96 protein-coding genes and 1 tRNA gene are annotated in these 115,343 nt (G+C 62.4%); 38 read left to right on the top strand and 59 right to left on the bottom strand.

What is annotated here, in order from left to right:
• Positions 1 to 14: 14 nt before the first annotated feature.
• Positions 15 to 305: a DUF1127 domain-containing protein gene (locus AB4Y97_RS11320; protein ID WP_441999149.1), complete on the bottom strand. Its 291-nt coding sequence runs from the start codon at positions 303 to 305 to the stop codon at positions 15 to 17.
• A 245-nt stretch (positions 306 to 550) separates the two neighbouring features.
• Here AB4Y97_RS11320 and AB4Y97_RS11315 point away from each other — a divergent pair, with 245 nt between their 5' ends.
• On the top strand, positions 551 to 1,423 hold the full coding sequence (locus AB4Y97_RS11315; RefSeq protein WP_441999148.1) for a LysR substrate-binding domain-containing protein: 873 nt from the start codon (positions 551 to 553) through the stop codon (positions 1,421 to 1,423).
• Here AB4Y97_RS11315 and AB4Y97_RS11310 read toward each other — a convergent pair.
• Positions 1,420 to 1,797 carry a YraN family protein gene (locus AB4Y97_RS11310; RefSeq protein ID WP_441999147.1) on the bottom strand — a complete coding sequence of 126 codons (378 nt, stop codon included), beginning with the start codon at positions 1,795 to 1,797 and terminating at the stop codon, positions 1,420 to 1,422. The genes AB4Y97_RS11315 and AB4Y97_RS11310 overlap by 4 nt on opposite strands.
• The gene (gene rsmI, locus AB4Y97_RS11305) at positions 1,794 to 2,732 is read right to left on the bottom strand and encodes a 16S rRNA (cytidine(1402)-2'-O)-methyltransferase (RefSeq protein ID WP_441999146.1); all 939 of its coding nucleotides are present in this window, start codon (positions 2,730 to 2,732) and stop codon (positions 1,794 to 1,796) included. The genes AB4Y97_RS11310 and rsmI overlap by 4 nt, the downstream gene beginning before the upstream one ends.
• A gap of 335 nt (positions 2,733 to 3,067) precedes the next feature.
• Here rsmI and AB4Y97_RS11300 point away from each other — a divergent pair, with 335 nt between their 5' ends.
• Entirely contained in the window at positions 3,068 to 4,273 is a 1,206-nt protein-coding gene (locus AB4Y97_RS11300; RefSeq protein WP_441999145.1) for a penicillin-binding protein activator, read from the top strand.
• Positions 4,274 to 4,286: 13 nt separating this feature from the next.
• Here the strand turns inward: AB4Y97_RS11300 and AB4Y97_RS11295 are convergent, their stop codons facing one another.
• From AB4Y97_RS11295 to AB4Y97_RS11280, 4 genes are read right to left on the bottom strand one after another with little or no spacing between them, the layout of a single operon-like run.
• A complete protein-coding gene (locus AB4Y97_RS11295; RefSeq protein ID WP_441999144.1) occupies positions 4,287 to 4,796 on the bottom strand; it encodes an OsmC family protein in 510 nt (169 codons plus the stop codon).
• Between the two features lie 16 nt (positions 4,797 to 4,812).
• Positions 4,813 to 5,601 (bottom strand): ABC transporter ATP-binding protein, encoded by a 789-nt coding sequence (locus tag AB4Y97_RS11290; RefSeq protein ID WP_441999143.1) that lies wholly within the window; start codon positions 5,599 to 5,601, stop codon positions 4,813 to 4,815.
• A complete protein-coding gene (locus tag AB4Y97_RS11285; RefSeq protein WP_441999142.1) occupies positions 5,601 to 6,479 on the bottom strand; it encodes an ABC transporter permease in 879 nt (292 codons plus the stop codon). The genes AB4Y97_RS11290 and AB4Y97_RS11285 overlap by 1 nt, the downstream gene beginning before the upstream one ends.
• Positions 6,480 to 7,439 (bottom strand): aliphatic sulfonate ABC transporter substrate-binding protein, encoded by a 960-nt coding sequence (locus AB4Y97_RS11280; protein WP_441999141.1) that lies wholly within the window; start codon positions 7,437 to 7,439, stop codon positions 6,480 to 6,482.
• Positions 7,440 to 7,725: 286 nt separating this feature from the next.
• Here AB4Y97_RS11280 and AB4Y97_RS11275 point away from each other — a divergent pair, with 286 nt between their 5' ends.
• The 3 genes from AB4Y97_RS11275 to AB4Y97_RS11265 all read left to right on the top strand — a co-directional run bounded on the left by AB4Y97_RS11275 (position 7,726) and on the right by AB4Y97_RS11265 (position 11,804).
• The gene (locus AB4Y97_RS11275; protein WP_441999140.1) at positions 7,726 to 10,476 is read left to right on the top strand and encodes a [protein-PII] uridylyltransferase; all 2,751 of its coding nucleotides are present in this window, start codon (positions 7,726 to 7,728) and stop codon (positions 10,474 to 10,476) included.
• A gap of 61 nt (positions 10,477 to 10,537) precedes the next feature.
• Entirely contained in the window at positions 10,538 to 11,167 is a 630-nt protein-coding gene (grpE, locus tag AB4Y97_RS11270; protein WP_441999139.1) for a nucleotide exchange factor GrpE, read from the top strand.
• A gap of 1 nt (position 11,168) precedes the next feature.
• A complete protein-coding gene (locus AB4Y97_RS11265) occupies positions 11,169 to 11,804 on the top strand; it encodes a trimeric intracellular cation channel family protein (protein ID WP_441999138.1) in 636 nt (211 codons plus the stop codon).
• 62 nt (positions 11,805 to 11,866) lie between these two features.
• On the opposite strand, the gene AB4Y97_RS11260 is transcribed toward AB4Y97_RS11265, so the two are convergent.
• The 15 genes from AB4Y97_RS11260 to AB4Y97_RS11190 form a co-directional block, all read right to left on the bottom strand.
• A complete protein-coding gene (locus AB4Y97_RS11260; RefSeq protein WP_441999137.1) occupies positions 11,867 to 12,805 on the bottom strand; it encodes a hypothetical protein in 939 nt (312 codons plus the stop codon).
• Positions 12,806 to 13,024: 219 nt separating this feature from the next.
• The gene (locus AB4Y97_RS11255) at positions 13,025 to 13,645 is read right to left on the bottom strand and encodes an alpha-ketoglutarate-dependent dioxygenase AlkB family protein (RefSeq protein ID WP_441999136.1); all 621 of its coding nucleotides are present in this window, start codon (positions 13,643 to 13,645) and stop codon (positions 13,025 to 13,027) included.
• Between the two features lie 124 nt (positions 13,646 to 13,769).
• The gene (locus tag AB4Y97_RS11250) at positions 13,770 to 14,297 is read right to left on the bottom strand and encodes a GNAT family N-acetyltransferase (protein WP_441999135.1); all 528 of its coding nucleotides are present in this window, start codon (positions 14,295 to 14,297) and stop codon (positions 13,770 to 13,772) included.
• Positions 14,294 to 14,914, bottom strand: coding sequence for a 2,3-bisphosphoglycerate-dependent phosphoglycerate mutase (locus AB4Y97_RS11245; protein ID WP_441999134.1), 621 nt, complete (start codon positions 14,912 to 14,914; stop codon positions 14,294 to 14,296). Before AB4Y97_RS11245 ends, AB4Y97_RS11250 begins: the two co-directional genes overlap by 4 nt.
• Positions 14,915 to 14,950: 36 nt before the next feature.
• Positions 14,951 to 15,751, bottom strand: coding sequence for a 4-hydroxy-tetrahydrodipicolinate reductase (gene dapB, locus AB4Y97_RS11240; RefSeq protein WP_441999203.1), 801 nt, complete (start codon positions 15,749 to 15,751; stop codon positions 14,951 to 14,953).
• 85 nt (positions 15,752 to 15,836) lie between these two features.
• Positions 15,837 to 16,025, bottom strand: coding sequence for a hypothetical protein (locus tag AB4Y97_RS11235; RefSeq protein WP_441999133.1), 189 nt, complete (start codon positions 16,023 to 16,025; stop codon positions 15,837 to 15,839).
• 52 nt (positions 16,026 to 16,077) lie between these two features.
• Positions 16,078 to 16,299, bottom strand: coding sequence for a hypothetical protein (locus AB4Y97_RS11230; protein ID WP_441999132.1), 222 nt, complete (start codon positions 16,297 to 16,299; stop codon positions 16,078 to 16,080).
• Between the two features lie 31 nt (positions 16,300 to 16,330).
• Entirely contained in the window at positions 16,331 to 16,636 is a 306-nt protein-coding gene (locus AB4Y97_RS11225) for a DUF1330 domain-containing protein (protein WP_441999202.1), read from the bottom strand.
• Positions 16,636 to 16,926, bottom strand: a complete 291-nt coding sequence (locus AB4Y97_RS11220) for a DUF1330 domain-containing protein (RefSeq protein WP_441999131.1) — start codon at positions 16,924 to 16,926, stop codon at positions 16,636 to 16,638. Before AB4Y97_RS11220 ends, AB4Y97_RS11225 begins: the two co-directional genes overlap by 1 nt.
• Before the next feature lie 53 nt (positions 16,927 to 16,979).
• Positions 16,980 to 17,687 carry an orotidine-5'-phosphate decarboxylase gene (pyrF, locus tag AB4Y97_RS11215; RefSeq protein ID WP_441999201.1) on the bottom strand — a complete coding sequence of 236 codons (708 nt, stop codon included), beginning with the start codon at positions 17,685 to 17,687 and terminating at the stop codon, positions 16,980 to 16,982.
• Between the two features lie 35 nt (positions 17,688 to 17,722).
• Positions 17,723 to 18,346 (bottom strand): class I SAM-dependent methyltransferase, encoded by a 624-nt coding sequence (locus tag AB4Y97_RS11210; RefSeq protein ID WP_441999130.1) that lies wholly within the window; start codon positions 18,344 to 18,346, stop codon positions 17,723 to 17,725.
• Positions 18,347 to 18,411: 65 nt separating this feature from the next.
• The gene (gene dnaJ / locus AB4Y97_RS11205) at positions 18,412 to 19,548 is read right to left on the bottom strand and encodes a molecular chaperone DnaJ (protein ID WP_441999129.1); all 1,137 of its coding nucleotides are present in this window, start codon (positions 19,546 to 19,548) and stop codon (positions 18,412 to 18,414) included.
• A 134-nt stretch (positions 19,549 to 19,682) separates the two neighbouring features.
• Entirely contained in the window at positions 19,683 to 21,596 is a 1,914-nt protein-coding gene (gene dnaK / locus AB4Y97_RS11200; RefSeq protein ID WP_441999128.1) for a molecular chaperone DnaK, read from the bottom strand.
• A 325-nt stretch (positions 21,597 to 21,921) separates the two neighbouring features.
• On the bottom strand, positions 21,922 to 22,818 hold the full coding sequence (locus AB4Y97_RS11195) for a methylated-DNA--[protein]-cysteine S-methyltransferase (RefSeq protein WP_441999127.1): 897 nt from the start codon (positions 22,816 to 22,818) through the stop codon (positions 21,922 to 21,924).
• Positions 22,819 to 23,670: 852 nt separating this feature from the next.
• Positions 23,671 to 24,180, bottom strand: a complete 510-nt coding sequence (locus AB4Y97_RS11190; protein WP_441999126.1) for a DUF2244 domain-containing protein — start codon at positions 24,178 to 24,180, stop codon at positions 23,671 to 23,673.
• A gap of 20 nt (positions 24,181 to 24,200) precedes the next feature.
• On the opposite strand from AB4Y97_RS11190, the gene nth reads away from it, so the two are divergent.
• Entirely contained in the window at positions 24,201 to 24,920 is a 720-nt protein-coding gene (gene nth / locus AB4Y97_RS11185) for an endonuclease III (RefSeq protein ID WP_441999125.1), read from the top strand.
• Positions 24,921 to 24,944: 24 nt separating this feature from the next.
• Here the strand turns inward: nth and AB4Y97_RS11180 are convergent, their stop codons facing one another.
• Positions 24,945 to 25,742 (bottom strand): undecaprenyl-diphosphate phosphatase, encoded by a 798-nt coding sequence (locus AB4Y97_RS11180; RefSeq protein ID WP_441999124.1) that lies wholly within the window; start codon positions 25,740 to 25,742, stop codon positions 24,945 to 24,947.
• A 176-nt stretch (positions 25,743 to 25,918) separates the two neighbouring features.
• On the opposite strand from AB4Y97_RS11180, the gene AB4Y97_RS11175 reads away from it, so the two are divergent.
• The 3 genes from AB4Y97_RS11175 to AB4Y97_RS11165 are packed head-to-tail and all read left to right on the top strand — an operon-like array spanning position 25,919 to position 28,622.
• Entirely contained in the window at positions 25,919 to 26,611 is a 693-nt protein-coding gene (locus AB4Y97_RS11175) for a glutathione S-transferase family protein (RefSeq protein ID WP_441999123.1), read from the top strand.
• Complete coding sequence (gene queG, locus AB4Y97_RS11170; RefSeq protein ID WP_441999200.1) at positions 26,509 to 27,750, top strand: tRNA epoxyqueuosine(34) reductase QueG; 1,242 nt, start codon at positions 26,509 to 26,511, stop codon at positions 27,748 to 27,750. The genes AB4Y97_RS11175 and queG overlap by 103 nt, the downstream gene beginning before the upstream one ends.
• A complete protein-coding gene (locus AB4Y97_RS11165; protein WP_441999122.1) occupies positions 27,747 to 28,622 on the top strand; it encodes an SDR family oxidoreductase in 876 nt (291 codons plus the stop codon). Before queG ends, AB4Y97_RS11165 begins: the two co-directional genes overlap by 4 nt.
• Here AB4Y97_RS11165 and AB4Y97_RS11160 read toward each other — a convergent pair.
• Positions 28,610 to 29,566 carry a GNAT family N-acetyltransferase gene (locus AB4Y97_RS11160; protein WP_441999121.1) on the bottom strand — a complete coding sequence of 319 codons (957 nt, stop codon included), beginning with the start codon at positions 29,564 to 29,566 and terminating at the stop codon, positions 28,610 to 28,612. The two genes, AB4Y97_RS11165 and AB4Y97_RS11160, sit on opposite strands and share 13 nt — an antisense overlap.
• 182 nt (positions 29,567 to 29,748) lie before the next feature.
• Positions 29,749 to 31,293, bottom strand: a complete 1,545-nt coding sequence (locus AB4Y97_RS11155; protein WP_441999120.1) for a YifB family Mg chelatase-like AAA ATPase — start codon at positions 31,291 to 31,293, stop codon at positions 29,749 to 29,751.
• 293 nt (positions 31,294 to 31,586) lie between these two features.
• Here AB4Y97_RS11155 and AB4Y97_RS11150 point away from each other — a divergent pair, with 293 nt between their 5' ends.
• Positions 31,587 to 32,699, top strand: coding sequence for a PAS domain S-box protein (locus tag AB4Y97_RS11150; RefSeq protein ID WP_441999119.1), 1,113 nt, complete (start codon positions 31,587 to 31,589; stop codon positions 32,697 to 32,699).
• A complete protein-coding gene (locus AB4Y97_RS11145) occupies positions 32,696 to 33,148 on the top strand; it encodes a response regulator (protein WP_441999118.1) in 453 nt (150 codons plus the stop codon). Before AB4Y97_RS11150 ends, AB4Y97_RS11145 begins: the two co-directional genes overlap by 4 nt.
• Before the next feature lie 19 nt (positions 33,149 to 33,167).
• On the opposite strand, the gene mutS is transcribed toward AB4Y97_RS11145, so the two are convergent.
• The gene (mutS, locus tag AB4Y97_RS11140) at positions 33,168 to 35,894 is read right to left on the bottom strand and encodes a DNA mismatch repair protein MutS (RefSeq protein WP_441999117.1); all 2,727 of its coding nucleotides are present in this window, start codon (positions 35,892 to 35,894) and stop codon (positions 33,168 to 33,170) included.
• Between the two features lie 152 nt (positions 35,895 to 36,046).
• On the opposite strand from mutS, the gene AB4Y97_RS11135 reads away from it, so the two are divergent.
• A complete protein-coding gene (locus tag AB4Y97_RS11135; protein WP_441999116.1) occupies positions 36,047 to 38,335 on the top strand; it encodes an NADP-dependent malic enzyme in 2,289 nt (762 codons plus the stop codon).
• An 89-nt stretch (positions 38,336 to 38,424) separates the two neighbouring features.
• Here the strand turns inward: AB4Y97_RS11135 and AB4Y97_RS11130 are convergent, their stop codons facing one another.
• Complete coding sequence (locus AB4Y97_RS11130; RefSeq protein ID WP_441999115.1) at positions 38,425 to 39,165, bottom strand: TSUP family transporter; 741 nt, start codon at positions 39,163 to 39,165, stop codon at positions 38,425 to 38,427.
• Positions 39,166 to 39,255: 90 nt separating this feature from the next.
• Here AB4Y97_RS11130 and AB4Y97_RS11125 point away from each other — a divergent pair, with 90 nt between their 5' ends.
• Together AB4Y97_RS11125 and hrpB are read left to right on the top strand one after the other, a co-directional pair.
• On the top strand, positions 39,256 to 39,873 hold the full coding sequence (locus tag AB4Y97_RS11125) for an HAD family hydrolase (RefSeq protein WP_441999114.1): 618 nt from the start codon (positions 39,256 to 39,258) through the stop codon (positions 39,871 to 39,873).
• A gap of 134 nt (positions 39,874 to 40,007) precedes the next feature.
• Positions 40,008 to 42,476: an ATP-dependent helicase HrpB gene (gene hrpB / locus AB4Y97_RS11120; protein ID WP_441999113.1), complete on the top strand. Its 2,469-nt coding sequence runs from the start codon at positions 40,008 to 40,010 to the stop codon at positions 42,474 to 42,476.
• On the opposite strand, the gene AB4Y97_RS11115 is transcribed toward hrpB, so the two are convergent.
• From AB4Y97_RS11115 to aroA, 4 genes are all read right to left on the bottom strand, one after another.
• Positions 42,473 to 42,850, bottom strand: coding sequence for a methylglyoxal synthase (locus AB4Y97_RS11115; RefSeq protein WP_441999112.1), 378 nt, complete (start codon positions 42,848 to 42,850; stop codon positions 42,473 to 42,475). The genes hrpB and AB4Y97_RS11115 overlap by 4 nt on opposite strands.
• Positions 42,851 to 42,862: 12 nt before the next feature.
• On the bottom strand, positions 42,863 to 43,666 hold the full coding sequence (locus AB4Y97_RS11110) for a DUF1194 domain-containing protein (protein WP_441999111.1): 804 nt from the start codon (positions 43,664 to 43,666) through the stop codon (positions 42,863 to 42,865).
• Between the two features lie 66 nt (positions 43,667 to 43,732).
• Positions 43,733 to 44,362 carry a (d)CMP kinase gene (gene cmk, locus AB4Y97_RS11105; RefSeq protein WP_441999110.1) on the bottom strand — a complete coding sequence of 210 codons (630 nt, stop codon included), beginning with the start codon at positions 44,360 to 44,362 and terminating at the stop codon, positions 43,733 to 43,735.
• Between the two features lie 8 nt (positions 44,363 to 44,370).
• Complete coding sequence (gene aroA, locus AB4Y97_RS11100; protein WP_441999109.1) at positions 44,371 to 45,720, bottom strand: 3-phosphoshikimate 1-carboxyvinyltransferase; 1,350 nt, start codon at positions 45,718 to 45,720, stop codon at positions 44,371 to 44,373.
• A 166-nt stretch (positions 45,721 to 45,886) separates the two neighbouring features.
• Here aroA and AB4Y97_RS11095 point away from each other — a divergent pair, with 166 nt between their 5' ends.
• The 3 genes from AB4Y97_RS11095 (at position 45,887) to AB4Y97_RS11085 (ending at position 48,628) form a co-directional block, all read left to right on the top strand.
• Positions 45,887 to 46,267, top strand: coding sequence for a TIGR02300 family protein (locus AB4Y97_RS11095; RefSeq protein WP_441999108.1), 381 nt, complete (start codon positions 45,887 to 45,889; stop codon positions 46,265 to 46,267).
• Positions 46,268 to 46,350: 83 nt separating this feature from the next.
• Positions 46,351 to 46,426 (top strand) — tRNA-Ala (locus tag AB4Y97_RS11090).
• A gap of 573 nt (positions 46,427 to 46,999) precedes the next feature.
• Positions 47,000 to 48,628: an NADP-dependent glyceraldehyde-3-phosphate dehydrogenase gene (locus AB4Y97_RS11085; protein WP_441999107.1), complete on the top strand. Its 1,629-nt coding sequence runs from the start codon at positions 47,000 to 47,002 to the stop codon at positions 48,626 to 48,628.
• An 84-nt stretch (positions 48,629 to 48,712) separates the two neighbouring features.
• On the opposite strand, the gene AB4Y97_RS11080 is transcribed toward AB4Y97_RS11085, so the two are convergent.
• From AB4Y97_RS11080 to hutI, 5 genes are read right to left on the bottom strand one after another with little or no spacing between them, the layout of a single operon-like run.
• Positions 48,713 to 49,297 (bottom strand): HutD/Ves family protein, encoded by a 585-nt coding sequence (locus AB4Y97_RS11080; RefSeq protein WP_441999106.1) that lies wholly within the window; start codon positions 49,295 to 49,297, stop codon positions 48,713 to 48,715.
• 10 nt (positions 49,298 to 49,307) lie between these two features.
• Entirely contained in the window at positions 49,308 to 50,972 is a 1,665-nt protein-coding gene (gene hutU, locus AB4Y97_RS11075; protein WP_441999105.1) for a urocanate hydratase, read from the bottom strand.
• On the bottom strand, positions 50,969 to 51,823 hold the full coding sequence (hutG, locus tag AB4Y97_RS11070) for an N-formylglutamate deformylase (RefSeq protein WP_441999104.1): 855 nt from the start codon (positions 51,821 to 51,823) through the stop codon (positions 50,969 to 50,971). Before hutG ends, hutU begins: the two co-directional genes overlap by 4 nt.
• A gap of 15 nt (positions 51,824 to 51,838) precedes the next feature.
• The gene (gene hutH, locus AB4Y97_RS11065) at positions 51,839 to 53,389 is read right to left on the bottom strand and encodes a histidine ammonia-lyase (RefSeq protein WP_441999103.1); all 1,551 of its coding nucleotides are present in this window, start codon (positions 53,387 to 53,389) and stop codon (positions 51,839 to 51,841) included.
• Complete coding sequence (gene hutI / locus AB4Y97_RS11060; RefSeq protein WP_441999102.1) at positions 53,386 to 54,594, bottom strand: imidazolonepropionase; 1,209 nt, start codon at positions 54,592 to 54,594, stop codon at positions 53,386 to 53,388. The genes hutH and hutI overlap by 4 nt, the downstream gene beginning before the upstream one ends.
• A 176-nt stretch (positions 54,595 to 54,770) precedes the next feature.
• Between hutI and AB4Y97_RS11055 the strand changes: the two genes are divergently transcribed.
• The 6 genes from AB4Y97_RS11055 to lpdA all read left to right on the top strand — a co-directional run bounded on the left by AB4Y97_RS11055 (position 54,771) and on the right by lpdA (position 61,979).
• Positions 54,771 to 56,129 (top strand): formimidoylglutamate deiminase, encoded by a 1,359-nt coding sequence (locus AB4Y97_RS11055; protein WP_441999101.1) that lies wholly within the window; start codon positions 54,771 to 54,773, stop codon positions 56,127 to 56,129.
• Positions 56,130 to 56,163: 34 nt separating this feature from the next.
• Positions 56,164 to 56,898, top strand: a complete 735-nt coding sequence (hutC, locus tag AB4Y97_RS11050) for a histidine utilization repressor (protein ID WP_441999100.1) — start codon at positions 56,164 to 56,166, stop codon at positions 56,896 to 56,898.
• A gap of 102 nt (positions 56,899 to 57,000) precedes the next feature.
• Positions 57,001 to 58,233: a 3-methyl-2-oxobutanoate dehydrogenase (2-methylpropanoyl-transferring) subunit alpha gene (locus AB4Y97_RS11045; RefSeq protein WP_441999099.1), complete on the top strand. Its 1,233-nt coding sequence runs from the start codon at positions 57,001 to 57,003 to the stop codon at positions 58,231 to 58,233.
• A gap of 2 nt (positions 58,234 to 58,235) precedes the next feature.
• Positions 58,236 to 59,249, top strand: a complete 1,014-nt coding sequence (locus AB4Y97_RS11040; RefSeq protein WP_441999098.1) for an alpha-ketoacid dehydrogenase subunit beta — start codon at positions 58,236 to 58,238, stop codon at positions 59,247 to 59,249.
• Positions 59,250 to 59,251: 2 nt separating this feature from the next.
• On the top strand, positions 59,252 to 60,577 hold the full coding sequence (locus tag AB4Y97_RS11035) for a dihydrolipoamide acetyltransferase family protein (RefSeq protein ID WP_441999097.1): 1,326 nt from the start codon (positions 59,252 to 59,254) through the stop codon (positions 60,575 to 60,577).
• Positions 60,578 to 60,581: 4 nt separating this feature from the next.
• Complete coding sequence (lpdA, locus tag AB4Y97_RS11030) at positions 60,582 to 61,979, top strand: dihydrolipoyl dehydrogenase (protein ID WP_441999096.1); 1,398 nt, start codon at positions 60,582 to 60,584, stop codon at positions 61,977 to 61,979.
• A 111-nt stretch (positions 61,980 to 62,090) separates the two neighbouring features.
• On the opposite strand, the gene AB4Y97_RS11025 is transcribed toward lpdA, so the two are convergent.
• From AB4Y97_RS11025 to trhO, 4 genes are all read right to left on the bottom strand, one after another.
• Positions 62,091 to 62,888, bottom strand: a complete 798-nt coding sequence (locus AB4Y97_RS11025; protein ID WP_441999199.1) for an SDR family NAD(P)-dependent oxidoreductase — start codon at positions 62,886 to 62,888, stop codon at positions 62,091 to 62,093.
• A 95-nt stretch (positions 62,889 to 62,983) separates the two neighbouring features.
• Positions 62,984 to 63,433: a DMT family transporter gene (locus tag AB4Y97_RS11020; RefSeq protein ID WP_441999095.1), complete on the bottom strand. Its 450-nt coding sequence runs from the start codon at positions 63,431 to 63,433 to the stop codon at positions 62,984 to 62,986.
• A gap of 108 nt (positions 63,434 to 63,541) precedes the next feature.
• On the bottom strand, positions 63,542 to 63,763 hold the full coding sequence (locus tag AB4Y97_RS11015) for a SlyX family protein (RefSeq protein WP_441999094.1): 222 nt from the start codon (positions 63,761 to 63,763) through the stop codon (positions 63,542 to 63,544).
• The gene (trhO, locus tag AB4Y97_RS11010; protein ID WP_441999093.1) at positions 63,696 to 64,517 is read right to left on the bottom strand and encodes an oxygen-dependent tRNA uridine(34) hydroxylase TrhO; all 822 of its coding nucleotides are present in this window, start codon (positions 64,515 to 64,517) and stop codon (positions 63,696 to 63,698) included. The genes AB4Y97_RS11015 and trhO overlap by 68 nt, the downstream gene beginning before the upstream one ends.
• 1,163 nt (positions 64,518 to 65,680) lie before the next feature.
• On the opposite strand from trhO, the gene AB4Y97_RS11005 reads away from it, so the two are divergent.
• Positions 65,681 to 66,469 carry a 4'-phosphopantetheinyl transferase family protein gene (locus AB4Y97_RS11005; RefSeq protein ID WP_441999092.1) on the top strand — a complete coding sequence of 263 codons (789 nt, stop codon included), beginning with the start codon at positions 65,681 to 65,683 and terminating at the stop codon, positions 66,467 to 66,469.
• The gene (locus AB4Y97_RS11000) at positions 66,463 to 70,473 is read left to right on the top strand and encodes a Pls/PosA family non-ribosomal peptide synthetase (protein ID WP_441999091.1); all 4,011 of its coding nucleotides are present in this window, start codon (positions 66,463 to 66,465) and stop codon (positions 70,471 to 70,473) included. The genes AB4Y97_RS11005 and AB4Y97_RS11000 overlap by 7 nt, the downstream gene beginning before the upstream one ends.
• A 43-nt stretch (positions 70,474 to 70,516) precedes the next feature.
• Here AB4Y97_RS11000 and AB4Y97_RS10995 read toward each other — a convergent pair whose 3' ends face one another.
• On the bottom strand, positions 70,517 to 72,436 hold the full coding sequence (locus AB4Y97_RS10995) for a potassium transporter Kup (protein WP_441999090.1): 1,920 nt from the start codon (positions 72,434 to 72,436) through the stop codon (positions 70,517 to 70,519).
• A 280-nt stretch (positions 72,437 to 72,716) separates the two neighbouring features.
• On the opposite strand from AB4Y97_RS10995, the gene AB4Y97_RS10990 reads away from it, so the two are divergent.
• Positions 72,717 to 74,021, top strand: a complete 1,305-nt coding sequence (locus tag AB4Y97_RS10990; RefSeq protein ID WP_441999089.1) for an NRAMP family divalent metal transporter — start codon at positions 72,717 to 72,719, stop codon at positions 74,019 to 74,021.
• A 247-nt stretch (positions 74,022 to 74,268) separates the two neighbouring features.
• A complete protein-coding gene (locus AB4Y97_RS10985; RefSeq protein WP_441999088.1) occupies positions 74,269 to 74,844 on the top strand; it encodes a DUF1003 domain-containing protein in 576 nt (191 codons plus the stop codon).
• 77 nt (positions 74,845 to 74,921) lie between these two features.
• On the opposite strand, the gene AB4Y97_RS10980 is transcribed toward AB4Y97_RS10985, so the two are convergent.
• The 9 genes from AB4Y97_RS10980 to AB4Y97_RS10940 all read right to left on the bottom strand — a co-directional run bounded on the left by AB4Y97_RS10980 (position 74,922) and on the right by AB4Y97_RS10940 (position 89,050).
• Complete coding sequence (locus tag AB4Y97_RS10980; protein WP_441999087.1) at positions 74,922 to 75,293, bottom strand: ComEA family DNA-binding protein; 372 nt, start codon at positions 75,291 to 75,293, stop codon at positions 74,922 to 74,924.
• A 199-nt stretch (positions 75,294 to 75,492) separates the two neighbouring features.
• Positions 75,493 to 76,383 carry a LysR family transcriptional regulator gene (locus tag AB4Y97_RS10975; protein WP_441999086.1) on the bottom strand — a complete coding sequence of 297 codons (891 nt, stop codon included), beginning with the start codon at positions 76,381 to 76,383 and terminating at the stop codon, positions 75,493 to 75,495.
• 179 nt (positions 76,384 to 76,562) lie between these two features.
• Positions 76,563 to 80,846, bottom strand: coding sequence for a translocation/assembly module TamB domain-containing protein (locus tag AB4Y97_RS10970; RefSeq protein WP_441999085.1), 4,284 nt, complete (start codon positions 80,844 to 80,846; stop codon positions 76,563 to 76,565).
• Positions 80,847 to 80,851: 5 nt separating this feature from the next.
• Positions 80,852 to 82,837: an autotransporter assembly complex protein TamA gene (locus AB4Y97_RS10965; RefSeq protein WP_441999084.1), complete on the bottom strand. Its 1,986-nt coding sequence runs from the start codon at positions 82,835 to 82,837 to the stop codon at positions 80,852 to 80,854.
• Positions 82,838 to 83,093: 256 nt separating this feature from the next.
• Entirely contained in the window at positions 83,094 to 84,776 is a 1,683-nt protein-coding gene (locus AB4Y97_RS10960) for a flotillin family protein (protein WP_441999083.1), read from the bottom strand.
• Between the two features lie 23 nt (positions 84,777 to 84,799).
• Complete coding sequence (locus AB4Y97_RS10955) at positions 84,800 to 85,456, bottom strand: OB-fold-containig protein (protein WP_441999082.1); 657 nt, start codon at positions 85,454 to 85,456, stop codon at positions 84,800 to 84,802.
• 12 nt (positions 85,457 to 85,468) lie between these two features.
• A complete protein-coding gene (locus AB4Y97_RS10950; protein ID WP_441999081.1) occupies positions 85,469 to 86,518 on the bottom strand; it encodes a PspA/IM30 family protein in 1,050 nt (349 codons plus the stop codon).
• Between the two features lie 218 nt (positions 86,519 to 86,736).
• Positions 86,737 to 88,269 (bottom strand): UxaA family hydrolase, encoded by a 1,533-nt coding sequence (locus tag AB4Y97_RS10945; RefSeq protein ID WP_441999080.1) that lies wholly within the window; start codon positions 88,267 to 88,269, stop codon positions 86,737 to 86,739.
• Between the two features lie 55 nt (positions 88,270 to 88,324).
• Positions 88,325 to 89,050 carry a GntR family transcriptional regulator gene (locus AB4Y97_RS10940; protein WP_441999079.1) on the bottom strand — a complete coding sequence of 242 codons (726 nt, stop codon included), beginning with the start codon at positions 89,048 to 89,050 and terminating at the stop codon, positions 88,325 to 88,327.
• A 121-nt stretch (positions 89,051 to 89,171) separates the two neighbouring features.
• On the opposite strand from AB4Y97_RS10940, the gene uxaC reads away from it, so the two are divergent.
• From uxaC to AB4Y97_RS10900, 8 genes are all read left to right on the top strand, one after another.
• Positions 89,172 to 90,575 (top strand): glucuronate isomerase, encoded by a 1,404-nt coding sequence (gene uxaC / locus AB4Y97_RS10935; protein WP_441999078.1) that lies wholly within the window; start codon positions 89,172 to 89,174, stop codon positions 90,573 to 90,575.
• 50 nt (positions 90,576 to 90,625) lie between these two features.
• A complete protein-coding gene (locus tag AB4Y97_RS10930; RefSeq protein ID WP_441999077.1) occupies positions 90,626 to 91,813 on the top strand; it encodes an ABC transporter substrate-binding protein in 1,188 nt (395 codons plus the stop codon).
• Between the two features lie 14 nt (positions 91,814 to 91,827).
• Positions 91,828 to 92,901, top strand: a complete 1,074-nt coding sequence (locus AB4Y97_RS10925; RefSeq protein WP_441999076.1) for an ABC transporter ATP-binding protein — start codon at positions 91,828 to 91,830, stop codon at positions 92,899 to 92,901.
• A gap of 10 nt (positions 92,902 to 92,911) precedes the next feature.
• A complete protein-coding gene (locus tag AB4Y97_RS10920; protein ID WP_441999075.1) occupies positions 92,912 to 93,814 on the top strand; it encodes an ABC transporter permease in 903 nt (300 codons plus the stop codon).
• Positions 93,815 to 93,818: 4 nt separating this feature from the next.
• On the top strand, positions 93,819 to 94,661 hold the full coding sequence (locus AB4Y97_RS10915; protein WP_441999074.1) for an ABC transporter permease: 843 nt from the start codon (positions 93,819 to 93,821) through the stop codon (positions 94,659 to 94,661).
• 7 nt (positions 94,662 to 94,668) lie between these two features.
• Positions 94,669 to 96,153 (top strand): mannitol dehydrogenase family protein, encoded by a 1,485-nt coding sequence (locus AB4Y97_RS10910; protein ID WP_441999073.1) that lies wholly within the window; start codon positions 94,669 to 94,671, stop codon positions 96,151 to 96,153.
• Between the two features lie 240 nt (positions 96,154 to 96,393).
• A complete protein-coding gene (locus AB4Y97_RS10905; protein WP_441999072.1) occupies positions 96,394 to 97,899 on the top strand; it encodes a diguanylate cyclase domain-containing protein in 1,506 nt (501 codons plus the stop codon).
• A 521-nt stretch (positions 97,900 to 98,420) separates the two neighbouring features.
• Positions 98,421 to 99,632 carry a CapA family protein gene (locus AB4Y97_RS10900; protein WP_441999071.1) on the top strand — a complete coding sequence of 404 codons (1,212 nt, stop codon included), beginning with the start codon at positions 98,421 to 98,423 and terminating at the stop codon, positions 99,630 to 99,632.
• Here AB4Y97_RS10900 and AB4Y97_RS10895 read toward each other — a convergent pair.
• Genes AB4Y97_RS10895 through AB4Y97_RS10870 form a run of 6 tightly spaced genes read right to left on the bottom strand, consistent with a single transcriptional unit; the run spans position 99,629 to position 107,049 of the window.
• Complete coding sequence (locus AB4Y97_RS10895) at positions 99,629 to 101,566, bottom strand: CocE/NonD family hydrolase (protein ID WP_441999070.1); 1,938 nt, start codon at positions 101,564 to 101,566, stop codon at positions 99,629 to 99,631. The genes AB4Y97_RS10900 and AB4Y97_RS10895 overlap by 4 nt on opposite strands.
• On the bottom strand, positions 101,563 to 103,149 hold the full coding sequence (locus tag AB4Y97_RS10890) for an ABC transporter substrate-binding protein (RefSeq protein ID WP_441999069.1): 1,587 nt from the start codon (positions 103,147 to 103,149) through the stop codon (positions 101,563 to 101,565). Before AB4Y97_RS10890 ends, AB4Y97_RS10895 begins: the two co-directional genes overlap by 4 nt.
• Positions 103,150 to 103,166: 17 nt before the next feature.
• Entirely contained in the window at positions 103,167 to 104,195 is a 1,029-nt protein-coding gene (locus AB4Y97_RS10885; protein WP_441999068.1) for an ABC transporter ATP-binding protein, read from the bottom strand.
• The gene (locus AB4Y97_RS10880; protein ID WP_441999067.1) at positions 104,192 to 105,166 is read right to left on the bottom strand and encodes an ABC transporter ATP-binding protein; all 975 of its coding nucleotides are present in this window, start codon (positions 105,164 to 105,166) and stop codon (positions 104,192 to 104,194) included. The genes AB4Y97_RS10885 and AB4Y97_RS10880 overlap by 4 nt, the downstream gene beginning before the upstream one ends.
• A gap of 9 nt (positions 105,167 to 105,175) precedes the next feature.
• Complete coding sequence (locus tag AB4Y97_RS10875; protein WP_441999066.1) at positions 105,176 to 106,078, bottom strand: ABC transporter permease; 903 nt, start codon at positions 106,076 to 106,078, stop codon at positions 105,176 to 105,178.
• Positions 106,075 to 107,049, bottom strand: a complete 975-nt coding sequence (locus AB4Y97_RS10870) for an ABC transporter permease (protein WP_441999065.1) — start codon at positions 107,047 to 107,049, stop codon at positions 106,075 to 106,077. The genes AB4Y97_RS10875 and AB4Y97_RS10870 overlap by 4 nt, the downstream gene beginning before the upstream one ends.
• A 224-nt stretch (positions 107,050 to 107,273) precedes the next feature.
• Here AB4Y97_RS10870 and AB4Y97_RS10865 point away from each other — a divergent pair, with 224 nt between their 5' ends.
• Complete coding sequence (locus AB4Y97_RS10865; RefSeq protein WP_441999064.1) at positions 107,274 to 108,203, top strand: LysR family transcriptional regulator; 930 nt, start codon at positions 107,274 to 107,276, stop codon at positions 108,201 to 108,203.
• A gap of 187 nt (positions 108,204 to 108,390) precedes the next feature.
• Positions 108,391 to 110,592 carry a malate synthase G gene (locus AB4Y97_RS10860; protein ID WP_441999063.1) on the top strand — a complete coding sequence of 734 codons (2,202 nt, stop codon included), beginning with the start codon at positions 108,391 to 108,393 and terminating at the stop codon, positions 110,590 to 110,592.
• Positions 110,593 to 110,645: 53 nt separating this feature from the next.
• On the opposite strand, the gene AB4Y97_RS10855 is transcribed toward AB4Y97_RS10860, so the two are convergent.
• Genes AB4Y97_RS10855 through AB4Y97_RS10845 form a run of 3 tightly spaced genes read right to left on the bottom strand, consistent with a single transcriptional unit; the run spans position 110,646 to position 114,318 of the window.
• Entirely contained in the window at positions 110,646 to 112,310 is a 1,665-nt protein-coding gene (locus AB4Y97_RS10855; protein WP_441999062.1) for an ABC transporter permease subunit, read from the bottom strand.
• Positions 112,307 to 113,308, bottom strand: coding sequence for an ABC transporter ATP-binding protein (locus AB4Y97_RS10850; RefSeq protein ID WP_441999061.1), 1,002 nt, complete (start codon positions 113,306 to 113,308; stop codon positions 112,307 to 112,309). Before AB4Y97_RS10850 ends, AB4Y97_RS10855 begins: the two co-directional genes overlap by 4 nt.
• Before the next feature lie 14 nt (positions 113,309 to 113,322).
• Entirely contained in the window at positions 113,323 to 114,318 is a 996-nt protein-coding gene (locus AB4Y97_RS10845) for an ABC transporter substrate-binding protein (RefSeq protein WP_441999060.1), read from the bottom strand.
• 94 nt (positions 114,319 to 114,412) lie between these two features.
• Between AB4Y97_RS10845 and hisN the strand changes: the two genes are divergently transcribed.
• Entirely contained in the window at positions 114,413 to 115,198 is a 786-nt protein-coding gene (hisN, locus tag AB4Y97_RS10840) for a histidinol-phosphatase (RefSeq protein WP_441999059.1), read from the top strand.
• Positions 115,199 to 115,343: the final 145 nt, after the last annotated feature.

Below are 115,343 nucleotides of genomic sequence, written 5' to 3'. Positions count from 1 at the left end.
CGGCCCATGCATTTTCAGCGCCATTCCGTGTACGAGGCTGGGAGGGACGCCATCTCAGGTACGCCAACGTTCAGGCTGCGCACGCCCGGGCGGCCATAGCGGACCGCGTCTTCGACACCTCCGCGCACCAGGCCGATATCGTGAAGCGCGGCCTCATCGAACCCGGAGAGCAGGCGCATGTCGCGGCGGACACGGATCTCCCGAGCCAGAGCAGCGAAGAAGCGCGCCAGAAGGGAGGGGCGGCGGGTGCGGGAAGCGCCGGTGATCCCGGTTGCGGCGGCTTCGTGGGTGAGGGTCAACGACATGGTTCGCTCCTGTAGCTCTCGGCCGGGATCGGCAAGGCATTCGGACAAGCATCGTCCTTCGCCGGATATTCGTCCGGCGCGGTGACGCGGGTGAAAGCCTGCAGATCGGCGGTCTTCGACGGGGCCGCTGCCTTGACCCTGGACGGTCATTTCAGCGGCGATGGGACAACCTTACGCCTCGCCCTTGCATAAATGAAACGAATGTTCATTATATCAAAGATAACGATCCGTTATTGAGGTGAGCCATGCCCCGCAATCTCGATGTGAGCCTCCTGAGAGCCTTCGTCGCCGTCGTGGATGCAGGCGGCATGACGGCGGCCACCGGAACCCTCAACCTGACCCAGGCGGCGGTCAGCCAGCAGATCAAGCGGCTTGAGGAGATGATCGGGGAAGAGCTCATCACCCGCGACAGGCGCGGGATGAGGCTGACGAATGCAGGCGAGCGTTTGTTCGGACGCGCGAAACGTCTCCTCGCCCTGAACGACGAAATCTGGACCGAGATGACGACGCCGGAATATGAAGGCGAGGTTCGCCTCGGCATTCCGAGCGACATCATCAATACCTATCTGCCGACCTTCCTGAAGGATTTCGCGCGCAGCTACCCGCGCGTGCAGATCTCCTTGCAAAGCGGATCGAGCGCCAAACTTCGTTCGGCACTCTACGGGGGCAAGGTCGACGTGGTGCTCGCGACGGAGATGCAATGCGACCCGGACGGCGAGAACCTCATCATGGATCGGCTCGTCTGGGTCGGCGCCCGCGGCAGCGAGGCGGCGCGGCAGCGCCCGCTTCCCGTCTCGATCGGATGCTCGGATTGCGCATTCCGCGCGCCCATTCGCGATGCGCTGCAGAAGGCTGGGATCGCATGGCGATCCGCTTCCGAAGTCACGAACACGTCGGCGCAGGTCGCCACGGTCGCTGCCGATATCGCCGTGATGGCGTGGATGGCGTCCACCGTTCCCGACGACCTGGAAGTTCTCGGCCGCGAGTCCGGCCTGCCGCCGCTTCCGCCCTTCACGATCAACCTTTACCTGCCGAAGGATGGCGGCGACCATATCGTCCAGGAAATGGCCCGCACCATCCGCGAGGCTGTCACGGATCGCCGCCGGCTCGTGGCTTAAGACATCTCCAGCTCGAACGCCGCTTCCACATGCTGCGGCCAGCGACGCGGCGCCACGAATACTGCATCGGCACGCCATGTCTTGTCCGCCGCCCAGGGATGGCGCGAGAGCCAGGCCCGCGCCGCGCGGGAGAAGCGGCGGCGCTTCGTGGCGGTGATGGAGGAGAGCGCGTCTTCCATGAGGCCACGCGCCTTCACCTCGATGAAGGCGATGGTGCTCCCGCGCATGACGATGAGGTCGATCTCGCCGCCCGCGGCGGCATAGCGGCGGGCAAGCGGGCGATAGCCCTTGAGCAGCAGGAACAGGAGCGCGATCCGCTCGGCCCGGTGGCCGCGCAGAAAGGTTGTGCGCCGACGCTCGGTCGCGTCCGTCATGTGTCCTTTTTCGCGAGAGCGAGCGCGCGGGCGTAGACTTCGCGCTTGGGGATGTCGAGTTCCGCCGCGACGAGGGCGGCCGCATCCTTGATCGAGTTGTTCTTCAGCGCGGCTTCGAGCTTGTCGTCGAGCACGGCATCGACTTCCGCCGCCTGCATCGCCTTCGTCGCCTCGCCGATGAGAACCACGATCTCGCCCTTCGGCGGCCCTTCTCGGGCGAAAGTCTCCGCCAGTTCAGGCAGGGTGCCGCGCCGGATGGTCTCGAACATCTTCGTCAATTCGCGCGCCACCACTGCCTGCCGCTCGCCGAGCACGGCGGCGGCGTCCGCCAGCATTTCCGGCAGACGGTGCGGACCTTCGAACAGCATCAGCGTGCCGGGAATCGATCCGATCTCGGCAAGCCGCGCCCGGCGCGCGGCGCTCTTCGGCGGCAGGAAGCCTTCGAAGAAGAAGCGGTCAGTCGGAAGCCCCGAGACGACGAGAGCGGTAAGCACGGCAGAGGGACCGGGAATGGGCGTGACCGGCAGGCCTTCCTCGATGGCGGCCTGCACGAGCTTGTAGCCGGGATCGGACACCAGCGGCGTGCCGGCATCAGACACCAGCGCCAGCGCCTGTCCCTCCCTGATGCGGTGGATCATGCGCTCGCGCACCGCATCGTTGGAATGCTCGTGATAAGCTACGAGCGGGGCCGTGATGCCGTAATGGGCGAGCAGGGTCTTCGTGACCCGCGTATCCTCGGCCAGGATCGCGTCCGCCGCGGCCAGCACGCTCAAGCCCCGGAAGGACACGTCGCGCAGGTTGCCGATGGGTGTCGCGACCACGTAGAGGCCGGGCGAAAGCGGTTCGGCCTCGGCGGCAAGGCCGAAGGCGGTGAAGGTGCCGGCCCGCGCCGAGGGTCCAAGCCGTTTGATCCGGTTGTCGATTCTCTGTGTCATCGTTCGAGCACTGTCGCATGAAGGCCGCTTCCGGCGAAAGCGGCATCATGAATTTGGGAGAGCCGGGCCTTGGAAACAATGTTTACCATTTCGCGCCATGATCCGCCCGATCCTGTCGATAGCTGCTTCCGGGGGAGATGGGGATGGCGCGGTTTCCTTTCGCATCGGCCAAAGGCTCGAGAGCGTCGGACCCAAAAGTGGATTCCACTTTTGGGATAAATCCGATGCTCTCTCATTGGATGAGCGCATCGTTGGGCGCGGAAAACCGGGTCCACTTTTCCGCACGATGCGCTAGAAGCCTGAAGAACCTCGCCGTTTCGGCCGGGTTTCTGGCCATGACCCTTCTGCTCGCCGGATGCGTCGGGTCGGGCAGCATGACGCCTCCACGCAGGAGCGCGAAACCACCCATCGCCTCGGCCGAGCCGGTCTATGAGGCCGATATGCCCGCCGCTGAAGCGCCGGCCGCTTACGCGCCGGCGGCGAGCGGCGCCACCATCGGCAACGGCCCGGTGAGGGTGGCGCTGATCCTGCCACTCACCGGCCAGGGGCAGAGCGCGGTCGCGGCGCAGAGCCTGCGCAACGCGGCCGATCTGGCCCTAAGCGAGCTCCAGGGGCCCGAACTCACGATTCTGGTGAAGGATGACCGCGGCACGCCGGAAGGCGCGCGCGAGGCTGCGAGCCAGGCGCTTGCGGAGGGTGCCGAGCTCATCATGGGCCCGCTCTTCGCCGGCTCCGTCCAGGCGGCGGGGCAGGTGGCACGCCAGGCGGGCCGCCCGGTCATCGGGTTCTCGACCGATACAAGCGTCGCCGCGCGCGGCGTCTATCTCCTGAGCTTCCTCGTCCAGGCGGAGGTGGACCGCATCGTCTCCCATGCGGCCTTGCAGGGGCGCCGCTCCGTCGCGGCGCTCATTCCGCAATCGACCTATGGCAGCGTGGCCGAGGTGCAGTTCCGGGAGACCGCGGCGCGGCAGGGCCTGCGCGTCGTGGCGATCGAGCGTTATCCCGTCGGTCAGGCGCAGACGGCGGTGCAGCGCATGAGCCAACTCATCGGCGGCCCTGCGCCTCAGGCCGATGCGCTCTTCATTCCCGACAACGGCGATGGCCTGCCCGCCATTGCCCAGGCGCTCCAGACGATCGGCTTCAACCCGCAGCGGGTGAAGCCCCTCGGCACCGGCCTGTGGAACGAGCCGCGCGTCTTCGCCTTGCCGACGCTTCAGGGCGGCTGGTTCTCGGCTCCCGACAATCGCGGCTTCGAGGCCTTCGCCGGGCGCTATCGCGCGCGCTTCAACACGGATCCGATCCGACTCGCCACCCTGTCCTACGATGCGGTGACCTTGGCGGCGACGCTCACCCGCGTGCAGGGCTCGCAGCGATTCGCGGAAGGGGTGCTGACCAATCCCGCCGGCTTCGCCGGCGCCGATGGCGTGTTCCGCTTCAAGCCCGACGGCACCAACGACCGCGCGCTCGCGGTGCAGGAAATCCGCAACGGCGCGGCCGTCATGGTCAGCAGCGCGCCGCGAACGCTCGTCGCGGACAACTGAGCTTTGCAAGAAACTATTGCTTGCTGAGCGTCGCGCTCAATTCAGGCTTGTTGTTGAGCGTCTGGAACACCACGCAATAGCGCTCGGTCAGCTTGAGAAGCTGGTCGATCTTGTCCTGCGGCGCGTCGGTGTCGATCTCGAATTCCAGGCGGATCGCCTTGAAACCGACGGGTGCCGTCTTGTCGACGCCGAGCGTGCCGCGAAAATCGAGATCGCCCTCGGCCTTCACCGCGCCGTGACGCAGCTCGATCTCGAGCGCGGTCGCCACTGCCTTCAGGGTCACACCCGCGCAGGCGACAAGCGCCTCGAGCAGCATGTCGCCAGAGCACAGTTCCGCGCCCGATCCGCCGGTGGCAGGATGCAGGCCCGCCACCGCCAGGGCGCGGCCCGTCTCGACCTTGCAGGCGATATGCTGATCGTCGAGGGTGCCTTTCGCCCGCAAGGTGATCACGGCCGAATCCGGCGACGAGCGATATTGATCCTTCAGCGGCGTCTGCAGCGCGCGCAATTGCGTCGAATCCATGATGTGTTCCTTGATGTCACCACCACAGCGCGGCCGCTTCCCGGTCGCGCTCGCGTTGCGGCGATGTTTGCACGGTGTTGAGGGAATGGTCCAGAGCCGTCAGCACGCGCCGCACGGCGCCCTCGAAGGGCAAGGCTGCCTTGTCGCGCGGACGGGCGAGGGCAAGGGTCAATTCGTCGAAGATGCGCCCGGGCTTCGGCTGCATGACGACGGCGCGATCGGCGAGCGTCACCGCCTCCTGCACATCGTGCGTGACGAGCACGACGGTAGGCCGCGTCTCTTCCCACAGCCCCAGCAGATGCTCGTGCAGGCTGGCGCGGGTAAACGCGTCGAGGGCCGAGAACGGCTCGTCGAGAAGCAGCACTTTCGGGTTGGTGACGAAGGCGCGGGCAATCGCCACCCGCTGCTGCTGGCCGCCGGAAAGATCGCGGGGCCAGCGTCCGGCATGCTCCGTCAAACCGATCTTCTCGAGCGCATGCGCGACGCGCGCCTTGCGTTCCGCCGCGCTCACATGTTCGAGGCCGAAGGCGATATTGTCAGCGACGTTGAGCCACGGCAGCAGGCGCGGCTCCTGAAACACGATGCCGATGGCCGGATGCGGCTCGACGATGGTCTCATGGTCGAGGCGGATCGCTCCGGCGCTTGCGCGGTCGAGGCCTGCGATGAGGCGCAGCAACGTGGTCTTGCCGCAACCCGAACCGCCGATCAGCGCGACGATCTCGCCCTCGCGCACGGAGAGATTGATGTCCGCGAGCGCGCGGGTGCCATCGGCATAGGTCTTGGAGAGGTGTTCGAGTTCGAGCATCACAAGCGCTCCCGCACGATGTCCTGCCAGCGCACCAGCGGCTTCGTGCCGAGGACGAGCAGGCTGTCGGCGATCTTGCCGAGGAGCGCGAAGGCAATGATGGCGGCGAGGATCTGGTCGGGCTTGCCCATCTGCTGCCCGTCGACGAGCAGATAGCCGAGGCCCTCAGACGCGCCCATGAATTCGGCCGCCACCACGAACATGAAGCCGAGGCCGAGGCCGGAGCGAAGGGCAATCACGGCTTCCGGCAGCACGGCGGGAAGCAAAATGCGTTGGGCGAGCTTGATGCGGGAGAGGCGGAAGACGCGGCCGACTTCGACGAGCTTGCGGTCGACCGACAGGATCGCGCCCGCGATGCCGAGATAGACTGGAAAGAACACGCCGACCGCAATCAGCGCCACCTTCGAGGCCTCGAAAATGCCGAGCCACAGGATGAAGAGCGGCACCCAGGCGATGGACGGGATGGCGCGCAGGGCCTGAAGGGTCGGGTCGAGCAGGCGACGCAAGGTTTCGCTCGATCCGGAAAGCGCGCCGAATACGATGCCGGTGGCTGCGCCGAGGACGAACCCGACGAGAATGCGCCAGAGCGTCACCCAAATATGGGTCCACAACTCGCCGGTTTTCGCCAGCGCCCAAAGGGTCGCCAGGATGCGGCTCGGCGGCGGAACGAGGCGGCCCTGCGCGAAGCCGAAATGCACGGCCGCTTCCCAGAGAAGCGCCACGAAGACGGGCAAGAAAAAGCCGAGAAGCACGCGCCCGTCGAAGGCGCGACGCTTCCCGGCAAGGGGGGGAGCCGCGAGAGCGGCAGCTCCTTCAAGGGAGGACCAGGCTCGGCTTGCAGCTTGGCCTGTCACGGCGCTCTCCCGTGATGAAGACATTTAGCGGGACGCGGTGGCGAAGCGGCGGTCGACGAGGTTGTCGACGGCGGCGCGAACATCCGTGTCGGCGGGAATGACACCCGCCTGCTGAAGGGCAAGGCCTGCGGCGAGGATCGTGTCGATCTGCGGCTGGCCGATGGCGGAATGGGTCAGCTCCGTGCGCGTGAGCTGACGCTCGATCACCGGCTCGGGCAGCTTGGTATAGGCGACGAGGGCCTTCTTCAGCTCCGCCGGGTTGGCGAGCGCATAGGCGCGGGCCTCCTCGTAGGCCTTGAGTACGCGGGTGACGAGGGCTGGGTTTTCCTTGGCGAAAGCCTCGCTCACATTGAGGACGCCCCAGGTATTCGCGGCCGCGTTGCGGTAGAAGAGCTTTGCGCCGCTCTCGATTTCGGCCGCCGCCATCAGCGGATCGAGACCCGCCCAGGCATCCACGTCGCCGCGCTCGAGAGCCGTGCGCCCATCTGGATGCTGCAGCAGCACCAGCTTCACGTCCTTCTCGTTAAGCTTGGCTTCCTGCAGGGCGCGCACCAGGAAGATGTGCGGATCGGTGCCACGGGTGACGGCGACGCGCTTGCCCTTCAGATCCTCGACCTTGGCGATGGTGCTGTCCTTGCCCGTGACCAGGGCCGTCCATTCCGGGCGGGAATAGACATAGATCGACTTGATGGGATTGCCGTTGATCTTGCCGATGAGGGCGGCTGCGCCTGCGGTCGAGCCGAAATCGATGGAGCTGGCATTGAGGAATTCGAGTGCCTTGTTGGACCCCAGGGTCTGGACCCAGCGCACGGTGATGCCGTCCTTCGCCAGCTCCTTCTCCAGGAAACCCTTGTCCTTCAGGACGAGGCTTACCGGGTTGTAGGTGGCGTAATCGATGCGGATTTCCTTCGGCTGGGCTGAGGCGGCGCCGGCAAGGCCCGTGGCAAGGGCGGCGGCGAGGAAGAGGCGGCGGGAGAGGCTCATGGTCGGGCTCCTGGGTCCGCGCAGGAGCTCAAGACGTTACGTCCGAGGCGCCCGGCGCTTTAGCTGCACTTGTTTCGCGCCCGCAAGCTGCATGCTCAAATCGGCGCGTGTCCTTTTTGTAGGATCAAATCGTTTCTTTTGTCAAACACCGTATTTTATAAAGAACAAATTTTCGGCTGCGTCGAAGGGACTGATGCGGGATAATGGGCGAAGATCGGCCGAAGTGGTAAGCGAAAGTATCTTCGAAACAAGGTTCACCCCAAGGCTCACAAACCAAGGCTTACCTATGGCGAATCCCGGTCTTGAGACCGTTCTGCAGGAACTCGGCGACAAGCCGGTCCGCGATGCGACGACGCTGCGGGCCAAGCTGGTGCCTGGACTCAAGCTCTATATGGACGAAAGCCGGGCCGCAGCGGAAGCGCGGCTTCTCGACAAGCAGAACGGCCTCGCCTGCGCGCGTTTCCTCTCCGAGAGGATGGACGATCTGGTGCGCGCCGTGCACGATGCGGTGATCCGGCATCTCTACCCGGTCGACAACCCGTCCATGGCCGAGCGCCTCGCCGTCGTTGCGACGGGCGGTTACGGGCGCGGCACGCTTGCGCCGGGCTCCGATGTCGATCTCCTGTTTCTTCTGCCCTACAAGCAGACCGCCTGGAGCGAGAGCGTCGTCGAGGCGATGCTCTACGTGCTGTGGGATCTGAAGCTGAAGGTCGGTCACGCCACCCGCTCGGTGGAGGAATGCATCCGCGAGGGGGCTGCGGACATGACGATCCGCACATCGCTTCTCGAAGCCCGTTTCCTCTTCGGCGACAAGGCGCTCTACGACGATCTCATCGACCGGATCGATCGCGAGATCATCGCAGTCTCCTCGGCCGATTTCGTCGATGCGAAGCTGAAGGAGCGCGATGCCCGCGTCGCCAAGGCGGGCGCCTCGCGCTATCTCGTCGAACCGAACGTGAAGGACGGCAAGGGCGGATTGCGTGATCTCAACACCCTCTTCTGGATCGCGAAATACGTCTATCGCGTGCGCGAGCCGGAAGAGCTGGTGAAAGCCGGGCTCTTCACGCCGGAGGAGTTCAAGCTTTTCGCGCGCTGCGAGGAGTTCTTATGGCGCGTGCGCTGCCACCTGCATTTCGTGACGGGCAGGGCGGAAGAGCGCCTGACCTTCGACCTGCAACGCATCATCGCGGAACGCATCGGCTTTACCGGTCGCGGCGGATTGTCAGCGGTCGAACGCTTCATGAAGGCCTATTTCCGCATCGCGAAGGATGTGGGCGATCTCACCGCTATCGTCTGCGCGGAACTCGAAGCGCGTCAGGCGAAGCGCCGTCCGGTTCTCGACAGGATGTTCGGCCGCTTCCGCCGCCGGCGCGGCGGCGCGCTGGAGAACGATGCTTTCATCATCGACAACAACCGCATCAATCTGCGCATCGAGGATGCGTTCGAACGCGATCCGGTCAACCTCATCCGCCTGTTCTGGCTCGCCGACCGGCACAACCTGCCCATTCATCCCGACGCGACGCGCCTTGCGACCCGCTCGCTGTCGTTGATTGGGCCGACCCTGCGCAACGACCGCGAAGCGAACCGGATGTTCCTCGACATCCTGACCTCGCGCAATGCGCCGGAAGTGGTGCTGCGGCTGATGAACGAGGCGGGCGTGCTCGGGCGTTTCGTTCCGGATTTCGGGCGCATCGTCGCGATGATGCAGTTCAACATGTATCATCACTATACGGTGGACGAGCATCTGATCCGCTCCATCGGCGTGCTGACCGAAATCGAAAGCGGGAAGAACACCGGCGATCATCCGCTCGCCAACCAGATCGCCGGCACCATCGGCAACCGGCGTGCGCTTTACGTGGCCGTGTTTCTCCACGACATCGCGAAGGGGCGGCCGGAAGATCATTCGGTGGCGGGCGCCGCGATCGCCCGCAAGCTCGGGCCGCGCTTCGGCCTCACCGACGCGGAAACGGATACGGTGGCATGGCTCGTCGAGCACCATCTCCTCGCATCCAACACCGCGCAGAGCCGCGATCTGTCGGACCCCGCCACGATCAAGAGCTTCGCCGAAACCGTGCAGACCATGGAGCGCCTGAAGCTGCTTCACATTCTCACCATCGCCGACATCAAGGCTGTGGGGCCTGGCGTCTGGAACGGCTGGAAAGGGCAGCTCCTGCGCAATCTCTATCACGAAACCGAGGTGTTGCTCGGCGGTGGTGCTGCCGATATCGCACGCTCCGACCGGATTCGTCTCGCGCAGGACGAATTGCGCGCAGCTCTCCCCGATTGGCCGCAGGAGAAGTTCGATGCCTATGCGGCCCGTCACGCTCCGGCCTATTGGTTGAAGACGGACGAGGCGCGGCGCGTGAAGCAGGCGCATTTCGTCAGAAAATCCGACGAGGCCGGGCGCACCGTCACGACGGCCTACGAGACCGACCGGTTCCGCGGCATGACGGAACTCACCATTCTCTCGCCCGACCATCCGCGCCTGCTTGCCATCATTACCGGCGCCTGCGCGGCTGCGGGCGGCAATATCGTCGATGCGCAGATCTTCACCACCACCGACGGCATGGCGCTCGACACTATCGTCCTGTCCCGGGCCTTCGATCGGGACGAAGACGAGTTGCGCCGGGCCGAGCGGGTCGCCACCGCCATCGAGCGGGCGCTGAAGGGGGAGGTGAAGATCGCGGATCTGGTGGACGGGAAGCGTCCGGCCAAGGAGCGCTCCAAGACCTTCCAACGGGCGCCGGAGGTGTCCATCGACAACTCCCTGTCGAGTCGCCAGACGGTTATCGAGGTCTCCGGCCTCGACCGGCCGGGACTGCTCTACGATCTCACCACGGCGCTCGGAAAGCTCAACCTCAACATTGCCTCCGCCCATATCGTCACGTTCGGCGAAAAGGCCGTGGATGTGTTCTATGTGACGGACCTGACCGGCACCAAGGTGACCCATGCGGGCCGCCAGGCTTCCATCCGCCGGGCGTTGCTGGAAGCCTTCAAGGCAGAGGAAACGGAACCGGTTCAGCGCCGCAGCGCTTGATTTAAGAGGCCGGGGACCTGATATGTGGCCGGACCCTTTTTCCCATCTCAGTAGATCGAAGATGAAGCCGAAAGACACGGAACACCAAAACACGACGCCGCAGGCCGAGCCTGTCGCCGAGACTGCCAACGACGCCGCTTCCCAGGCCGCGCCCGATCCGATCGCCGTTCTCGAGGCCGAGAAGGCAGATCTGAAGGACAAGATGCTGCGTCTCATGGCGGATATGGAAAACCTGCGCCGCCGCACAGAGCGCGAGGTCGCGGATGCCCGCGCCTATGCGGTCACGAACTTCGCCCGCGACATGCTGAACGTGGCCGACAATGTGCGCCGGGCCATCGAGAGCGTGCCGGAAGACGCCCGCCAGACCGCCGAAGGGGCCTTCAAGGGCCTGATCGAGGGAATCGATCTCACCGAGCGAGACCTGCTCAACACCCTCGAGCGCCACGGGGTGAAGAAGCTTGACCCGCAGGGCCAGAAATTCGATCCGAACGTGCACCAGGCCATGTTCGAAGTGCCCAATCCCGACGTGCCGAGCGGCACCGTCGTGCAGGTGGTCCAGTCGGGCTATGTCATCGGCGACCGGGTGCTACGTCCGGCTCTCGTCGGCGTCGCCAAGGGCGGGCCGAAGGCCGCCAATAACGGCAATGGCGCGGGTCCGCAGGAAGCGGATAATTCATCCACCGCGTCATAAATTGAGCCTGACCGCCAGTATTCCCTTCGAGACCATCGGCGTCGCCGTCTTCGCGCTTACCGGCGCGCTGATGGCGGCCCGAAAGGGCATGGACCCGTTCGGCTTCGCGCTTCTCGCCACGGTCACGGGCGTCGGCGGCGGAACATTGCGGGATCTGCTCATCGGCATCCGGCCCGTCTTCTGGGTCGGCGATCCGAGCGATGTGCTCGTCTGCCTGCTCGTCGCCGGAATCGTCTTCGCCCTGGGGCCGAAGCGGGTGGCGGCTCTCGACGGAGGGCGACGCGGGCGCGCGCTTCTCTGGGCCGATGCCCTGGGTCTCGCCCTGTTCGCCGTCGGCGGAACCGGCAAGGCCCTGGCCGCCGGCGTGCCGGCCCTGTCGGCGGTGGCGCTCGGCACCGTCACGGCGACCTTCGGCGGCATCATCCGGGATATTCTGGCTGCCACCACGCCTCTCGTGCTGCGGCACGAAATCTACGTCACGGCGGCCGCTCTGGGCGCCGCCGTCATGGTCGGATTGCAGTGGCTAGGCCTCGATGCCTTCACGAGCGCCGCTGCGGGCTTTACGGCCGCCTTCGGCCTCAGGGCGCTCGCCATCCTGCGCGGCTGGTCCCTCCCGGCCTTCCCGCAGCGGGACTGATATCTTTTATAGTTGGAGCGTGATCCGACGCAAAACCGGCGTCCACTTTTGCTGATCACGCTCTAGAAACTCATCTGGACACTATCGATCACGCTTCGGAAACGCGGCAGGTAGGTCTGCCGCTCCGCGACCCGGGCGAGGCCGACCATGCGCACATAGCGGTCGTTGTCGAAGCGGATGGTTTGCATCACCACCACGGGCTGGCCGGACACCGCATCCGTCGCCCTTGCAACGATCTCATGCCATTCCTGCCCCTGCAGCCGGAACGATTCTGAGCGCTCGACGGCGATTTCCTTCAGGATCTGGTTGGAATTCAGCGCGGCCTGGGCGAACTGTTCACGCCTTTCCGCCGATTGTGGCGGGGGTGCCAGCGACACGGCCAGAATCAGGATCGGTTGCTCAACGCCCTTGATCGTATCCTTCTCGCCATCGGTGAGAAGGACCGAACTTCCTGAGAGAACCCGGATGGGACGGAAGCCCGCTTTGTCGCGAATCCGGAACGGCAGGGCCGAAACCTGCTCATCGAGGGAGACGGGACCGCGCAGGGCCACGCTCTTCAGCGCTGCCCGCATTTGCGCCTCGCTGTACCCGTCCTCGCCGCCCTGAACCTGCGCGATGAGAAGCGCGGTCATGTCCGCGCCCTTGAGCGCGAGCACCCATTTGCGGCCCTTGACCGGCCCGGTCATGGCGCCGCCGATGAGGAGGCCCGTTCTGCCGTCGATCTTCAGCTTTTCGCGGGACGTCACGTCCATGCCCTGCTGCTTCAAGGCACCCTTGGTCATCCCGGCCACGAGTTGCTCATAGGCCTGGGCCGGCATCTCGGTGATGGTAATCGCGGCGGCTTTCTGGGGGTTCTCGAACCCGGTGAAGCGCTTCGCTGGCACCATGTCCTCCAGCGGCACGATGCCGACGCGGGAGGCCGGCGGAAAGACAGCCTCGGCTGCCATGGCGGCATGAAGGGACAGGGCGAAGCCAAACGCGGCGACTGCGAAACCTCTCATCGAAGCTCTCCGGGCATTCCTTGATGCAAGGCTTAGAGCATGATCCGGAAAAGGTCATGCAAAATCAGGAATTTAGAGTCTGATTACGTCTCATTGGGACAAGGGCGGCCTCTAGAGCATCGGACCCAAAAGTGGAATCCACTTTTGGGATCAATCTGATGCTCATTCCTTAGGCGGCGCATCGTGCGGAAAAGTGGACCCGGTTTTTCGCACGATGTGCTAAAGCGCCTCCTCGACCTTGCGCAAGGTGAGATTGAGACGCCCACCTTGGGGCAGCAGGTCGGAGCTTCCCGCGATCAGCCGGTCGATGCCGTGATGGATCAGCCGCGACGGCCCGCCGAACACGATGGCATCGCCCGAGCGCAGCCTGACCGAGCGGGTAGAATCCTTGCGGTCGACGCCGCCATAGCGGAACAGGGCGGTGTCGCCGAGCGAGAGCGAGACTACGGGCGCGGCAAGCTCGGCCTCGTCCTTGTCCTGGTGCATGCCCATCCGGGCCGTGGGCTCGTAGAAATTGACCAGGCAGGCATCGGGCGGAAGGGGATAGCCGCTCATCTCCTCCCAGGCTCGCAGGACCATCTCCGGCATGGCGGGCCAGGGCTTGCCGGTTTCGGGATGGGTCGGCTGGTAGCGATAGCCTTGCTCGTCGGAGACCCAGCCGAGCCGCCCGCAATTGGTCATCCGCACGGAGAACGGCTTGCCCGTGCGCGGCATTCGCGGCGTGAAAAGAGGCGCGGCGCGGGTCACGTCCCGGACGGCCTGGAGCAGCGCTTCCTGGGCCGGACGGTCGAGATAGTCCGGGTAGTAGATGAGGCCGGGGGCGAGAGTGATGGAGGCCATGAGGTCAGGTCTGTCAGAAAACCGGAATGTGGTGCGCGCTCTGGAAAAAGGCCACGCCTTTCTCCCTGTCATTCCGGGCTCCGCTGCGCTCGCCCCGAAATGACAGGGAGGGCAAGTATCAAACCTAAGCAGCGTTACCCAACGCCTTCCAGAAAATGGTCGTGTCGCACAAGCCGCCATCGGGCCACAGGGCGTAATTGGGGATGATCCCCGACTTGGTCCAGCCGCGCTTCGCATAGAGCCGCTCGGCATTGGAGCCGGTGACCGTATCCAGGGTGAGGAGGGTCAGGCCGCGCCTTTGCGCTTCGTTCTCCAGGGCCGTCATCAGGCCGTTCGCGAGGCCGCGGTTCCGCGCCCGGCGGTGGACGAGAAGCTTCTTCACGTCGCCCCGGTGAGGCTGGTTAGGGGGGACGTCGAGCCCGATCTGTACGGTGCCCGAAAGCACGCCGTCGGCATAGCCGCCGAAGAGGATCGTCTTGTCTGCCCCGACGCTGTCGATCACGCCGCCCCACCAGTCATGGGCATCCTCGACGGAGAAGGGCGACATGAAGCTCACCGACGCGCCGCCCGCCACGCAATCGGCGAGCGTTTCGGCCAGCCGGATGCGCTCGCGCCGGGCGCCCTCCGCGTCGAGAATGCGAATGTCGATCATGCGTCCAATACCTTCTTGCTGGCGACCGTAGAGTCTGCCTTCAACTCATAGAGGATCGGCACGCCTGTCGCGAGTTCCATGGAGGGAATCGTCTCGGCATTCAGCCGGTCTAGCACCATGACGAGGGCGCGCAGCGAATTGCCGTGGGCCGCCACCAGCACGTGCTCGCCGCGCATCACGTGAGGCAGGATCTCGGTCACGTAATAGGGCAGCGTGCGGGCCACTGTATCCTTCAGGCTCTCGCCGCCGGGAGGCTGCACGTCATAGGAGCGGCGCCACAGATGCACCTGCTCCTCGCCCCATCTGGCGCGGGCGTCGTCCTTGTTGAGGCCGGACAGGTCGCCGTAATCGCGCTCGTTCAGGGCCTGGTCCTTGATGGTCTTGAGGTCCGGCTGGCCGATCTCTTCCAGGATCAGCTCGCAGGTATGCTGGGCCCGCGACAGGTCGGAGGTGAAGGCGATGTCGAACTGAATGCCGAGCGCCTTCAATCGCCGGCCCGCTTCGCGCGCTTCCTCGATGCCGAGTTCCGTGAGGCCCGGATCCTTCCAGCCGGTGAACAGGTTCTTGAGGTTCCAGTCGCTCTGACCATGGCGGGCAAGGACGAGAAGGCGGCTCATGTCTCAACCTCCATAATCCCCCTTGCGGGGAGGAACTCAGCCCAATCCCAGCACGTCGGCCATGGTATAATAACCGGGTTTCTTGTCGAAGCCCCAGAGCGCCGCCTTCACCGCGCCGCGGGCGAAGATGCCCCGGTCCTCGGCCCGGTGCGCCAGTTCCAGGCGCTCGCCCGGACCTGCGAAGATCACGTTATGCTCGCCGACGACGGTGCCGCCGCGCAGCGCCGCGAAACCGATATCGCCCGCTTTCCGCGCGCCGGTATGCCCGTCGCGGCTGCGGACCGAATGGTCCTTCAGGGAGATCCGACGGCCCTGTGCCGCCGCCTCGCCGAGAAGAAGCGCCGTGCCGGAGGGAGCATCCACCTTCATGCGGTGATGCATCTCCATGATCTCGATGTCGAAATCCTCGCCCAATGCCGCCGCCGCCTTGCGTACGAGGCCGGCGAGCAGGTTCACGCCGAGCGACATGTTGCCGGACTGGATGATGCGCGCATGCCGTGCCGCCGCCTCCAGCTTCGTGAAATCGGGCTCCTGCAATCCGGTCGTGCCGATCACGTGGACGATGCGGGCCTGGGCCGCGAGCGCCGCGAAGCCCACGGTCGCGGCAGGCGTGGTGAAATCGAGCACGCCGTCGGCCTGCGCGAAGACGGGGAGGGGATCGTCCGTTACGTCGACTTCGAGCAGGCCCGTCCCGGCGATGAGACCAGCATCGTGCCCGATCGCCTCGGAACCCGGCTTGGCGATGGCGCCGACAAGGCGGCAGCCTTCCGCTTCCGCGACGGCTTTGATCAGCATGCGCCCCATGCGTCCGGCCGCACCCACCACGACGAGTCGCATCTCGCTCATGCCCGCTCTCCTGCTTTCCGGGTCAGCGTATAATGGCTTCCGCCATCGCTGAGAAGCTTGACCGGCGAAGCGAGCCTCAAGGGAGACCCAAGGCCTGTCTCCTTGAGGTCAAAAATTCGTTTATGGGCTTGTCGCAGCGGACCATACGGTCGCTCAAGTCGAATACTTCGCGCAGCCAAGGATGTTTCAAGGCTTCCTCCCAGGAGAGGATTTTCCCTAGATAATCTGTTTCCCAACGTGTGTCTTCTGGATCGACGATGCGCACATTGTGACCCTCCTCGTTGACCCAGAGGCAAAAGGCAAACGCTGTCCGTTGCTCAGGGGTAGCATTCTCGTCCCCAACGCCCCAGGCCAACAAGGACGCTGACATAGTCGGGAACTGTCTTCGAAGGATCATGCCCGGTTCCAGAAGTGAAGGCGGCAAGATACACCGCAAAAGCATCACCATCACGAGTGACGTATCGGACAAGCCGCGTCGTCGTCGTGCCGCAGCATGGACAAGTCTCGACCTGAGGCTCCTCGAATTCGATCTCGTCCATGCTTTTCCTCACTGATACCGGTACTGGCGCACTACCCCGGCTGCGGCCCGTCATAGCCCTCGATGACGAGGATATCCGCCACCGCATGTCCGTCCCGCTCGGCCTTGGCCGCCTTGTATTCGGGCGAATCCCAGCAGGCCAAAGCCGCCTCGTAGGAGGGGAATTCGATCACCACGTTGCGGGCGCGCGCCTCGCCCTCGACGGCCTTGAACGCGCCGCCGCGCACCAGGAAGCGCGCGCCGAACTTCGCGAAGGCGGGGCCGTTGGCCCTGACGTAGTTCTGATAAGCGTCGGGGTTCGTCACGTCGACGCGCCCGATCCAGTAACCCTTGGCCATCATTCGGCTCCTTCGACGAGGACGAATTCGGCGATGCAGGCGCCATCGCGCTTGGCCTTGGCGGCCTGGTATTCGGGCGAGTTGTAGTAGCGCCGGGCCTGATCCATCGACTCGAACTCGATCACCACGTTACGCGGGCGCGCATCGCCTTCGAGAGCCTCGTAGGCACCGCCGCGCACGAGGGGCCGGCCATTGTATTGGCGGATCGCCTCCGTCGCGCCCTTTGCGTACTCAGCATAGGCCTCGGGGTTCGTGACGGTGACGCGGGCAATGACATAGGCCTTGGGCATGGAGCGCTCCTTCAATGACGATGCGGCACGAAAACGCCAGTGCGGCCGCGCCGTCAAGCTTGGAGAGCGGCGGCCATCTCACTGATGATCGCTTGCGCTGCCGCGCGGGGATCGGTGGCTTTCACGATCGGGCGGGCGACGACGAGATGGGTGGCGCCGGATCGAATGGCATCCCCCGGAGTGACGACGCGCTTCTGGTCCCCTGCTTCGGAGCCCGCTGGGCGGATGCCGGGGGTGACGATGAGCCGGTCGGGGCCGATGATGGCGCGCACGCGCGCCGCTTCGGGGGCCGCGCAGACGATGCCGTCGATGCCGATGTCGCGGGCCTGGGCGGCGCGCTTCGCGACGAGATCCGCCGCCGGAACGGGCGCATAGCCGGCCTCGACGAGATCCTGGTCGTCGTAGGAGGTCAGAACGGTCACGGCGAGGATCTTCAGGTCCGACCCGGCCTTTCCGGCCACGGCCGCGCGCATGGTCTGGGGATAGGCGTGAACCGTGAGAAGCGTCACCCCGAGGCGGGCCACCGAATGCACGCCCTCTTCCACCGTGTTGCCGATATCGTGAAGCTTGAGGTCGAGGAAAACCTTCTTGCCTTCCGAGATCAACTCTCTGGCGAAGGTGAAGCCGCCCGCATAGGCGAGCTGATAGCCGACCTTGTAGAAGGTCCCCGCATCCCCGATGCGGTCGACGAGCGCGCGCGCCTCGTCGATGGAGGGAACATCGAGGCCGATGATGAGTCTGTCGCGAATGTCCCCCGCCATCGTGGAATCCGTGGGAAGGGACATGGCGGCGCTCATCATGGATTCGTGACCTTATTGTAGACCCAGACGCGGGCCGGGGGGAGATTGCGCCAGATCCGGTTGGAGGCGCGGGTTCTGTAGGCCTGCGAGCGCGCCGGGATCGGCGGCACGACGGCATAGGTGAACTGGATGAAGGGCGCTTCCGCGTGCATCACCCCCTGCGCGGTCTCCAAAAGATCCAGGCGCTGGTCCATCGGCTTCGTGAACAGGGGCAGGCTCGACACGGTCGCGGCCGCCGGCTCCTGCAGGATGCCGGACAGGGTTTCCTGAAGGTCGTAGGCATCGCCCTGGATGATCGTCGCCTTTGGGAAGCGGCGCTTCAGGAGCTGGCAGAAATCGGGGCTGTATTCGATCAGGACCAGCCGGTCCTGAGCCACGCCGCGCCGGATGAGGGCGTCCGTCACCGGGCCGGTGCCGGGGCCGAGTTCGATCACCGGGCCGGGAATGCGCGGGTCAACATAGGACGCCATGGTCCGCGCCAGCGCCTTGCCGGACGGCGTGACCGCGCCGATGACGAGCGGGCGTTCGAGCCAGGATCGCAGAAACCGGGCTTCATCCTCAAAGCGGTCCTTGCCGAGGGGCAGTTTGCGAGGCGTAGGCCGTTGGGACGACTGGAGCACTGGGTAGACCCTTTGAACCGCGGATCAGTCTGGTTCTTTAGAACTCAAGGAAAACGACCGTCAAGTTAAGTGGATCCACTCAATCCGTCGAAGAACTCGCGCACGCGGGAGAAAAAGCCAGAACTCTCCGGGTGATTTTCCTTGGAGCACTCCTGATCGAACTCCGTCAGAAGCTCGCGCTGGCGCTTGGTGAGTTTCTGCGGAGTTTCCACAACTACTTGGATGTAAAGGTCGCCCAGGTCCCGCGAGCGCAGCACCGGCATGCCCTTGCCCTTCAGGCGGAACTGCTTTCCGGACTGAGTGCCCTCCGGGACCTTCACCTGGGCGTCGATGCCGCTCAAGGTCGGCACGCTGAACTCGCCGCCGAGGGCCGCCGCCACCATGGAAATCGGGACGCGGCAGAACAGGTCCGCCCCGTCGCGCTGGTAGAATGGGTGCGCCTTGAGCGACAGGAAGATGTAGAGATCGCCCGCCGGTCCGCCGCGCAGGCCGGCCTCGCCTTCGCCCGCAAGGCGGATGCGGGTGCCGTCCTCGACGCCGGCCGGGATGTTGACCGAGAGCGTGCGCTCGCGGGTGACGCGGCCCGCGCCGCCGCAATGGGTGCACGGATCGTCGATGACCTCGCCGCGCCCGTGGCAATTGGGGCAGGTGCGCTCGATGGAGAAAAAGCCCTGCGTGGCGCGCACGCGGCCCGCGCCGCCGCAGGTGGGGCAGGGCTTAGGCTTCGAGCCTGCCTTCGCGCCGCTGCCGGAGCAGACCTCGCAGGTGATGGAGGTCGGAATCTTGATCTCGGCGGTCTTGCCGTGGAACGCCTCGTCGAGGGAGATTTCCAGGTTGTAGCGCATGTCGGCGCCGCGCTCGCGCCCGCCGGTTCCTCGGCCCCCACGGCCGCGCGTGTCGCCGAAGAAATTCTCGAAAATATCCGACATGAAGTCGGAGAAATCGTTGCCGAAACCGGGCCCGCCCGCGCCGCCATTGGCGAAGGCCGCATGGCCGTAACGGTCATAGGCCGCACGCTTCTGCCCATCGGAGAGGGTCTGGTAGGCCTCGTTGATTTCCTTGAACTTGACCTCGGCCTCGTGGTCCCCCGGGTTGCGGTCCGGGTGATATTTCATCGCCAGTTTCCGGAAGGCGGATTTCAACTCCACCTCGGTCACGGTCTGTGAGACGCCGAGTACTTCGTAATAATCGCGCTTGGACATTCTGCCTTCGCCCCTGTGCCTCCGACATTGTCATGGCCGGGTTTTTGAGGGCCCGGCCATCGCGATCAGAAAACGGAGCCCTTTATTTCATACGACATCCCCGGGACAAGCCCGGGGATGTCGCTGGTTTCGGATTAAGCCCGTTTCTTTTTGTCGTCTTCGTCGACTTCCTGGAAGTCCGCGTCGATGACATCGTCCTTCTTCTTCTCTTCGCCGGCGTGCTCGCCGCCTTCAGCAGCTCCTTGAGAGGCCTGATACATGGCCTCTCCGAGCTTCATCGAGGCCTGCATCAAGTCCGTGGTGCGGGCCTTGATGGTCTCGGCATCCTCGCCGTTGAGCGCCTGCTTCAAGGCGTCGATAGCGGTCTCGATGCCCTGCTTGTCGGACTCGGAGACCTTGTCGCCGTATTCCTTCAGCGACTTCTCGGTCGTGTGGACCAGGCTCTCGCCCTGGTTCTTGGCTTCGACCAGCTCGCGGCGCTTCTTGTCCTCGGCGGCGTGCGCCTCGGCGTCCTTCACCATCTTGTCGATGTCGGCTTCCGACAGACCGCCCGAGGCCTGGATGCGGATCTGCTGCTCCTTGCTCGTCGCCTTGTCCTTCGCAGTGACGTTGACGATGCCGTTGGCGTCGATGTCGAAGGTCACCTCGATCTGCGGCATGCCGCGGGGCGCGGGCGGAATGCCCATCAGGTCGAACTGGCCGAGCAGCTTGTTGTCCGCCGCCATTTCGCGTTCGCCCTGGAAGACGCGGATCGTCACCGCGTTCTGGTTGTCTTCCGCGGTCGAGAACACCTGGCTCTTCTTGGTCGGGATCGTCGTGTTGCGATCGATCAGACGGGTGAAGACGCCGCCCAGCGTCTCGATGCCGAGCGAGAGCGGGGTCACGTCGAGCAGCAGCACGTCCTTGACATCGCCCTGGAGAACGCCCGCCTGGACCGCGGCGCCGATGGCAACCACTTCGTCCGGGTTCACGCCCTTATGGGGCTCCTTGCCGAAGAACGACTTCACGACTTCCTGGATCTTGGGCATGCGGGTCATGCCGCCGACCAGAACCACCTCGTCGATCTCGCCGGCGGAGAGGCCGGCATCTTTGAGCGCCTTGCGGCAGGGCTCGACGGTCTTCTGCACCAGGTCGTCGACGAGCGACTCGAACTTGGCGCGCGAGAGCTTCAGCGCGAGGTGCTTGGGACCGGAGGCATCCGCCGTGATGTAGGGCAGGTTGATTTCGGTCTGCTGCGCGGAGGAGAGCTCGATCTTGGCCTTCTCGGCGGCTTCCTTGAGACGCTGAAGGGCGAGCTTGTCCTTCGTCAGGTCGATGCCCTGCTCCTTCTTGAATTCGGCAGCGAGGTATTCGACGAGACGCATGTCGAAGTCTTCACCGCCCAGGAAGGTATCGCCGTTGGTGGACTTCACCTCGAACACGCCGTCGCCGATCTCGAGAATCGACACGTCGAAGGTGCCGCCGCCGAGGTCGTAGACCGCGATGGTGCCGTGCTGCTTCTTGTCGAGGCCGTAGGCGAGGGCGGCCGCCGTCGGCTCGTTGATGATGCGCAGCACGTCGAGGCCGGCGATCTTGCCGGCGTCCTTGGTGGCCTGGCGCTGGGCGTCGTTGAAATAGGCCGGAACCGTGATGACGGCCTGCGTCACCGGCTGGCCGAGATGCGCCTCCGCCGTCTCCTTCATCTTCTGCAGCGTGAAGGCGGAGATCTGGGAGGGCGAATATTGCTTGCCGTCGGCTTCGACCCATGCGTCGCCGTTCGGGCCCTTGATGATGTGGTAGGGGACGAGGCCCATGTCCTTCTTGGTCATGGGGTCGTCGAAGGTGCGCCCGATCAGGCGCTTGATAGCGAAGAAGGTGCGCTCCGGGTTCGTGACCGCCTGGCGCTTGGCCGGCTGGCCGACGAGGCGCTCGCCTTCGTCCGTGAAGGCCACGATGGACGGGGTCGTCCGCGCGCCTTCCGCGTTTTCGATGACTTTGGGCGTCGTGCCTTCCATAACGGCGACGCAGGAATTGGTGGTGCCGAGGTCGATACCGATGACCTTACCCATGGCGGGATCCCTCACTTTCAAGCAGACCGCCGAGCCCCGAAGCGGCCCGGCCCATGGCTGTGTTGTTGACGATACGGCGGGGCCCGCCTCCGAGAAAGCGTTCCCTGCTCTGGCGCTGATATAAGAAGGGGTACGAAACGCCGCAAGTCGATGATGAGACCTTGTTCGTCTCAAATCTCGCGGCGGCAGCCCCTGCTTTTTCCTGCCATGAGCGGAAACGGCTGAAAAGGGGCTATTTTGCCAATGCGCATTTTCCGGCGAGGCCTGCGCCTCGCCGGAAAGAAAATAAGGCTGCCGGGGTGGCCTGGATGGGGATGATCGCCTGTCAGTGCGCCAGGGCGCCCGCCTCCCAGCCGAGGATCGCCTGCTTGCGGGTCAGGCCCCAATGATAGCCCGTCAGCGCCCCGGAGCGGCCCAGCACCCGGTGGCAGGGCACGACGAAGGAAACCGGATTTCTCCCCACCGCCGCGCCGACCGCCCGGCAGGCCTTGGGATTGCCGATATGGCGGGCGATGTCGGAATAGGTGGTGGCCCGGTCGCGCGGAATGCGCAGTAGGGTCTGCCAGACCCGGACCTCGAAATCGGTGCCGATCAGCACCACCCTCAAAGGCTGCTCCGCCTGCCACTGGCTCGGGTTGAAGATCCGGCGGGCGAGGGGCGCGGTGGCAGCCTGATCCTCGATATACTCCGCCTTGGGCCAGCGCCGTTTCAGGTCGGCGAGCGCCGCCTGACGGTCGCTGTCGTCCACGAATCCGAGGCCGGCGAGCCCCCGCTCCGTCGCGATCAGAACCGCCTCGCCGAACGGGGAGGGGTGAAAGCCGAAGCGCATGGTGAGCCCGGCGGCGCCGGATTTGTAGTCTCCCGGCGTCATGGCCTCGTGGGTCACGAACAAGTCATGCAGGCGGGCGGGGCCGGAGAGGCCGAGCTCATAGGTCGTGTCGAGGACGCTGGCCGAGGAGGACAGCAGCGCCTTGGCGTTGTCCAGGGTGATCGCCTGGAGAAAGGCCTTCGGCGACAGCCCGGCCCAGCGGCGGAAGAGATGGTGCACATGGGTGGTCGAAAGGCCCACATGCTCCGCGATCGCCTCGAGCGATGGCTGTTCGCGCCAGCGCTCGGAGATGAAGGCGATGATGCGGCGCACGCGCTCGTAATCCGAATGGGGCTCATCCGGGATCGCGAGGGCCGCCGGCTCGATGGTGATATCGCGCAATGTATCCAGCATGGGCGTGATCCTTGTTGCCCCTGATCTTAGTCGCCTTGGAGAGTGGAAACACCCGTTTCCTGTGGCGGCGCGGAGAGGGGCGATCTTTTTCTGGGGGCGGGCTCGCCCTGTCATTCCGGGACGGCCCATCGGGCCGGGCCCGGAACCCATAGCCACCGAGGCTTCAGGAAAAGGCGCAATGATAGCCGTCGCTTCTTATCCGGGTATGTCAGCGGGTATGGGTTCCGGGCGCGCGCTCCGCGCGTCCCGGAATGACGGCAATGGAGGGGGATGGACATCGACAAGAATGTTCTCATTTTGTTCTTGACAGTCGTCCTGAGCCTGGCTATCTCTCCTGTCGTCCCGACCCACCGAGGGGCGCGCTCGCGAGGCGTCGTGACTGTGGGGTCGGGCACGGTCCCGCGGCTGGGGGAAACGCAATCCCAGCCGGCGGGAGGCCCAGGCTGTGCCCGGGCTTCCGGTTGGTTTCAGGCCGCCCGCTACAAGATGCGGTGCCCGCCTGGGGCAGCCTGGAGGAGTTCGCGCCGCCTGTCCGCCTAAAGAAACCGTGCGCGGGATGCCGTTCCGGCTCTTGCTTTCATCACCAATCATCGAGCCGGACCGCACACCGCGCCACCCTCGACCACCTCCGGCCTGGGGCTTTTTCAGCCCCGGGCCCGCTTCCCCATGCCTTTTGCGAAACTCTTTCATTCCCAAAAATTCATTGTCGTGAGGTCGTTCGATGAACCGAGCCCAGCATTTCCCTGTCGAGCCCCAACTGTTGAGGCCGCGATATCATCCCTTGCTTGCCTTACCGTCCGCGGGCCGACACATCATCGTGCTCCGTGATGCCTGAAGAACGCCATGCCCGGGTCAATAACCCCGCTTCACCTCGGACAAGGCCCGGCCGAAGGCGTCGGCCAGGCTTTCCCGTTCAGGCGGGGAGAGGTCGCGGGCGACGATCACGTGCTGGCCCCGGGACGTGAGGGTCAGTTCCTGCAGGCCGAATTCGTCGTCGACCTCGCGGTCGAGGCGGGTCCAGAGGGGGTTGAACCGCCACTCCTGTACCTCGCCGCGATGGCTGACCTTCTGCAGCAGCAATCGGATTGGCGTCAGTTCCAGAATCTCGAAAGACTGGCCCTGCCGGTAATTGATGCGGAAGGCGAGATAGAGGCCGAGGAAGTCGAGGCCGAAGAAGCCGGCGATGGGCCAGAAACCCATCACGACGAAAGGCAGGCTTGCGATGATCGAAGTGACGCATAGGAGGATCATGACGATCCTGAAACCCTGCGGGCCGAGCGATCGGTGCGGCCGGATCACGGCCGAAAAGACCGGCCGGTCGTACCGCTCGCCATGCTCGAATGTCGCTTTCCCGCTGACCATCCCGGAATTATAACGCAACCATGTCCGATCTGAAGCCGTCATCCCGCCGCAAGGCGACGAAAGCAGCCGCGCCATCCGCGAAGCCGGTCCGCCAGCCGAAGCCCGTCGACAAGGCGACGGTGGCCGAGATCTTCCGCCGGTTCGAGGCCGCCAATCCGCATCCGGAAGGCGAGCTCGAATACGTCAATCCTTATACGCTGCTCGTCGCGGTGCTGCTCTCCGCGCAATCCACCGATGTGGGGGTGAACAAGGCGACGCGGCAGCTCTTTGCCGTCGCCGACTCACCCCGGAAGATGCTCGCGCTCGGCGAGGAGGGCGTGCGCGAGCGCATCAAGACGCTGAACTATTTCAATACCAAGGCGAAGAACGTCATCGCCATGTCGAAGCGCCTCGTGGAGGATTTCGGCGGCGCGGTGCCGCGCACGATGGAAGACCTCGTGAGCTTGCCCGGCGTCGGGCAGAAGACCGCGAGCGTCGTCATGAACATCGCGTTCCGCATTCCGCATATCGCCGTCGATACGCATATCTTCCGCGTTTCCAACCGCATCCCGCTCGTCAACACGAAGACGCCGCTGGAGACGCAGGCTCCCCTGGAAAAGCTGGTGCCGGACGAGTTCAAGCTCCACGCCCATCACTGGCTGATCCTGCACGGGCGCTATGTCTGCAAGGCGCGCGTGCCGGAATGCCCGCGCTGCCTCATCAACGATCTCTGCCGCTACCCGGCCAAGACCACCGGGTAGGGGCTGCCGACAGGGCCTTTCGCCTCAACCGAAGACGATCAGCCCGGCAAGTCCGGCCGCGCCGACCACGATCCGCCACCAGGCGAAGGGGGCGAAGCCGTGGCGCGAGATGTAGTCGAGGAAAGTCTTCACCACGAGGAGCGCCGACACGAAGGCCGCGATGAAGCCGACCACGATGAGCGAGGCGTCGTTCGCGGAAAGAATCTTGTAGTTCTTGAGGAGATCGTAGGCGAAGGCGCCCGCCATGGTCGGCATGGCGAGGTAGAAGGAGAACTCCGCCGCCGCGCGCTTGTCCGCGCCGAGCACCATGGCGCCGACGATGGTCGCCCCCGAGCGCGACACGCCCGGCACCATGGCGAGGCACTGCAGGAAGCCGATCTTGAGATACATCGGCAGGGGAAATTTGGTGGCGTCCTTGTAGGTCGGCCTGAGCGGCATGGCATCTATCATGAGAAGCACGAAGCCGCCCGCGATCAGCGTCATGCAGACGATCCAGGGATTGAAGAGGACATCCTTGATGAAGCCGTGCAAAGCGGCGCCGATGACAGCCGCGGGCAGGAAGGCGAGGAGGATTCCGATGACGAAGCGGCGCGCATCCGGGTCGTAGGGCAAGGCCTTCGCGATGCCCAGGAGGCGGCTGAAATAGACCGAGAGGATCGCGAGGATCGCGCCGAGCTGGATCAGGACCTCAAAGGTCTTGCCCGTCGATTCGAAGCCGAGAAAATGGCCGACCAGTAGAAGATGGCCCGTGGAGGAGACCGGCAGGAATTCGGTCAAGCCTTCGATGAGGCCCAAGAAAAGCGCCTCGATGATTTGCGACATCGTTGAAAATCCTAAAATCGGCGCCAGATGGAGGAGCGCCTCCGGGCCTGTCAAGGAAGGCTTGCGCCTCGGGCAATTCTTTCCTGCGTCGGAGACATGGATTCACCAAAATTCCTTACCGAGCCTTAACGAAGCCCGGCCTTATTCTCGCCGCCTGTTTCGCATCAGACACTTTCATGGCCATCCTCCATTACCATCCTTTTTGCCCGCACTCGCGGTTCGTACGCCTGATCCTGGCCGAATTGGGCCTCGAACCGGACATGGTCGAGGAAAAACCGTGGGAGCGGCGCGTCCCGCTCCTGGAAATCAACCCGGCGGGCAACCTGCCGCTCCTCGTCGATGATGACGGGCTTGCGGTGCCGGGGGGAGGAGTCATTGCGGAGTATCTCGACGATACTCGGGGGGAGGGCTTGAGAGACCGCAGGTTCCTGCCCCAGGGAGCCGTGCAGAAGGTCGAGGTCCGCCGTCTTCTCGACTGGTTCCTGGTTAAATTTCACGCCGAGGTCTCTGACTATCTCGCCACGGAAAAGATCTATAAGCGCTTCATGCCGCAGGAATTGGGCGGCGGCTCGCCGGATATGGGCGCGATTCGCGCGGCGCGGACCAATGTGCGATACCATCTGAAATATATCGGCTATCTGATTGCGACACGGAATTGGCTCGCGGGCGACCAGTTGACCTATGCGGATCTGGCGGCGGCGGCCCATCTCTCGATTGTGGATTATCTCGGCGACGTGCCATGGGACGAGGACGAAACAGCGAAGCATTGGTACGCCAGGATCAAGTCCCGGCCGTCCTTTCGCGCGCTCCTGGCGGACCGGGTGCCGGGCATGCCCCCGTCCGAGCATTACGACAACCTCGATTTCTAGAAGGCGAGGCGCTCAAGCGCGCCTTCGTCACTCGGGCGAAGGCGCTCGGCTTCGAGACTGTGCGGATTGCCGGTCCCGATGTGATCCCGCTCGCGCCCGAGCGCCTCAAGGCCTGGCTGGCCGCAGGCCATCACGGCTCGATGGAGTGGATGGCCGAGACGGCGGAACGCCGCTCTGATCCTCAGGCTCTCTGGCCGGAGGTGCGCAGCGTCGTCCTGCTCGGCCTCAATTACGGGCCTGCCGGCGATCCTCTGGCCGCTCTCGCCCACAAGGATTGCGGATCGATCTCGGTCTATGCCCGCAACCGCGATTACCACGACGTTATCAAGGGCAAGCTGAAGGAAGCCGCGGGCGTGCTGGCCGCCAGGGGCGGATCGGACGTGAAGGTCTTCGTCGATACGGCGCCGGTGATGGAGAAACCCCTGGCCGAGGCCGCCGGGCTCGGCTGGCAGGGCAAGCACACCGTTATCGTCTCACGTGAGTTCGGCAGCTGGCTCTTTCTCGGCGCGATCTTCACCACGGCGGAACTGCCCGCCGACGCGCCGGAGCACGACCATTGCGGCTCCTGCCGCCGCTGCCTCGACATCTGCCCGACCAACGCCTTTCCGGCGCCCTATCAGCTCGATGCCCGCCGCTGCATTTCCTATCTCACCATCGAGCACAAGGGCCATATCCCCGAGGACCTGCGCCCCGGCATCGGCAACCGGATCTTCGGCTGCGACGATTGCCTTGCGGTCTGCCCCTGGAACAAGTTCGCGCAGCAAGCGAAGGAAGCGCGGTTGGTCCAGCGGGACGATCTCGCGGCGCTGCCCCTGGCGGAGCTCGCCCGGCTCGACGATCCCGCCTTCCGCACGCGGTTCGCTGGCACGCCGATCAAACGCACCGGCCGCGACCGCTTCATCCGCAACGTCCTGATCGCCATCGGTAATTCCGGGGAGGCGAGGTTGGCAGAGGAAGCCGTGCGCCTGCTCGACGATGCCTCGTCCCTCGTCCGCGCCATGGCGGTGTGGGCCGTGTCGCGTTTGCTCCCTGCCGATGAGGTTCGCCGTCATGCTGCCGGGCGGCGGGAGAGAGAACAGGATGAAAATGTGCGTGCGGAATGGGGTCGGGCATTATCGTCCCCCGAGATTGCGGCATGAGGCTCTTCGTCTTCGGGCTCGGCTATACGGCGCAGGCCTTCATCCGGGGCGGGATCGCATGGTCAAGGGTTGCGGGAACGGTCCGCCACCCGGACAAGGCCGAGCGCCTCGCCGATGAAGGGATCGCGGCCCACTCCCTCGACGGGTCGGAGATGCCGGTCCTGGCCGAGGAGATCCACCGGGCGGATGCTGTGCTGGTCTCCGCACCGCCGTCCGAGGAGGGGGATCCGTCTCTCGCGCGTTTCGGCAGCCTCGTCGCATCGGCCCCGAACCTCGCCTGGATCGGCTATCTGTCGACGACGGGAATCTATGGCGATCGCGGCGGGGCCTGGATCGACGAGACGACGCCGCCAGCCCCGCAAAGCCGTCACTCGGAGCTGCGCCTCGCTGCCGAGCGGGCGTGGCTGGAACTGGGCCGGACGACCGGCAAAGCCGTCCAGGTCTTCCGCCTCACCGGCATCTATGGCCCGAGACGGAATGCGCTGGTGAGCCTCGCCCGCTGCACGGCCCAGCGCATCGTCAAGCCGGGTCAGGTGTTCAACCGGATCCATGTGGAGGATATTGCCGCCGTGCTGGCCGCTTCCCTGCAACGTCCCCGGCCCGGCGGGATCTACAACGTGGCCGACGACGAGCCGGCTGCGCCCCAGGACGTGACCACTTATGCGGCAGCCCTCGCCGGCATCGCGCCCCCTCCGGAAATCGCTTTCGAAGCGGCGGATCTGAGCCCCATGGGCCGCAGCTTTTATTCCGAAAACAAGCGGGTCGCGAATCGCCTTATCAAGCAGGAACTGGGTGTCCGCCTGCTTTATCCGACCTATCGGGAGGGCTTGAAAGCCCTCCACGCCGCCGGGGAATACGATCAGGCGGAGTGACGGTTCGCAGATTGGCCGAAATGGTCGATATAGCGCGGGCTGATGGCCGAAACCGGCAGGACGACGAGGACGTCCGTCGTGCCGAATTGATGGTCGATCACCGCGCCTTGGCCGAAGCTGGCGCCCAGGCGCAGATACCCCTTGATCATCGGCGGCAGGGCATGGAGCGCCGCTTTGGGGTCCACCGCCTCCTTGGGCAGGATATCCATGGCGGTGAAGCGCCCGGGCAGGGCGCTGGCCTGCCATTCGGGCGGTGCTGCCGCGTAATGGTGCAGGAAGCTCAAGGGCAGGGCGAGCGCATGGGGATCGGTGCCCTCAAGGCTGGCGCAGCCGATCATGACGTCGATGCGGTGATGGAGCACATAGGTCCAGATTCCGTGCCACAACAACTCGACGGTGCGCTTGTTGCGAAAGGGCTTGAGCACGCAGGAGCGGCCAAGCTCAAGGAAGCGCAGGCCCGGATGGGCCTTGATCAAGGGAGCGATGTCGTATTCGCTGGCGGTATAGAAGCCGGAATGACGATCCGCCACCTCCTGGCGCAGCAAGCGATAGGTGCCGACCACTTTTGGCTTTGCCACCCGAAAGGGCTTGGCCTTCACGTTATGGTCGAGAACGAGGAGGTGGTCGCAGAGGGCGTCGTAATCGTCTACGTCCCGGCGCGAAAGCAGGGAGACGCCATCCGGGGCCGCCGACATCTCCTCGTAGAAGACCTTGAAGCGCAGCTTCTGCGCCTGGCGGATTTCCTTGGTGGTCGTGGCGAGGCGCACCTCGAGCGAACCGATGCGGCCCAGGACCGGATCGAGGCTGCCGTGATCGCGCACGATCCTCGTCAGGTTGGGAAGGAATTTCGTCACACCTTTCGAAAGAAGACCTGGCGGAGGAGTGACAGGCACCGGAGGAGCGAAACGGGACGAAGCCGTTTCGTTCACGGATGAAGGCATCATCGAAACCTCGTTCGGTCGCATTCCACGTATTGGGCCGGAAGCGGGGCCGGCCGACTTGCGTTGTGACATAAAGCTCATTTCGAACGGTTTTGTGACAAGGAAGATCACGGGAGAAGAGAGACTTATCAAGTCTTCAGAAATAATTCTGTCATATTTCCCCAAGCCTCAATTCCCAACATTCATCAGGCCAATGCCGCCGTCGGGCGCCTGTCCGCATAGGCTCTGTAGGAGAGCGCCTCGGCTAAATGAATGCGGCGGACGCGCTCCTCTCCGTCCAGATCGGCGAGAGTGCGGGCCACCTTCAGGACCCGATGGAAGCCACGCGCCGAGAGACGCATGGTGTTTGCCGCATCGCGAATCAGCGCGGCCCCGTCCGAATCCGGCTGCGCGATGTCGTCGAGAACGGAAGGCGGGCAGGCGGCATTGGTGGTGATGCCGTCAAGCTTGAGGGCGGCATAGCGTCTGGTTTGCCTGTCCCGCGCTTGGGTAACCCGGGCTGCGGCCTCCGCCGATCCCTCCGCGGGAGGAGGCAGGATCAGGTCGGTTGCGGTCACCGCGGGCACATCGATGACGAGATCGATGCGGTCGAGGAGCGGGCCCGACAATCTCGCCTGATACTGGGCGATGCAGCGCTCGTTGGGCTGACGCCGGCAGACATAGCCGGGCTCCGTCGCCTGTCCGCACCGACAGGGATTCATCGCGGCGACGAGCTGGAACCGGGCCGGATAGGTGACGCGATGGTTGGCCCGGGCGATCAGGATCTCCCCGGCTTCCAGGGGCTGCCTCAGGGAGTCGAGCACCTGGGGCTGGAATTCCGGCAATTCGTCGAGAAAAAGAACGCCGTGATGCGCCAGCGAAGCCTCGCCGGGCCGGGCGTTCAAACCTCCGCCCACGAGGGCCGCCATGGAGGCCGAATGGTGAGGCGCCCTGAAAGGGCGGCGGTTCGACAGGGCTCCATCAGCCAGAAGCCCGGCCACTGACTGGATCATCGAGAGTTCCAGCAATTCACGCGGCGCGAGCGGCGGCAGAATCGAGGGCAGGCGCTGGGCCAGCATGGATTTTCCGGCCCCGGGCGGGCCGCACATCAAGAGATTGTGGGCCCCGGCTGCGGCAATCTCGAGAGTGCGCTTGGCGCTTTCCTGTCCCTTGATGTCCTTGAGGTCCGGCAAAGGGCCGGAGGCGGGCATGATGGCGGGTTCCGGCCGCGTCATGACCTGGCTGCCCTTGAAATGATTGGCGAGCTGGATCAGCGAGCCCGGCGCCAGAATGTCGATGTCGCTGCTTGCCCAGGCAGCTTCCGACCCGCAGGAAGCGGGGCAGATCAGGCCGTGCCGGCGTTCATAGGCTGCGATGGCGGCGGGCAGAACGCCGGCGACCGATGTGATCGAGCCATCCAGCGCCAGCTCTCCGAGGACGGTGAAACCGTTGAGGGCATCGGGCGGGATGGCTCCTATCGCCGCCATGACGCCGAGCGCGATGGGGAGGTCATAGTGGCTACCCTCTTTGGGAAGATCGGCCGGAGCGAGATTGACCGTGATGCGCTTGGCAGGCAGCGCGAGGCCCGAGGCGATCAGGGCCGAGCGAACCCGCTCGCGGGATTCGGCCACCGCCTTGTCCGGAAGGCCGACGACCATGAATGCAACGTTTCCGGGCGTGATCTGGACCTGCACATCGACCGTACGCGCTTCGATTCCTTCGAAGGCGACAGTGGAAACGCGCATAACCATAAGACTCGATCTCCGGCAAAGCCCAAGCTTAGCTTAGGGTGCGATAATGCGATAGAGTTACATATCCGGATGAGAGCGCTTTGTCACAGCGACGATAGCGTTCAGGAACCCTGATCCCCTTCGGGCGTTGGGTCGGATCGTATCAAGGGCTCGGGGCCGCCTTAGGGCCCATCCGAACAAGAACCATCGGGCTGGAGGACATCACGTCATGGAGGGGGGCTGTTCCATCTCGCCACGGCGAGGAGTCATGAGAGTCTCTCGAGGCTTCAAGTTGCGTTTTTTCAGAGACGACCATGCCGGCGATGCCCCATGCACTTGAAAGCAAGCCTAAAAGTGGGGTCGAACTCGACATTCCGTTCCGGGCAGCCTTTCAGTCGAGCCGGACGGCGATGCTGATGATCGATCCTCATCGGCAGGGAAATCCTATCGTCTTCGTCAACGACGCCTTCAGCCGCCTGACGGGTTATTCCCGGGAGGAAACGCTGGGTCGCAATTGCCGCTTTCTCCACGGCGCCGATACCGATCAAGCGACCGCCGGTGCGATCGATGCCGCCCTCCAAGTCGGGAACGGCATCGAGACGGAAATCCTCAACTACAGGAAGGATGGTTCTTCGTTCTGGAATTCTCTCGTCATCAGCCCTGTCGAGGACGACGATGGTGGTCTTCGTTACTTCCTCGCATCGCAACAGGATGTCAGTGCGAAGAAGCAGGCCGAGGCCGAGCTGAACAGGACGAAGCATAACCTGGAGGAGGAGGTCGAGCGTCGGACGAAGGATCTTCAATCCGCTCTCGATCAGAAGACGTCACTGCTTCATGAGGTCGATCACCGGGTCAAGAACAGCCTCCAGGTGATCTCGTCCATCGTTCTTTTGAAGGCGCGGCGCATCCAGAACCAGGAAGCACGACGCGTGCTCGGCGAGTTGTCGGAGCGTATCAGCGCCCTTTCGACCGTTCATCGGTTGCTCTATTCGGCAGGGGATGTCAGCCGCTTCGATCTGAGCGATTTCACCATCGAGCTGGTGTCGGAACTGGTCGCGTCTCTGCCGCCGGGCCAGGTCGAGCTCGACCTCAAGATCGCGCCCGTCGGCGTGCCGGCGGCGAGGGCCGCGTCGCTTGCGCTGCTCTTGAACGAGCTGATCGGCAATGCGGTCAAGCACGCGTTTCCCGATGGGCGGAAAGGAATATTGACGATCCAGATCGGGAAGATCGAGAACGGATTGCAGATTACCGTCGAGGACGATGGCGTCGGCCTCCACCATTCTCCCGCTCCCGAGGGAAGCTTCGGAAAGACCTTGATCGATATACTTGTCAGACAGTCGAGAGGTCAGTTGGTTTGGATCGATAAGGAGCCGGGCACGCGTGCTGTCATCGTCATGCCCATGGACGCAGAGGAGACGCAATTTTGAGCGTCGATAAGTCATTGCGCATCCTCATTGTCGAAGATGAAATTTTGATCGCGTTGGAATTGGAAAGCCTGTTGCAGGATATGGGGCATGACGTGGTCGGTGTTGCCGCCTCATCAGGGGAGGCGCTCGATCTGGGCCAGGATCTCAAGCCCGACCTTGCTTTCGTCGACATCCATCTCGCCGACGGGCCGACGGGTGTCGATGTGGCACGCCACCTTGCCTCCCAGCTCGACGTGACCGTGCTGTTCATGACCGCGAATGCCAAGCGTATTCCGGAGGATTTCGCGGGCGCCCGCGGCGTCATCTCGAAGCCCTATACCGAACGGGGCGTCAGGGAAGCCCTGGCGTATGTTCTGGCGGAACAGGGCTGCGATTCCGAGCGGTCCCGGACAATGACGTTCGTCCCTTTCGGAAGGGCGAGCCGTGAGGACAGTTCGTCGGCATCCTGACTTGGCCCGGCGGCGTCGCCTAAAGATGCGTCTTCAGGCGATAGAGCGCATCCAAAGCCTCACGGGGCGTCATCTGGTCGGGATCGATGGCTTCGAGGGCCGCCCGCAAGAGATCGGGCATAGCCTTCGCGACGGGTTCGGCGCGGACCGGAACGGCAAAGAGCGGAAGATCATCCACCAGCGCGCGCTTCGGGCTTTCCCTGTCGGAGCGTTCGAGCTCGCTCAGGATCGTTTTCGCCCGGTCGACCACGGCAAGAGGCAGACCTGCAAGACGCGCCACCTGCAACCCGTAGGACCTGTCTGCCGCACCGGGCACGACCTCGTGCAGGAACACGACCTCGCCATGCCATTCCGTCACTTTCAGAGTCGCATTGGCGATGCGCGGCAGTCTTTCGGCGAGGGCCGTCAGCTCATGGAAATGTGTGGCGAAAAGTGCGCGGCAGCGGTTGGCCTCATGCAAATGCTCGATGGCGGCCCAGGCGATGGACAAGCCATCGAAGGTGGCGGTGCCACGCCCGATCTCGTCGAGGATGACGAGGGAGCGCGCGGTGGCCTGATTGAGAATCGCGGCCGTCTCGACCATCTCGACCATGAAGGTCGAGCGTCCCCGCGCCAGATCGTCGGCAGCGCCGACCCTGGAGAAGAGGCGATCGACAATGCCGATATGAGCCTCCTTCGCGGGCACGAAAGAGCCCATTTGCGCCAATACGACGATGAGGGCGTTCTGGCGCAGATAGGTGGATTTACCACCCATGTTCGGGCCGGTGATCAGGAGGATGTGGCCGGCATCCTTGCCCGACAGGTCGGAATTGTTGGCGATGAAGGCTTCGCCCTCGCGCTTGAGGGCAGCCTCGACGACCGGATGGCGCCCGCCCTTGATGCGGAAGGCGAGGCTCGTATCGATCAGGGGCCTTGTCCAATCGAGCCGCACCGCAAGTTCTGCGAGTGCCGCCGTCACGTCCACCACCGCGATAGCCTCTGCCGCGGAGGCGATTTCCGCCGACAGATCGACCAGTTCCTGCGCCATCGCCTCGAAGAGCCCAAGTTCGATCCGCAGCGCGCGGTCGGAGGCGGAGGCGATCTTGGATTCCAGTTCGCCGAGTTCGACCGTGGAAAAACGCATGGCGCCCGCCATGGTCTGGCGGTGGACGAAGGTCTCCTTCCAAGGCTCTTTCAGCAGGTCCTCGCCCACATTCTGCGGCACTTCCACGAAGTAGCCGATCATGTGGTTATGCTTCACGCGCAGGGTCCGGCAGCCGGTCTCGGTCGCATAGCGCGCCTGTAGCGCCGCGATGAAGCGGCGGGAATCCTGTTGCAGTTCCCGAAGCTCGTCGAGATTCTGGTCATAGCTTGCCCGGACGAACCCGCCGTCGCGCTTGAGCAGGGGCAATTCGTCGGCCAGAGCCGCCGCGAGCTTGTCGGCAATCTCCGTGCGCAGGGATTGAAGCCTGTGCGCTGCGTCGGACAATTCTCTCGGCAAATTGGGCGCGATGGCGAGCTCGAGGCCGAGGTCCCGCGCGGCAAAGAGGCCGTCTCGGACGCAGGCCAGATCCCGCGGTCCGCCGCGCCCGAGGCCCAGCCGGGACAAGGCCCGGGCGAGATCCGGAGAGCGCTTGAGGATGCGCCGGAGGCGCTCGCGCAGGTCTGCGTTCTCGACCAGAGCAGCCACCGCATCCTGCCGGTCGCGGATCATGTCCGGATGGGTGAGGGGGCCGGCAAGCCGTTCCCCTAAAAGTCGCGCACCGCCGGGCGTCACCGTGCAGTCGATGGTCGCGAGCAGACTTCCCGCGCGCTCGCCTGAGAGCGTCCGTGTGAGCTCGAGATTGGCCCGGGTCGCCGCATCGATCGCGAGCGCGGCCCCCACATTCTCGCGGGAGGGCGGGTTGAGGACCGGGCGGCTGCCGATCTGCGTCTTCTCGATATAGAACAGGGCACTGCCCGCCGCGGTGATCTCGGCACGGCTGAAGGAGCCGAAGGCATCGAGCGTGGCGACGCCGAAATAATCTTTCAGCCGCCGCTCCGCAGAGGCCGGGTCGAGCCCTTCGCGCGACAGCGGCGTGATGGCGGCCTTCGTCTCTCGCCAGAAGGCCGACAGCTCCGAATCGTCATGGATGACGTCCGGCACCAGGATCTCGCGCGGCTCGAAACGGGCGATCTCGGCGGCGAGACCGGAGCCGTCCGTCTCGCTCAAGACGAAATGTCCTGTGGAAATGTCCACCGCGGCGAGGCCGTAGCACCATTCCGTATCCGAGACCCGGCGCCTTGCGATGGCGAGGAAGAAGTTGGCGCGGCCCGGATCGAGAAGGCGGTCCTCCGTGATCGTGCCGGGCGTGACGAGCCGCACCACATCGCGGCGCACGACCGATTTGGCACCCCTTTTCTTCGCCTCCGCCGGATCCTCGGTCTGTTCGCAGACGGCCACCCGGTGGCCCAGGCCGATCAGGCGCTGCAGGTAGTCGTCGGCCCGGTCCACGGGCACGCCGCACATAGGGATATCCTGCCCCTGGTGCTTGCCACGCTTTGTCAAAACGATGCCGAGGGACCGGCTCGCGATCTCAGCATCCTCGAAGAAAAGCTCGTAGAAATCCCCCATCCGGTAGAACAGAAGGCTGTCCGGATTGGCCGCCTTGATCTCGATATACTGCGCCATCATGGGCGTGACGCGGCTGTCCTGCGCGGATTTCGATGCGGCAGGCATGTCCGGCTCGGCGCTCTCGGGGGATTGGTACTGGGCTTGGGATGACATCAGGCCCTTACTAGCAAAACCCGCTTCACCTTTCACCCGTGTCATAGGGTCCGGCGAGAGGATGTGGACAAGTCTTGAGGGAGGAGGTGTCCATGCCTTAAGGTCTTAGGCTTCTTCGGAAACGTCCCATCATAAAGACATATGACAACACAATGACCGATCAGCCCTCAACGCGCCGCAGCCGCCCGACCTTCACGGACCAGGAGGCGCTTCAGTTTCACGCTCAGGGGCGGCCGGGCAAGCTGGAGATCGTCCCCACCAAGCCCATGGCGACCCAGCGGGATCTGTCGTTGGCCTATTCGCCGGGCGTCGCCGTGCCGGTGAAGGCCATTGCGGAGAACCCGTCGCTGGCCTTCGACTATACCACCCGCGCGAATATGGTGGCGGTGATCTCGAACGGCACCGCCATTCTCGGCCTCGGCAATCTTGGCGCTCTGGCCTCGAAGCCGGTGATGGAGGGCAAGTCGGTCCTCTTCAAGCGCTTCGCGGACGTGGATTCCATCGATCTCGAGGTCGACACGGAAGATCCGGACAATTTCATCAATTGCGTGCGTTATCTCGGGCCCTCCTTCGGCGGCATCAATCTCGAGGACATCAAGGCCCCGGAATGCTTCATCATCGAGGAGCGGCTGCGGGAACTCATGGACATTCCCGTCTTCCATGACGACCAGCACGGCACCGCCATCATCGCGGCGGCAGGCCTTATCAACGCCCTGCATCTGACTGGCCGTGACATGGCCAAGACGAAGCTCGTGGTGAACGGGGCGGGCGCCGCAGGCATCGCCTGCACGGAATTGCTCAAGGCCATGGGCTTTGCGCCCAACAACGTCGTTCTGTGCGATACGAAGGGCGTGGTCTATCGCGGGCGCACCGAGGGCATGAACCAGTGGAAATCGGCCCACGCGGCCGAAACCAAGGCTCGGACCCTGGCGGAGGCGTTCGACGGGGCCGATGCGGTGTTCGGCCTCTCGGCCAAAGGCGCTTTCACGGATGACATGATCCGTTCCATGGCGCCCAATCCGATCATCTTCGCCATGGCCAATCCCGATCCGGAGATCACGCCGGAGGAGGTCGCCCGCATCCGCGACGATGTCATCATCGCCACGGGCCGTTCCGACTATCCGAACCAGGTCAACAACGTCCTGGGTTTCCCTTACATCTTCCGCGGCGCGCTCGACGTTCAGGCGACCACGATCAACATGGAGATGAAGATCGCGGCGGCCCAGGCGCTGGCGGATCTTGCTCGGGAGGACGTACCGGACGAGGTGGCCGCCGCCTATCAGGGCGCGCGCCCGCGCTTCGGGCGTGAATACATCATTCCCGTGCCATTCGATCCGCGTCTGATCCACACGATCCCGCAGGCTGTGGCGCAGGCCGCGATGGATACCGGCGTCGCCCGTCGCCCCATCGTCGACATGCGCGCCTACAAGGCGCAGCTTTCCGCCCGGCGCGATCCTGTGGCGGGAACGCTGAACCGCATCTTCGAGCGCGTGCGCCGGTTCCCGAAGCGGGTCGTCTTCGCGGAAGGCGAGGAGGAGCAGGTGATCCGCGCCGCGCTCTCCTTCGTCAATCAGGGCCTTGGCAAGGCGATTCTCGTCGGACGCGAGGACCGCGTCCACGAGACGGCGAATTTGGCCGGTATCGATCTCGAAGGCCGTGAGGGCATCGAGATCCACAATGCACGGCTGTCGCACCGCAACAGCACCTATGCGCAATTCCTGTATGAGCGCCTGCAACGCAAGGGTTTCCTGTTCCGCGATTGCCAGCGCCTGATCAATCAGGACCGCAACCACTTCGCCGCGTCCATGGTGGCGCTCGGCGACGCGGATGCCATGGTGACCGGCGCGACGCGCAACTACTCGACTGCGCTCGCCGATGTGCGCCGCGTCATCGACGCCAAGCCCGGCCACCGCGTCATCGGCACTTCGCTCTGCCTGGCACGTGGCCACACGGTCCTTGTGGCGGATACTGCCATTCATGAAATGCCCACCGCACAGGAACTGGCGGAGATCGCGATCGAGTCCGCGGGCGTTGCGCGACGTCTCGGCTATGAGCCTCGCGTTGCGCTTCTGTCCTTCTCGACCTTCGGCCATCCGCGGGCCGAACGGGCCGAGAAGATCCAGGAGGCTGTGCGCATTCTCGACGGGATGCGCCTCGATTTCGAATATGACGGCGAGATGTCGGCCGATGTGGCCCTCAACCGCGAGGTGATGGTGCAATATCCGTTCTGCCGCCTGACGGGACCTGCCAACGTGCTGGTCATGCCCGCGTTCCACTCCGCCTCGATCTCGACCAAGATGCTGCAGGAACTCGGCGGCGCGATGGTGCTCGGCCCCATGGTCGTCGGCCTCGACCGGCCGGTCCAGATCGTGTCGCTGGGCGCGACGGATGCGGATATCGTCAATATGGCGGCCCTCGCCGCCTACAACATCGGTGGGTAGAGCATTTTCCGCAAAAATGGATGCCGGTTTTGCGGCAGAAAATGCGCCTTCCCGGAAAGATAGAGTCTGTTCGCGAAACAGGCTCTCGATCAGCGCAGGGCCTGCGCAATGAGGATGACGCTGCCGCAGACGATGGCAGCGTCGAGAATGGCGTTATGGATATGGATCGGCAGCGTTTCCGTCAGGCGCTTGGCGATGAAGGCCCCTGGCGTGGCGGAAAGGCCGACCAGTATCGCCATGACCCATGAAGAGAGGGGCAGGGCGCCGAAAACCTGGAAGGCCCCCGTCTTCACGACCCCAAGCACCATGGAGATGATGGCGTCCGTTGCGACCACGGCCCGTCCATTCAGGCCGGAGGCCATCAGGATCGAGAGAAGTACGACGCCCGATCCGGCCGTCCCGCCGACCAGAAGGCCATATCCGGCTCCCGCCGCCGCCAGGCCGCCCCCGGACAACCGGGTGTGCAGGCGCTTCAATGTCATTCGAACGGGAACCATCACGATGAGGAAGGTCCCGATCAGGATGGCGGCTTCGGAGCCGGAGAGAAACGTGTACCCATAGGCTCCGAGAAGGCAGGTCGGTAGCGCCATGCAGCCGATCACCAGGGCGCGGCGGTAGTCGATCTCATCCCGAAACGCGACGACGCGGCTGCCATTGGTCAGCAAAGCCGAAACGCCGATAATGGGAACGACGGCATCCGCGCCGACGATGGGAGCAAGGACGAGGGGCATCAACAGCCCGGTTCCATAGCCGGTAATCCCGCCGAGTGTCCCCGCCAGCAAGGCGCATACGGCGACAAGGACATATTGCAAGGCCGTCACCTGTTCCATCGCCGTCCTCTCTTTGAGTTCGCGTTCGGCAATAGCTTAGCCGTCTCAAAAATGTAATAAGGCCCGCTGTTCAAAATCGAAGGGAAAACCATGTCTGCTCAAAAGCCCGCCACCGTCGTTTTCGATATCGGCAACGTCCTTTTGCGCTGGGACCCGCGCAACCTGTATCGCAAGGTCTTTTCCGACGAGGCGGAGATGGAGTGGTTCCTTTCCACGATCTGCACCAACCAGTGGAACCTCGAGCAGGACCGGGGCCGCGATTGGGAAGAGGCGGTGGCCCTTCTCGTGAAGGACTTCCCCGGGCACGAAACCGCCATCCGCGCCTATCACGACCGCTGGGAAGAGACAGTCTCGGGCGTGATCGAGGCGAATGTCGCAGTCCTGGGCCGCCTGCGCGAAGCCGGGGTGCCGAACTACTGCATCACGAATTTTTCCTCGCCCAAGCTCGACCTGTCGAAGAAGCTCTATCCATTCCTGGCGGGTTTCGATGGCATCATCGTCTCAGGCGACGAACGCCTGCTGAAGCCCGAACCGGCGATCTATCATCTGCTGCTTAGCCGATATGGCCTGGAAGCCGGGAATTGCATCTTCATCGACGATTCGAAGGCCAATGTGGAAGGCGCGAAGGCGGTCGGCATGCACGCGATCCATTTCGTGGAGAGCGTAGATCTGGCGGCCGAGCTGCGTCAGCATGGGTTTCCTGTCTAACGACTGCCGCCTCCTGTCATTCCGGAGGCGAACGAGAATGCGCGTGTCATCCCGCTTTGGATTCGCCTGCAGGGCAGGGTGGTGCAGCCGCAGACCCGCTTGCCCTCGGGCCGCGCATGGGCCATCAGGCGGTCATGCGCGCCTTTGACACCTCGTTGCCGATCGATATCGTCCTCGCCGATCTGACGGCGAGCCTTCGGGCGCACCCGAATGCGGTGCTCGTCGCGCCGCCCGGCGCGGGCAAGACCACGCGGGTGCCGCTTGCCCTGCTCGACGAGCCTTGGGTCGAGGGCAGGAAACTCATTATCCTCGAACCGCGCCGGCTTGCCGCCCGCGCGGCGGCGGACCGCATGGCGCAGACCCTGGGCGAGGCGGTCGGGGAAACGATTGGCCTTCGCGTGCGTCTCGGTTCCAAGATCAGCCGCAGGACGCGGATCGAGGTGGTGACCGAGGGCGTCTTCGCCCGCATGATCCTCGACGATCCCTCGCTCGAAGGCATCGCCGCCGTTCTCTTCGACGAGTTTCACGAGCGCTCTCTCGATGCCGATTTCGGTCTTGCGCTGGCGCTCGATGCGCAGGGCGGCCTGAGGGAGGATCTTCGCCTTCTCGTCATGTCCGCGACCATCGATGGCGCGCGGGTCGCCAGGCTTCTCGCCGATGCGCCCGTCATCGAATCCGAGGGGCGGGCTTTCCCGGTTGAAACCCGCTATCTCGGACGCGATCCGAACCGGCGCATCGAGGACCAGGTCGCGGAGGCCGTCACGCGGGCTTTGAGAGCCGAGCCCGGCTCGATCCTGGTCTTTCTGCCTGGGCAGGGCGAAATCCGCCGGGTGGAGGCGCTTCTGCGCGAGCGCATCACCGATTCGATGATCGATGTCGCTCCGCTTTATGGCGCCATGGACCGGGCCGAGCAGGATCTCGCGGTAAGCCCGGCGAGATCCGGCCGCCGCAAGGTGGTGCTCGCCACCTCCATCGCCGAAACTTCGCTCACCATTGAGGGCGTGCGGGTCGTCGTCGATTCAGGGCTCGCCCGCGTGCCGGTTTATGAGCCGGATATCGGCCTGACGCGGCTCGAGACCGTACGGGTGTCCCGCGCCGCCGCCGACCAGCGGCGGGGCCGTGCAGGGCGAACCGAGCCTGGAATCTGCTATCGTCTGTGGGAGGAGGCCGCGACCGGGGCATTGGAGGCCTTTGCCCGTCCGGAAATCCTGTCCGCTGATCTCGCGCCGCTTCTTCTCGATTGCGCCGCCTGGGGTGTCGCCGATCCGACGACGCTGTCCTTCCTCGACCCGCCTCCAGCTCCGGCCCTGAAGGAGGCGAGAGCGCTCTTGCAGCAATTGCTCGCCCTCGATGACGAGGGATGGATCACGGAAACCGGCCGGCATTTGCGCGACCTGCCCTTGCCGCCGCGCTTGGCGCGAATGGTGCTGACCGCGGGCGAGACAGGACAGGCCCGTGATGCGGCCGACCTCGCTGCCGTTCTCGTCGAACGGGGCCTTGGTGGGGATGCGGTGGATCTGTCCGAGCGTGTCGAACGCTTCCGCCGCGACCGCTCCCGGCGCGCGGAAGACATGCGGCGCATGGCCGAGGGTTGGGCGCGGGGCGTCCCCAAAGCTTCTTCCCCGAAGAGCGAGCTTTCTCCCGGAGCCCTTCTGACGCTCGCTTACCCGGATCGCCTCGCCAAGGCGCGGGGAAAGCAAGGAGAGTACCTCATGGCCAACGGGCGAGGCGCCGTGCTCGAGCCTCATGAGCGCCTGGCCAAGGAGCCCTATCTCGCCATCGCGGAGATTGCGGGCGGGGCCGCTTCGGCACGAATTCTGGCCGCCGCGCCCATCGCGCCCGATGAAATCGAAACCCTCCTCGGAGAGGGGATCGAGCGCCGCGACGAGATCGCTTTCGACCGGCAGGCCAAAGCCCTGCGCGCCCGCGCCGTGCGGCGCTACGGGGCTCTGACCATGAACGAGCGCCCCCTGCCTGTTCCCGCGACAGAGGAGGCGGCGCGAGCCCTTGCCGCCGGTCTCGTTTCCTTGGGCGTCGATGCTCTGCCCTGGTCGAAGGCGCTGGCGCAGTGGCGCGAGCGGGTGCTGTTCCTTCGCCATGCGGAGGGAGATGAATGGCCGGATCTGTCCGATGAGGCACTGGCTGCGACGGCGGAGGAATGGCTTGCGCCCCACCTCGTCGGCAAAAGCGGTTTAGGCGAAATCGGTCCCGACCTCCTGAGCGAGGCTGTAAGGGGACTGCTGCCATGGAGCCTCCAGCGGCGGCTCGACGCGGAGGCGCCAACCCATGTGGGGGTGCCGACCGGCTCGCAGGTCCCGGTCGATTACGGAGCGGAGGAAGGGCCAGTTCTGGCCGTGCGGGTGCAGGAGCTGTTCGGCCTCGACAAGCATCCGACCATTGCCGGAGGGCGCGTCCCTCTGATCCTGCATCTTCTTTCGCCCGCCCATCGCCCGATCCAGATCACCCGCGATCTGCCCGGCTTCTGGCGTGGCTCCTGGGCGGCGGTACGTGCCGATATGCGCGGGCAATATCCCAAGCATCCTTGGCCCGAGGATCCGCTCACCGCTCCGCCGACCCGGCGGGCCAAGCCGCGTGGGACTTAAGGATCGAAGGTGGCGATCAGCCGTTCCGCCGTGGCGCGGTTGAGCGCCATCGGGATATTGTAGACGAGGGCGAGGCGCATCAGCGCCTTCACGTCCACATCATGCGGGTGGGGCGACAGAGGGTCGACGAAGAAGAACAGGGCGTCGATCCTGCCCTCCGCGATCATCGCGCCGATCTGCTGATCGCCGCCGAGCGGCCCGCTCTTCAGGCGCGTAACCGAGAGGGATGGGCAACGCTCCATGACGCGTCCGCCGGTCGTTCCGGTGGCAAACAGCGTGAAGGGGCGAATGGCATCTTCGTACATGTCGACGAAATCGGCCATGTCGTCCTTTTTGGCGTCGTGTGCCACGAGCGCCAAGGTCAATTTTTGCATGATCGGTCTATGTCAGTTGTTCCAGCGATCGCGCCATTGCATCTCGCCGGTCAGGCAATTGGCGCGTAGAGGATTCTGGACGCGCTCGATCAAGGCTTTCGGGGGCGTGAGGTTGGCAACCTCGAGGAGGATCTTGGTCTTGATAGCGTTGACGAACTGGTCGCGCTCGCGAACCGGAACCATGAATGCCCCCTGACCTCCAATGACGCAATCCTTGTAATAGGCATCGAGATCGGGGATGTCGAGATAGCCGGGCTTGCGCAGCATGATCGGCAGTCCGTTGATGGTGATGCGCTTGGCGAGCGCATCGTTACGGGCCTGTTCCACACCACGGCCCTGGTTGTTGGGCCCATCCCCGGATACGTCGATCACCTGCCGGGTCGCAGCTGCACCAAGCTCATCGAAAAGCTTCACGCTGAAATCGATGGCGCTGGAGATCGAGGTCCGTTGTGCGCGGCTCAAAGGCGTTGAGGCGATCCTGTCCGCGAAGGCCATCAGGCTTTCGGAATTGTCGAGGATGGTCCAGGGAATGATCACCTTCTGATCGGATGTCCCGGCCCATTCCACATACGTGACGGCGATCTTGCCCAGCATGCCGCCCCGAATCGCCTCATGAACGGGGAGAGAGCGGAAGGCCTGGGCGAACCCTTCCCGCTGCAGAGCCTGCTCTTCGGTATCCATGGAAAAGGAAATGTCCACCGCCACGACAAGGGCGAGGTCCACTTCCGCCTGGGCCCGGGCCTCAGGCATCGCAATCAGCGACGCCAAGACCAAACCAAATCCTGCGGCAAGACGTGTGAAGCCGGAGCGAACCATCGGTGATCTCCTCTTGGGAGCCGGACTGGTTCTGGAAGTGTGCCAGCTTCTTGTCCTAAGGCAAGGTCAAGTTTTGGGGGCGCTTTTCTCCACAATAGCCAAGGCAGCCCAGAAGGCGGCATCGGCATCGAGATGGGTCGTGTCGAGGGTGATCGCGTCGGCCGCGGCCTTGAGCGGCGCGGTGGCTCGGTTCATGTCGCGCTCGTCCCGGCGGCGAATATCCGAAAGAATCGGTTCGTATTCCACGTTCTCGCCCCGACGCAGGAGTTCCACGTGCCGGCGGCGCGCCCGTTCCTCCGGGGTCGCGGTGATGAAGAGCTTCACATCCGCATCGGGGCAGACGATGGTCCCGATATCCCGCCCATCGAGGACCGCTCCCGGTTCCTGGCTGCCGAACTGACGTTGGAAGGCAAGAAGAGCGTCACGGACGGGCTGATAGGCGGAGATCACCGAGGCGGCTTCACCCATCTCGGCTCCCCGGAGATTGGGCGCGTCGAGATGGCTGACATCGAGATTTTCAGCCGCTTCGGCCGCCGCATCCCTGTCGGTCAGGGGCGTGCCCCGGTCGAGGAGGACACCGGCGACCGCGCGATAAAGCAGGCCCGTATCGAGATGCGCGAAACCGAAATGGTCCGCGAGGCGCTTGCCGAGCGTTCCTTTGCCTGAGGCGGCGGGGCCGTCGATGGCGATGATCATGGGGCGATTCAGTCGTTGATCGTGGCGCCGAGTTCCCGCATCAGCGGGATGAAGGAGGGGAAGCTCGTGGCGATCATGGCCCCGTCGTCCACCGTCATCGGCTCCTGCGTCGCCAGCCCCATGACGAGGAACGACATGGCGATGCGGTGATCGAGATGGGTGGCAACCGGCTTGCCGCCGCCGCGCACCTTCCCGCCCGAGCCGTGAACGATGAGGTCATCCCCCTCGATATCGTATCGGACGCCCGCCTCGGAGAGGCCTGCCGCGACGGCAGCCAGGCGGTCAGATTCCTTGACGCGCAGTTCGTGAAGCCCCTGCATCCGAGTCGTTCCTTCGGCGAAGGAGGCGGCCACGGCCAGGACCGGATATTCGTCGATCATGGCGGGAGCCCGGGCCGCCGGAACCGTCACGCCGGTCAGGCGGCTTGCCTGAACCCGCAGGTCCGCTACGGTCTCGCCGCCTTCGTTGCGTTCGTTCAGGCGTTCGATGGAAGCGCCCATCTCCAGGAGCGTCGTGATAAGACCCGTGCGGAGCGGATTCATCATCACGCCCTCGATCACCACGTCGGAGCCTGGCGTGATCAGGGCCGCGACGATGGGGAAGGCCGCAGAGGAGGGGTCGGTCGGGACCACGATGGTCGAACCGCGAAGCTCGGGCTGGCCCTGGAGCGTGATGGCGCGGCCATCCTCCCCGTGAGGCTTCACCTCCACGTTCGCGCCAAAATGGCGCAGCATCCGCTCTGTGTGGTCGCGGGTGGCCTCGCGTTCGATCACGGTCGTGCGGCCCGGGGAGTTGAGGCCGGCGAGCAGAATGGCGGATTTGATCTGGGCCGAGGCGGCCGGGGTTTCATAAGTGATCGGAATCGTCTCGCGCGGCCCGCGCAGGGTCAGCGGCACGCGCCCGCCCTCGGTCTCGCTGACCACCGTGACGCCCATCTTGACCAGAGGATCGAGGATGCGGCGCATGGGGCGCTTGCGCAGGGAAGCGTCCCCGTCGAAAGTCGTAGTGATGGGATGGCTGCCGGCTACGCCCATCATGAGACGGGAGCCGGTGCCGGCATTGCCGAAATCGAGAACGCCCGAAGGCTCGCTCAGGCCGCCGATGCCGACGCCCCGGATGCGCCAGCGTCCTGGGGCCTCCCGGGTGATCGTGGCACCCAGGGCCCTGCAGGCCTCGGCGGTTCGCAGCACGTCGTCGCCTTCGAGAAGGCCCTCGACCCGGGTTTCTCCGATGGCGAGAAGGCCGAAAATCATGGACCGGTGCGAGATCGACTTATCGCCCGGAACGCGGATGCGGCCCTTCAGAGCCATTCCGGCCTTGCTTGCGACCGGTGATGCCTTGCCATGCGCGTGCGACATGCTCGCCCCTTTCGTCCCTATTCTGGGGCGGCTCCTAACACGGGCTTTCGGTGCCGTCATCCCGCAGCGTGACAGGGGCGGGGCTTCTCCTGCAATTTCTTATTTGACAAGGGATGTTCCCGCGACTAACGGAGCCTTCCCAACTATCCACTTTGAGGCATAACCCGTGGCCAAACCGGAACTCGGCTTGAAGCGCCAGTGCATGAGCTGCGGCGCGAAATTCTACGATCTCAACAAGGATCCTGCGGTCTGCCCGAAATGCGGCACCGTCTTCCAGGCTACCGCCCTGAGCCGCGTCGCCGCGCCTGTGGTCGCGCGTGCGGCCAGTGACGAAGATGAGACGGAGCTCGAATCGGTGGGACCGGAAATGGTCTCCCTCGACGAGGTCGAGGCGAGCGAAGCCGATAAGGATCTCCCCTCCGACGACGATATCGACGTGGGTGACGACGTTGCCGACGACGACACTTTCCTTGAAGATGAAGAGGAAGGTGACGATGACGTGTCGGATTTGATCGATAGCGACATCGAAGACGACGAAGAGGCTTGAACCTCACGTCGGACCCGACTATAGAAACGCCGCTGCCTCGGCAGCGACCCTTTCCGCGGTGCCCCAAACACCGCGGCCAGCGTGGGGCCATAGCTCAGTTGGGAGAGCGCTTGAATGGCATTCAAGAGGTCGGCGGTTCGATTCCGCCTGGCTCCACCAAATATCCTCCGAAAAGTCCAGGTTCTTTCGATCTTGCCTGAAAGCTCGTGTTTTTCAGGCATTTAGCCTTTTAAAAGGCACCTTCCGCTGCCTCAGGCGGCCGAGAATCTGAAGAACGGCTTGGCTTGCTCAGCCGATTTCTCCTTGCCGGTTTAGTGTTTTCCTTGGACCCGCCTGCCACGCTCTGGGCCTCGATACCGATTGGGCTGTCAGGGCAGATCCAGCGGCAAGGGTCGGGACATGATGGCCGCGGGTGACTGCCTGGCTGGGCTTATCTTGCACGCCTCGCTGGTGCCGACCCGGAAATTCCTGCCTCTGAAGGCTATCGGCAGGCATCGCGGTCGGGTCTTCCGGTGCTATCATTCCGGCCCGTAATCATCCGCTCGCAAACCCTTCCTTTTGGGGGAGAATGCAGCATGTCCTCATGTGCCTTCGGAAGAGTCTCGTCGGGACCGCCCGGCTGCACCTCCTCCCGAGCCTCCCGATCATCCCTGATTTTCGTGCCGAACAGAGGTCTTGGCGAGATGGCTCACTGATACATCCTATGATCAGAATGAGGTGGAGGTTCCTGCTATGATCGATTCCGAAACCCTAAGGTTGCTCTTTCCGTCCGAGGGCGAAATATCCTCCGAGCATCGCCCGCCTGCCCCGATTCACCAGCGTCATTACCTCCTCAATGGTGAGCTGAAGCCATGGCACGGCCCCGTCGAAACTGTTCGATCACCGGTATGCGTGCGTGGCCTGGATGGTCAACTGGAGCAAGTCGAGCTCGGCAGCTATCCCATCGGCGGAGAGGAGGAGGCTGAGGAAGCATTGGCAGCGGCTGTCGCGGCCTACGACGAGGGGCGTGGCGTTTGGCCGACGATGACGGTCGCAGAACGCATTGCCTGCATGCAGGACTTCACGACTCAGATGGTTGCCCGCCGAAGCGAAGTCGTCAACCTGATCATGTGGGAGATCGGCAAGACCCTGGCCGACTCCGAAAAAGAGTTCGACCGAACGGTCGACTACATCCGAGCGACCATCGATGCGCTGAAAGAACTCGACAACAGCAACTCCCGCTTCATCGTCGTCGAGGGGACGATCGGGCAGATACGACGGACGCCGCTTGGAGTCGTGCTGTGCATGGGCCCCTATAACTACCCCCTGAACGAGACCTTCGCGACATTGATCCCTGCGCTCATCATGGGCAACACCATGGTGTTCAAGCCGCCGAAATTCGGCGTGCTTCTCTTCCAGCCGCTCTTGGAAGCGTTTCGCAGCGCTTTCCCCAAGGGGGTGATCAATACCGTGTATGGTCGTGGTTCCGTCATCGTGCCGCGCCTGCTGGATTCAGGCAAAGTCAATGTCCTGACCTTGATCGGCTCGAGCAAGGTTGCTGATCATCTCAAGAAGCTGCATCCAAAGGCCCATCGCCTGCGTGCCATTCTCGGACTCGATGCCAAGAATGCCGCGATCATCCTGCCCGATGCCGACATCGAGCTCGCCGTCAGGGAGTGCCTTCTCGGCACGCTTTCGTTCAACGGGCAGCGCTGCACGGCCCTCAAGATGCTGATCGTCCATCAATCGATTGCCGAGCGTTTCCTGGAACGCTTCAGTGAGGAGCTCGGCAAGCTGAAGGTCGGCATGCCATGGGAAAAGGGGGTGAGCATCACACCGCTGCCCGAACCCGGCAAGGTGGCTCACATGACCGAGCTTCTCGAAGACGCAAAAGCCTCGGGAGCGCGCGTCGTCAATAAGGGAGGTGGCACCGCGTGCAAGACCCTGTTCTATCCTGCGGTCGTCTATCCGGTGAAGGAAGGCATGAAGCTCTACCGGGAGGAGCAGTTCGGGCCGATCGTGCCTGTGATGCCGTTCGAGGATCTCGAAACCGCCCTCGAATATGTCATCACCTCCGAGCACGGCCAGCAGGTTAGCATCTTCAGCTCGAGCCCGGACCTGATCGGCCGGCTCGTCGATCCTCTCGTCAACCAGGTTTGCCGCGTGAACATCAATTGTCAGTGCCAGCGCGGGCCGGATGTCTTCCCGTTCACCGGACGAAAGGACTCTGCGGAGGGGACGCTGTCGGTTACCGACGCACTGCGCTCGTTCTCCATCCGCTCCATGATCGCAACCAAGCAGACCGAACCCAACAAGCGATTGCTCGATACCATCGTGACGGAGCACAAATCCAACTTCATCAATACGCGCTTCATTTTCTGAGCGCCATCAAAGCAAGAGCGGCTCGGCGGCGATGTCGAGGTTGCCAGTCGTACGCGCATGCCCTGTGCGGCCTTGGCGATAAAGCTATTGACGCCAGAAATCGATCACGAAGACCGTAGCCGCAGAGAGGACCGGCGCGATCTCGATGGCGCCAGTTGAAGAGGAGGCCAATACCGCCGTGTCGCCACTGGCAACCCGGGTCTCGGTGTCGCCGACCTTCACACGGACGTCGCTTCTCAGCACGAGAAGAACGATCTCGTCGCCCTCGCGGCTCAATGTGACTGACCCCGAAATCGCAATCCGGCGAAGACGATGCCGGACACGGCCGCGGCGGGACATCACGTTGAGATCGGTGATGCCACCATCCGTCAGCGCGGCGTCGACGGGAACATCCGCCGCAAAGGAGTAGGGGGCCGATGCCGGGGTGAGATGCACCGTCTCTTGCCTCGAAAACCGCAGCACGATCTCCACACCATCGAGAATTGCGAGGGTGCGGTCCACTTGCGGGAAGGTGGAGAACGGTCCGGGCTCTTCCACCCGTGCCATGCTCACCCGCCAGTCGAACTCATCCAGGGAAGAGCCCTCTGGCGAGACAGCGATCTCGACTGTTTCGCCGCCGCCATTCTTCCAGGGCATGCGGCGATAGGCCCTCGCGGGAATGACGCGCATCGTCGACCGCCTAATCCAAGCTCGGCAGGTTGAGCCCATGTTCTTTCGCGCAGTCGATCGCGATCTCGTAGCCGGCATCGGCGTGGCGCATGACGCCCGTGGCCGGGTCGTTCCATAGTACCCGCTCGATACGCTTCGCGGCTTCCGGCGTCCCATCGCAGACGATGACCATGCCGGAATGCTGCGAGAAGCCCATGCCGACGCCGCCGCCGTGATGGAGCGATACCCATGTTGCGCCGGAGGCGCAATTCAGGAGAGCGTTGAGCAGAGGCCAATCGGACACCGCATCCGATCCATCCTTCATGGATTCCGTCTCCCGGTTCGGCGAAGACACCGAGCCGGAATCCAAATGATCGCGGCCAATGACGACAGGGGCTTTCAACTCGCCTTTCGCGACCATCTCGTTGAAGGCGAGACCGAGGCGGTGGCGATCGCCGAGGCCGACCCAGCAGATACGCGCCGGCAGGCCTTGGAACTTGATGCGCTTCTGCGCCATGTCGAGCCAGTTGTGCAGGTGCTTGTTGTCGGGCAGCAGTTCCTTCACCTTGGCGTCGGTCCGGTAGATATCCTCCGGATCTCCGGACAAGGCCGCCCAGCGGAACGGGCCGATGCCCCGGCAGAAGAGCGGACGGATATAGGCCGGCACAAAGCCGGGGAAGTCGAAGGCATCGGCGACGCCTTCCTCCAGCGCCATCTGGCGGATGTTGTTGCCGTAATCGACGGTCGGCACGCCCGCGTTGTGGAAGTCGAGCATGGCGCGCACGTGCTCCGCCATGGAGTGCTTGGCGGCGGCCGTCACGGCTTTCGGGTCGCGCTCCCGCTTCGCCTCCCATTCAGCGAGTGTCCAGCCCTTCGGCAGATAGCCGTTGACCGGGTCATGGGCGGATGTCTGATCGGTCACGCAATCGGGACGCACGCCCCGTCGCACAAGCTCCGGCAGAATTTCGGCGGCATTGCCGAGCAGCGCGACGGAGATCGGCCTTCTCTCCTTGCATGAGCGGTCGATCATGCTCAGCGCGTCATCGAGGTCCTTGGCCTGCGCGTCCACGTAGCCGGTGCGCAGACGGAACTCGATGCGGCTTGGCTGGCACTCGATGGCCAGGCACGAGGCTCCCGCCATGGTGGCGGCGAGGGGTTGTGCACCGCCCATGCCGCCGAGGCCCGCCGTCAGGATCCATTTCCCCGAAAGATCGCCGCCATAGTGGCGGCGGCCCATCTCGACAAAAGTCTCGTAGGTGCCCTGCACGATGCCTTGAGTGCCGATGTAGATCCACGAGCCGGCCGTCATCTGGCCGTACATCATGAGTCCCTTCCGGTCGAGTTCGTTGAAATGATCCCAGGTGGCCCAGTGCGGGACGAGGTTGGAATTGGCGATGAGCACCCGCGGCGCGTCGGAATGAGTGCGAAACACGCCCACGGGCTTGCCGGACTGCACCAGCAGCGTCTCATCGTTCTCAAGGGTCTTCAATGCGGCGACAATCCGATCGAAGCTCTCCCAATCGCGGGCGGCCCGGCCGATGCCGCCATAGACCACGAGTTCGCCGGGTCTTTCGGCCACATCGGGATCGAGATTGTTCATCAGCATGCGCAGGGGCGCCTCCGTCAGCCAGCTTTTGGCTGAAAGCTCCGTGCCGCGTGCGGCGCGGATGACGCGGGCATTGTCGATGCGAGTCATGAGCTGGTCCTCGATGAGGGTTGGGTGGTGGCGAAGGTCAGGCAGGCTTCAAGAATGCGGATGAGGGCGACGCGCATGGGCGCGGCATAGGTGTCGTCGTAAGCGGTCGGCCACAGGCCTTCCGCAACCGGGCCGAGCGGCTCCTTCATGTAGCTGCGGCAGGCGAGTTCCATCTGGAGGGTATGAATACCAGCTTCCGGCCGACCGAGGCTGCGCGTGATGTAGCCGCCCTTGAAGCGGCCGTTGACTACGTGGCTGAACTCACTTCCGGCGCAGATTGCCTCGACCGCACTGCTCAGCGCGGCGGCGCAGCTCGTTCCACCATTGGTGCCGATGTTGAAGTGGGGAAGGGTGCCATCGAAAAGACGCGGAATCACCGAGCGGATCGAGTGGCAATCGTAGACGACGACAACGGGATGCCTTGCGCGCAGGCGATCGATCTCAGTCTTAAGCATCGCATGGTACGGATCGAAGAAGCGAGCGCGGCGTTCGGCAATGCTCTCAGGGCCCGGCTCTGCGCCCGGTTCGTAGAGAAGTTCACCATCGAAGGTCGTCGTCGGGCACAGCTCCGTCGTCGCCTGCCCGGGATAGAGCGAGATGCCGGACGGATCGCGGTTGACGTCGATGATTGTCCGGCAAATCGCCGTCCGGATCACGGTCGCGCCAAGGCCAGCTGCAAAATCGTAGAGCTGCTCGATCCACCAATCAGCGTCCTTGCGGGCGAGCCAGGCCGAGACGAGCCCGTGCTCAAATTCAGACGGGATTTCCGTTCCAGTATGCGGAAGGCTCACGATAAGCGGTGCGTTGCCACGTGTAACCGCCAGCCAGGACGGATGAGCTGAACCGGTCATGATATCGCCGACCCCTTACAGAGCAGTCTCTTGCGCGACGAGCGGCAGCACGTCACCGCCGGCAGCAGCCGCGAGCGCGCCGGACATGACAAGCGCGGTGGCTCGCTCCATGTCCGGAGCCATATGGCGGTCATCGTTCAGATGCGGGACCTCAGCCCGCAGCCGCGTGCGCACCCGTTCAAGGCGTTCGCTCGATTGCATGGGCGCGTGGAAATCGCAGCCTTGGACGGCGGCGAGGAGCTCGATGCCGATCACATGCGCGGCGTTCGTGGCCATGCCCAGAAGACGACGCGCGCCATGGGTTGCCATGGAGACGTGGTCTTCTTGATTGGCTGAGGTCGGAATCGAGTCGACGCTCGCCGGATAGGCGCGCTGCTTGTTTTCGGAGACGAGGGCGGCGGCGGTGACCTGCGGGATCATGAAGCCGGAATTGAGGCCTGGCTTTGGGGTCAGGAATGCAGGTAGGCCCGAAAGCGCAGGGTCCACCAGCATGGCGATGCGGCGTTCTGCGAGCGATCCGATCTCGCACAGGGCCATGGCGATCATGTCGGCGGCGAATGCCACCGGCTCCGCGTGGAAGTTGCCACCGGAAATCACCTCTCCCGTCTCGGAGAAGACGAGTGGGTTGTCGGAGACACCGTTCGCCTCCGTGCCGAGCGTCTCGCCCGCCTGACGCAGCAGGTCGAGCACCGCACCCATCACTTGCGGCTGACAGCGCAGGCAGTAGGGATCCTGCACGCGATCGTCGTTGGTGAGATGCGAGGCGCGGATGGCGCTGCCGTTCATCAGAGTGCGCAGGGCGGCAGCCACTTCGATCTGGCCGCGATGGCGGCGCAGCTTCTGGATACGTGCGTCGAAGGGTCCATCCGACCCTTTGGCGGCATCCGTCGCCAGAGCGCCGGTGACCAGCGCGGCCTGAAATACGTGCTCGGCTTCGAACAGTCCGGCGAGCGCCAGAGCCGTGGAGACTTGGGTGCCATTGAGGAGGGCAAGGCCTTCCTTCGGGCCGAGCGACAGCGGCCCGAGACCGGCCTTTGCGAGCGCTGCCTGGGCAGGAATGCGGGCGCCGGCCACGAAGAATTCACCGACGCCCATCATCGCCGCCGTCATATGGGCAAGTGGAGCGAGATCGCCGGAGGCTCCGACCGATCCCTGACCCGGAATGATCGGCACGAGGCCCGAATTCAAACAGGCGGCGAGATGCTCGATTGTTGACCAGCGTATACCGGAGGCGCCCTGTGCGAGGCTCGCGAGCTTGAGCGCCATGACGAGCCGAACCACAGGCCCCGGCAAAGGTTCACCGACGCCGGCAGCGTGCGAGAGGACGATATTGCGCTGGAGCGTCGCGAGATCTGCATTGCCGATGCGCACGCTCGCGAGTTTCCCGAAGCCCGTGTTAATGCCGTAGACCGGATCGCCCTTGGCAACGATGGCCTCGATCGTCCTGGCCCCTGCTTCGATCCCGGCGCGACAGTCGCTATCTAGCGACGCGGCGGCGCCACGATAGACATTTCTCCAGTCGGAAAGTTCAACGGAGCCGGGGATGAGCGTTATGGTTCGTGTCACTGTCCTCTCCAGATGCGGGCGTGTAGCGGGTTGAAACCGATGCGATAGACGAGCTCGGCCGGTCGCTCGATGTTCCAGATCGCGAGATCGCAAGACTTGCCGGGTTCGAGCGATCCGATCTCGTCGGAGCGTCCGAGGGCGCGGGCTGCCTCGCGGGTCACTCCGGCAAGGCATTCTTCGACGGTCAGGCGGAACAGGGTTGCCCCCATGTTCATGGCGAGCAGGATCGAGGTCAGCGGGGAGGTGCCGGGATTGCAATCGGTGGCAAGGGCGATGCGGGTGCCATGCTTGCGGAATGCCGCCACAGGCGGCAGCTGCGTCTCGCGGAGCATGTAGAAGGCTCCGGGAAGCAGCACGGCGACCGTGCCTGCCTTGGCCATGGCGGCAGCTCCCTCTTCATCCGTGTATTCAAGATGGTCGGCTGACAGGGCTCCATATTCGGCCGCGAGCTTCGCTCCATGCAGGTTGGAGAGCTGGTCGGCATGGAGCTTGGTGCGCAAGCCGAGAGCATGGGCGGCGGCAAAGACGCGGGCTGTCTGCTCGGGAGAAAAGGCGATGCCTTCGCAGAAAGCATCGACCGCATCGGCGAGGCCTTCGCTGGCGACCGCCGGCAGCATCGTCCCACAGATTTCGTCGATGTAGGCGTCCTTGTCGCCATTCGCTTCCGGCGGCAGGGCGTGCGCACCGAGGAAAGTCGTGGTGATCGAGACCGGACGTTCTTCGCCTAGACGTCGGGCGGCGCGCAGCATGCGGGTCTCGGTTTCGAGGTCGAGCCCGTAGCCGGACTTGACCTCCACCGTCGTGCAGCCTTCTGCCATGAGATGGTCGAGGCGGAGCAGAGCGCCAGCGACAAGGTCGTCCTCGCGGGCGGCCCGCGTTGCCTTGACGGTGGAGATGATTCCGCCGCCGGCGCGGGCGATCTCCTCGTAGCTTGCGCCTTTCAGGCGAAGTTCGAATTCTTGCGCCCGGTCGCCGCCGAAGACCAGATGAGTATGGCAGTCGATGAGGCCGGGTGTGATCCAGCGGCCTTCGCAATCGATCCTGTCGACCGCGTCCCATCCAGTCGGCAGGTCTCTTGCCGGTCCGGCGAAGGCAATGCGTCCGTCCTTCGCTGCGACGGCTCCGTCTTCCATGATGCCGAGACCGGTTGAATCCCCGGCGAGCGTAGCGAGACGTGCGTTGAACCAGATCCTGTCGAAGCGCATGGGTCATGCTCCGGTCGTTCTTATTAATGTCTATACATAATCGCCTTCCGAGGGTATTGTCTAGACATAATCAACCGTTCCTGATCGCATGTTCACCGAGCAGTTCAAGCCAGCCTCGTCGACCCCGATCATGATGGTGAAAGCCTGAAACTCGTTGAACCATGATGGTGTCAGCAATGCGCAAGCTGTTTCTCGACCATGCCCTGCTTCGGACGGGTTGGGCCAGGGACGTCGCGATCGACGTCGAAGGCGGCACCATTCGCGCGATCCGAATGCAGGCTTTGCCGGAGGGCCGCGAGCGTCTAGCCGGAATCACGTTGCCCGGCCTGCCCAATCTGCACAGCCATACGTTTCAGCGTGGGATGGCGGGCCTCGCCGAGACGCGCGGACCCCAAGGAGACAGCTTCTGGACCTGGCGGCAGGTAATGTACCGCTTTCTGGGCCAGCTCACGCCCGACGATGTCGAGGCGATTGCGGCTTTCGCCACGATGGAGATGCTGGAGGGTGGGTTCACTGCCCTCGCGGAGTTCCATTACCTGCACCACGACAGGGACGGTCGTCCCTTCGCAGATGTGGCGGAGCTGTCGGGGCGGATCGCTGCGGCAGCCGACGAGACCGGAATAGGGCTGACGCTGCTGCCGGTCCTCTATACTCAGGGTGGCTTCGGAGGCGTTGCGCCCAATGAAGGCCAGCGGCGCTTCATCAACGATATCGAAGGCTATTTCCGTCTTGTGGAGGGTGCGCGCAAGGCGGCCGGATTTCTCGATGATGCCGTCGTGGGCATTGCCCCGCACAGCCTGCGTGCCGTTACGCCTGATGCCCTCGAAAGGGCGCTGGCGGCCGCTTCCGAAGGCCCCATCCATCTCCACATCGCGGAGCAGGTGAAGGAGGTTGAAGATTGCATCGCCTGGTCGGGGCAGCGCCCGGTCGCGTGGCTCCTGGACCACGCGCCAGTGGACAAGCGCTGGTGCCTCGTTCACGCGACGCATCTCGACTCGGCTGAAATGCACGGCCTCGCTGCAGCCGATGCAGTGGCGGGACTGTGCCCGATCACCGAGGCCAATCTCGGCGACGGCATTTTCGAGGGCGTCGAGTTCCTGGCGGCCGGTGGCCGGTTCGGTGTGGGATCCGATTCCAATATCGAGATCAGCGCCGCCGGAGAACTCAAGCAGTTTGAATATAGCCAGCGCCTGAAGCGCCGGGCCCGCAACGTGCTGGCCCAACGCGACGGTGAATCGACGGGACGGGCTCTGTACACGGGTGCCCTTGCGGGCGGGGCGCAGGCCCTGGGCCGGCATGTCGGCGCGCTGGAAGTTGGCTATCGTGCGGATATGGTCGTGCTCGATGCCGCCCACCCGGCCCTCGCGGCTTTGTCCGGTGATCGCTGGCTCGACGCTTATATTTTCGTCGCCGGCAAGGCCGCCATCGATCAGGTGATTGTGGCTGGCCAAACTGTGGTAACGGAGGGGCGCCACCATAAGCGCGACGCTATCACGGCGCGCTATGCCGGTACGATGGCGCATATCCTGGCGTAGTTGGTAGCATCACGAAGGGAAGAACTGGTCCGGTATGGGACATCTGCATCAACGCATCCGCGACGACATCGAGGCTCGCATCATGTCGGGGGAGTGGCCACCCGGCCATCGGGTGCCCTTCGAGCACGAGTTGATGGCCCAGTACGGCTGTTCGCGCATGACAGTCAACAAGGTCCTTTCGACGCTTGCGGCCAACGGGCTGATCACGCGCCGGAGAAGGGCCGGCTCGGTCGTCGCGGAGCCGAGCACCGAGCGTGCCGTGCTGGAGATCCAGGATTTCGCGGTTGAAGCGGCCCGGGCTGGAACGGACTATCGCTTCAAGATCCTGCGTCGTTCCGTCGAACCTCTCGATGCGGCTGCGGCGCAGCGCACCGGATTGCCGTTCGGAAGCGAGGTACTCAGCATCACCACACTCCACCTGATGGACGAGGTACCGGGGGCCTATGAGCAGCGCCTGATCAATCTCGCGACCGTTCCCGAGGCGCGCGAGGAGCGCTTCAAGGGCGTCCCGCCTGGCACATGGCTGCTCAGCCGCGTGCCTTGGACGGATGCCGAGCATGTCATTCGGGCGGTGAATGCCGATGCAACCCTCGCCAAATGCCTTCAGGTTGGAACGGGCGCAGCCTGCCTTGTGCTGGAGCGACGGACTTGGCAGGCAGGTGCCTTCGTCACCGAGGCGCGCATCTCGTATCCGGGCGAACGGCAGCGTCTGGCCGGGCGCTTTTCTCCAACGGCCAAAGGGATAGGCATGGGTGCAACGGAAGGGTGAGGCGGAGCAGGGCACGGTCTTTGCCGCGCCTCCTCGGAAATGGACCGCCTATAGCCAAAGCATGTTTCGTTTCTAGTTCTCTCTGCGGGAGAACGTAAGACCATGCCTGAATACGGACCCTTGACCCTCAACGTACCCGAACCCGCCGTTCGCCCGGGTGGGACGCCCGATTTTTCCAATGTGAAGATCCCCAAGGCAGGGGCCGTGCCACGGCCGGACGTGGACGCAAATCCGGAGGCGATCCGCGATCTCGCCTATTCGATCATCCGGGTCCTCAACCGCAACGGAGAAGCAGTCGGACCATGGGCAGGACTCTTGAGCGATGACGATCTGCTCGAGGGAATGCGGCACATGATGACGCTGCGCACCTTCGACGCGCGGATGCAGATGGCCCAGAGGCAGGGAAAGACCTCCTTCTACATGCAGCATCTGGGCGAAGAGGCCATCAGCAGTGCCTTTCGCAAAGCGCTTGCCCCGGGGGACATGAACTTTCCGACCTACCGGCAGGCCGGGCTCCTGATCGCCGGCGGTTATTCCATGGTCGACATGATGTGCCAGGTCTATTCGAACGCACGCGATCCCCTGAAGGGGCGTCAGCTCCCTGTGATGTATGCCGACAAGGAACATGGATTTTTTACGATCTCGGGCAATCTCGCTACCCAGTTCGTTCAGGCTGTCGGCTGGGCGATGGCCTCGGCGATCAAGAACGACAGCAAGATCGCGGCGGCATGGATCGGAGATGGGTCGACTGCGGAATCGGATTTTCATGCCGCACTCGTCTTCGCCTCCACCTACAAGGCTCCCGTCGTTCTCAACATTGTCAACAATCAATGGGCGATCTCGACATTTCAGGGCATCGCTCGGGGTGGTTCGGGAACCTTCGCTGCGCGCGGGTTGGGGTTTGGCATTCCCTCTCTGCGGGTCGATGGGAACGATTATCTCGCGGTTCATGCGGTCGCAAAATGGGCCGTCGAACGCGCGCGCCGAAATCTCGGGCCGACGCTCATCGAGTACGTCACCTACCGCGTCGGCGCGCATTCCACATCGGACGACCCTTCCGCTTATCGTCCGAAGACGGAGTCTGACGTTTGGCCGCTCGGCGATCCCGTGATCCGGCTCAAGAACCACTTGATCGTCCGCGGCGTCTGGTCCGAAGAGAGACATAAACAGGCGGAAGCGGAAATTCTCGACACTGTGATCGCCGCCCAGAAGGAAGCCGAGAGTTACGGCACGCTGCATGCTGGCGGCAAGCCGTCAGCGCGCGACATGTTCGAGGGCGTGTATGCCGAGATGCCGCCGCACTTGCGCAGGCAACGCCAGCAGGCGGGGGTCTAGCCATGGCACGGATGACGATGGTCGAGGCTATCCGCGATGCGATGGATGTGATGATGGGACGCGACGAGAATGTCGTCGTCTTTGGTGAGGATGTCGGTTATTTCGGCGGTGTGTTTCGCTGCACGCAGGGCCTGCAGCAAAAATACGGCAAGACCCGTTGCTTCGACACGCCGATCAGCGAATCCGGTATTGTTGGAACGGCCATCGGCATGGCCGCATACGGGCTGCGGCCCTGTGTCGAGATTCAGTTCGCCGATTACATGTATCCGGCCTATGACCAGATCGTTTCCGAGGCGGCACGGCTCCGGTATCGCTCGAATGGTCAATTTACCTGCCCTCTGGTCGTCAGGATGCCGACCGGAGGCGGCATCTTCGGTGGGCAGACCCACAGCCAGAGCCCGGAAGCGCTGTTCACCCATGTATCCGGGCTGAAGACGGTCGTGCCGTCTAATCCTTACGACGCCAAGGGTCTTCTGATCTCTGCGATCGAGGATCCCGACCCCGTGATTTTCCTGGAGCCGAAACGGCTTTATAACGGTCCCTTCGACGGCCATCATGATCGGCCGGTGACGCCATGGTCGAAGCATAAGCTCAGCGAAGTGCCGGCCGACTATTTCAGCGTTCCTCTCGGCAAGGCATCGATTATGCGGGAGGGCTCGGCCGTCACCGTGCTTGCCTATGGGACCATGGTTTACGTCGCGCAGGCGGCTGTGGCGGAGACGGGCATCGATGCCGAGATCATCGATCTGCGGACGCTGTTGCCGCTCGACATGGATGTGATTGCTGCGTCCGTCAGAAAGACGGGGCGCTGCGTGGTCGTTCATGAGGCCACGCTGACGTCAGGCTTCGGCTCCGAACTCGCCGCACTGGTGCAAGAGGCCTGTTTCTTCCATCTGGAAGCGCCGATCGCTCGCGTGACGGGTTGGGACACACCTTATCCGCATGCGCAGGAGTGGGACTACTTTCCGGGACCTTCTCGCGTCGGCCGTGCCCTTGTCGCGACCATGGAGGGCTAAGGATGGGCGAGCATGTGATCAAGATGCCGGATGTCGGCGAAGGGATTGCCGAGGCCGAGTTGGTCGAGTGGCATGTCAAGGTCGGCGATCTGGTCCGCGAGGATGCGGTCCTCGCAGCCGTCATGACAGACAAGGCAACCGTGGAAATACCATCGCCGGTCGAGGGCGAAATTCTTTGGCTCGGCGCGGAGATCGGCGATGTGGTGGCGACCGGCTCCCCGTTGGTCCGTTTGAAGGTGAAGGGGGAAGAGGCGGGCGCCTCAAGCGGCGATGCAGGCATGAAAGCTGCCGTTGAGGGATCACAGGCCGACGGCGTGGCAGAAAAACCGTCTGTTGCCGGGAAAGCCCTCGATGCTAAGGCCAAAACGGCCGGGAGAGGCGGATCTCCTATGGCTGCTGAAACGATGCGGAGCACCCAGCGTCTCGTCCAAAGCCAACCGCCTCTGCGTGCCGAAGGTGAAAAGCCCCTGGCATCACCTGCGGTTCGACTCAGGGCGCAAGAGGCAGGCATCGATCTGCGGCAGGTGCCCGGTTCCGGCCCCGCGGGCCGGATAACGCATGAGGATCTGGACGCGTTCTTTACGCACGGCCGGCAGGTGACCAAGGTGTCCGGCTTGGCTCCGAACACATCCGTCGAGGACATCAAGGTTGTCGGATTACGCCGCAGGATTGCGGAGAAGATGGCGCTCTCGCATTCGCGCATCCCTCACATCACATACATCGAAGAGGTCGATGTGACATCGCTTGAGGATTTGCGCGCCGCGCTCAACAAGCAAAAGCGCGAGGATCAGCCCAGGCTGACATTGCTGCCGTTTCTGATGCGGGCGATGGTAAAGGCCATCGCCGAGCAGCCGCATTTGAACGCGCTCTATGACGATGATGCCGGCATCATTCGCCAACATGGCGGCGTGCATATCGGCATTGCAGCGCAGACTGCTTCGGGGCTCATGGTCCCGGTGGTCAAACATGTCGAGGCGCGCGATCTCTGGAGCTGCGGAGCCGAGGTGAATCGCCTTGCCGAAGCGGCGAAGGCGGGCACCGCGACCCGTGAGGAGCTGAGCGGATCGACGATTACCATCACGTCTCTGGGAGCCATGGGCGGTGTCGCAACGACACCGATGATCAATTATCCGGAGGTCGCCATCATCGGCGTCAACAAGATCATGGTGCGGCCGGTATGGGATGGGTCAACCTTCATTCCCCGCAAGATGATGAACCTGTCCTCCAGCTTCGATCACCGGGTCGTGGACGGGTGGGACGCCGCTGTCTTCGTGCAGCGCATCAAAACGCTTCTGGAAACCCCCGCGATGATCTTCGTGGAAGGTTGAACCGATGAAGGACATTTCCTGCAAATTGCTCGTTATCGGCGCGGGGCCCGGCGGTTATGTCTGCGCCATTCGTGCCGGGCAGCTCGGTATCGACACGGTCATCGTCGAGGCAAGGAAGCCTGGCGGAACCTGTCTCAATATCGGCTGTATTCCGTCCAAGGCGCTCATCCATGCCGCGGAAGAATACGAACGAATTGCTCATCTGGCCGCGGGCCGAAACCCGCTCGGCATTTCCACGGCCAAACCCGCGCTCGATCTCTCGCAAACCATGGCCTGGAAGGACGGCATCGTCGGTCGCCTCAATGGTGGCGTGTCGGGATTGCTCAAGAAAGCCAAGGTCAAAGTGGTCGAAGGCTGGGCGAAGTTTCGTGACGGCAAGACGGTCGAGGTGGAGACGGAAACCGGCCTTCAGATCATCCGCGCCGAGAATGTCGTCATCGCCACCGGCTCTGTTCCTGTCGAACTGCCGGCGCTGCCATTCGGCGGACCTGTGATTTCGTCGACCGAAGCTCTGTCGCTAACCGAAGTTCCTGGCAGGCTTGTCGTCGTCGGCGGCGGCTATATCGGCCTGGAACTCGGCACCGCCTTCGCGAAAATGGGAGCGCATGTGACGGTCATCGAGGCTCAATCTCGCATCCTGCCGCACTATGATGCCGACCTGACGCAGCCCGTCGGCAAACGGTTGCGGGAACTCGATGTCGAGGTTTTGACAGGCGCGAAGGCCAAAGGCTTGGCGAAGACGGGCGATGCCCTGCTGGTGGAAACCGGAGACGGAAAGGAAATTCGACTTGCCGCCGACAAGATCCTCGTGACGGTCGGCCGGAGGCCGGTCGTCAACGGATGGGGTCTTGAAGAACTCGTTCTCGACATGGATGGCCGCTTCATCCGGATTGGTGAAGAATGCCAGACGTCGATGCGGGGAATTTATGCCATCGGCGATGTCACCGGCGAGCCGATGCTGGCGCATCGCGCGATGGCGCAGGGTGAGATGGTGGCTGAAATCGTCGCCGGCCATAAACGGGTTTGGGATAAACGGAGCATTCCGGCGGTATGTTTCACCGATCCCGAAATCGTCACCGTCGGCTTGTCGCCGGACCAGGCACGCCAGGCTGGCACGGAGGTCAAGATCGGGCAATTTCCCTTCTCGGCAAACGGTCGGGCCATGACGAAGCTTGGCGAGCAAGGTTTCGTGCGGGTTGTGGCTCGGGCGGACAATCACCTGATCGTCGGGATCCAGGCCGTGGGCCAGGGAGTTTCCGAACTTGCTGCCGCTTTCAGTCTGGCCGTCGAAATGGGCGCGCGCCTTGAAGATATTGCCGGTACAATTCACGCGCACCCGACACAGGGCGAGGCGTTCCAGGAATCGGCGCTCAAGGCCCTTGGGCACGGACTTCACATTTGAGGTGCAAGGAAGAAGGGCGCGGTCTCAAGCTGGATCGATGGAAGCGACCCGCTCAGATCATTCCATCCGATCGGGCCGGAGCGTGTAATCTCAAGCTCTTACGGGCGCCTTCTAAACGATCGCCCGCACGACGCCGCCATCGACCCGCAGGGCTGCGCCTGTCGTGGCGCTCGCGGCGGGGCTACAGATATAGGCAACCATGCTGGCGATCTCGTCAGGAGTAATCAGACGACCCAACAGGGATGTCGGCCGATTTTCCCGGATGAAGGCGCGGCCCATGGCCTCCAGATCGGTTTCGCCACTCTGCGACGCCATCGTACGCATGAATTCACCGACTCCTTCCGACAGAGTCGGACCGGGCAGGACGGCATTGACGGTCACCCCCGTTCCGGCCACCGTTTCAGCAAGCCCGCGCGATACGGCAAGCTGTGCGGTCTTCGTCATGCCGTAATGTACCATCTCGACCGGGATCTGAATTGCCGACTCGCTCGAGATGAAAACCACGCGCCCCCAACCCCGCTCGACCATCCGAGGCGTATAATGGCGCGAAAGCCTGACGCCGCTCAGGACATTGACATCGAAGAAACGCCGCCAATCTTCGTCTGGAATCTCGAAGAAAGGCTTGGGCTCGAAGATTCCGGCGTTGTTGACCAGGATATCGACCTCCGGCACGGCTGCGGTCACTTCAGCGACGCCTTTTTCACTGCTGACATCGCCCGGCGCTGCGGTGAATTGTCCCTGGCCGATCTCGCTTTTTAGTTGCGTGATCGCCTGATTTACGCGTTTGCCCGTTCGTCCGTTTACGGCGACCTGGGCACCCAAAATAGCGAGCTGCTTTGCGACGGAAAGGCCGATTCCTGCAGTGGAGCCGGTTACCAGTGCCCGTCGTCCCTTCAAGTCGAGATCCATCATCGTTCTCCGGCGGATGTCGAATGGCGCCGAGCAAATGGAACTAGGTTCGATGGAAAAGTTGACCATGCAGCCTTTGTCGAAAGGCGCGGCGCTTAACCTGTGCGAGATAGAACGAGGCCGCTGAAGATCAATGCGGTTGCGAGCAGGCGTTGCCATGTGATGGCGTGGATAGGCAATCCAAAGGCGCCGATGGCATCCAGGATCAGCGCCGCCACCAACTGGCCCAGGACGAGTGCGGCAACTGTGCTGACAACCCCGAGTTGGGGCACGCCCCAAATCACGATGGCGACATAAAACGCCCCCATGAGGCCACCGATCCACGACCACCAGGGCGCTGCTGCCAGGGCTGATCCCAGGGGCCAGGCGCCACGCAGGGCGCTGATGATGAAGAGAATGGCAAAGCCGATCCCGAAAGAGACGCAGGCTGCAAGCAAAGGATCGCCGAGAGCGCGGGCAAGGGCAGCATTGACGGGCGCTTGCGCTGCCAGCATCGCGCCGCCGGCAACGATGCCCAGGAGGGGGATCAGGATCGGGGCATTCATAGGTGCTTCTTTAGGGTTTGTGATCCGCTAACCGGTTTTACTGTTGAAGGAACACATCCGGCCGGGCGTCGCGAATTTGAGGCGGATATGTCTGCGAGCGTGGCATAGTCAATAATGGGGTGGCGGCGGCTCCGGCCGGGAGGTTGCATTCGCCCTGTTCTCTGCTTCTTGCATCCGGTCAATCAGACTCGCACTCTGGCGTGTGAGAGCGTCGATCTGTTTCCATTGCGCAACGACGGCCTCGTTGAGGTCCTCGATGATTTCATCCTGATAGGCAATTCGCATTTCCAATGCGTCGATGCGGGTATTGAGTGCTTCGATGTAACTCATCTGATGGGGTGCTCCCGTGGGAATCTGAGCGTTCGATAAGCCCGTGGCTTAAGGCGATGCGTTCGTCAAACACGAAACATTCGCCGTTCCAACGGCTTTGGTCCTCCGGAACGTCTTCCAGATATTTCAAAATTCCGCCTTTGAGGTGATAGACCTCCTCGAAACCCTGCGAGAGCAGGTAGGAGCTTGCTTTCTCGCAGCGAATTCCGCCCGTGCAAAACATTGCGATCTTCTTGTGCTTCCCAGCGTCGAGTTCGCGTTCGACGAAGCCCCGGAATTCGCTGAAGGTCGAAATCCGGGGGTCTATGGCCCCTTCGAAAGTCCCCATCTCGACCTCGAATTGATTGCGGGTATCGATCAGCACGAGATCCGAATCCTCAAGGAGCCTGTTCCAATCGGCTGCGGTGACATAGGAACCCACCTTCTTCGTCGGATCGACGGTGAGGTCGCCGAGGGTGACGATCTCCTTCTTCAAACGAACCTTCAGCCGCCGAAACGGCATTTCGGCTGCGGTCGAGAGTTTGAGTTCCAGATCGTCGAGCCGCCCGCCAAACAGATCGCCATTGTGCAATTTTGTAATGAAAGCATCGATGGCTTCGGCGCTCCCGGCAACAGTGCCGTTGATCCCCTCATGGGCGAGGAGGAGGGTGCCTTTCAATCCCAACGCCTCACAGAGCCGGCGAAGCGGTTCCCTGAGGTGCCGAAAGTCAGGCAAAGGGACAAATTGGTAAAGGGCTGCAACTTTGTACGTCATCGCCGTGGTTTAGCAGTTGAACGGCTGACGGGAAACCCATCCGCCCCATCGCTTCGGTTCGGCCGGCGGGGCCAGGGTCGCCTCCTTCGGGAGGCAGGGCCCATGCGGGTACCGTATTGCTATTTCTCCCTAGCGCACGGGCCGGATCAGGTCGCGCGAGGTGCCTTCAATCAGCACGGAGCGATTTCTCGAAGGCCCATTCCAGGCGGCTTGGTCGGAGTATCCGGCGGGCACCCATGAAGGACCAAGGTGTTGGTCTATCGATGCACTTAAGCCAATGCATTCCGGTCGGTTCTCAACGGCGGTCGCCGATATAGCGGCAGGGGCTCTCATTTCCATTCGCCACACCTGGGCTCGCCTCGTGATTCACCCGCATGTTGTTCGCAGGAAGGCGGCTCAGCCAGTATTCGGACATCGACATCGGGAGGCCTACGATCAGGGGCATGACAGCTCTCACGACTTTCTCCAGATCATGAACGACTCGAGTAAATCCGGAAGAGCGGCTTCGCGAATTGATTCGCATCAATTTTTCACGACAAGGCCGAGTGTGAGTTGCCTCTGATAATACCCTGATCTTCGAGGGACATCCCGAGGTTTCCAGTGTCGCGATGCGTCCGTGGGCGGAAGCGCTCGCCTTCCCAGATGCAAGGCGATGCGGATGAGGGAACTCCGAAGACTTTCATGTCCCAGAAAATTTGGAAGCCGCTCCCATAGGCTAGAGCGGTTTCGTAATGGCATTCGGGATGGGATCCGAAGGCTCCGGAGCGTTCTTTTTCCAAGACCTCGTTAGAACAGCAGGCCGCCGTTTCCCTGTGTTCCCGCGCTGCGCCATCTCCTAAAGCCCGACCAGGATCGGATCTGCTCGTGGTTGCTGATCTGTTCACGGGCTTGGACACCACCCGGCTACAGGTCCTTGCCTGCGACCTCCGGTGTGTCGATCGGATGGCAGTGCTTCAGGTCTATAGGCCTGCTGCCATCACGGGCGTAATTGTCGCATGGAGCGTCAAGTAATTCCACTTATACGGGCACTTTAGCGCTTAAAAAATGGTCGCTCTGCGCTTTAGGAAAGCCATCGGCCAGCCGCGACGTTCATCACTCCTTCATGCTCCCGCAACTAGGGTTGATTTGCTTCCCTATATCATTATGGAAGTGGCGATTCGACCATGATCTCACTCTACAAGCTAACCCACCCGACGGTGTCGGGCCAATGGCGCTCGGCCTGCCTTGCCGCGTTTGACGACGCCGCGAGCCCGTTGGAGCATGCCCGACTTAAGCGGCTCCGTCGAGACGAGGATCGTCTCGCATATCGCCTGAATCATGGTTTCCTGCGTTTGGTCCTGGCGGGCGAGGCAGGCTGCGCCCCGGGGGCTATCGCTTTCACCACATCGCCAAGGGACAAACCGGTCTGCCTCAATGGCCTCTATTTCAATATGAGCCATACCGGCAACCTGACGGTTGTCGCGGTCTCGCGTGAGACGGATGTGGGCGTGGATGTCGAGACGCTTGTTCCAGGGCAAGGCCCGAATGGTTCCGTCCCGATGGCGGTCGCGGACGAGGATCTGTACGTGCTTCCACTCCTGTCCGGTGTCTGCGGTCATGCCGAGACGATTCTATGGTCGATCAAGGAAGCCGCGCTGAAACTGACCGGCTATGTAATGGTCGAACCTGATCATGTGGCGGTCAGGCCTTTGCGGAACGGTTCCTTTCGGGTCGGTACGGCGCGGGCCGCGACGGCGCCGATCCATGAAGCTTTCGTTCATCTTGTCCGGTTGGACGAGGAGCATGTGCTCGCGCTGGCGACCTATGAGCCGGTGCCGGATTCACAGGTCGTCGTCATTCCTGAGAGCTGGTATGGGCCACCGGGGCCAGATATCTCGCTGCTATCTACGCATGCCACACGCCCTGATCTCGATTCACGCCTTCTACACTTTGAAACGTCGCACCTATGTTGAACCCTCTCCGTGGCCTGACCCGTCCCGATTTCATTCGCGACGAGGTTTTATCCGAGATTTTTGAGGCCACCGCGCGAAGCACCCCGGAGAAGCTGGCCCTCATAGACGGCGACATCCGGCTGACCTACGAGGCTCTGAACCGTCACGCCACCGATATCGCCGGTGGCCTCATCGCCGCCGGGATTGGCCCTGGCGACGTGATTGGGCTCTGGATGCCGCGTGGGTCAGATCTCCTGGTTGCCCAGATTGCGATCACGAAGACTGGCGCTGCTTGGCTGCCTTTCGATTCCGAGGTACCCGTCGAGCGTATCGCCGCCTGCCTGACCGACGTCAATGCCAAATGCATCCTCGTCGCGGATGGCTGGGAGGGCCGTGTCCAATCGGTCGGCATGACGGTTTTTACGCCCGGCGCGGCTGCATCAGCGGGAGCGGAGCCTTTCTACGATGCGCGCAGCCGCGGCTTGAGGCCCGATCATCCTGCCTATGTGATCTACACGTCCGGCTCGACGGGAAAGCCGAAGGGCATTGTCGTCACTCACCGCAACATCTGCCATTTCCTGCGAGCTTCTAACGAACTGTATGGCATCGACGCCGACGATATCGTTTTTCAGGGCTGCTCCGCCGCCTTCGATCTGTCGATGGAAGAGATCTGGGTGCCGTATCTCGCAGGCGCCTGCCTGTGGGTTGCTCGCCAGGAGCTCTTGAGCGATACCGAAGCGCTGGCGCAGGCCATGCGGAAGGCCGGTGTCACGGTGATCGACACCGTGCCGACTCTGCTGGGTATGCTGGTTGACGATCTGCCGTCGCTCCGCCTCGTCATTCTTGGCGGCGAGGCATGCCCGCCCGCTCTCGTCTCCCGTTTCGCCGGAACTGGCCGCCGTCTCTTCAACAGCTATGGCCCAACGGAGGCGACGGTTGTCGCCAGCATGGCGGAATTGAAAGCCGGCGATCCCGTCACCATTGGCCGTCCAATCCCCAACTACTCCTGCTACGTCGTCGATGAGGCCATGTCGCTTGTGCCTCCTGGCGCTCAGGGCGAACTCCTCATCGGCGGCCCCGGTATCGCCGCGGGCTATGTCGGGCGCCCCGATTTGACGGCAGAGAAATTCGTCGCCAATCCCTTCGACTCGGACGGCTCCGATCCGGTGCTCTATCGCTCCGGGGATGCAGTGATGATCGATGAGGAAGGGCGCATCGTCTTCCAGGGGCGCATCGACGATCAGGTGAAGATCCGTGGCTTTCGGGTCGAGCTCGGCGAAATCGAAAGCGTGCTGGCAAGCTTCCCCGGCATCTCGCAGGCAGCAGTCGTTCTGCGGGAGGATGATGGGCTCGACCGGCTGGTCGCCTTCCTTCTGCCACAGCGCGGCGTCGATCCTGATCCGACGCAGCTCCGGCTGGCATTGCACGAGCGGCTGCCTCCCTACATGGTACCTGCCCATTTCGAGACCGTCGCCGACCTGCCGCGTCTTGCGGCTTCCGGCAAGGTGGATCGCAAGGCATTGAAAGTGCTGCCGTTGACGGCCGCCATCGTTGCGCTCGATCAGGATGATCCGGCGACGGAGACCGAAGCAGCCCTGCTTGCTGCCGCGCAACGGGTTTTTCCGAATCAAGCCGTGCCCATGGAAGCCGATTTCTTCCTCGATCTCGGCGGTCATTCGCTGCTCGCAGCCCGGTTCGTTTCTTTCGTCCGGGAGACTGCGCGTCTGTCTTCGATCACGCTGCAGGATATCTATTCCGGCCGCTCCTTGCGGGAGGTAGCGAGCCGCCTCGACGCCCGCATACCGAACGAGAGTACGGTTGCATCGCCGATATCGGCTTTCGAACCACCACCGCTCCTGCGGCGGGCACTCTGCGGCCTGGCGCAGGCCGCTGCGATGCCATTTCTTCTGACGCTGATGTCGGCGCCCTGGCTCTGCATCTTCATCAGCTATACCCTCATCACCGGCGATGAGGCTTCGGTCGTACTCGACACGACGCTGATCTTCGCCGCCTTCATGATGGTGAATGTCGTCACGACCTTCCTCGCCATCGGCGCCAAATGGCTGATTATCGGGCGCATCAAGCCCGGGCGATATCCTCTGTGGGGTGTCTATTACTACCGACTCTGGCTCGTGCAGAGATTTTTGAGCCTCGTCCATATGAAGTGGTTCCAGGGCTCGCCCGCAATCCGCATCTATCTCCGCATGCTCGGCGCGAAAGTCGGCAAGGATGCGCTCATCGCCGAAATCGATGCAGGCGCGATCGATCTTATCGAGATCGGCGAGCATGCAAGCATTGGCGGCAAGGTGACAATCGCCAACGCTCGCGTTGTCGGTAATGAGCTGATCGTCGGGCCGGTTAAGTTCGAGCGGGATGTCGTCATCGGCACGTCCTGCGTGATCGAGGAAAACGTGGTGATCGGCGAAGGTTCTGAGCTCGCCGACCTGTCCGCGATTACGGCGGGGACGAAAGTCGGAGCTTGGGAAGCGTGGCGCGGATCACCCGGACGCAAGGTCGCCGAACTCGATCCGTCGCATCTGCCGCCTCCGGCTCAGGCGAGCGAAGGCCGGCGGCGATTGCTTCCGGTCTTCTTCGTTGCAATGCTGGTGCTTGCGCCCCCCATCGCACTTATTCCGATCGTTCCGGCCTTCCACCTGATGGAGGTGGTCGACACGGTCATCAACCCCCTCATCGGTATCCACTATCTCTACTACATGCCGCTTCTGGCGATGCCGGCGGCTGCGATCATGATCTTCGCGACCGTTCTTCTCATCGCGGCCATTCGCTGGATCGTCCTGCCGCGTCTGCGCGCAGGAGTCTATTCCGTTTACAGTGGTCTCTATGCGCGCAAATGGGTTGTCGGACTGGCGACCGAAGTCATGCTGGACGTGCTGTCGTCTCTGTTCGCGACGGTCTATATGCGTGCCTGGTATCGCCTGATGGGCGCCAAGATCGGCAAAGGCTCTGAGATCTCGACCAATCTTGCCGGCCGTTTCGATCTGATCAATCTCGGCGACCAGAACTTCATCGCAGATGATGTTGTGCTGGGCGATGAGGAGATGCGTCGCGGTTGGATGACGCTCGACACGGTGACGACAGGGTCTCGCGTCTTCATCGGCAACGACGCCGTCGTTCCTCCCGGCTATGCCATCGCCAACGGTGCCCTGATCGGCGTCAAGTCGAAGCCGCCAGAAGGGGGCAATGTCGGCGCCGATGAGACCTGGTTCGGCTCTCCGCCGATCCAACTCCCCGTCCGCCAGCGGTTTAATACCGCCGTTACCGACACATACGAGCCGCCCAAGCGTCTCAAGATCGCCCGCGCCCTTTTCGAGGGCTTCAACATTACGCTGCCGACCGCTCTGTTCATCACTTTCGCAACCATGGCGATGGAGGTGATGGCTCCTTCCGTAATCCATAAGCATTGGGGAACCGCGCTTGCCATTTGCGTAGCGGCCAGTGTGGTTATCGCGGTCGGTCAGTTGCTGACGGCGGTGGCCTACAAATGGCTTCTGATGGGCGTCTACAAGCCCACCATGCGGCCGATGTGGTCGTGGTGGGCACTGCGCACCGAGGCGGTGGCTGTGATGTATTGGGGCATGGCCGGAAAGGGCATCCTCGAGCATTTCCGCGGTACGCCTTTCCTGCCCTGGGCCCTTCGGCTTTTCGGCGCCAAGACCGGCAAGGGCATCTATATGGATACGACGGACATCACCGAGTTCGATTGCGTCACGATCGGCGACTTCTCGGCGATCAATACCAATGGCTGCCTCCAGACCCATCTTTACGAGGATCGCTTGATGAAAGTGGGCCGGATACGGGTCGGTACGGGCGTGGCTGTGGGCTCCGGTTCGACCGTCCTCTACGATACCGAGCTAGGTAATTTCTCGAAGCTCGGTCCTTTGACGCTCGTGATGAAGGGCGAGTCGATCCCGGCCGGAGGCGAATGGTGCGGCTCGCCGGCCCAGGTCCTGTCGCGTGGGGCCGCTGCTCCGGCCGCTCGGGCGCAGGAACTCGAGATAGCCTGAACAATTTCGTCCTCAACAGGACGGGATCGGATTCGAGCACGTCTCAAATATTGATCTGTGTACCGACCTCGACGGCTCGGCCTGTCGGGATGCGGAAATGCTCCGAGGCATCGGCGGAACGCCGGGCAAGCCAAATGAAGAGCTTGTCCTGCCACCGGGGCATTTCGGATTTGATGGATGGCTTGAGGGCACGCCGGGACAGGAAGAACGACGTCTTCATCACATCGAAGGCGAAGCCCTGGTTGCGGCAGGCTCGCAATGCCCGAGGCACATTGGGGGTTTCCATGAATCCGAAATGCAATGTGATACGCGTGAAAGTCTCGGAAAGGCGCTGAACCGTAGCCCGCTCGCCTTCAGGGACACGGGGCATGTCCTCCGTGTCGACGTTCAGAATTACGTTCTGTCGATGCAGGACTTTGTTGTGCTTGAGATTGTGGAGCAGGGCACCCGGAACGTGCTCGGGATCCGACGTCAGGAATATGGCGGTGCCCTGAACCCGTTCCGACGGATGCTCCTCCATCGTCCTGATGAAGCCTGCCATCGGCACCTCCTCGCGCTGGGTTCGTTTAGCCAGGAGCCGAACGCCGCGCCGCCATGTCAGCATCACGGCCACGAGCGCACCGCCGACGGCAAGCGGAATCCAGCCGCCCTGGAGGATCTTGAGACCGTTGGCGAACAGAAAGACCGTGTCGATCATGAGGAAGGGCGCGATCAGAAGGCCAGCGACGACCGGCGACCAGCCCCAGACGCGCCAAATGACGAAGAAGGCCAGGATAGTCGTGATGACCATCGTCCCCGTCACCGCGATACCATAGGCCGATGCGAGTCCACTTGAGGATTTGAAAATCAGGACGACGGCCAGAACGGCAACGAGCAGGAGCATGTTGATCCGTGGGATATAAATCTGACCCTTCTCCGTTTCGGATGTGCGCAGAATGGTCATGCGCGGCAGAAGACCAAGTTGGATTGCCTGTTGGGTCAGGGAATAGGCGCCCGTTATCACCGCTTGGCTGGCGATGACCGTGGCGATGGTCGCAAGGCCGACCATGGGGAGAAGAAGGGAATCGGGATAGAGCAGAAAGAATGGGTTTTCGATCTTGCCTGGGTCGGCAAGAAGGAGCGCTCCCTGGCCGAGATAATTGAGTGCGAGCGATGGCAAAACCATCACAACCCACGCAACCTGAATAGGCCCGCGTCCGAAATGACCCATATCGGCGTAAAGCGCTTCAGCTCCCGTCACCGCCAGAAACACGGCTCCCAGAGCAACGACACCGACCGAGCCATGGTTCACCAGAAACCGCAAACCGTAGACAGGGTTGATCGCAGCAAGGATGCGCAGATCCTCGATGAGATGAAGCACGCCACCGATGGCAAGGACGACAAACCAGACGACCATGATCGGCCCGAACCAAGCCGCGACCTTGGCTGTTCCCATGCTTTGAACGGCGAAAAGTCCGACCAATATTCCGACGCTGAGGACCAGGACATAGTGATCAAGAGCCGGTGCAACGAGCTTCAGGCCCTCCACGGCAGAGAGCACCGAGATCGCCGGCGTGATGATGGCATCACCATAAAAGAGTGCGGCCCCCGCGATCCCCAGCATGGGGATCAGAACCACGCGGTGACCTAGCGAGCTCTGAGCGAGGGCCATCAGAGAGAGAATGCCGCCTTCACCGTGGTTGTCGGCATGCATGATCAGCAGCACGTATTTGGCTGTCACGATCACGACCAGAGCCCACAGGATCAGCGAGACGGTTCCGAAAACCATATCGGGTGCGATTTCGCCGCCGCCGGACGCTGCCGAGAGAGCCTCCTTGAGGGCATAGAGGGGGCTTGTTCCAATATCGCCATAGACGACGCCGATGGAGCCAAGGGCCAATGTTCCGAAGCTGGACGGAGCATGGGCGTCGTCGTGTTCGCCCACAGTTTCGAGCGGTGCGAAATCCGAGGTTTTCTTGGTCATGCCCGATCAACCGCCATACTGCGTTACCTCGGCTTCGCGGCGCAGGTCATTTGCCTGATAATCCTCATCGAAGCGGGTGTCTTCGAAAGGACATGGCTTGGCTCATGCGCCGATCTTCTAAGATCGATCTGCGAGATAGGAATTACAAGATAAATCCGCCCATCATGATCGTTCAGAGCATGGCGATGCTGGGTGTCGACGTTATCGCATTGAACGGATTCTCTTTTCAGCCAGACACAAGATAGCTAAGCTGGTCCGACCGAGACCGGGAAGTTGCGTGATGGCGTCCATCGACGATCATGATCCCGAAGGCTTAAGTCCAGCCGCTTTGGCCAGCAAGCCGCGCTTCCTGAGGGTGCTGGGACCAGGTCTTATCACGGGAGCCGCGGACGATGATCCCAGCGGCATCGCGACCTATAGCCAGTCCGGGGCGCAGTTCGGATACGCGCTGTCCTGGACGATGCTCTTCAGCTTTCCCCTGATGTCGGCAGCCCAGATGATCAGTGCCCGCATCGGCCGCACGACAGGCCATGGCATTGCAGGGGTGCTTCGGCTGTACTACCCGAATTGGCTGCTCCAGATCATCGTCGCGCTCCTGCTCGCGGCGAATACGATCAACCTTGGCGCGGACCTGGGTGCGATGGCCGATGCCGTCAATCTGCTGCTGCCGGGAGCCCGGCCGCTCTATATCCTGCTCTTCGCGGGCATTTGCATCTACATGCAGGTATTCCTTCGATACGCCCGCTACGTCACGGCCCTGAAATGGCTGACTCTCGTATTATTCGCCTATTTTGCGGCTCTCATCGCGACCAAGGTCGATTGGGGCGAGCTTGCGCGTCATCTGTTCATTCCGGAGATCGGATGGAGCAAGGACTATCTCACGACCATCGTTGCAGTTCTAGGAACGACGATCAGCCCCTACCTATTCTTCTGGCAATCAGCCGAGGAAGTGGAGGATATCGAAGCCTATTCTCGACGGAAGGACCTGTTCGACGCTCCGGAGCAGGGGAAGGCGGCCCTCCACCGGATCGAGGTCGACACGCTTGTGGGGATGGCTTTCTCGAACCTCGTGGCCTTGGCGATCATGACCACCACAGCGGCCAACTTGAACTCACACGGCATCACCGACATCCAGACCTCGGCCCAGGCGGCGGAGGCGCTGCGACCCATTGCCGGTCGGTTCGCCTTCTGGGTCTTCACCATCGGCATCGTCGGGACGGGGCTGCTGGCAGTTCCGGTACTCGGGGGATCCGCCGCCTACGCCATCGGCGAAGCGCGCAGGTGGCCGATCGGTTTCTCGCGGCGATGGCAGGAGGCCAAGGCCTTTTATGGAACGGTTGCCCTGGCGACTCTGGTCGGCATGATCATCAATTTCACCGACATCAACCCGATCAAGGCTCTCTTCTGGAGCGCGGTTCTCAATGGCGTCATCGCGGTTCCCGTCATGGTGACGATGATGCTGATGGCCGCGCGCCCGGACATCATGGGAAAATTCGCCGTGCGCGGCTGGCTCTGGAAGCTCGGCTGGATTTCTACTGCCGTCATGGCTCTCGCCGTAATCGGGATGTTCGCGACATCGTTTTAATGGCGAGAAAAGTCCGTCATTGAGGGCTTGAGCCCCTTGACGAAAAGGCTTTCGAGGCACATTTCCCTTAATCCGTACCGCCCTGCTTTGCGCAGCCCGGCACGGTCTCACAGGAACCATGAACGTCATGCCAAGCGACAGTTACAGTCGATTGACCGCGCCGTCACAGCTCTGCGCAGAGGCCTGATCGCTTGATGAGGCTCACCTGCGACCAGGCTGCGACGGCCGGTCGGAAGGAAGGTGAGCCATGAACACGGAAGTTCGCTTCCTCGCCCAGCACCTGCTTCATGCTGGGCTTTCTCCCCTTGATGCCAGGGATCGCCGCGTCATCGCGAGGGTTGCCCGGCGCGTCCATACGGCCCGGAACCTGAACCGGGAATTCGATGATCGCCTCACCATGGGCCAGCGTCTGGCTGATCGGGTCGCCACTGTCGGCGGTTCATGGGGGTTTATCATCGGGTTCGGCGTATTTCTCGGCGCCTGGGCCCTGATCAATATCGTGCTCCTGAGCCAGTCCGCTTTCGATCCGTATCCCTTCGTCTTTCTCAACCTGCTTCTGTCGATGCTGGCGGCGTTGCAAGCGCCGGTCATCATGATGAGTCAGAACCGGCAGGCAGCCAAGGACAGGCTCGCGGCTGCTCTGGATTATGAGGTCAACCTGAAGAGCGAAACCGAGATCGCGTCTTTGAGCGACAAGATGGATTCTCTTCAGGCGCAGATGGAGCGGCTGATGGCATTGCACGCCGCCAATTCAAATGCCAAGTCAAACGCTAAGCCGGTCACTGCCAAGGTTGCAGCCAAGCAAACTATGAGTTCGCTTTGATGTCGAAAAGAAGCGGGAGTGTTTCACACTCCCGCTTAAAATCTGTGAATGGGGTGAATGGTTAGATCCGTTCAATCCTAAGATTTCTGGTGGGCGATGATCTTGTCCTTGATGGCGTCGTAAGCGTTCTGTGGGATGATCTTTTTATCAACCAGCTCGTTCTTCGCCTTGTAAGGGCGCCCCTTGATGATCGCGTCAGCCCGGGCAGCCCCGATTTGCGGCAGCTTGTCGAGCTGATCCTTAGGGGCTGAGTTGATGTCGATCAGTGCGGAAGAAGGCGCTGTCGCGCCTGTAGATGCCGGTGCCGCGGGCTTCATATCATGCGTTGCGGCTGGTGGCATGGCGCTGGGGGACTTCGTCGTCGTGCTCGTGCCCGCTGTCTGAGCGAGGACGGGTAAGGCCAGTAAAAGGCCTAAAGCTGACAGGGCAGCAAAATGAGATAGGCGCATGGGAGACACTCCTTCTCGTCAAACGGGCTTTGATCGCCCGGCCACGGGAGAATCTGCCCCTCAACTTGAACCGAGGCTTAACGTATCGGACGATCAGAAATAGATCCGCCGGTCACGGTACGGCTGCCATCAACCCCCAATCGACTGAACGGATTCTCGTTCGCACCTGACCTGAATGTCAGCGTGAGGGGAGGGGCCCTTAGAACGTCCACCCCTGGGCCTTGGACACGAGAAAGTCACGGAAGACCTGGACGCGCGCAACGGACCGCATCTCCTCCGGGTACACCAGATAGGTATCCAGGGAGGGCATTTCGATGTCGCGCAGGACTTGAGTGACGTTGGACTTGCCTTCCATGGAATAGGCGGGAGCCATGCCGATGCCGACGCCATATTCAATGGCATGCCGAAGGGCCAAACTGTCGTTGACGACGAGCTGTTTGGGTCGCGGGTCCTTTGAATCCCGACCGAGAGTCGCCAGCTGATGCACGGCCAGGACGAAGGCTGGCTGGTTGCCGCCGAGGCAGATGATCCGATGTTTGTCGAGATCCTCTACCGTCTTCGGTTCGCCGAAGCGCTCAAGATAAGCAATCGAAGCGTAGGCGTGGTAATGCACCGTGAAGAGACGCCGCTGGATCAGATCGGGCTGTGCTGGACGGCGCAAGCGAATGGCGATGTCGGCCTCGCGCATCGCAAGGTCGAGTTCTTCATTGGTGACGATCAGCTGGATATGAACGTCGGGATAGTGCTCGATGAACTCCGAGATCCGCTGGGCGAGCCAGATGGCGCCCAGGCCGACCGTCGCCGTCACCTTGAGGTTTCCGGCCGGCAGCTCGCTTGTCTCGACAAGCCGACTTCGCGTCGTCTCCAGCCGCATCAGCATTTCTTGTGCCGCCTGGAAGAGAACGTCTCCCTGTTCGGTCAGAATCAAGCCACGGGCGTGCCGATGAAAGAGGGGAACTTTCAGTTCGTTCTCGAGCGCGCTGATCTGGCGGCTGACAGACGACTGGTTAAGGCCGAGATGTTCGCCTGCGCGCGTGAAACTACCGGCTTCGGCAACTTCATAGAACAATCTGATCTTATCCCAATCCACGGTCAATCTCCAATCCGCTAAGCCGTTCTGACTTGAGATCGGCGCGATGCTCCCGGCAGCCACGTCTCCTTCAAACAGACGATGACTTCCATCGCAAGCCGGGGAAATCATCGGCTGAAGCATAAGCTAGCGTATGCCTGGGCCAAAAAGCCAGAGAGGGATCGCTTCATGATGCTGCATCAATATTCCCACTCGGCGCCAACACCGATGGAGGTATTGCCGTTCGCGCCGACTTCGCCCTGCACGCGAATCCGGCGGGTGACATCGATGTCGACGGTCACGCCGCTCTGCTCCGTCGATGCGCCGGCCTTCACGCCGACGCTGATGCGATCGCTGAGAGCCTTGGAAATGCCCACGGACGGACCGCCTTCTGCTCCGAAGGAGATGTCGAGACCTTCCACGCCCAGGGAACGACGCAAGCTTTCAAAGACATTGTCACCGCCGCCTCCAGCGAATTGCGCGGCGACCTGGGCAAGGTGCAAGGCCTGCGTCGCCGAAAGGCCACCAGACGCTTTCGAAAAAAGGATCCGCGACAGCACTTCATCCTGCGGCAGTTCGGGATCGGAGCTGAAAGCGAAGCGCGGTTCCCGTGCGGAGCCCGTCACGCCGATGCGTGCGGTTACGTCGCCTGCTCGCGTCTCGGCCATGAAATCGAGTTCCGGCGTGAGATCGCCCGTGAACGTGACGCGCCCACGGGTGAAATCCAAACGCGTGCCGGCAACGGAGAGATGACCACGGCGCAGCTCGAAGGCGCCGATGGCGACGGGGCTCGCCAGGGTGCCTGTCAGACGCAGATCGCCGCCCAATTCGGCATCGATGCCTCGCCCGCGCACGAAAATGCGGCTGGGAGCCGACACGGTGAGAGCGAGCATGGCGTCGAAAGGCGGCGCACGCCGTGCGTTGGCTTTCGCCCGGGCGGCCAGGGCCAGTCGTGCCGCGGCCGTCGGGGTGGGACGGACATGTTTCGTCCCGTCGATGGGGCGTACCGTTGTCGGAAGCCGTTCCGGAACGGTCACGTCCATCGATAGGATTCTGACCTGACCATCGATATGCGGGTTTTGCGCAAGGGGGCCTGACAGGGACAGGGCGAGATCCGCCGTCGTGGTGACGATGTCGTTGGACACGAGCTCTGCGTGCTGGCCGGTGATGCGGATATCCCCTGGAAACCCGGCGGCAGGATCGATGCGGATGCGTCCATTCGCAGCGAGTGTCCCGCCATTGCGGGTCGCGGCAGAGAGACGCTCGATCGTGATCTCCGTTCCTCTTGCGGCAAAGCGCCCTTGAACATCGCTGAGGCGCACGCCCTGCAGGGCATCGGTAAAGCTTCCGCCTGTCAGCGTCACGAATCCATTCACCGCCGGTTCGGCGACGGTGCCGCCAATTCTTGCGTCAATAGCCGCCACGCCCATCACATTCCGTCCCGATGCGGAGAGAAAGTCGTTGGCGATGCCGAGATCTACTCGTCCCTGGACAGCGAGTTCGAGTTCGCCGGTTGCGTTGAGAGGCACTCCCCCCGTGGCCTTCAGAGTGCCAGCGCGGCCTGCATTCACCGTTCCGTTGATCGTTGTTCTCCCGTTGCCGAGCTGCCCTTCTGCCGCGAGATCCATAGGCGGCGCACCGATATTTCGGCTCTGTACGGTCACGAGGCGTGCGATGCGCAAACGCCAGTTTCCCGTCGGCTGGCCCGCTGTCCCGCCGATCTGAACGTTTCCGTCCAGCGTGCCTGACAAGCCGATACCTGGGGCAAAGATTTCGGCAGCTGCCAGCGGGATGGCCTGTGCATTCAAACGGAGATCGAGGCTCGATCCGGCGCGGCCATCGATGCTGACCGTACCTCTGTCGATGGCGAGAACGAACCGACGCAGATCGACCCCACCATCGGCGAATGTCAGTGTGGCCGGCTGGGTCAGTGCGATCTGATGCCGGTCGCGGCGCGCCGTGAATGTCGCAAGCTCGAACCGCGTCGGTGTTTCAGGGATGAGACGCCCACGCGCATTCAGATCGAAATTGCGCGCTTGCGCCGTCAGTGCAATATCGCTCGCAGCGGGTGTCCCTTTCGCATCGAGCCTGATTTGCGTGATCGCCTCACCAGAGATGACGGCTCGGTCGACCGCAAGTGAACCGTCGATAACCGGCTTGGCATAGATATCGACGAGGGACGCCTTAGTACTGAAACGGTCGATGGAAACTTCCGACAAGCGCAGACGAGATCCTCTCGCGTCAATCTGCGCATTCTGCCTGTTTTCCGTCGTATCCAGAGCCAGCACGGCAGTCATGTCTCCGGACAGACGGGTCAAAAGGAGTGGGGACAGGTCGTCGAGATTGCGCGCATCGACCGCCAAGCGTCCGGAGGCTAGGCTGGAGGCATCGAGAGTGGCCTGCCCGCTGATCCTGGTGGAACCGACGGAAAGTTCCGACGGCTCGAGACGCCAGCCGTTATTGGAAAGCCTGCTCACGTGAAGCGCGCCGTTCGCCCGCTTGCCGTCGATATCACCGGTAAGGTTGGCGTGTGCATCAAGCAGCCCCGTGAGATCCTCGACCGAACCGTCGAGGGTAAGACGCGTGACGGGCCGTCCGAGAGCCGTCGCGTTGCTCAGCTCTGCTCGTGCATTGGCGTTCAGACGCGTAAAGGTCCCGGTCAGTTGGGCGACCACTTCGCCCCTTCCGGTCAGGCGCCTGTCGGCATGTTTGAGATCGAGGAGTTGAAGAACGGCGTTCAAGGACACCTTGTCGGTTGTCGCATCACCATCGAGGCGGAGACTCGTGTGAGCACCGGCGAGGCTCAGGTTCTGAAGGCCGAAGCCTCCGCCATGCAAGGTCTGGGCGATGCCCGTGATGCCGAGCCGGCCATCGACCAATCCATCGACAGGTTTGATGCCGGTCGCGAAGCGGGTTGCGCTTCCGATGAGCGAGGCCCTGACAGGGCCTTTCGAGAAAACTCCTTGAAGATCGGCATTGAGATCGAGCTCTCCCCGCAATTGCAGCGATGCGACATCGCCGAAGCGCGACAGGTCAGGTGCCTTTAGTGCGAGCCTGCCGAGAGCATCTTGCGTTCCGAGCCGGCCTGAATATGTGGCATCGATCGTCGGGGTTGTAACACGCGCCGTTTCGAGATCGGCTGTGCCATCAGGGGCGGCATTGCCACGGAGCGTCAATGTGAGTTGTGGGCCGACGGCTTTTGCCAAGGCGGGATCCGTCAGGGCAACGCCGCTTGCCTTTGCATCGGCGACAAGGGCAATGCGCGTTGCGGCCTCGGACAAGGAGCCATTTGGAGTAGCGGTGAAAGTCGCGTCGAGTGTTGCGAGACGCCCGGCGGGCAGCTGCGCATCCTCCGCCTGGAGACTCCCCATGATACGGGGCGAGGCCAAAGGTCCTGCGACGGTGCCGTTGAAGGCGAGCTTGCGGATTTCCGCGCCGCCGGCCACCGTTTTTCCCGGCATGGTGGGGATTGCGCGGGCCGATACCTTGAGATCGATATCCCTGCCGGAAGACAGGAGCCCCGATACGTCGAGCCTCGCTGTCTGCGAAACCATGGCCATCTGCGAGATATTCACGGCGCCATTATCGGCAAAGGTCGTTTCCGCCGTCAGCTCCGTCGTTCCGGCGAACACAGGTGCGATTGGCGGAGGCAGAAGCCCTTCGATGCGTGCATTCATGTTGAGGCCGAGGCGTCTCATGGCACCATCGCGCCGCAGGTCGGCCTGCCCCTTTGCCCCGATGGAGGAGCCCGCATCGAAGGTTAGTTGCGCCGCAAAAGCATCGAGCGTTCCGTTGCCGGACAGATCGAGCCTGACCGGAGGCAGGCCGGGGATGTTCGCGGCACGGGCAAGGATGCCCCCTGCCGGTTCATCCAATGCGAAGGTAAGATCGAGTTTCTCGGCAGCATAAAGCAACCTGGCGACGAAACTGCCGGGTGCATCGAGGCGGCGCGCATCGAACCTCAGATTCAATCCTTCGCTCGGATCGCCGAGGGTTGCTGCGCCGGAGGCGGAGAGTTGCGCTGGAACACCGAGGACAGATTCTCCAAGGGCGAGTTCCTGCAGGGCGAAATCCTGGACCTGCACCTTCACCGGCAGTTCGGGCAGAAGCGGCTCGTTTGCTCCCGGCACGGGCTCTTCCGCCGGCAGCGGCTTGCGCACGATCTCCAGCTTTCCGATTTCCAGGCGATCGACTTCGAGGCGACGCGAGAGCAGAGCGAGGCGGCGCCAGACCAGGCGCGCGCGATCGAGTCGAAACCACACGCCGTCCTTGTCCGCGATCGTGATGTCGCGGATCGTTGCATCCGACGATAACGCTCCTTCGACCGCACCGATCGAAACCCGCGTCGTCGGGGTCGACAATGCCCGCGATATCAGGTCGGCAAGAAACCCCCTGTCGGCCTCGTCGCTGCGCGACCCCAACGTCAAGGCAAGCAGGATGGCTCCAGCAAGCAGAAATACGGTCGGAATCAGAAAGCGGCGCATCACCATCAGAAAGCCTGTCCTATGCTGACATAAAGCGCGACCGGCTTGTCGCCGGGGCGCGGGTTGACAGGCACCGCGACGTCGAGGCGGATCGGGCCGATGGCTGTGTAGTAGCGAAGGCCGAGACCTGCCGAAACGCGAATTTCCTCCTTGAAGTCAGGATAGCTCGACGCGAATGCATTGCCGGCATCCACGAAGGGCACGAGACCGATCGTGTCGGTCAGCTTGATGCGCGCCTCGAGGGACGCCTCGAAAAGGCTGCGTCCACCGACGACGTAGCCGAAGGGGCCCGTCGGTCCGAGACTGAGATAACGGTAGCCGCGCACGGAGCCGCCGCCGCCAGCATAGAAGCGGAAATTCGCCGGGATCTCGTCGAGATCGGCGCCAACGATCGAGCCGAGGCCGATCCGTCCGGCGAGGATATAGCGCGCGTCCTCGTCGAAGGCGTAATAGGCGGATGCCTCGACCTTGCCTATGGTCATGCCGACCGTCGAGCCGAGAAAGCTCGGATAGGGTGAGACCGAGGCGTTGATCCGCATGCCGCGCGTCGGATCGAGCGGTCGGTCCGTCGAATCGTATGTCAGCGATGCAGGCGTGCCGACCAGAAAGTAATCGACTTCGCCGAGAACATCGCTTGTCTGGCCCTTTTGAACCTGCGCGCCAGCTTGCACGGAGAAGGTGCCGCTGAAGCGGTGGCGAATGAAGGCGGTGCCGTTGATCTGACGATTCGTATATCCACCGAACCTGTCCCCGCCCGTGCGGTCCCTTTCGACGAGTCCGTCGATCAGGAGATCGTTGCGGCTGCCTTCCAAAGCGGGCTTGAGAAAGCTTGCCCTGAATCGGCCGCCGAGATCGGAGGGCATCAGATCGCCGATGCTTTTGAGGCGTGTGCCGTCATTGCGCGGTGCAAGGAATATATCCGATTCCAGACGCAGCCTTTCGGCTCCTCCGAACAGATTGCGGTGCTCCCAGTAACCGTGCAGGGCAGGGCCGTCGATGGTCGAATAGCGTGCGGAGAAGCCGATGACACGCGGCTTGCGCTCCGTGACTTCGACGAAAATCGGAAGCCGACCATTCCCATCGAGCGCTTCAGCTTCACGAATGCGCACGGAGCTGAGAGCCTGGATCGTGCCGACCGATTTGCGCGTGTCGGACAGAGCCTTGGGAGAATATGGATCGCCGGGCTCCAGATAGATGAAGGATCGCACCACGGTGGGGTCGACATTCTCCGTTCCCGAAACGGTGATGTCGCCGACCGGTGCGAACGGTCCCGGATTGAGATCGAATGTTACATCCATCGCTTGTGCGGGATGATAGACGATGGGACCAATCGAGACCGCTTTCGCCAGCGGCCGCGATTGCGCACGGAAATAGTCCACCATGCGCGCCTGGGCCGCTCGCAGATCCGCGGCTCTCGCCGGATCGCCGGGCTTCAGCCCAATGATTTTGCCGGGCAACTCCTGAGGCGGGAAAGGGCGCCGTGCTTTTGCATCATTGACCTGGATGTTGCGCAGCTGGAAGAGCGGTCCGGTATCGACCAGGGCGCGGATAGGCACCGGCGCGCGGCCGCGATAGCTCTCGGCAGTGCGGGCGGTTCCTGCCGAACCGGCTCCAATTTTTAAAATCGAGCCGCCAATATCGAAGACCAAAGTGGCATTATAGTAACCTGCGCCCCACAACGCATCCAGCATGGGGCCGAAATCGGCCTCCGCCCGCCGGATCAGCGAATCGCCTTCAAGTGGGGGCTCCTGGCGCAGTCGGTAGAGCTCCGAGGAATCCTTCAGCGCCTGTTCGACGGCTTTCCTGTCCCCAGAGAGCTCGAATGTCAGTGAATAGGGCAGGGCATTCGGCGAGGCTGCCGGAGGTTTGTCGTTGGAGCCGAAAAGCCCAAAGAAATCGAATGCTCTCGCCTCACAACTCTTAAGGGCTACAGCACATGCCAGAAGGCAAGCTGAAAGAGAGACGGCGCCGCGCCAAGGCAAAAACTGCATTCGTTGCTCCTCGGTCCCCAACAGCGGCAAGAATGCGGACATTTTGTGGTCGCAACTGGAAGACGAGATCCGATGGCAGATTAATCTAAGGCAGACCCCACGATACAGAAGGGAGAAAGACGGCTTGGCGTCAAACAGGGCTGAATGGCGCCAAGCCGTTTAGGAGGGATTGAATAGATTAGCAAAATTCCGTCAGGATTGAATTCTCACCCTAGACGTCCGGGCCCGCGTTCCGCTCGGTTATTTGGGCTCCCGGCTACCGCTGTCCATCTTTCGTGGGCTCTACTTTGATGGCACCCCCTGAGGTGACGGACCCGAGGAGGGTTTCGATAGGATTTCCACCCTTGGCGAAGCCTGCTTCTGCCAGGATCGTGTCGACGATGGGCTTATTGGCCTGAAGCGAAAGAAGCTGGCCTGCGAGACCGTCTCCGAGACCGATGCCTGCGCCTTCGGCGTTTGTCTTTCCATTGACGAGGCCTCCGGTGTCGAAAATCCGGATATCCTTGATTTTTTCGATGGGCCTGACAGCTTCCGCCAGTGCGGCAGGAATGATCCGGATGCGCTCGCGGGTGAGTTCGAATTCGATGACGTTTGCTGAAAGTTTGTTGCGGGCCTCCGTCATCGCTGCTTCCGCTTCCGCCTGAGCATTACCCTTTTCGCGAATACCTTCAGCTTCGATTTTGGCTGCCTCCGCATTGGCCATCGCAATCGTCTTGATCGCCTGCGCTTTGTTTTCAGCGGCATCCTTCTCGGCCTGGGCGGAAACCGTGACGCCCGTGGCCTCGGTCTCGGCATCCTGTTCTGCAGCGATCACGGCGATGCGCTTTTGGCGCTCGGCGATCTCGACTTCTCTTGCCGTCGCTACCTTTTCATCGGCTGCGACTGCAAGGGCCTCCGCCTCCTTGGCGGCAGCCTTGGCTTCGGATTCTTCGCGGCTTTTGTTGGCCACGGCAATGGCGCTTTCCTGCGCGACGATCTGGACATCGCGCTTAGCCTCCAGTTCGGATTGCTGGACGGCGCGATTGGCTGCGATATTCGCGTTTTCCTTCACCCGCTTCGCTTCGGCTTCACGTTCGGCGATTGCGAGTTCCGAGGCGATCCTTGCCGTTTCTTCAGCTTGGCGGGCTGCAGCCTCTTTCTCGGCCTGCTCGGCACGGTTCTTCGCCGTCGCATTGGCAATGTCGCGCTGTTGGGTGAGTTCGGCTTCTCTCGAGCTTCGATCGATCTCGAGTTTGCGTTGAAGGGCTTCCCGATCCTTTTCGGCGATCGCGACTTCCGTGTCGCGCACCACTTCGTTGCGCTCTTTCTTGCGCTGCTCGGTAATCTTCGTGAGCGTCGCCAGACCTTCCGCATCGAAGCTGTTGTTCGGGTTGAAGTGCTTGATGTCCGTTTGATCCAGGCGTGTCAGCGAGACGCTTTCGAGTTCGAGACCGTTCGACGTAAGATCGGCGGCGACGGTTTCCTGTACAGCCTTCACGAATTCGGAACGCTTCTCCTGCAGATCGTTCAATGACATCGTCGCCGCAACCGAACGCAGCGCATCGACGAATTTGGCCTCGATCAACTGCCGCAGAGCATCGGCATTGTTCGTGCGGTCGCCGAGAGTCTGAGCCGCAAGGGCAATGGACTCGCCTTCCGGCCGAACACGCACGTAGAATTCGGCGCCGATATCGACACGCATGCGGTCGCGCGTGATCAGGGCATCGCCTTCGCCGCGGCGGACTTCGAGGCGCAATGTGTTGAGATTGACCCAAGCCATGGAGTGAAAAACGGGCAACACGACGGAGCCACCGTCCAGGACCACCTTTTTACCGCCAAGACCTGTTCGAACATAAGCCTGGTCGCGCGTTGAACGCTTGTAGAGAATGCCGATAATCACCCCGATGCCGAGGATGGCGATGAGGCTGAGAGCGACCGGGACAATGACACCGTTTAACATGGGAGGCTCCGGAAAAATCCGCGTCAGCGGGTTGTCTTGAGTTGTTCTGGGGCGGGGATCGCGAGGAATGTCGATCCTGTACGGTCGACGAGAAGGACCTGCGCACCAATCGGAATAGGGCCGTGATCTTTTGCAGCCCGTGCCATGGGAAAATGCCAGTTCCCGTGAATATCCTGGAGCTTGATGCGTCCGGCCGGTCCTTGGTCGAGCGGACCGAGCGTCACTTCCGCGATACGCCCGACAAGGTCGTCATGAGACACCACATAGGTTTCTTCGCGGGGGATGATGAAGGACACCCACCGTGTCGTGACACGCGTGACGGGCGCAGCCAGAAGGGATGCGAGAAGGCACGCGATGAGGACCGGCAGAGGCGCCCACACCCATATGGCTGCGGTCTGAAGGGCGAAGCCTGCGGCGGCAAAAGCGGCAAGCCAGGTGATGATGAACACCAAAGCCGGTACCCGGCCGGCATTGATCCATCCCAGTATGCCGGCCAGAATACCGTTGTCCCACGGATCGGCATGGTGACCGCTATGGGCTTCAAGGTCGAAGCCCTTGTCGACAAAGTGGCTTAAGGAAAAGCCTGCAACCAGTGAGACCGTCTCGATGAGGACGAGGCTCGCCATGACAAGGCCTGCCACGACGAAGGGCTGGTAGCTTGGCGAGACGAGAACGTCCATCGGGTCCTCCGTCTATCGATCGCTGTTTGCTTTGAAGGCGGCGAGGCGCTCTTCGACATTTTTGTCCCTGTGCAATCGCTCCAACTCATTCATTTGAGAAGGGTTGGGATTGCCGCCGGAGGATGGAACGCCCGTCACTCGGGAGATAGCTTCGAGAGAGCGCAGAGCCTTGTCATCAGCCGATATGGAACGCGAGGGCTCGCCGCCGCCGGGACCTGGGGATTGCTCCCGGGCCAAGGAACGTTTCAACTCCGCCAAGCGTGCTTCACCTTCGCGGCGGGCTGCAATGACGGCATAGACAGCCCGCTGCGCTTCCTGGATCCGCTCTTTTACGTCGTCGATGGCAACTTGCAGAGCGGCGATCTGCGCCTCGATGTCGATCTGGCGTTCGATGCCTGCCTTTGCGAGATCGTCCCGGTTCTGCTGGATTGCCGTGCCGATCTTGTCCGAGAGGGAGGCCAGCTCCACGTCCAGTTCGCGGGCTCGGCTTTCAAGCCGATGCTGCTCTGCCGTGTGCTTGCCGAGAGCGCTCCGGGCCTCCTCGGCCTCGCGGTCGATCTCCCGGATCGCTTGTTCGACGATGGCGATCGGGTCTTTTTGCTCTGCCTTGTCGATTGTGGCGTGAGCCAGCCCTGCCATCAGGCGGCCGACACGGGACAGAATGCCTTCATAAGCCATCGCCTTCTCCTTTGCTGGACGAATGAAAGGTTTGACGCCGACCACGATCTCGAAGCCCATGTCGGCTGGGATGAGGCGAGCGGGAGCAGATCCGCTCCAGCCATCGAAATAGCCCGCCACGTCGTAATGAGCTGCAACGCGTCCGCGCACTGTCGAGAGGGTGAGCGCCGACGGCCCTTTGATGGCGTAAAGCTTCTCATCGAGAGGAATGCCGGGCCAGCTTTCGCCTGTGGACCGTCGTGCCGCGAAGTCACGAATGCCGAGAAGGACCATTTGCGCGGGGAGCTGCGTCAACGATCTGATGCGGTCATAGGCCAGCTTCTGAAGGCGCACGACGTCGGCTTTGATCGCCTCCTGCTCCGCCACCTCTTCGAGAACAGCCATGAGCAGGCTGTACTGCCTGAACGTCTCGGCAATAGCGCCTTGATCTATGTAAGACAGGCTCAGAGCATAGCGAAGGCTGGACGATGGGGCTGAGGCTTTTAATCTCATAATCCGACGGTAAGTGACTATTTTAGTCACTTCAAGAGAAATTATACCTTATTGCATTTTATTTCATCGGATGGGAGCCGGTTCGCCAGGGTCGTAAGGCCGAGGCCTCGTTACATCGTCGCGCCGACCTGCCACGGCAGGAACTCGGCATCGCCGTAGCCTAGCTCCTCTGACTTGGTGCGCTGGCCGGAGGCGACCTGAAGGATGGACTCGAAGATTTCCTGGCCTTTTTGCTCGATCGAAATGCCATCGAGGATATCGCCGCAATTGATGTCCATGTCGTCGATCATGCGGCGGTAGATCTCGCTGTTGGTGGCAAGCTTGATCGAGGGCGTGGGTTTGCAGCCATAGGCCGAGCCGCGGCCTGTGGTGAAGCAGAGAACATTGGCGCCGCCCGCTACCTGCCCGGTCGCGGAAACGGGATCGTAGCCCGGCGTATCCATGAAGACGAAGCCTCTGGCCGTCACCGGCTCGGCATAATGGTAGACATCGTTCAACGTAGTCGTGCCGCCCTTCGCGGCAGCACCTAAAGACTTTTCGAGAATGGTCGTCAACCCACCGGCCTTGTTGCCCGGGGAGGGGTTGTTGTTCATCTCGCCATGGTTGCGGGATGTGTAATCCTCCCACCAGGCAATCCGTTCGACGAGTTTCTCGCCGACTTCACGGGTTGTCGCACGGCGCGTGAGAAGATGCTCTGCGCCGTAGATCTCCGGAGTCTCCGAGAGGATTGCCGTGCCGCCATGCCGGACGAGCAAATCCGCCGCGGCACCAAGCGCGGGATTGGCGGTGATGCCCGAATAGCCGTCCGAGCCACCGCATTGCAGCGCCAGCATCAGTTCGGATGCGGGCACGGTTTCGCGCTGGGCCCGTGCCGCGATCGGGATCATGTCCCTGATCGCCGAGACGCCGGCCTCCACGGTTTTCTTCGTGCCGCCGACATCCTGGATCGTCATGGTGCGGAAGGTCTCGCTCTCCTGAATGCCATAAAGCTCCTTCCAGCGCCCGATCTGGAAAACCTCACAGCCCAGTCCCACCATCAGCACGCCGGCCATGTTGGGGTTCGAGGCGTACCCCCATTGGGTTCGTTTGAGGATTTCGTATCCTTCACCTCTGGTATCCATGGCGCAACCGGTGCCATGAACGAGCGGAATAACGCCATCGATGTTGGGATATTCGTCAAGAAGTCCGGAACGCTCGACTTCGCGAGCGATGAAGCGGGCAACCGAGGCCGAGCAGTTCACGCTTGTGAGGATGGCCAGATAATTCCGAGTCCCGACCTTTCCGGTTGCGCGGCGAAAGCCCTGGAACGTAGCCCGTGCCTCGAAAGGCAGGATGGGTTCAAGGATGGCGTCTTCTGCAAAGTGATAATCGCGGGAGAAGTCGTGCATCTCGATATTGTGTTCGTGAAGCCATTCGCCGGGCATGACGGGCTTCGAGGCAAAGCCGATGACCTGTCCGAATTTAAGGATCGGCTCACCCGGCGCGATTGGCGCAATCGCCATTTTGTGGCCGCGGGGAATGCGCTCGCGCACGGTAATATCATGTACGACCGATTGCGGATTAAGGGGATCGACGGCGACGATCAGATTGTCCCGCTTGTGAAGACGCACTGTTCGGGACGTCAGGGCAGACTTATCCAACATGTCTCGGCATCCTGTTCATCTCGACTTTCGCGCAACGCGACATGTGTGCACCCGCTCACGCGCTCAAAGCTACGGGCGAAGTTTCGGTTTCCGACTCGAAAAGGTCTGGATGTTGAGTTGCCAGTTCCGGCAAGGACCGCAGGATCTCGCTGAGATGTTCGCGCATTGCGGTTTCCGCAGCGATGGGGTTCTTCGCCTTGATGGCATTCACGATCACCACATGTTGGGCGACAACTATATGGCGCGGCGTCGCCTGCGCCATGTCGAGAAAGCGCACCCGGTCCATTTGCGGTTTTACGTCCTCGATCATTTCCCACGCCGCGGGACGTCCCGCAGCCTCTGCCAGCAGACGGTGAAACTCCTCGTCGAGAGCCAGAAATTCTTCCGTCGTCTTCGAGCGTTGGGCGCGGCGCTGGCGGGTCAGGCTGGCATTCAATTCGGTTATCATCGCCGGGCTCGCCTTGAGCGCGGCCTCCCGCACGACGGCCGATTCCACAGCTTCGCGAATGAAGCGCGCATCTTCGACGCCGGTGCGGGAAATCTTCACCACCTGCGTCCCACGCTGGGGCAGGACCCGGACGAGGCCCGCCTCGTTCAGCTTGATCAGTGCCTCCCGTACCGGGGAGCGGCTGACCCCGAAACGCCGCGCAAGGTCCTGCTCCGACAGCATTTCTCCAGGTGAGAGCTGCATCGTCACGATGGCTTGCCGCAAGGCGCGGGTGACCTGTCGCGCGATCGATTCCGGGCGCAAGGCAAGCTTTGTGAGGCTTTTCTCATTCATAAGTACAACACTACCATACTAGTAGACCATTGCAAAGAGATCCGTGTCGCTCTAAGCTGAGAACGTTGGCACTTGAAACCGATTGAAACAGGCCGGAACGAAGTGCCGAGGGAGTTGCGCCATGCTGATCCACCCGGACCGGCTATTCCCCGCCGAACCGACGATCCGTGCCGTTGCGCGGCGCCTTTACACGACTGTGCAGGATCTGCCGATCGTATCGCCACATGGCCATACGGACCCCCGCTGGTATGCGGAAAACGAACCGTTTCCTGACCCGGCTACGCTTTTCGTGATTCCCGACCATTATATTTTCCGGATGCTTTACAGCCAGGGCGTGCGTCTGGAAGAGCTCGGAATTCCGACCCGCGACGGGTATCCCGTGGAGCGCGATCCACGCGTGATCTGGCGGCGGTTCGCTGCGCATTATCACCTCTTTCGCGGCACGCCGACGCGGATGTGGCTGGATCATACTTTCGCAACGCTCTTCGGTTTCACGGAGAGACTGTCGTCCAAGACGGCGGATGACTATTTCGACCGGATTGATGCGGCGCTGCGCATGCCGGAATTTCGTCCGCGCGCTCTTTTCGACCGTTTCCGGATCAAGGCCATCGCGACGACGGAGAGCCCGCTCGATCCGCTTCGGTACCACGAGGTCATTCGCCAATCCGGTTGGGAGGGGCGGGTCATCACGGCCTATCGCCCGGATCCTGTCATCGATCCGGATTTCGAAGGGTTTCGACAAAATCTGGTCCGCTTCGGCGAGATCACCGGCTGCGATACGCTGACTTGGGACGGCTATCTTGAGGCGCACCGCAAGCGCCGTGCCTTCTTCCGTGAATATGGCGCAACATCGACCGATCATGGCCACCCGACGGCACAGACTGCCGACTTGTCTCGGGCAGAAGCGGAGGCCTTGTTCAGCAAGGTATCCTCCGTTGAGGTCGGTGCCGATGAGGCTGAGCTTTTCCGTGCGCAGATGCTGACCGAAATGGCGGCTATGAGTCTTGAAGACGGCATGGTCATGCAAATCCATCCCGGCTCGTCTCGGAACCATAACCAAGCGCTTTTCTCACGGTTCGGTCGCGATATGGGGGCGGACATCCCCACCCGCACCGATTACGTGAAGGCCCTGAAGCCGTTGCTCGACCGGTTCGGAAACGAGCGGGACCTCACGCTCATCGTCTTCACCCTCGACGAGACGAGTTATTCGCGCGAGCTGGCCCCGCTCGCCGGCCATTATCCGGCGCTGAAACTCGGTCCGGCCTGGTGGTTCTTCGACGCGCCGGAAGGAATGCGCCGATTCCGTGAACTCACGACCGAAACGGCGGGCTTCTACAATACGGTCGGTTTCAATGACGATACACGAGCCTATCTCTCGATTCCTGCACGACATGACATGGCGCGCCGGATCGACTGCGCCTTTCTTGCCGATCTCGTGACGACCCACCGCCTCGACGAAGACGAGGCGCACGAGGTGGCGCACGACCTCGCTTATCGCCTCGCGAAAGAGGCCTACAAGCTGTGACATTGGACATGTTCCATAAGGGCCATGCCGCACAGAACGGGAGGAAGAGGATGACGAACCCTATCACGAGACGAACCTTCGTCGGAGGTGTCGCCGGCGCAGCCGGCGTTGCCGCTTTCAGCGGGTCGAGCCTTGCGCAACTGGCTCTGCCGAAGGAGCCTGTCGCGCTCAACGTGATCGACGTGGCAGGCAATCTGGCCCTGACTCAAAAGGCCATCGAGAATTATCGGAAGGCGAAGCCGAATCTCGTTTCGCGTATCACTTTCACGAAAGCGCCGGCCCCCGAACTCGCCGGAAAAATCAAGGCGCAGCAGGACGCGGGCCGCGTCGATATCGATCTGGTTCTGACCGGCACCGATGCGCTCTCCGCAGGTATCGAGCAGAAGTTATGGGTGGAAATGCTCCCGGCCCATGCGAGCGCACTGCCGAAGCTCGACGAGATCTATCTCCCGGCCGCAGCCAAGATGCAGACGCTTGCCAAAGGCCAAGGCGTCGTCGTCACCTATTATCCGTCCGGCCCTCTGCTCGAATACATGCCCGACAAGGTGAAGAACGTGCCGACGACGGCTGAGGAGCTGTTGGCCTGGGCCAAGGCCAATCCGAACCGGCTGATTTATGCGCGTCCGGCCAATTCCGGACCCGGTCGTACCTTTATCATGGGCCTGCCTTACATCCTCGGCGACAGCAACCCGCAGGATCCAGCCAAGGGTTGGGACAAGACCTGGGCCTATCTCAAGGAGCTTGGCCAGTACATCGAGTATTACCCGTCCGGCACCGGCGCCGTCATGAAGGAGCTCGGTGAAGGATCCCGCGACATGACCGTGTCGACGACAGGATGGGACATCAATCCGCGCGTTCTCGGCGTCGTGCCGAAGGAGGCGAAGGTCGGTGCGCTGAAGGGCTTCCACTGGGTCGCGGACGCTCACTACATGTGCGTGCCGAAGGGGCTTTCCAACGAGAAGGTTGCCGTTCTCCTCGACCTCATGAACTTCCTTCTGACGAAGGAGCAGCAGGCCTACACCTATGACGAAGGCTACTTCTATCCCGGCCCGGCCGTGAAGGGCGTGACGCTCGATATGGCGCCCCCGGAAAGCCAAGCCGCGATCAAGGAATTCGGCCGCCCTGAATATGAAAAGCTGATCGCCGACAATCCGATCGAACTGCCGCTCCAGCCCGATCAGATGGTGGTCGCATTCCGCATCTGGGACGAGCAGGTCGGCGGCTCGAAGCGTAAATAGGGAAGGGACCCGCGATGGCGATCGCTCTTTCGCAGTTCGATGAAGTCCGGCTCGATCGCGTCAGCCGCGATTTCGGGACGCTCAATGCTCTGCGCAACATCAACTTGACGATCAAGCGGCGCGAATTCATCGCGCTTCTGGGCCCATCGGGTTGCGGCAAGTCGACGACGCTGAACTGCATCGCGGGTCTTCTGCCCGTCACCGGAGGATCGATCTGGCTCGACAAGAACCGGGTCGATACCCTGCGACCGGAGGAGCGTGGGTTCGGAATGGTGTTCCAGAACTATGCGCTCTTTCCGCATCTCAATGTGCGACAGAACATCGGCTTCGGCCTGAAAATGCGCGGCACGCCGAAAGCGGAGATGGAGCGCAAGATCGACGAGGCGCTGAATCTCGTCCGATTGCAAGGCCAGGGGCATAAGCTTCCTGGCCAACTCTCGGGAGGTCAGCAGCAGCGGGTCGCGATTGCCCGAGCCATTGTGATAGAGCCGCCGCTCGTTCTGATGGACGAGCCGCTGTCGAATCTTGATGCCAAGCTGCGTCTTGAAATGCGTGCCGAGATACGCCGCATCCATAACGAGTTGGGGGCGACGACGATCTATGTAACACACGACCAGGACGAGGCATTGTCTCTCGCCGACCGGATCGTCGTGCTGAGCGATGGCGTCGTGCGGCAGGTAGGAACACCCAAGGAGCTCTATGAAGCACCGGCTCATCTCGACGTCGCGGATTTCATGGGATTTCGTAACAAGCTCAAGGGAACCGTGATTGCAAGCGATGGCAGCCGCGCCGTGCTCGACGTCGAAGGCTCCAAGATCGGCGGTGTTTCGAGGGAGCCGGTACCCGTCGGCGCATCAGCCTATGTTGCTATCCGCCCCGATGATCTCGTGGCGGGAGAGCCGGGTCCGAATTCGCTCGCGGTGACGGTTGACACGATCGAATATCGCGGCCGCGAATTTGTCGGGACAGCACGTTCCGCAGGCAACCTCGAACTTGTGTTCCGCTCTCATTACATGGTGGAGCCCGGTACGCCCATCCACTTGAGGACGGGCGAGGAGCGTACTCTCGTTTTCGCCGAGCCGGTATAGGGAGAGGCCGATGCATGCCCTTGCTCCAAGAACGCTCGAGGGACCAAGCCTGCGCCAACGGCTGGCCGCGCGTGGATTCGATGCGGTGACCCTCCTGGTTCTGCCGGCTGCGATTTTCAGCCTTTGTCTCTTCGTTTATCCTTTCGCCTTTGGTCTCGTCCTGTCCTTCGAGCCGAAGAGCGGCGGATGGCTTGCCAATTATCAGCGCTTCTTCTCGGATTCGTTTCTCTACGACACCATCGCCAAAACGCTCTGGCTCGCCGTGCCGGTGACAATTCTGAATCTGGTGCTTGCCGTCCCGATTGCATTTCGCGTCCGTCTCATGCGACATCAGCGGCTTCTGACGACAATCCTCGTTCTGCCCATCACATTGGGCACCGTTCTCGTGGCCGAGGGGCTCTTGAATTATCTCGGGCCGCAAGGCTGGTTCAATCGTACCCTGATGACGCTCGGGCTTATTTCGCAGCCTTTGAAGCTTGTGCACAATTACTGGGGCGTGTTTGCCTCGCTTGTGATTACGGGATTTCCGTTCACGTTTCTTCTGACGCTGTCCTACGTCACGGGAATCGATCCCGCCTTGGAGCAAGCAGGCGCTACGCTCGGTGCCAGTGCCTGGCAGCGCTTCCGCTATATCTACCTGCCGCTTCTCATGCCGGGTTTCGCCATTACGTTCTGCCTCTCCTTCGTGCAGGCCTTCTCCGTCTTCCCGTCAGCGGTGCTTCTCGGAGCGCCTGCCGGGCCGACCAGGGTCATCTCGATCGCAGCCTATCAGGCAGCTTTTGAGGAATACGATTACTCGATGGCTTCCGCGGTCGCCATGATCATGGGCTTCGTGCAGCTTGCCATCGTGGTGGCGGTGCTCGCCTCTCGCGGGCTGTTCTACCGCGGCCCGGCCAGCGGTGCGAAAGGGTAAGCCGATGATCCGCGATACAACATTGGGTGCAAAGCTTTGGGCGGCAGCGATCTGGGCGCTGGTCGGCTTCTTCGTCCTGAACCTCTTCGCCATGATCGGCACGGTGCTGACGAGTTCCTTCGCCACACGCTGGCTCGGAACGTGGCTTCCGGTGGGTTGGACGACACGCTGGTACGCCTCCGCCTGGAACGAGTTTCAGCTTGGCGATGTTCTCGTCGTCACATTCCAAGTGGTGGGCATGGTGGTGTTGATCTCCGGCGCGCTCGGCGTTACGGCAGCTTACGCGCTCGCCCGACGCGAGTTTCCGGGCAAGCGTCTGCTCGTGCTGCTGTTTCTTCTGCCGCTCCTCATTCCGCCCATTACCTTTGGCATCCCATTGGCGACGGTGCTCTATCGGACTGGCCTTGCTGGAACCTTCTGGGGTGTCGTAGCGGCCAACCTAGTGCCAACAGTCCCCTTCGTGATTCTTGTAATGATCCCGTTCATCGAGCAGATCGATCCGAAGCTGGAGGCGGCGGCACGTGTGTTCGGAGCCAATACCTTCAAGCTCTTCATCCATGTGCTGCTGCCATTGCTGCTGCCAGGCATCCTTGCGGCCCTGCTCCTCGTCCTGGTGCGCACCATCGCCATGTTCGAGCTGACCTTCCTCGTTGCCGGGCCGACAAGCCAGACGCTGGTCGTGGCGCTCTATTACGCGGTCTTTGCAGCAGGCGTGCGCGCGGTGCAGTCCATCGACGCCATGGCGGTGATCTACATGGTAACGACTCTGATCTGGCTCATCATCGCCTTGCGCTTCGTCAACCCAACTCAGATCGTGACACGTGCCAAACAACAACCCGCGCGTTGAAACGATCATGGCGAAGCGCCTGAATGGGGCTGCTCTCGACGATTTGCCCACGCAGATCGTCCGCCCTGGCTATGACCGGAGCAAGGTCACGTCTGGCATCGTGCATCTTGGCGTCGGCGCCTTCCATCGCGCGCATCAGGCCGTCTACACGGACACGGTGCTTCCCCGCCATCCCCGGTGGGGCATCGTTGCCGCAAGCTTGCGCAGTCCGGATACCCGGGACGCACTGGAGCCGCAGGATGGATTCTACACGCTCTCCGTCCGTTCCCGCGAAGGCGAAGCGCTACGCGTGATCGGTTCCATTGCGCGGGTCATCGTTGCGCCAGAGGCCATCGAGGATCTTCTGGGGGTCATGTCCGATCCTCGGATTCGGATCGTTTCGCTGACCGTAACGGAAAAGGGCTATTGCCATGATCCGGCGACCGGTGAGCTGAACGAGACACATCCCGACGTCATTCACGACCTTTCGAATTCCACTCGACCACGATCGGCTCCCGGCTTCATCGTCGAAGCGCTGCGCCGCCGAAGGAGCGCGGGCGTGCCGCCCTTCACAGTCATGAGCTGTGACAATCTTCCGTCGAATGGACGCACCGTCAAACGCGTACTTACGCGTTACGCGAAACTCCTTGATCCTGATCTCGGTGCATTCATCGAAAATGAAGTTTCATTCCCCTCGACCATGGTCGACCGGATCGTTCCTGCTACGACCGATGAGGACCGCGCGCGGATCGGGCGGGCGCTCGGCATGGACGATGCGTGGCCGGTCATTACGGAACCCTTCACGCAATGGGTGATTGAGGACGACTTCCGCCAAGGTCGTCCGGCCTGGGAGGAGGCCGGGGCGGAATTCGTGTCCGATGTGGAGCCTTACGAGCATATGAAGCTCAGGCTTCTCAATGGCAGCCACTCCACGCTCGCCTATCTTGGGTATCTCGCGGGTTATGAGACGGTGGCCGATACCATGGCCGATTCCGCCTTTGTACGGCTGATCGAGGGCCTAATGGACGAAGAGGTGACGCCGACCCTGCATATGCCGCCGGGGGCCAATCTCGATGCTTACAAGCGCGCGCTCGTCGAACGCTTCAAGAATCCAGCCCTGAAACACCGCACTTGGCAGATCGCCATGGACGGTTCGCAGAAACTGCCGCAGCGCCTCTTGGGAACGGTGCGTGATCGTCTGTCAAAGAATGCTTCGATCGACCGCTTGGCGCTCGGCGTCGCGGCATGGATGCGCTACGTGACGGGCTTCGATGAAAAGCATGCGCCTATCGATGTCCGTGATCCGATGGCGCAGCGCCTGCGCAACCTGGCGGATGCGGCAGAGGGAGATCCCGAGCGGCTTGCACAGAAGCTGTTCGGCATCCGTGAAATCTTTGGTGACGACTTGCCTGCCGATCCATGCTTCACCCATTCCGTGACGACGGCTCTGGCGCGGCTCTACATGGACGGCGCCCGGCACACCGTCGGCAAATTGATATCGGCGTCAAGCTGATGAACCGTCCGGAATTTGCAGCAAAATAGCCCTGCGAGCGATTGTGCTTGCCTGTCGCGCCCGCCAAGGCGAGGCAGGGTGGATCTGATTATTATATGTTATATCTTTTAGTTTTCTTGGCTCAAGGTTGAGGAAGAATAGTCATTGAGGGGCCTGAAGCCTAGGCCGGACAAACAACTTGCGTTACAGGATTCGCAAGTGTTGAGCTATTCAGGCTGATTGACAACTTGCGGATGATCCATGCTGCATCCTGGCGATGATACTTCAATTGTGCAGTCGGATAGTACCCACGGCGAAGATGCGGAGATGTTCGATCTAGCCCCTGTCTCGCTCTGGTTAGAAGATTACAGCGGCATCAAAAAGCTGTTCGACGAATGGCGCCAAGCCGGCGTCACCTCGTTGCGGGATTATCTGCGTGAAGACGTGAGACGCGTTGAGGCTTGTTCGGATTCGATCCACGTCATCAAGGTGAACCGCAAGACGCTCACGTTGTTCGAGGCCGAAGATCTATCGCATCTTGTCGCTAATCTGGGTCTGATTTTCCGCAATGACATGCTCAAGACTCATATCGATGAACTGGTGCAGTTGTGGGATGGGCAGACGACATTCTTCAGCCATACGGTTAACTACACCTTGGCCGGCCGCAGGCTCGATATCCAATTAAAGGGTAGCATCCTACCGGGCTACGAAAAGGGGTGGGAGCGTGTCCTGATCGCCATTGAGGATGTCACTGAACGAGAGACCGCCCAGCGCAAACTTGCCCGCAGCGAGGAATATGCTCGTGGATTGTTCGAGCATTCGCCGGTGTCGCTCTGGGTGGAAGATTTCAGTAGCGTCAAATGCCTCCTCGACGAAGTGCGTGAGAAGGGAATCACCGACTTTCGAGTGTTCACCGATGTTCACCCAGAGTTCGTCGAACGGTGCATGAACGAAATCCGCGTCATTGACGTGAATCAGCATACACTTGAACTCTTTGCTGCACCCGACAAGCCGACATTGCTGCGAAATCTCCGCGACGTTTTTCGCGATGACATGCAACCCCACTTCAGAGAGCAGCTGATCGATCTGTGGGAGGGGAAGATCTTCCAGCAGCGTGAGGTCATCAACTACTCGCTCCAAGGCGACGAGCTTCACGTCCATTTGCAGTTCTCGGTGCTGCCTGGCCATGAACACGATTGGTCACTGGTTCAGGTTGCGCTCACGGATATTACCGCCCGCAAGAAAGCCGAAGCCTATCTCGAATATCTCGGCAAACATGACGTTCTGACCAAGCTCTATAACCGATCGTTCTATGTCGATGAATTGAACCGTCTCGAGCGCAAGGGGCCGTTTCCTGTGACGATCATCGTGGCCGACCTCAACGGTCTGAAGGCGACGAATGATCATTCAGGTCATGCCTCAGGTGACGATTTGCTGCGGCGGGCCGGCGAGGTTCTGAACGAGCTTGTTCAAAAGCCATGCTATGCGGCGCGCATCGGCGGTGACGAATTCGCGTTGCTGCTTCCAGCTACCGACGAGCGGGACGGTGCGGTAATGATGGAGAACATCGAGCGACTGGTGGACATCAATAATCAGTTTTATTCGAGCCAGACGTTGAGTTTCTCCATGGGTGCAGCAACCAGCGAGCCTGGCGAGCGCCTCGAATCGGTCGTGAAGCGGGCCGACATGTTAATGTATGAAGCCAAGCGTATCTATTATTCGCGGAGGACAGGGGGCCGGCGTCTCGACAAAGAGGCGGAAACCTGATTGAATCGGGGCGATCATTCCAAAAACAAAACATCACATGATCCGACTCTCACCGAATGGTTTCCGCTTCGATGTGCGCGGAGGAGACAGCAGAACGCTCCGCTGCCATGACTAAGGGCAATGGCGTAAAGCAGAGTCGCTTGGCATCATGGCTCGCCAGTTCTGTAGCCTTTGGTCTGGTCATCCTTGCTTTATCGCCTTGGGGATCCCGGTGCTGGTGGCCTGCACAAACCCACTTCCCGACGGCACTCTTCGGGATGGTCTATTTCCTGGTGCTCCCTTCGGTATGGATCGGGCTGTCCATTAAAGGCCTGATCGTTCTCGGGCGGCGCGGGCTTTGGCTCTTGATTGCTGCCCCCCTCAGCCTGATCCCATGGGGGCTAACGATTGTACTGCTTGTGAATTGCGTCGTGTTCAAGGACTGTCGTTGAGGCGGCTTATGATGAGCGCTTCCGCTCCGATCCTGGTTCATCGGCCTTCGAACCACTTTGACGGCGTGTGAATCTCTATCTTTACTTTGAATGGTCCTTCTGCCGATGTCCTCCATCATTGTTTCCGTCACCGGGCAGGCCCTTCTCCACCGTGGTCTTGACCTTTCAACGAAGGGATCGAAGTGTGTCGGTGACGTCCTCTCCAGCGCGCATCTTTCCGTGGCGAATCTCGAAGCGACGGTCGAGACGGAGGGGGCATGGCCAACGAAAACCAAGACGCTTCATCTGACGAACGCGGATGGGGTAGCCTCGTTGAAAGCTCTAGGCGTCGGTGTGCTTGTTCACGCCAACAATCATGCTTTCGATCTCGGGCCGCCTGGGATCGCACGGACCCGCGCGGTCGCTGAGTCCCATGGAATGCATTTGACCGGGAGTGGCTTGAACCGTGAGCAGGCAGCCCGCGCCGCAATCATACGAACCGCGGCAGGAACGGTAGCGGTATTGTCGGTGGATTTGGGCCCACAGCCCGAGATCGTCTATGCATCGGCTGACCGCGCTGGAATTAACCCTTTGCGGATACGCCGTATCGTGCAGGTTCCGTCGCCCGAATACGGCATTCTTCAATCCATTGTCTCAGGCCTCGGTGATGATCGACGCGAGGCGGCACGAGCGGCGGTGGGATATCGCACAGGTCATTCCGCAATGCCTCGCGGGTTGGAGGTTTTCGGAACGACGGTTCAGGAGGGAGCCTCGATCGAAAGCCGCTTCGAGGTTGAACCTGACGATCTGGCATCGTTCACGGACGTTCTCGCTCAAGCCCGCAAACAGGCGGAGATCGTCATCGTGGCGCTTCACAACCACCATTGGGATCCGGAATGGAGCAGGGTGCCCACCTGGGTGATGGATCTGTCGCGACGCCTGATTGATGAAGGAGCCGATCTGATCGTCGGCACCGGTGCGCCGGTTCTTCAAGGCATCGGTTTTCATCGCGGCAAGCCGGTCTTGGCGGGACTTGGCAATTTCATTTTCCATACACGCAGAAGCGAAGTCTATGACCGCGAAGGTGTCGACGTATGGACAGGAGCCGTATGTCGGTGCGAGTTCGATGTAAAAAGCCGGGAGTGTCGAAAGGTCGAGATCCTTCCCATTGCAGTTGGTCGTCCTGCGTCGACGCCGCAGGCGCTTGCGCCTTCGCCGTTTCCCCTGGACGATGCGGCCGCCCGGCGCGTTTTCGACGCCATGACGGCCGATCTTGAGGATGGGGATCGGGCGAGAGTCGCCCGACTGGGTGAACGCGCCTAATCCGCCTTCGAGAGAGGCCGGATGCGTGACGGCTCGACGAGAGGCAGGATGATGCGCGATGGATGGGCAGCATCCATGAACACGCTGTTGCGGGCGATCTTTCGTGTCCGCCCCATCCCCTCCGGATCACCGGTATTCGGATTCACGTCGAATTTCGGGAAGTTGGACGAAGAGATGTCGATGCGGATCCGGTGGCCCTTGGCGAACAGATTCGCGGTCGCGAAAGGTTCAATGGTGATCTGAAACACTTCACCCGGTACGAGCAGTTCCGGGTGCTCCCAGGATTTGCGGTAACGGCAGCGGAAAATGCCGTCCGTCAGGAGCATTGAATATCCGGTCGGATAATCCTCGGAGGGAGGGTAGAAATCGATCAGCTTCGCCGTGAAATCCGTGTCGAGAGCATCGGACGAAACCCACAGCTCCACATTGATCGGGCCGATCACGGCCACATCCCGTTCGAGCGGCGCAGTCTCGAAGGACAAAACGTCTCGCCGCGCGGAAAGCGGAAGGCCCGGATTGCGGCAACCGAAGAATTGCGGAGCCTCGCGCTGATCGAAGGCGCCGCCTTCGAAGACCGGCTGCCCGCTGGTGAGCGCGCCGCCGATGGTCGGCACCGGATCCGACGGGTCAAAATCGTAGCTGAGAGGTTGTGCGTCCGACTTTGGAAGCTCGTCCGAGAGACGGCCGCCGCGGTGGAGATAGAATGATCGGCTCTCGACTTCCGGCAGGGGCCAGTGTGAGGCCTGAATCCAGCGGCCCCCGTGATCGAGCTTGCCCTTGGCGGTTTTGTGTCCCGTGCCTCCGCCCATGAGAAACAGGCGTACCGGCGGTTCGGCTTCGACCTCGTTCTCGACATTCTTCAGCCAGCGGTCGAACCAGCGGCGGCGGAATTCGAGCCAGGTGGGCGTGACATTGCCGGCAATGGTGGCCTGACTGCCGAACTCCGCATCGCCGGATGCTGTCGTGTTCCGGTTTCCGTGTAGCCAGGGTCCCATGATCAGCGCCAGCGGGCGCTTCCCGCCACGCGACAGGCCTTCATGATTGTCGAAGGTGGTGCGGACATAAGCGTCATACCAGCTCGACAGCAGGGCGACGGGAACTTCAGGGAAAGTGTCGTAGGAGCCTTCGGCGTAAATTCCGACCTTCTTCCAGAAATCTCCGAACGCGCCCTGACGCCATTGCTCAAGCACGTAGCTCTCGTATTCGGGAACCCAGCGCACCGGAGAGCGCCCTTCGGACCACGGCAGAACCGTGAACCACGCCTTGAGGTCCTCTGCCTCGAGTGCTCGAAGCACGAGCGGATCGTCCTGCGCTTCCGGACTTTCCTTGGAGTTGTTGTAGGCCCAAGTCAGCTGCTTAAGCTCGAAAGCGCCGCCTTGGCGAATGCCTGTGCGATAGGCACTCGAGAAACCACCCGAATCCATCACCATGCAGGCAAGGCCCGGCGGGTTGAGGCAGGCCAGAGCAGCCTGCGTATGGGCGGCATAGGAGAGGCCCATGGTGCCGATCTTGCCATTGCACCAAGCCTGCCCGACGATCCAAGCACAGGTATCGTAGCCGTCCGGCCCTTCGGAGAGATATTTAGTGAACTCGCCTTCCGACCCATAGCGTCCGCGGCAATCCTGATAGATCACCACATAGCCGGCCCGCACGAAGTGAGATGCGACTTCGGAGCGGGTCAGGGGCTGACTCATGCCCGGTTCGATTTCCGACCGCGAGCGCTGGTTCTTGCCGTAGGGTGTCCGCTCCATGAGGACAGGCAGTGGATCTTCGACCGGGCGCCCATCGACCGCCGGCCGGTAGATATCCGTCGCGAGGTGGACACCGTCCCGCATGCGAACCATCACATTGCGATGCACGATAATATCGTCGCCGATGAACTCCACCTCGGAAGAGGTGGAGTCATTGGCAGAGCGAATAGCCTGCGAGGTCATTGGGCCGTTCCAGCAAGAGTCGCCATGAAGTCCTCACCGCGGTTTGCGATGTAGGAAACGTTGTCTTTCGATGCCCAGTAGACCTTGGGCCAGAACAGGGGAACGAAACCCACATCCTCGATCCCGATACGGCTTGCCTCCTGGAGCAGGGTGATGCGCTTCTGCGGATCGAATTCGGAGGTCGCTTCCTTCATCTTCGCGTCGAAGGCCGCGTTGGAATAGCGCGTACGGTTGAACGAGCCTGTGCCAGCTTCCTTGTTCGGCGTCATCAGAAGATTGCGCAGGCTCGTCGCCGAGGTCGGCGTAGTGTTACCGAGCGAAAAGATGAAAGCGCTGAACTGCTGCTTGCCGGCCGCCGACGCATAGACGTTGTAGGGCTGTGCGACCACGCCGTTCACTTTGAGGCCGCCCTGCGCGAACATCTGCCCAATGGCCTGGGCGCTCTCGGAGTCTCCGGCAAAGCGATCGTTCGAGGTGTGGATCGTGATGCCGAAGCCTTGCGGGTATCCTGCATCGGCGAGAAGCTTCTTCGCGCCCTGAACATCATAGGCCATGGGCTTCAGGGATGGGTCGGAGCCGCCGATGCCGACGGGCACGAGCTGGCCCGCCGCCTCACCGGCTCCATCGAGAAGCCGGTCGACGATGAGCTGGCGATTGATGAGCTTGGAGAGAGCCTGCCGGACGCGCCGATCTTTCAGCGGATTCGGGTTGAGCTGCTTGCCGTCCGTACCCACGATGAAGGGACTTTCGCCGCGGCTGGCATCGAGGGCAAGGTAGATGATGCGTGCGGACGCGATGGAGGACAGCTTCAGTCCCTTGACCTTTTCGAGGGTCATTACGTCGTTCGGCGGGACCGCATCGATGATGTCGACCGCGCCCGAACGCAGGGCCGCCACGCGGGCTGCATCATTGGCGATGAAACGGATCGTCACGTTCTCGAAATCAGGCTTCTTGCCCCAGTACAGGTCATTGCGCACGAGGCTGATATGATCGCCCGGCACCCATTCGGTCACCTTGTAGGGGCCAGTGCCCACGGTGGCGGAGCGGTCGTTGAACGCCTCGATCGACTTGCCCTCGGAGAGCTTCTTCTGAACGATGTAGACCAGCCCCACCTGCTCGATAAAATCAGGCGTAGGATCCTTGGTCTTGAACTCGATCGTCTGCGGATCGACAACGCTCATGCTGGCAATGGCGCCCACATTGCCCGTGAACGGCGCAGGGCTGTTCGGAATGTCCTTCACGCGGGTGAGAGAATAGATCACATCCTCGGGCGTCAGCGGCGCACCGTCCTGGAATTTAACGCCGGAGCGCAGCTTGATGCGCCATGTGGTCGGGTCGACATTGGTCCATGACTCCGCCAGCGACGGTTTGATCTGCAGGTTCGGATCCGGCTCAATGAGGCGGTCGAAGATCTGCGCCGCCACGTTCTGATTGTTGCCCGTGCGCGAGAAATGCGGATCAAGGGCCGAAGGCTCCGTGGAGCTTCCCATGATCAGGTTGGCGGCATGCGCCGAGGTCAGTCCCATGAGGACCGCCACCGACACGGTAAGCCCGAGATTTCTCAGATATTCAGCTAGCTTCATGACGTTCTCCTTCTGGCTCAGATCGCGGCAATTTTGGATTGGAGGGCAGCCGCTTCGATATCGTTTAGATGACAGGCGCTGATATGGCCTGGGGCGATCTCCCGCAGCGTCGGCGCCTCGCGTCGGCAGCGGTCGAAGGCATGCGGGCAGCGCAGATGAAAATGACATCCGCTCGGCGGGGAAAGCGGGGAGGGGATCTCGCCCTTGATCGGCGAGAACGAGCGTCGGCGATGGGCGATGCTCGGGACCTCTTCGAGAAGTGCTACGGTGTAGGGATGATTGGGCTTGGCGAAGAAAGCATCTGCCGGAGCGCTCTCGACGATGCGGCCGAGATACATGATCGCGACCCGGTCGCTGATATGCTTCACGACGCCAAGATCGTGGCTGATGAAGAGATAGGTGAGGCCCAGATCCCGCTTCAGCTCCATGAACAGATTGATGATCTGCGCCTGAATCGACACGTCGAGCGCGGCGACGGATTCATCGCAGACGATGAACTGCGGTTTGACCGCCAACGCGCGCGCAATGCCGATGCGCTGGCGCTGACCGCCGGAGAATTGGTGCGGGTAGCGCTGCCGGTAGGAGGGGTCGAGGCCGACCCTCTGCATCAGAGCCGCGACATAGGCATCTTTCTCCCGGCGCGGGACGATTCCGTGAGCGACCGGCGCTTCGCCGATGATGTCGATGACCTGCTTGCGCGGGTTGAGAGACGACATCGGATCCTGAAAGATCATCTGCGCCGAGAGGCGGGCCGCATGGGCGGCCTTCGTATCCAGCGCGCTCCGCGCCTTGCCTTGCCAAAGCACCTCGCCGTCGCTCTGCTTCATGATGCCCGCCATGACACGACCCAAGGTGGATTTGCCGCAACCGGACTCGCCGACAAGGCCCACGACCTCACCGGGCATGATCTTCAGATCCACATGGTCGACCGCATGGACGATCTGCGCCTTGAGGTCCGCACCGAAGAGGCGCGCGAGACGCTCGGCATAGTCGAGGTCGCGGACGAACCGCTTGGACACATCGACGGCTTCGACGAGGGGAATCATGCTGCCCTCCTCGCTTGCGGATGGAAACAGCGCCAGGCAATCGATCCTGATGTATGGAGAGGAGGTTCGTCCTCGCAGATCGACGTTGCGAAAGCGCAGCGCTGGCGGAAAGCGCAACCTGAAGGCCGCTGCAGAGGCGAGGGTGCCATGCCGGGAATGGCGCGCAGTTCCGAACCGCGCGGCACGTTCGCGGGGACGGATTGCATGAGGCCGATGGTGTAGGGATGGGTCGGGTGGTCGAGAATATCGTCCGTAGGACCGATCTCGACAATGCGGCCCGCATACATGACCGCAACACGATGGGCCAAGCCGGCGACCACGCCGAGATCGTGGCTGATCCAGACCAGCGCCATGCCGAGCTGCTTGGTCAGGCTCTGGATTTGCGCCAGGATCTGGGACTGGATCGTCACATCCAGCGCTGTCGTCGGCTCGTCCGCGATGATCAGGTCCGGCCTATGCAGCAATGCAATGGCAATCGCCACGCGCTGACGCATGCCACCGGAAAATTGATGCGGATAGGAGGATAGCCGCTCGTCCGGCGAGGGAATGCCCACCATGCCGAGGGTATCGCGGGCGCGGGCCCGCGCCTCCTTCCGGCTGACCTTCTCGTGAGCCAGAACCGTCTCGACCATCTGCGTCTCGATGCTGAGCACCGGATTGAGGGTCATCATCGGATCCTGAAAGATCATCGCGATCCGTCGGCCGCGCAGATTGCGCATCTCCTTGGGGGAGAGGCCGACAAGGTCCTGTCCCTGAAACAGGATGCGTCCGCCCGTCACTTTTCCTGAAGGGTCGACGAGGCCGAGAATCGAGAAGCCGGTGATGGACTTGCCCGAACCGGATTCGCCGACGAGCCCGAGCACTTCGCCGCGGCCGAGCTCGAAGCTGACGCCATCGACGGCTTTGACGATGCCTTTCTCCGTGAAGAAATGCGTGTGGAGATTTTCGACCTTGAGCGTTGGTGTCGTCATGCGCCGCTCCTACTTTTGAAGCCGCGGATTCAGCACCTCGCGCAGGCGGTCGCCCACGATGTTGATGCTGAAGACGAGGGCGACGAGCAGCAGGCCCGGATAGACACTGATCCAGTACTGCCCGGACATGAGAACTTCATACCCGTTGGAAATAAGAAGCCCGAGGGACGGCTCGGTGATCGGCAGGCCGATGCCGAGGAAGCTCAATGTCGCTTCGGCGGCAATTGCATTCGCGACCTGCAGAGTTGCGATGACGATCAGAGGCGGTAGGCAATTCGGCAGAAGGTGGCCGAACAGAATGCGCGTCTTGCTCAAATCGAGACACATCGCAGCCTCGATATATTCCTTACCCTTCTCGACGAGGGCCGCGCCGCGCACGGCACGGGCGAACAGGGCCCATTGCACGAGCACGAGGGCGGTCATGACTTTGCCGAGCCCCTGGCCGATCAGCGCCAGCAGCATCAGCGCGACGAGGATCGTCGGGAAGCCAAGCATCAGGTCGACGAGACGCATGATCAGCGTATCGATGCGCCCACCGAAATAAGCGGCGATGAGGCCGAGCGACGTGCCAATGCTCAAGGCGACGACCCCGCTCACGAGCCCGACGGCGAGGCTGGTCCGCAAGCCGTAGATCATGGCGGAGAGCATGTCCCGGCCCTGCCCGTCGGTGCCGAGCCAATAGGTGCTGCCCGTCATGCTTTCCGAGCCCGGCGGCAGCTTGGCATCCATGATGCTGATCTGCATGAGGTCATAGGGGTTCTGCGGCGCGAGCCAGGGGCCGATCAGCGCGGTCAGCAGAAGCAGGATGCAGACGATCCCAGCCACCGTTGCCTTCGGGCTTTTCAGAATACCGTTGAGAGCGCGTGCGAGAAGATTGTCCTCGCCGAAGCGGCGAAAGGCCAGCGTGGTCATACTGCGCTCCCGAGTCGGATGCGGGGATCGAGGAGGGAGTAGAGGATATCGACCACGAAATTGATGACGATAAACAATGTTACAACGACGAGGAGATAGGCCACCACCACGGGTCGGTCGAGCCGCATGATCGAGTCGATCAGGAGCTTGCCCATGCCGGGCCACGCGAAGATCGTCTCTGTCACGATGGCGAAGGCGATGATGCTGCCGAACTCCACGCCGACCACGGTAACGATGGGAATCATGATGTTCTTGAGCACATGCACCGAGACGATGCGGCGCTCGGACAAGCCCTTGGCGCGGGCGAATTTCACGAAATCGAGCGGCATCGTTTCCCGTACGCCGCTGCGGGTGAGACGGATGACGAGGGAGATCTTGAACAGGGCAAGGTTGATCGCCGGCAGGATCAGATGGGAAATTCCGGACCACGTGGTGAGGCTGGTGCGAAAGCCGAGGAATGTGCCGAGTTCGCCTCGGCCGGAGGAGGGCAGCCAGCCGAGCCAGACGGAAAAGATCATGATGAGCATCATGCCCTGCCAGAAATTCGGCAGGCTGAAGCCCAGGATCGAGCCCGTCATGACCGTTTCGTCGAGCGCGCTGCCGGGCTTGAGACCGGCCCAGAGACCGAGTGGGATGCCGATCGCAAGCGACATTGCCAGGGCGACGAAGGCCAATTCCAGCGTGGCCGGCATGCGGTTCAGGATGAGATCAATGGAGGGTTGGTTGAACACGAAGGAGCGACCGAGGTCCCCATGCAATGCATTCCAGAGGAATGTGCCGTACTGCTCCCACATCGGCCGGTCGAGGCCTAGCGCCCGGATTGCCTGCTCGCGCTCGGCGAAAGTCGCATCGGGCGCGAGCAAAATATCGATGGGGTTTCCGACGGCGTAGATGCCCGTGAAAACGATGACGGAGGTGACGAGAAGAACGAAGAGGCTCTGGGACAGGCGGCGAATGACGAAGACGGTCATGGGCGCCATCCTGCGGCATGTCCATGGCCCCGATGGAAAATTGTCTCCATCCTGGCTGCCGGTGCCCGTCGTTGATCGTGGCGCATCATTGGCGCTTTCCCCCTCTTAAGGTTGGTGCGGAGGTTAAGCGCCGTTCGGGAGTCCGCGCAATAATATGATTAGACCGGGTAGGGTGATGACATTTTAGAAATGGGTTAGTGAGAGGCGGGAGAGTATTTGCAGACATGAACCTGAAGCAACTTGAAGTCCTGAAGGCCGTGATGGCTGTCGGCTCGACCGTTGGCGCTTCGGCGATCCTGAAAATCTCGCAATCGGCGATCAGCCGGCATCTGACCGCGCTCGAGGCCGATATCGGATTCGAGTTGTTCATTCGGGACAAGGGCCGCCTCGTTCCACGGCCGGAGGCTCGCGCACTCGTGCCGGAGGTCGAGGAACTCACGGAGGTCCTGGCAAGGGTGAAACGCAAGGCCGCCGACCTCAAGGCCGGGTCCGACAGCGACACGCTGCTTCGGGTCGCCTTTCCCCACAGCATGACCACGACGGTCTTGCCGAGGGTATTGGTACGCTTTTTTGAGGATCGCCCCCGGGTCGTCGTCGAGGTTCTGCCGGGGCCCTATGGCGCCATCGAGCAGATGATGCAGGCGCGCGCGGCCGATCTCGGCTTCGTGCGCCTTCCTACCGAGGACCAGGGTTTCGATATCCGCCCGCTGCTGCGCGGCGGTACGACCTGCGTCATGGCCAAGGACCATCCGCTCGCCGCCAAGGACGTGATCGGCCTGAAAGACCTGGCGACGGCGGACCTTATCCTCCTGGGACGGCAGAGGACGGCGCGAAACGAGCTTGAGGATGAGCTGCGGAACTCGCGGGTGCCGCATCGCTGCCGCGTCGAGGTCCATTCCGTCGAAGCCGCCTGCGCCTGCGCGGCGAGTGGCCTGGGTGTTGCCATCGTCCCGGGCCTGATCGCAAGCTTCTTCCGCTCGCTCCCCGTCGAGATCCGCCCCTTCCGTCCCGCGCGCAATTCCGACTACGGCATCGTCACCCTGCCGGGCATGCCCCTGTCGCGAACGGCGGAGGCTTTCATTGAAATCTTCACGGCCAGCATCCTGACAGAGGCGCTGGAAACGAAGCGCCTTGACCGGAGCGAGATCATCTAAGCCAAGCCTGACCGGGAATAGAGTCCATTTGCATGGACATGGCTTGACGGTATCGGAAGAGAAGCTGCGTCAGTCATCTTGCAGAGAGGCAGAAGCCATCCTTTCGAAAGGCCTGCCCCTCCATTTCCTGCTCGGAGGCCTTAAGATAGGCTCACGAGAGACAACCCACCCCACGAAAGCGGACATTATGAAACGCATCCAGAAGCACGGTCTGCAGATCGCCCCGGTTCTCCATGATTTCGTCAACGGGGAAGCCTTGGAAGGCACTGGCGTGTCGCCGGAGGCGTTCTGGGACGGTCTCGCCGCCCTGGTGCAGGAATTTGCGCCCCGCAACCGCGATCTGCTGGCCGTGCGGGACACGTTGCAAAGCCGAATCGACGCCTATCATCGCGAGCGCGCGGGCCAGCCTCTCGATCAGGGGCATTATGAGGCTTTTCTGCGCGAGATCGGCTATCTTCGGCCGGATCCGGAGGATTTCTCGGTCGCGACCGAGCATGTGGACGATGAGATCGCCCGCATCGCCGGGCCGCAGCTCGTGGTGCCGGTCTCGAATGCCCGCTATGCATTGAACGCCGCCAATGCCCGCTGGGGCAGCCTTTACGATGCCCTCTATGGCACGGACGTGATTCCGGAGGAGGGTGGCGCGGCCCGCTCCGGCGGCTACAACAAGGTGCGTGGCGCGCGGGTCGTGGCCTGGGTCCGCGACTTCCTCGACCAGTCCGTGCCCCTGGCGAAGGGAAGCCACAAAGATGCTGTCGCCTACACCATCGATGGTAGCGTACTCTCCGTTCGTCTCCAGAACGGTAGCCAGAGCGGCCTTGCGGATCCAGACCAGTTTGTCGGGTATCAGGGCGATGCGGCAGGCCCGTCAGGGATATTGCTGCGCCACAACAACCTGCATCTCGACATCCGCATCGACCGCTCGCATTCCATCGGGGCGGACGATCCGGCCGGCATCGCCGATGTGGTGGTCGAATCCGCCCTGTCCACCATCATGGACCTGGAAGACAGCGTCGCGGCGGTGGATGCCGAGGACAAGGTGCAGGTGTATCGCACCTGGCTCGGCCTGATGAGAGGCAATCTCGTCGAGAATTTCGAGAAGGGCGGACGGATGATCGAGCGCCGTCTCAACCCGGACCGGGCCTATACGGCCCCCGCCGGAGGCGAGTTGCGCCTGCACGGCCGCAGCCTGATGCTGGTGCGCAATGTCGGACACCACATGTTCACCGATGCGGTGCTCGACGCGGCTGGCAATCCGATCCCGGAGACCATTCTCGACGCCGCCGTCACCGCGCTCATTGCGATCCATGACCTGCGCGGCACGGGAGCTTTGCGTAACAGCCGCACAGGTTCGATCTATATCGTCAAGCCCAAGATGCATGGGCCGGATGAGGTCGCCTTCGCCAACGACCTGTTCGCACGCGTGGAGGACATGCTGTCGCTTCGTCGCAACACGCTCAAGATGGGCATCATGGACGAGGAGCGGCGCACCACGGTCAATCTGAAAGGAGCGATCCGCGCGGCGATGGAGCGGATCTTCTTCATCAATACCGGCTTCCTCGACCGCACCGGCGACGAGATTCACACCTCGATGGAAGCGGGCCCGATGATCCGCAAGAACGACATGAAATCGACGGCGTGGATCAAGGCCTACGAGGACAACAATGTCGATATCGGTCTGGCCTGCGGCCTGCCCGGCAAGGCGCAGATCGGCAAGGGCATGTGGGCCGCGCCCGACAAGATGGCCGATATGCTGGCGCAGAAAATCGCTCATCCGATGGCCGGCGCCACCACCGCCTGGGTGCCGTCGCCGACGGCCGCCACGCTTCACGCACTGCACTATCATCAGGTCGATGTGCAGGCCCGTCAGGAGGAGTTGAAGAAGCGCCCGCGGGCGAAGCTCTCCGATATCCTGACCATCCCGGTGTCGCAGTCGAACTGGCCACCGGAGGCGGTGCAGCAGGAAATCGACAACAACTGCCAGGGCATTCTCGGCTATGTGGTGCGCTGGGTCGATCAGGGCGTCGGCTGCTCCAAGGTGCCGGACATTCACGATGTCGGGCTGATGGAGGACCGCGCGACTTTGCGCATCTCAAGCCAGCATCTGGCCAACTGGCTGCGCCACGGCATCGTCTCGGAAGATCAGGTGACGCAGGCGCTCAAGCGCATGGCCGAGGTGGTGGACCGCCAGAATGCCGGTGATCCGCTCTATCGCCCGATGGTGCCCGGCTTCGACGGACCCGCCTTCCAGGCTGCCTGCGACCTGATCTTCAAGGGCCGCGAGCAACCCAACGGTTATACCGAATGGATCCTGCACCGGCGTCGGCGCGAGGCGAAAGCAACTGGGGCGCCTGAGCGGATCGAGGATAGCGGTGTCAGGACGAGCTGACGGAAGCGACCGTCACGCTTGGCAGGCTCGCCAGTCAGGGCGGAAGAGATCTTTCAGGCTAGACTCTTCCGCCCGAGAAACCACAGGCTGACGCGCATGAGCAGCGACGCCGCTACGACGATGGCCATGGTGCAGGTGGCGAAAGCTGCCGCCTGTGACGTGAAGCCGGCCTCGTCGAGACGCATGATCGAGACGGAGGCGACGCTGACGGAAGCCGTGACGAGGAAGATCACGGCGGAGAGCGTCACCATCGATCGCATGAACATGAAGAAGAACACGGAAATCAGCGTCGGCGCCATGGAAGGCACAACCACGTCACTCACGAGACGCGGCAGGTTGGCTCCCAGGCAAGAGGCGGTCTCCTCGAGCGTCGGCGGAACCTGCCTCAAGCCTGTCATCGTCGTCAGGAAGCCTTGCGTCCAGTAGTGCATGACGTTGCAGATCGCGAGCAACGTTGCTGTGCCGTAGAGGGCATAGAGCGGAATGCTGGGAACGTTGAAGGCGAAGATATAGGCAAGGCCGAGCACGAGCCCGGGCACAGCGGCCGGCAGAAGGCAGACGAAATAGATCGGCTTCACCCAATGGCGAGGAAGCCGCTGCAACGCGAAGCCGAAGGCGAAGAGCAGGAGCGTGCCGATCACGCCCGCTGCGATCGAGATCTGCACCGTGGTCCACAGCGGATCGTATCCACCGGCCACCTTGACCGCATAATGGCGGAAGGTGAGATCGAAGCGATACGGCCAGAGCCATACGAAACTGCCATAGACGACGATGCCGATGGTGACGATGGGCAGTAATGCGACGAGCCAGGACGCAGCGGCCATCGGAATGTCGCGCTTGGGCGTGAAGACCGGCGAGAGCGGCACGGCGGAATCGCTGACCGATCCGAACTGCCGCTGTGACGCGACGCGTTCCAGGTAGAAGGCGAGGATGGTCGGGAGCAGCAGCAGGATGCCGACCACGGCACCCATGTTGAAGTTCATCTGGCCGACCACCTGACTGTAAATCTCCGTCGCCAGGATGGCATAATCGCCGCCGATGGTGGCTGCGTTGCCGAAATCGGTGATCGTCACGGTGAACACGATGAATCCGGCGCTCAGCAGACCGAACTTAATGTTGGGCAGGGTAATGTCGATGAACTTTCGGAGGCCCGATGTGCCGAGAATTTCTGCGGCCTCATAGATGCGCGCATCGGCGGCGCGTAAAGCCGCGCCAATGATCAGGACGGCCTGCGGCAAGGCATAGAGTCCGTTGGCGATCAGAAGACCCCAGAAGCCGTAGATGTTGATTTCGAGACCGGTTGTCTTGGTGATGATGCCGTTGCGGCCAAGAAGAAAGATGAGGCCGAGTCCCTGGACGAGCGATGGTGCGAGAAGCGGCAACGAGACGGCGCCGATGAGAAGCGCGCGGCCCGGCACTCGGCAGCGATGGACGGCATAAGCGACGATGAGGCCGCAGATGAGGGCGGCCGCCGTCGTCGAGAGGCTCATGACGAGGCTGTTGACGGTAGCGCGCCAGAAGCTGGCCGCGTTGAGAATCCTGACATAGTTGCCGAAGCCGATACTGCCGTCGCCTTGCGTGAAACTGCGCAGGACCACTGTCGCCAGCGGATAGGCGAAGAACAGGAGCAGCGCCACGAGAGGCACCGCGAGGCATAGTGCGAGGAACAGCCGGTCGATATCGAATTCGCGCTTCGCCGGCGCTGCGGTGGCGCTCATTGCGGAGCCACCCACGCGCAGCGTTCCGCGGGAATGTCGATGCCGACTTCGACCCCGGGGACGAGGTCGGTCCGCCCGGCTTCCTGTACGATCAATGTGCCGCCGGCCCATTCGAGCTGGATGCGGGACAGATTGCCGAGGAATTGCACCTCCTTCACACGTGCACCCGTCGCTCCGGAACGAATGGCGATATCCTCAGGACGGACGCAGGCGATGTAGTCCTCGGGCGGAGTGTGGCCGTTGAGCAGATGGCCTGCCCATCGACGCACGGAACTCTGCTCCATGAGATTGCTGACGCCCATGAAGTCGGCGACGAAGCGGTTGGCCGGATGCGTGTAAAGCGCAGTCGGAGTGCCGATCTGAGCGATGCGTCCATCCTGCATGCAAACCACCCGGTCGGCCAGCATCAGGGCCTCTTCCTGGTCGTGCGTGACCATGATGGTGAGAATGCCGAGCCGCTTCTGCAACTCGCGGATCTCGGCGCGCAGCTCGGTTCTCACCTTGGCGTCGAGGGCGGAGAGCGGTTCGTCGAGGAGGAGTAGTTTCGGATCGACGGCAACCGCGCGGGCCAGGGCGATGCGCTGCTGCTGGCCGCCGGAAAGCTGATAGGGATAGCGGTCTGCCAGATGCGGCAGACGGATCAGATCGAGAAGCTGGCCGACCCGCTCCTTGATCTCCTTGGGCTTGCGGCCGCGGATTTTGAGGCCATAGCCAATATTCTCGGCGACGGTCATGTTGGGGAAAAGCGAATAGGCCTGGAATACGATGCCGAAGCCGCGCTGGCGCGCGGGCACGCGCGTCAGGTCTTCTCCATCCAGCAGAAGCTGGCCGCTATCGGGCGTCGAGAGGCCCGCGATCAGCCGGAGCAGGGTGGTTTTCCCGCACCCGGAAGGGCCGAGGAGACAGATGAATTCCGGAGCCTCGGCGGAGAAGGACACGTCGCCGAGGGCGACGACGTGTCCGAAGGCCTTGGTAATGTGCTGGAGCTGAAGCTGCATCGGGCTTTGGTCCGTCAGCGGCCGATCTCCTTCTGCCAGCGTTCCAGAATGGCGTCGCGCTCCTTGGCCGATTTCGCGAAATCGATAGGCAGAAGCGCCTTCGAGACATCCGCCGGCAATCCGGCCTTGATCGAAGCGTCGGCGGGCTTGTAGCCGGCCGTGGTCACGATTTCCTTGTACTTGCCGTAGATCGAGGCCGCCTCGGGCGAGAGGGTCCAGTCGAGGAATTTCTGCGCGTCGGCCTTGTTCTTCGAGGACGCCATGAGCGCGGATGCTTCGAGCTCGTAGCCCGCACCCTTGGCCGGAATGACCATCGTGACGGGGAAGCCTTCCACGACCGATTGGACGCCGGCGAAGGCGAGCGATGTCCCCACGGCGAATTCACCGGCGCGCGCCGCCTTGCAGGGGCGTGAGCCCGACTTGATGTATTGGGCGACGTTCGCGTCGAGATCCTTCAGAAACTTCCAGCCCTTTTCCTCGCCCATCTGCTGCAGGATGCCGACCACCTGGAGATAGCCGGTGCCGGACGATACCGGGTTCGGCATCACCACTTCGCCTTTGAACTTCGGATCGAGCAGATCCTCCCAATCCTTCGGCATGGGAAGGTTCTTCGCCTTCACGCGCTCGTTGTTGACGCAGAAGGCAGCCATGTAGCCGGTCGCGGCGAACCACTTGTCGTCGGGCGCATGATATTGGGCTGCAAGCTTGTCGGCGCCCTTGGCCTTATAGGGAGCGAGCAACGCGAGGATGCGCGGGTCCATCGTGTTGGTGACGGCCCAGCCCCAGATGACGTCGTGCTGCGGATTGGCAGCTTCCGCCAGGATGCGCGCGCCGAGATCGCCGGTCGAGAGCCGGAGCACCTTCAGATCGACATCTGGAAGCGCCTTCTTCGCCGCCGCCGTGTATTCGGCGATCTCGTCCTCTTCGAGAGCCGTATATGCAGTTACCGTGCCGGCATGTGCCGTACCGGTAAGTAATAGGCTTAGAGCGAGTGCATTCAAAACTTTCATTGCCAGTCCCCTCTGCACTTGTCGTGCTTGTGTAATTGGAGAACAGACTTACAAATACTCGAAGGTTTGTCCATCACCTTCAATGGGGATATTTATGAAGCAGGATGACAGGGGTAATCTCTTTGAGATCGCGGCTTTCGCCGAGAGACTTGCCGACCTGGCGGCCCCTGTGGCGCGGCGTTACTTCCGGCAGAAGCTGGTGGTCGAATCGAAGGCGGATGCCTCACCCGTCACCATTGCCGACCGGGAAATCGAACTGGCCATCAGGCAGGCGATTCGCGACAGCTTTCCCGATCACGGCCTGTTCGGCGAGGAGCACGGCCTGGACAAGGCGGATGCGGAGCGGATCTGGGTGATCGATCCCATCGACGGCACGAAGAGCTTCATCACCGGCATGCCGACCTTCGGCACATTGATCGCCTATTTGGAGGGAGGAGTTCCCCGGGTCGGCGTCGTCGATCACCCGGCCCTGCGGGAACGTTGGGTCGGGCGGGCCGGTTCACCGACGCTCTGGAATGGCGAGCCCTGCCGGACGAGCACGTGCACGGTACTGTCGGAGGCCATTCTCTATGCCACGACGCCGGATATCTTTACCGGAAAGGATCGCGACAGTTTCGAGGCGCTGAGCCGGCATGTGGCCCTGCGGCGTTTCGGCGGGGATTGCTATGCCTATGCCTTGCTGGCGAGCGGTCATGTAGATGTCGTCGCCGAGGTGGGATTGCAGCCTTACGATTATCTTTCGCTCGTCCCGGTCATCGAAGGCGCGGGCGGCGTGATCACGGATTGGTCCGGACGGCCTCTCGGGCTGACGAGCGACGGCCGTGTCGTTGCGGCCGCGACGCCAGCCTTGCACAAAGAGGCTCTTGCTGCGCTGAGCTAGAGCGCCGGACTGGAAATTCGGCTCCTGGGTTTTGGCCTGGTGCGATCTGTGATTCACTTGCTGGAACGGGAGGTGGATCATGGGTCACTGCTATTCTCTCGATCTTCGGGTGCGCGTCGCCGACTTTGTCGCGGCGGGCCATTCC

Source organism: Microvirga sp. 2TAF3 (assembly GCF_052114965.1).
Classification (GTDB): Bacteria; Pseudomonadota; Alphaproteobacteria; order Rhizobiales; family Beijerinckiaceae; genus Microvirga.
This window is presented reverse-complemented; position numbering and strand designations above follow the sequence as displayed.

Coding starts and splice junctions, on each gene's coding strand:
- AB4Y97_RS10965 (WP_441999084.1), bottom strand. CDS start 82,837: ATGCAGTTTTTGCCTTGGCGCGGCGCCGTCTCTCTTTCAGCTTGCCTT.
- AB4Y97_RS10885 (WP_441999068.1), bottom strand. CDS start 104,195: ATGATTCCCCTCGTCGAAGCCGTCGATGTGTCCAAGCGGTTCGTCCGC.
- AB4Y97_RS10985 (WP_441999088.1), top strand. CDS start 74,269: ATGAACACGGAAGTTCGCTTCCTCGCCCAGCACCTGCTTCATGCTGGG.
- AB4Y97_RS11135 (WP_441999116.1), top strand. CDS start 36,047: ATGACCGATCAGCCCTCAACGCGCCGCAGCCGCCCGACCTTCACGGAC.
- AB4Y97_RS10980 (WP_441999087.1), bottom strand. CDS start 75,293: ATGCGCCTATCTCATTTTGCTGCCCTGTCAGCTTTAGGCCTTTTACTG.
- AB4Y97_RS11260 (WP_441999137.1), bottom strand. CDS start 12,805: ATGAGAGGTTTCGCAGTCGCCGCGTTTGGCTTCGCCCTGTCCCTTCAT.
- uxaC (WP_441999078.1), top strand. CDS start 89,172: ATGCTGATCCACCCGGACCGGCTATTCCCCGCCGAACCGACGATCCGT.
- AB4Y97_RS10950 (WP_441999081.1), bottom strand. CDS start 86,518: ATGGCTGTTCTCGAAGAGGTGGCGGAGCAGGAGGCGATCAAAGCCGAC.
- AB4Y97_RS10930 (WP_441999077.1), top strand. CDS start 90,626: ATGACGAACCCTATCACGAGACGAACCTTCGTCGGAGGTGTCGCCGGC.
- AB4Y97_RS11320 (WP_441999149.1), bottom strand. CDS start 305: ATGTCGTTGACCCTCACCCACGAAGCCGCCGCAACCGGGATCACCGGC.
- AB4Y97_RS11005 (WP_441999092.1), top strand. CDS start 65,681: ATGATCTCACTCTACAAGCTAACCCACCCGACGGTGTCGGGCCAATGG.
- AB4Y97_RS11275 (WP_441999140.1), top strand. CDS start 7,726: ATGGCGAATCCCGGTCTTGAGACCGTTCTGCAGGAACTCGGCGACAAG.
- AB4Y97_RS11195 (WP_441999127.1), bottom strand. CDS start 22,818: ATGCTGGATACATTGCGCGATATCACCATCGAGCCGGCGGCCCTCGCG.
- AB4Y97_RS11220 (WP_441999131.1), bottom strand. CDS start 16,926: ATGCCCAAGGCCTATGTCATTGCCCGCGTCACCGTCACGAACCCCGAG.
- AB4Y97_RS11040 (WP_441999098.1), top strand. CDS start 58,236: ATGGCACGGATGACGATGGTCGAGGCTATCCGCGATGCGATGGATGTG.
- AB4Y97_RS11290 (WP_441999143.1), bottom strand. CDS start 5,601: ATGCTCGAACTCGAACACCTCTCCAAGACCTATGCCGATGGCACCCGC.
- AB4Y97_RS11020 (WP_441999095.1), bottom strand. CDS start 63,433: ATGAATGCCCCGATCCTGATCCCCCTCCTGGGCATCGTTGCCGGCGGC.
- AB4Y97_RS10870 (WP_441999065.1), bottom strand. CDS start 107,049: ATGACCGTCTTCGTCATTCGCCGCCTGTCCCAGAGCCTCTTCGTTCTT.
- pyrF (WP_441999201.1), bottom strand. CDS start 17,687: ATGGCGGGGGACATTCGCGACAGACTCATCATCGGCCTCGATGTTCCC.
- nth (WP_441999125.1), top strand. CDS start 24,201: ATGTCCGATCTGAAGCCGTCATCCCGCCGCAAGGCGACGAAAGCAGCC.
- AB4Y97_RS10855 (WP_441999062.1), bottom strand. CDS start 112,310: ATGAGCGCCACCGCAGCGCCGGCGAAGCGCGAATTCGATATCGACCGG.
- AB4Y97_RS11085 (WP_441999107.1), top strand. CDS start 47,000: ATGATCGATTCCGAAACCCTAAGGTTGCTCTTTCCGTCCGAGGGCGAA.
- AB4Y97_RS10900 (WP_441999071.1), top strand. CDS start 98,421: ATGGTCCTTCTGCCGATGTCCTCCATCATTGTTTCCGTCACCGGGCAG.
- AB4Y97_RS10970 (WP_441999085.1), bottom strand. CDS start 80,846: ATGCGCCGCTTTCTGATTCCGACCGTATTTCTGCTTGCTGGAGCCATC.
- AB4Y97_RS10865 (WP_441999064.1), top strand. CDS start 107,274: ATGAACCTGAAGCAACTTGAAGTCCTGAAGGCCGTGATGGCTGTCGGC.
- AB4Y97_RS10890 (WP_441999069.1), bottom strand. CDS start 103,149: ATGAAGCTAGCTGAATATCTGAGAAATCTCGGGCTTACCGTGTCGGTG.
- AB4Y97_RS11110 (WP_441999111.1), bottom strand. CDS start 43,666: ATGGTTCGCTCCGGCTTCACACGTCTTGCCGCAGGATTTGGTTTGGTC.
- mutS (WP_441999117.1), bottom strand. CDS start 35,894: ATGTCATCCCAAGCCCAGTACCAATCCCCCGAGAGCGCCGAGCCGGAC.
- AB4Y97_RS11255 (WP_441999136.1), bottom strand. CDS start 13,645: ATGGCCTCCATCACTCTCGCCCCCGGCCTCATCTACTACCCGGACTAT.
- trhO (WP_441999093.1), bottom strand. CDS start 64,517: ATGACGTACAAAGTTGCAGCCCTTTACCAATTTGTCCCTTTGCCTGAC.
- hrpB (WP_441999113.1), top strand. CDS start 40,008: ATGCGCGCCTTTGACACCTCGTTGCCGATCGATATCGTCCTCGCCGAT.
- hutI (WP_441999102.1), bottom strand. CDS start 54,594: ATGCGCTTCGACAGGATCTGGTTCAACGCACGTCTCGCTACGCTCGCC.
- AB4Y97_RS11285 (WP_441999142.1), bottom strand. CDS start 6,479: ATGTCTTCATCACGGGAGAGCGCCGTGACAGGCCAAGCTGCAAGCCGA.
- dnaK (WP_441999128.1), bottom strand. CDS start 21,596: ATGGGTAAGGTCATCGGTATCGACCTCGGCACCACCAATTCCTGCGTC.
- AB4Y97_RS11015 (WP_441999094.1), bottom strand. CDS start 63,763: ATGAGTTACATCGAAGCACTCAATACCCGCATCGACGCATTGGAAATG.
- AB4Y97_RS11025 (WP_441999199.1), bottom strand. CDS start 62,888: ATGGATCTCGACTTGAAGGGACGACGGGCACTGGTAACCGGCTCCACT.
- AB4Y97_RS10945 (WP_441999080.1), bottom strand. CDS start 88,269: ATGTTGGATAAGTCTGCCCTGACGTCCCGAACAGTGCGTCTTCACAAG.
- lpdA (WP_441999096.1), top strand. CDS start 60,582: ATGAAGGACATTTCCTGCAAATTGCTCGTTATCGGCGCGGGGCCCGGC.
- AB4Y97_RS10910 (WP_441999073.1), top strand. CDS start 94,669: ATGGCGAAGCGCCTGAATGGGGCTGCTCTCGACGATTTGCCCACGCAG.
- AB4Y97_RS10925 (WP_441999076.1), top strand. CDS start 91,828: ATGGCGATCGCTCTTTCGCAGTTCGATGAAGTCCGGCTCGATCGCGTC.
- AB4Y97_RS11230 (WP_441999132.1), bottom strand. CDS start 16,299: ATGGACGAGATCGAATTCGAGGAGCCTCAGGTCGAGACTTGTCCATGC.
- AB4Y97_RS11160 (WP_441999121.1), bottom strand. CDS start 29,566: ATGATGCCTTCATCCGTGAACGAAACGGCTTCGTCCCGTTTCGCTCCT.
- AB4Y97_RS10845 (WP_441999060.1), bottom strand. CDS start 114,318: ATGAAAGTTTTGAATGCACTCGCTCTAAGCCTATTACTTACCGGTACG.
- AB4Y97_RS10905 (WP_441999072.1), top strand. CDS start 96,394: ATGCTGCATCCTGGCGATGATACTTCAATTGTGCAGTCGGATAGTACC.
- AB4Y97_RS11035 (WP_441999097.1), top strand. CDS start 59,252: ATGGGCGAGCATGTGATCAAGATGCCGGATGTCGGCGAAGGGATTGCC.
- AB4Y97_RS10880 (WP_441999067.1), bottom strand. CDS start 105,166: ATGACGACACCAACGCTCAAGGTCGAAAATCTCCACACGCATTTCTTC.
- AB4Y97_RS11315 (WP_441999148.1), top strand. CDS start 551: ATGCCCCGCAATCTCGATGTGAGCCTCCTGAGAGCCTTCGTCGCCGTC.
- AB4Y97_RS10875 (WP_441999066.1), bottom strand. CDS start 106,078: ATGACCACGCTGGCCTTTCGCCGCTTCGGCGAGGACAATCTTCTCGCA.
- AB4Y97_RS10920 (WP_441999075.1), top strand. CDS start 92,912: ATGCATGCCCTTGCTCCAAGAACGCTCGAGGGACCAAGCCTGCGCCAA.
- AB4Y97_RS11130 (WP_441999115.1), bottom strand. CDS start 39,165: ATGGAACAGGTGACGGCCTTGCAATATGTCCTTGTCGCCGTATGCGCC.
- dnaJ (WP_441999129.1), bottom strand. CDS start 19,548: ATGTCCAAGCGCGATTATTACGAAGTACTCGGCGTCTCACAGACCGTG.
- AB4Y97_RS11250 (WP_441999135.1), bottom strand. CDS start 14,297: ATGATCGACATTCGCATTCTCGACGCGGAGGGCGCCCGGCGCGAGCGC.
- AB4Y97_RS11225 (WP_441999202.1), bottom strand. CDS start 16,636: ATGGCCAAGGGTTACTGGATCGGGCGCGTCGACGTGACGAACCCCGAC.
- hisN (WP_441999059.1), top strand. CDS start 114,413: ATGAAGCAGGATGACAGGGGTAATCTCTTTGAGATCGCGGCTTTCGCC.
- grpE (WP_441999139.1), top strand. CDS start 10,538: ATGAAGCCGAAAGACACGGAACACCAAAACACGACGCCGCAGGCCGAG.
- AB4Y97_RS11295 (WP_441999144.1), bottom strand. CDS start 4,796: ATGGATTCGACGCAATTGCGCGCGCTGCAGACGCCGCTGAAGGATCAA.
- AB4Y97_RS10960 (WP_441999083.1), bottom strand. CDS start 84,776: ATGTTAAACGGTGTCATTGTCCCGGTCGCTCTCAGCCTCATCGCCATC.
- AB4Y97_RS10850 (WP_441999061.1), bottom strand. CDS start 113,308: ATGCAGCTTCAGCTCCAGCACATTACCAAGGCCTTCGGACACGTCGTC.
- dapB (WP_441999203.1), bottom strand. CDS start 15,751: ATGCGACTCGTCGTGGTGGGTGCGGCCGGACGCATGGGGCGCATGCTG.
- hutG (WP_441999104.1), bottom strand. CDS start 51,823: ATGACCGGTTCAGCTCATCCGTCCTGGCTGGCGGTTACACGTGGCAAC.
- AB4Y97_RS10995 (WP_441999090.1), bottom strand. CDS start 72,436: ATGACCAAGAAAACCTCGGATTTCGCACCGCTCGAAACTGTGGGCGAA.
- AB4Y97_RS11165 (WP_441999122.1), top strand. CDS start 27,747: ATGAGGCTCTTCGTCTTCGGGCTCGGCTATACGGCGCAGGCCTTCATC.
- AB4Y97_RS11245 (WP_441999134.1), bottom strand. CDS start 14,914: ATGAGCCGCCTTCTCGTCCTTGCCCGCCATGGTCAGAGCGACTGGAAC.
- hutU (WP_441999105.1), bottom strand. CDS start 50,972: ATGACTCGCATCGACAATGCCCGCGTCATCCGCGCCGCACGCGGCACG.
- AB4Y97_RS10940 (WP_441999079.1), bottom strand. CDS start 89,050: ATGAATGAGAAAAGCCTCACAAAGCTTGCCTTGCGCCCGGAATCGATC.
- AB4Y97_RS11150 (WP_441999119.1), top strand. CDS start 31,587: ATGCCGGCGATGCCCCATGCACTTGAAAGCAAGCCTAAAAGTGGGGTC.
- AB4Y97_RS11300 (WP_441999145.1), top strand. CDS start 3,068: ATGACCCTTCTGCTCGCCGGATGCGTCGGGTCGGGCAGCATGACGCCT.
- AB4Y97_RS10895 (WP_441999070.1), bottom strand. CDS start 101,566: ATGACCTCGCAGGCTATTCGCTCTGCCAATGACTCCACCTCTTCCGAG.
- AB4Y97_RS11000 (WP_441999091.1), top strand. CDS start 66,463: ATGTTGAACCCTCTCCGTGGCCTGACCCGTCCCGATTTCATTCGCGAC.
- AB4Y97_RS10955 (WP_441999082.1), bottom strand. CDS start 85,456: ATGGACGTTCTCGTCTCGCCAAGCTACCAGCCCTTCGTCGTGGCAGGC.
- AB4Y97_RS11155 (WP_441999120.1), bottom strand. CDS start 31,293: ATGGTTATGCGCGTTTCCACTGTCGCCTTCGAAGGAATCGAAGCGCGT.
- rsmI (WP_441999146.1), bottom strand. CDS start 2,732: ATGACACAGAGAATCGACAACCGGATCAAACGGCTTGGACCCTCGGCG.
- AB4Y97_RS11055 (WP_441999101.1), top strand. CDS start 54,771: ATGCGCAAGCTGTTTCTCGACCATGCCCTGCTTCGGACGGGTTGGGCC.
- AB4Y97_RS10990 (WP_441999089.1), top strand. CDS start 72,717: ATGGCGTCCATCGACGATCATGATCCCGAAGGCTTAAGTCCAGCCGCT.
- AB4Y97_RS11310 (WP_441999147.1), bottom strand. CDS start 1,797: ATGACGGACGCGACCGAGCGTCGGCGCACAACCTTTCTGCGCGGCCAC.
- aroA (WP_441999109.1), bottom strand. CDS start 45,720: ATGTCGCACGCGCATGGCAAGGCATCACCGGTCGCAAGCAAGGCCGGA.
- AB4Y97_RS10860 (WP_441999063.1), top strand. CDS start 108,391: ATGAAACGCATCCAGAAGCACGGTCTGCAGATCGCCCCGGTTCTCCAT.
- AB4Y97_RS10915 (WP_441999074.1), top strand. CDS start 93,819: ATGATCCGCGATACAACATTGGGTGCAAAGCTTTGGGCGGCAGCGATC.
- AB4Y97_RS11045 (WP_441999099.1), top strand. CDS start 57,001: ATGCCTGAATACGGACCCTTGACCCTCAACGTACCCGAACCCGCCGTT.
- hutC (WP_441999100.1), top strand. CDS start 56,164: ATGGGACATCTGCATCAACGCATCCGCGACGACATCGAGGCTCGCATC.
- cmk (WP_441999110.1), bottom strand. CDS start 44,362: ATGATCATCGCCATCGACGGCCCCGCCGCCTCAGGCAAAGGAACGCTC.
- AB4Y97_RS11175 (WP_441999123.1), top strand. CDS start 25,919: ATGGCCATCCTCCATTACCATCCTTTTTGCCCGCACTCGCGGTTCGTA.
- AB4Y97_RS11280 (WP_441999141.1), bottom strand. CDS start 7,439: ATGAGCCTCTCCCGCCGCCTCTTCCTCGCCGCCGCCCTTGCCACGGGC.
- AB4Y97_RS11180 (WP_441999124.1), bottom strand. CDS start 25,742: ATGTCGCAAATCATCGAGGCGCTTTTCTTGGGCCTCATCGAAGGCTTG.
- AB4Y97_RS11125 (WP_441999114.1), top strand. CDS start 39,256: ATGTCTGCTCAAAAGCCCGCCACCGTCGTTTTCGATATCGGCAACGTC.
- AB4Y97_RS11080 (WP_441999106.1), bottom strand. CDS start 49,297: ATGCGCGTCATTCCCGCGAGGGCCTATCGCCGCATGCCCTGGAAGAAT.
- AB4Y97_RS11190 (WP_441999126.1), bottom strand. CDS start 24,180: ATGGTCAGCGGGAAAGCGACATTCGAGCATGGCGAGCGGTACGACCGG.
- AB4Y97_RS11115 (WP_441999112.1), bottom strand. CDS start 42,850: ATGCAAAAATTGACCTTGGCGCTCGTGGCACACGACGCCAAAAAGGAC.